Origin of the sequence: Microbispora sp. NPDC088329 (genome assembly GCF_040685655.1) — a bacterium.
Taxonomy (GTDB): Bacteria; Actinomycetota; Actinomycetes; order Streptosporangiales; family Streptosporangiaceae; genus Microbispora.
In genome coordinates this window covers 169,942-284,294 of record NZ_JBFBIP010000005.1, presented here as the reverse complement: position 1 = coordinate 284,294, position 114,353 = coordinate 169,942, and the positions used below count along the sequence as shown (strand labels likewise).

Below are 114,353 nucleotides of genomic sequence, written 5' to 3'. Positions count from 1 at the left end.
AGGGGAAGGTCGACGCGCTCGACCGGATCCCGGCCGAGCAGCCCGGCACCCCCACGAGGCAACGCCTGTACGAGGCGCTGCGCGCCGTGCCCGCCGGGACCACCGTGTCGTACGCGCAGCTCGCGGAGAAGGCGGGGCTGCCCAGGACGGCCGCGCGGGCCGCGGGATCGGCCTGCGCGCAGAACCTGATCGCGCCGTTCGTGCCGTGCCACCGCGTGCTGCCCTCGACCGGTGGCTACGGCGGCTACTACTACGGCACCCCGGTCAAGGAATGGCTCCTCGCCCACGAGTCGCGCGCCTGAACGGAAGATCCGGCCGGGGCCGGGGGATCAGTTCTTGACGATGCTCTGGACCTCGCCGACGGGCACGTCCCTGGTCGCCGAGACCCGGATCGGGTCGTAGTTGAGCTGGCCGCCCTGGCTGTCGTTGCCGACGACGGTCCAGACGCTCGTCACGGTGAGCGTGTAGGCCTTGCGCGGCTGGTCGATGGACGAACGGAGATACCGGACGCCGCACGGGGGACTGTCGTCGCCCTTGTCGGCGCCCTTGGTGTAGGGCTTGCCGGTGGTACCGCAGTCCTTGTACACCTTGGCCCGGTTCTCGTCCTCGGTGCCGGGGTCGATGTCGAGGCCCTGCGGCGTCGCCGTGACGGTGGCCGACATGACCCCGGGCAGCGTGGCGGTGACGGACCGGGGCGCCGCCTCGGCTCCGTCCAGCCACACCCAGGTCGGCAGGTTGACGTAGCTCTTGACGTCCGGGCTCAGCTTGATCTTCGGCTCCGGCACGGTCAGCGCGGCCCGGGCGATCTGCATGAGCTGCTGCGCGGTGATGCCTCCGACGGGTGTGGTCCCCTCGGGCACCCATACGGTCGACTCGCGCCCGGCGGCGCACGCCGCTCCCGCCGGGTCGTTGGCGTCATAGGAGATGCCCCACCACTTGCCCTTCTCGCCAACCTTGTCCGCGTAGTCCCTGATGTTCTCCGAGTAATTGTTTCCCGACTCCACCGCGTCCTTCCTCTCCCGCACCTGGAGGTGGAGCATGTCCTCGGCCGACATGTTCGGCTCGTACCAGCAGGGCTGCGGTATCCGATAACCGTCGCTCTTTCCGCCCAGCCCGTTGCCGGACAGGCCGATCTTGGAGTTGGTCAGCCTGACTCCGGCGGTGTTGCCCTTCTGGAACGCCTCGCCGCGCGGCCCCTCTGCCGGATCGTCGGCGGCGGCGGGAGGGGCGCCCACCGCGAGAACCGCTCCCGCCAGCAGGAACGCCACCGCGACGACCGTACTCGCGCCTGCTCTGGTGCCCGATTCGGTGCCCGGTTTGGCGCTCGTCCGCGTGCTCATCGCAGGCACTCCTTCGCACGTTCGTCCGAATGGTCCGCGTAGCGGTAAAGCCGGATGCGCCAGCCGCCGTCGGCGTCGTGCACCAGGCCGGCGGTCTGCAGGAAGACCGCGCGCGGGCGTTTCAGCCAGGTGGGCTGACGGGCCAGCGGCGTGCCCTCCTGGTCGGTCAGCCGCACGCCGGTCAGGTCGACGCAGCCGTCGACCTCCGCCCCGCGTCCCACGACGGCGGGCACCCTCAGGGCGTAGAGCTTGGCCACGCCCCGGGCCGACTCCTTGTCGTCGAGAAAATTGCGCACCCAGGCGATCGCGTCCCGGATGGCGGGTGACTTGACGTCGATCCCCTTGATGTACGACGTGTCCTTGCCGAGAGTGCCGACGGCCCGCCACTGGGCGGTGAAGTCGTCGGCGAACGCCTTGATCGCCGACGATCGATCCGGATCGGGCTCGTCCGGCCATTCGACCTCGATCGTCAGCCCGGGCGCCGCCGTGATCGTCTCGGTGCCGGGCGTGTATCCGGCCGTCGCGGTCGTCGCCGCCGTCGCCGCGGCCGGTTCCGCACCGCCGCCCGGCGTGAAGCCGCGGTCCGCATCCGGCACCGCGCACCCCGCGAGGAGCAGCATGCACGCCGGGACGAGCATCGTACGGGCCGGGGCGAGTGCCGGACGCGGCGACGGGCTCCTGCGCACCGCCGCGGTCGATCCGGAAACGGCGGCCCGCGACGAGCCGGCGCTGTGCGCGGATCGGCATGATTCGGGGGGTGACGTCCCTGGCATTGGGGCTCCGGTCAGGCGAGACGTGAGGTTCTGAGGTCCGGGTTCACGAGGCCCGGGGTTGCGAGGCCGGGGTTTCTGAGGTCGGGGTTTCTGAGGTCGGGGGAGACCGTCCGGCGCCAGTCGGGCAGCAGCTCGTCGATGAGCGCCTCCGTCTCGGGCGCCATCCCGCCGCCGTACGGATGGGAGGCCGCGCGGCGCAGCAGGCCGTCGACGACCGCCCGCAACCTGACGGGCTCCCCGGTGGCGTGCGCCGCCCGCAGCAGGTCGCGCCACAGCCCTTCGTCGTCGGCGGCGAGCAGCAGCCCGGACCGGACCGCCGCCACCGCGCCGTGGGGATCGTGGCGGGCCAGCCTCATCTCGCACAGCGCGTGGGCGGCGTCCGCCACCCAGGCCGTGACGTCGAATTCCAGGGGGTCGGCCGCCAGCCAGGCGTACCGGTCGGGCGGCCTGCCGTTCAGCAGCGGGCCGCGCACCAGCGTCAGCGCGCGCTCCAGCAGCTCGGCCTCCATGTCGCCGGGGCCGGCGGCATCGGGGCCGGCGGCGGACCATTCGCCTGCCTGCCGTACGAGGTCCTGGAACAGCCGCCAGTCCGTACGGATCTCCGGCCCGAGCCGCAACCGGCCGGACCGGTCGACGAACAGGTGGGGGCGTCCCTCGGAGTCGCGCCCGAGCCACTCGGCGACCCTGGCGATCGTGGCGTCGCGCACCGCGAGCTGCACGCCGCGCGGCCACAGCACCCCGGCCAGCACGGCCGGATGAACCCCCTCGGGATGGGTGGCCAGATAGACGACGAGTTCGTGGGCGAGGGCCGCACGGCCCTCTTCCAGCGGGTTCGCCGGGCTGATCTCGATCGGGCCGAGGATGCGCACCTCGATCGAGGGCGGCTCCTCGCTGAGCCGCTCCATCACCGGCGTGAGCGGCTCGCCCTCCTGCTGCCGTGCCGTACGGAACAGGTTGATCACGGCGTCGTAGTGCCGGCGCGGCAGCAGGTGGGCCTCGATGTCCAGGCCCAGGGCGTCCACACGGGTGCGGCCGTCGTCGCCGACCTCCCACGTCCAGGTGGCGTGCGGCACCTCGCCCGCGATCACGAAGCCGCTGGCCGTACGCGTGCCCTTGCCGAGCAGCGCCAGGCGGCGCGCCTCGTCCTCGTCGGGGCGGATGGCCGACAGGAGGTAGTGCGGGGTGTAGGCGGGATCGGCCACACGGCTGTGGACGCGGCCGGTCAGCACGTCGCCGTCGTATCGGGCGCGTTCCTCGAACTCGGGCAGCACCTCGGCCAGGCTGCCCGCCGTCCTGATCCGCTCGGGCGCGAGCAGGGTCAGCTCCTCGCCGAAACCGACGAGCGTGATGCGCATCCGGTCGGACCACCTGTTGGTCGCCAGTTCGACGGCGAGCGCGGACAGGGCGGCGACGGTGTGCGCCCCGGTGATGGCGATCACGCCGTGGGCGGCCTCCAGGTCGACCAGGACGCGGCCGCCCTGCCCGGTGCCGAGCGAGACCAGCCCCGGGTAGGGCGCGGGCGCCCCGGCCAGCGTGTGTTCGTCGATGCGGCGTCCCTCGTGGGCCGGGAGGCGCCAGACCTGCCCGTCGTCGCAGGACTCCCACGGCTCCGGCGCGTCCTGTTCGGCCGGGTGGATCCACAGGTCGAGCCCCCGGTTGGACAGGTGGACGGCGTAGATCGTCGGAGGGCGCCGTCCGGAGTCGGCCAGCAGGCGGCCGAGCAGGCGCAGGCCGATGTCGAGCATGCGGCTGCCCGGGGCGTCGGCGCCGAGGCGGATCGCGACCTCGGCCTCGGCTGCGTCTCCGCGCGGCCGGGCGATGCGCCGGCCGAAGGCCCGGCGCCACAGCTGCTCGCGCCGCCTGCGGCCGAGCAGGGCCAGCAGCCCGGCCGCCGCCAGTGTCGAGGCCGCCAGGTAGTCGGCGAGGACCGGCCCGCCGTGCCGCTCCCCGGTCTCCTCGTTGTGGTGTCCGCCCGCTCCCGCGGACGGCGTGGCCTCGGTGGTGTCCTCCCCCTTGGCCTCCGTCGTGGACCGCCCCTGCGCCGGGGGCCTCGCGGTGCGCTGGGTCTCCCGCGCGGTCTCCTGGTCGCCGGCGGGCTGGGCGGTGGTCGTGGTGACCGGACGCGGGGTCCGCGTCGCGTGACCGCCGGCGGGCGTGTCCGTCGTGTCGCCGGTGTGGCCCGCCGAAGGGGTGTCCTGCGGCATCGCGGGCGGCGGCAGCACGACCCCGGGCTTTCCCGGCACGGGTGTCACCGTGCCCCGCTCACGGCCCGCGTCGCCCGGCCTGGCGGTCTCGCCCGGCCGTTCGGCGGGGTCGGCCGTCCCCTGGTCGGGCCGGGTGGTGTCCCCCTCGCTTCCCGTCGTGCCCTCCGTATGGGGATGGGCCGTGCGGGGAAGGGCCGTACGGGAATCGGCGGTGCGGGAATCGGCGGTGGGACGCGGATCCGGCGTCGCGCGCCGGTCCTCGGTCGTGTGCCGGTCGGTGTGGGTTTCGCCGCCGGTCGCTGCTCCTCCGGCATACCGGGTGTCGCCGTCGAGTTCGGCGGGCGCGTGCCGGTGCTCCTTGAGGATCTCCGGCCGGTCCTCGTCGACCGGCACGACGTGGACGTTCCTGGCGTCGTCCGGCATGTCGAGCACCCAGCCGGGACGGATGAGGTCGGCCATGTGCAGCCGACTGCCGTCGGGCTGTTCCTTGTGCTGGTTGAGCCGGTAGATCTCCGGGTAGCGGCGCCCGTCGCCCAGGCACTTCTCCGCGATCTCCCACAGGCTCTCGTGATGGCGCCCGTGCGGAGGCTGGACCACGTAGACCTTCTTGACCTCCCTGGCGTGCAGGGCCGGTCGCTCCACGTCGGCCTGCGGCACCGGCGCCGACAGCGCCGCGACCTGCGGGCGTATCGGGGCAGGGGCACCGGCGCGGGCGAGGGGCACCGCCACCGCGGTCGCGGTGAACAGCAACAGCACGGCGGAGACCAGGCGGTTCGCGATCGCCTGGGTGCCACCCGACAGCGGCACCCGGGCCGGCATGCCGACCCGCCGCAGCCCCGCGTAGACCTCGACGATCACGCACAGGAACAGCTGCAGCCAGGCCAGCCACACCAGGAGGATCAAAATCGCGACGATCGTCTCGGGGCCGACGCGGCTGGTGAACAGGTCCGCGTTCAGCAGATCACCGCTGATGGGCGGCCCCGCGAGCCGGAGCAGCGCGTACGGCACGCCGCCCACCAGGCCCGCCAGTGCGACCAGGGCCCCGAAACCCGCGAGGACGTCCCCGGCCGTGCGCCGGGTCCTCAGCCGTACCGCCCGCTGGTCGTCGTGCCAGTGCTCCGGCGCCCGCTGCGGCCCCAGCACCGACGGCAGACCCTCGGCACGCGGTCGCGGGCCCCGCCCGTGCGTCCCGCCGGCCGGGGTCTCGCCTCCGACATCCCGCTGCGCGCCACGCCCGGAACTCCGCTGGGTCTCCCACCCGGACCCACGCTGAGCCTCGCGGGGGAACTCCTCCCGCCGCCCGCCGGGCGGCCGCGTCCCCGTCACGCGTCCCCCGCATCGGGAGCGGCCGTGGCCTCGGCCTCCATGTCGGAACCGGCAAAGCCCAGCGCGGACAGGAAGAAGGCGTTCCAGTGAACCGACACCGCCACGGTGACGTCGGCCTCGCCGCCGCCCACGGTGCACTCGGTCATGCGTACGCCGTCGGCCCCCTGGTCCGCCGTGATCTTCTCGGCCTCGCCGCACACCGCACCCTCGTCGGCGAGCAGCCGCACCTGGCCGGTGGCCCGCAGCGTCTCGACGTCGATCTGGTCGGCCGCGGCGCGAGCGGCCTGCTCGGCGATGTCGGCGGCCTTCAGGTGGGCGTTCATCGCCGCCCCGCCGTCCACCAGCAGCCCGGCCAGCAGGAACACCACCCCCGAGAAGAGGACCACGAACACCGACATGGAGCCACGCTCCCCCGGTCCCCGGCGTACGGCCGAGTGGGCCGCGCGCCTCACCGGGGACGGCGCCCTCACGTGGGTGCGCGGCACCGGCGCTCTTCCCCGGGTGCGACGCGGAGCCGGCCCGCGGACAGGGACACGGTCACGGGCACGGGCACGGGGACCACGCCACCCACGGCCGGACGTCGCGGAGCCCGAAGCCGTACGGCCCGAAGCCACAGAGTCCGGAGCCACAGAGCCCGCAGCCACAGGACCGGGGCACCGACGCGGGGCGATCACTGCACCCTCCGATACCGTTCGAGCGGCACGACCGAGGTGCCCGACATCTGCTTCGTGGCGCCGAACCCGAGGAAGTCGAGGTTCAGCTCACAGGTCACGGTCGTCCGAACCGTGCCGTCCATGTCCCACTCGGTTCCGGACATGCTGACCTGTGGTGAGCAGTCGCCGGAGAGCGCCGCCTCGGCGGCCTCCTTGGCGGCCGACTCGGCCTCGGCCTCGGTGCGCTGCACGGAGGCGGCCCGGGCGGCGTCCCGCGCGGCCCCGTTGACCTCTCCCTGCGCCTCCACGACACGGCCCGCGCCGACGAGGAACAGCAGGAAGAGCAGAAAGATCGGGGCCAGCATGACCGTCTCGGCCGTCATCGATCCGCGCTCCCGGGGGCGCGGCGGGGTCCGGGTCATTCGCAACCGTCCGAGCCGTCGTCGGGGCGGAAGCACTCGATGGGCCCCCCGAAGCGTGACGTGATCGTGAAGGTTGTCTCGGGCAGGAGCGGCACGACCTGAACGGCGCTGCCGGTGATCTCCACACCGCGCTGGTCACCCTGCTCCCACGCCTGTGCCTGGGCGTTCTTCAACAACTGCGGTCCGATCGCCTGCACGATCTGCCGCGCCTTGCCCTCGGCCGCCTCCTGCCAGCCGTCGGAGCCGCCCGCGCGGGCGACTCGCGCGCCCTCTCGTGCGGCGGCGTCGGCGACCTGGCGGCCGTGGAACCAGAGCGTCACCTGAACGATCAGCAGCACGACGGCGAGCACGATCGGCATGAGCATGGCCAGCTCGATCACCGTGGCGCCCCGCTCGCGTCGCACGTCCCGCTCGCCGCGTCCGGCCCGTTCGGCCCGCTTGCTCCATCCGGCCCGCTCGCCGCGTCCGGCCCGTTCGGCCCGCTTGCTCCATCCGGCCCGCTCGCCGCGGCCGGCTCGCCGCGGCCGGGGACCGTACGGCACGCTCGCGTGCCGCACGACGGCCGGGGCGTGCGCGCTCGTCAGGCCGCGCATGGCCGCCATGCCCGTACGGTCGCCACGTCCCCGGTCCTCGTCACTCCCCGCCGCCGCCACCGCCGCCGCCACCGCCACCGCCACCGCCACCGCCACCGCCGCCACTGAAGCTGTTCTGAATGTCGGCCTGCCGCTCCTCGACCAGTTGCCTGATCAGCGTGGCCAGGCCGAGCGCGACCCCGGCGATGATGGCGGTGATGATCACCCATTCGACCGCCGAGGCTCCCCTGGACGGGGCCTTCCTGGCGCGGTCCAGCCGTACGTGGAGCACGGCGATCAAATAGTGGAACCAGAGCATCAGGCCCCCAACATCTTCATGGCTGCGGGAAAACTGAGGAAAATCACGAAGCCCGCGCACAGCAGGAGCTGGGCGACGAGCATCGACTGGGACCGCTCGCCCGCCTTGCCCTCGACCTCCGCGAGTTCGCGGCGGCGCAGCGTGGCGGCGCGGGCGGTGAGGGAGGAACGGACCTTGGCGCCGTCGTCGGCCACCAGCCCGAGCGCGGCCGACAGGTCCCGCAGCTCGTCCACGTTGATCTCGTCGCCGAGCTGGCCGAGGGCCTGCCAGGGAGTGATGCCGACGATCCTGGCGTTCGCCAGCGCCTCGCGGATGCGCTCCATCGCCCAATTGGAGCCGGGGGCGTGCCCGGCTCCGCTCGCGGCTCCGTTCGCGGCTGCGGAGCCGGCGGTGGTGGCTGCGGCGGCGGCGCCGTGCACCCCACCATGCACCCCACCGTGTGCGGCGCCGTTCAGCGCCCCGGGCATGGTGACGGGACTGCCCACGGCGACCGCCATCATCAGCGCCTCGGGGACGCCCCGGCCACCCGCCAGGTTCATCGAGACGAGGTCGAGGAAGGCGCCCACGGCGTGCCGGAAGTCCCGGCGCCGTACGGCGGCGTCCCGCCGGATCTGCGCGTCGGGCAGAAGGAAGAAGATCACGCAGACGACGAGGGCCGACCAGAGCGGCACCTGCACCGAGACGCCCCACCCCATCAGCGCGAGCCAGCCGACGAGGATCGGGAACGCCAGCAGGCCCGAGACCCCGAGCAGCAGCTTGGTCGCGAGGAACCCCTCGAACGACTTGCCGAGCAGCGCCAGGTCGGCCTTGACCGACCGCGCCTCCCATCCCCTGGCCGCGTAGAACCGGGCCAGCCGCAGGCCGAGCGTACGGCGGAACTCGCTGACGTCCTCCTCCGGCGCGATCAGCGGCGCCCGCGGCACACCCTGGCCGTCGCGGGCCTGGTCGAGGGCGGCGAGCCGCGCGGTCAGGCCGGGCCGGGGCGGGAACAGCGCCCGCACCAGCAGGAAGAGCCCGAGGCCGAGCACCGCTCCGCAGACCACTGTTTCGATCACGTCGATCTCCGCTCGCCTGCGAGATCACATGCGACGACGCGCCTGGCAGGCGGCTCGTGCGCGTTTTCGCGCATGAACACGAAGGGTGAGGCCGCAGGTCGCGGGCCGCCGCTGCGAGGAACTGCGAGATCACGGCTGGTCATGGAGCAGCTCACCGCCCCTTCCCGCGATTTTCTGCACGACCACCCCAGTGGAGGTGGGGGGTGCGGCGCGGTGGTGGGGGGCGAGGATCCGGGCGGGCTTGTCGAAGCGGGCGAGCCGCCGCATCCAGGCGAACCCCGCGCCGAACAGGCCCGCCACCACGACCAGCACGGCCTGGCCGAGGTAGGAGTTGTACTCCTCGACGTACGAGCGGTTGAAGACGACCAGCGCGGCGGCGAAGGCGAGGGCGGTGCCGACCACGATCTGCACGCTCTTGCGGGTTGACCTGCGCTCGGCCTCCACGCGCCGGCGCATGTCCAGCTCCTCGCGGGCCGAGACCGCCAGGGCGGACAGCACGTCACGCAGACCCGGCCCGCGCAGCCGCGAGTTGAGGATCAGGGCCGCCACCACGAGGTCGGCCGAGGGGTCGTCCAGCTCGTCGGCGAACATCCGCAGCGCGTCGGCGAGCGGCATCCGCGTGTGCAGCCGGTCGACCAGGGCACGCAGATGCGGTTGCAGCATGGGGGCCGCCGCCCGGATCGAGGAGGGGATGGCCTGTTCGAGGCCGGCCGCGCCGGCGATCGTGTCGCGCAGCGACTCCGTCCACGCGGCCAGGCCCTCCAGGCGCCGCATGGCGGCCCGTTCCTCCGCCGCGCCGCCGGTGAAGCCCCGCCAGGCCAGGACCAGCAGTACGGCTCCCGCCGCGATGACCGGCCAGCCGGTCACCACGAGCACCACGACACCCGTCACCGCCGCGATCGCCGAGCGCGTGGACAGGGTGCGCAGCAGGCGCATCCGCCGGGCCCTGCCGTCGGGCGCGGCCGGGCGGGGGCGCACGCCGTACAGGGCCAGGGCGAGCAGGAAGAGCCCGCCGCCCGCCACGGCCCCGGCCAGCAGCGCCAGAGGGTCGAGGACCCCGGGCGGCAGCACGGACGGCCCGGCCGGCGGGCCGTTCATCGCCACGCTCCCCGCGCCGGGTCGTACCCGTGGGCGGCCAGTTCGTCCGCGCAGGAGATCGGGGCGTGCGGCACCAGATAGTCGCCCGCCATGGCGAACACCTCCGAGGACAGCACGCGCCCGTCGCAGCCCGTGACCTCCCGCACACTGGACACGTAGCGGCGCAGGGTGCCTCCCCGGTGATAGTCGTTGCGCTTCTCGATGAACACCACGAAGTCGATGGCCCCGGCGATCAGCATGTGGGTGGCCTCGATCGGCAGCCGCTCCTCGGCCTGCAACGCGTACGTCGCGATGCGGTTGAACACCTCCATGCTGGAGTTGGCGTGGATCGTCGACAGCGACCCGTCGTTGCCCTGGGTCATCGCGTTGAGCATCGTGACGATCTCGTCGCCCAGCACCTCGCCGACGATCACGCGCGAGGGGTTCATGCGCAGCGACCGCCGCACCAGCTCGGCCATCGTGATCTCGCCCTGCCCCTCGGCGTTGGGCAGGCGGTGCTCGAAGGCCACGGCGTTCGGGTGCAGCTCGGGGAACTGGTCCAGCCCCAGCTCCAGCGCGCGCTCGACGGTGATCAGCCGCTCGTGCGGCGGGATCTCGTTGGCCAGCGCCCGCAGCAGGGTCGTCTTCCCCGCGTTCGTCGACCCCGCGATCATGATGTTCTTGCGCGCGGCCACGGCGGCCGTGAGGAACCGGCCCACCTCGGGCGTGAGCGTGCCGTTCCCGACGAGGTCGCTGAGGAACACCTTGCCGAGGCGGGCGCGGCGGATCGACAGCGCCGGCCGCACGGTGACGTCCATGACGGCCGACAGGCGGGAGCCGTCCGGCAGGCGCAGGTCGAGCTGCGGGTTGGCGGTGTCGAAGGGCCGCGACGACAGGCCCGAGTACGCCGCGAGGATCTGGATCAGCTCGACGAGCTCCTCGTCGGAGTCCGCGACGGGATCCTGCATGAGCTCCTGGCCGTCGGCGTAGCCGACGAAGACCCGGTCGCAGCCGTTGATGTCGATGTTCTCGACCTCGGGATCGTCGAGCAGCGGCTGGAGACGGCCGACGCCGAACAGCGCGGCGTGGATGCCCGCCGCCAGCGCCTCCTCCTCCTCGGCCGTGGGCGGGGTGCGCCCGACGCCGATCTCACTGCGCGCGTGCTCCTCAAGCACCTGCGCGATCAGCGCGCGGGCGAACTGCCGCTCGTCCTCCCCCGACATCGGCGGCAGGCCGCTCGCCTGGTCGAGCCGCCGCTGGTGCGCCAGCCGGTCGCCGACCTCCTGCCGGAACCGCTTCACCAGACCGTGGTCGATCGGCCGCCGCTGGGAGTTCACGAGCGCACCTCCGGCTTTCCCCTCGCCGCGGCGGCGGACCGCGCCGCCGTCTCATCGCCCGTGCCCAGCTGTGCGGCCAGGCGCGTCGCCAGTTCCCTGGCCGTACGGATCAGGAGGCTGCGGTCGAGCCGCCCGCCCCACTGGCCGCGCAGCAGTTCGGCGCCCTTCGGGTCGTACGCGAGACCGCCGACGAAGGCGACGTCCCAGCCCGAGACGATGCGCCGGATCTCCTCCAGCGACGACCGGTACGACCGGGGGTCGGCGATCACCACGATCCCGACCTTCCGCCCGATGAGCGCCAGCCGTTCACGCAGGTGGGCGACGTGGTCGAGGCTGGCCCGGGTGAACAGCACCACCTGGTCGGCCTCGGCCACCAGGTCGCCGGTCTGGGGGTGCAGCCCGAGCCTGCCGCAGTCGGCGAGCACGTCGGCCTGCGGCAGGGCGGCGAACGCCCGGCCGAGCGGGCCCCACAGCCAGGTGAGGCCGGCCGCCTGCTCGCCGTTGGTCAGGCCGGTCAGCACGTCGAGGCCGCCGACGAGCCGCTGCGTGTGCTCGTAGATCAGCTCGGCGTGGAGCCCGCGTCGTGCCACCGCGCCGAGACTGAGCAGGCCGCGCCCGGGGTTCAGCACGCTCCCGTCCTCGCCGGGCAGGCGGTAGGCGAGGTCGCCGCCGGAGGGGTCGCACTCGGCCAGCAGCACCGGGCGGGGCCACACGGCGCCGAGGGCGGTCGCCGCGGTGGTCACGCCGGGCGCCCCCTTGTCGGCGGCGAGCACGATCAGCGCCACGTCACTTGACCCCCGGAAGCGTGACGAGGGCGATCTCGCCGCTGGACGCGTACTGGGCGATGGCGGGCGCGATCGACGTGTCGACGACGACCGTGACCAGCCCGCCGCCGGACCGCCCGGGAGAGGCGCTCACCACGCGGGCGGCGGTCGCCAGCACCTTCTGCTGGGCGGTGGCGGACCCCCGGCCGGCCGCGGGCACGTAGATCACCTGGACGACGTCGCTCCATTTGAGGTCGGTGGGCATCTGGCCGGCCTTGAGCGAGAGGCCGACCTTGGCCTTGCCCGGCCCGACCTGGTCGGATCCCGTGGCGGTCATCCGCTGGGTGAGCAGCGTGCCCGGCAGCAGCGTCACCGCGGCGTAGGTCTTGGCCACCTGATCCCTGAACCGGTAGGGGACGTAGTCGACACCGGTGTCGGCGATCTGCACCTCCTGCATCGCGGACACCGGGATGAGCTGCCCGGCACCCACCTGCTGGGTGATCTGCACGGCCGAGACGCGGTCGCCGCTGCGCATGACCAGCAGCGTGGTGGCCAGCGCACCGCCCAGGATGAGGAGGACGGCGAGCGCGGCGAGCGCGGGTTTGCGCTCCCTCGGCGGGACGGGCAGCTTCCGTGAGGACGGCCCGGACAGGCCCGGCCGTACGTCTGCCCGGCCGTCCTGCGACGTCTTCTCGCTGATCCTCATGGGTGGGGGACTCCCAGGGATGAGGGCGCCCATCTGTTTTCGGGCCGCTCGAATCTATTTATGGTCGTGCTGGTTGTTGCGAATTCACTCCATTATGGCCAGCTCGCGCCGCCATAAGTGCCGTGAAGCGGCGACCCATGCTTATCCGTTAGGAATACGCCTGTCAACGGGAGTGGATCTATCGCCATATCAACACAAGGCTTTACTCTTACGGCATTTCGTGATAGTACGTTTACACTTCTTTCCCGGTTGTCACAGCATTCACACCGTTCGTGCCATGGCGGGCGGAAGTCATACGCGGAAGGCATGTCACGACGGCGTCGTCGAAGGGCGCGATGACAGACGGCTTTACCTATTCCGGGAAACGCGCAGATGAGCGCGGCCCGCGCGGCTACGGTGTCCCCGCGGGCCACCGCGCCCGCACACCCCAGATCTTCACGGGGGAGATCTTCACGGGAACGTCCCGGGATGAAACGCTTTCCGCGAGGCCGTCGCACAACCGCCTTCTGGGAGTTCGCGCATGCGGATAACGCTCACCGTGGTCAGCGAGGACGGCCGCCGCGACGTACTGGTCGAGGGCGACGAGAGCACCACGGCCGCCGTCCTCGCCGCCACCCTCGACGGCGCCTCCGCCCGGCCCGCCAACGTCGTACGGCTCCCGCACGCCCGCGCGCCGTACGACCTGGACCGGGGGGATCGGCAGGCCCGGCCGTCCGGTGAGGTGAAGCTGTGGGTCGACGGCCGGCCGATCGACCCGGACGCTCCCGTGTTCGGCCTGCTCAGGGATGGCGACCTGGTGGCCCTGGACGGATACGCCGCGGCGGCCACGGTGACCGAGGAGCCGGCGGGCCCGGCGGAGCTGCGGGTGGTGGGCGGGCCCGGCGCGGGGACCGTCCACCGGATCGGGCTCGGCGCCCACGCGATCGGCGCCGACCCCGCCTGCGCGGTCTCCGTGCCCGATCCGCGGATGCCGCCGGTCGCGGTCGTGGTCCGGATCGGCCCCGGCACGGCCACCGTGGAACCCGCGGTCTCCGGGGGCGACCCGGTGGCCCGGCTGGAGGGCGAGCCGCTCACGAAGGCGGCGCCGTGGCCCGCCGGGGGCATGCTCGCCTGCGGCGGCTCCGTGTTCGCTCTGGGGCCGGTCCTGCCGCCGGACGCCCACCTCGACGCGCTGCCTGACGGCGGGCTCGCCTACAACCGCCCGCCGCGCCTGCAGCGGCCGGAGCGGCAGCGGCGGTTCACCGTCCCCGCCGAGCCGAAGCGGGGCGAGGGCATGCGGCTGCAACTGCTGGCCGCGATGCTGCCCGCCGTCCTCGGCGTGGTCATGGCCGTTGTCACCCGCACCTGGTATTACCTGCTGGTCGCGTTCATGACGCCGCTCATCATGATCGGCCAGTGGGTGAGCGACCGCAGGCACGGCAAGAAGAAGCACCGCCGGGCGGTCAAGGCGTACCGGGAGCGGATGGCCGCCTTCGAGGAGGAGGTGGCCCGCGCGGTGCGGCAGGACGAGGAGGCCAGGCGCGGCGGCGCGCCCGACCCGGCCGAGGTGCTGCTGACCGCGACCGGCCCGCGCCGCCGCCTGTGGGAGCGCCGCGTGCACGACCGCGACGCGCTGCGGCTGCGCATCGGGCTGGCCGACCTGCCCGCCGACCTGGAGTTCGAGCCCGAGAGCGGCACGCCCCAGGATGTGCCGCGCCGGGAGCCGCCCACCTGCCACGACGTCCCGGTCGCGCTCGTCATGCGGCGTCTCGGCGTGGCCGGGCTCACCGGCCCCAGAGACGCGGCGCTCGGCTGCGCGCGCTGGCTCGTCGGCCAGGCCGCCGCCCTGCACAGCCCGCGCGACCTGGCCATCGTGGTGCTGTCCGCCAACGCCGACGGCGCCCGTCAGTGGGGCTGGGTGCGCTGGCTGCCGCACTGCGCGCCGGACGCCGCCCGCGGCGGCGCCCTGTCGTCCGACTGCGCCGCGCTCGTCGGCGCCGATCCCGAGGCCGCCGCCCGCCGGGTCGCCGAGCTCGCCGCCCTGGTGACCGAACGGCTCGACGCCGAGAACGGCTCGGGGCCCTACCCGGGGGTGCCGCGCGGCGCCCGCCTGTCCGGCGGCCCCGCGGGCTGGGACGACCTGGGAAGCCCGAGCGGTAACCGGCCCGCCGAGCCGGCCTTCGCGACCTACGACGAGCGGCCGTTCGACGTGCTCGTGGTGCTCGACGGCGCTCAGGTGCTGCGCGGCCTTCCCGGCATGCCGCAGGTGCTGCGGCAGGGCCCGCGTGCCGGGGTCTACACGATCGCCCTCGACGACGACGAGCGGCTGCTGCCCGAGGAGTGCGCGACGGTCGTGTCCTGCGATCGCGACGGCGGGGTCCGCCTGCACGGCGGCGGGCTCGACCCGCTCACCGGCATCCGCGCCGACCGGGTCTCGCCGTCCTGGGCCGAGCGCCTGGCCCGCGCGCTGGCCCCGCTGCGCGACGTGAGCCGCGACGACCCCTCGGCCGCCCTGCCCGACGCGGTCCGCCTGCTCGACCTGCTGGAGGTGCCCCTCGACCCCGCAGCGCTGACCGAGCGGCAGGGCCGTACGACCAGGGCCCTGATCGGTGTGGGACCGGACGGGCCGTTCGAGGTGGACCTGAGCAGGGACGGGCCGCACGCCCTGGTCGCCGGCACGACCGGCGCGGGCAAGTCCGAGCTGCTCCAGACGCTGATCTGCTCGCTCGCCGTGGCCAACCGGCCCGACGAGATGACGTTCGTGCTCATCGACTACAAGGGCGGCGCCGCCTTCAAGGAGTGCGTACGGCTCCCGCACACGGTCGGCATGGTGAGCGACCTCGACGGCCACCTGACCCAGCGCGCCCTGTCGTCCCTGGCCGCCGAGATCCGGCGCAGGGAGCGCCTGCTGCTGGACGCGGGGGCCAAGGACATCGAGGACTACCAGCGGGCGCGCGGCGCCACCTGGGTGCTCGGCGCGGGCGGCGTCCGGCGGGCGCGCGGCGGCGGCATCTTCGCCGCGCCGGTGCCGGAGAGCGCGGGGAGCAAGGACCTGCCGCCGCTGCCCCGGCTCGTGCTGATCATCGACGAGTTCGCCGCCCTGGTCACGGAGCTGCCCGACTTCGTCGAGGGGCTGGTCGACATCGCGCGCAGGGGCCGCTCGCTCGGCATCCACCTGATCCTCGCCACCCAGCGGCCCGGCGGCGTGGTGACCGCCGACATCCAGGCCAACACCTCGCTCAGGATCGCGCTGCGGGTCACCGACGCCACCGAGTCCTCCGACGTCATCGACGTGCCGGACGCCGCGCACATCTCGCGGACGACGCCCGGCCGCTGCTACGTCCGGGCGGGCTCCGGGGCGCCGGTCGCCGTGCAGACGGCCAGGATCGGCGGGCGCACTCCTCAGCCGCGCACTCCTCAGCCGCGCACCCCCGGCACAGGCACCCCCGGCACAGGGACCCCCGGCGCGCGGGCCGCCGACGCCGGGGAGGACGTCCGCGTCCTCGACCTGCCCTGGCAGGCGCTCGGCCACCCGCTGCCCGCCCCGCCCGCCCAGGCCGCGGACGGCACCGACCTGGCCCTGCTCGTGGACGCGTTGCGGGAAGCCGGCAGCGACCTGCCCCGGCAGCCGAGCCCGTGGCTGCCGCCGCTGCCCGAGCAGGTCGTCCTCGATGTCGGGGCCGCGGACTCTCCCGGTGACATGCTCGCGGGCGCCGCGCCGTACCGGCCGGGGTTCGAGGAGGTGCCGCCGCTGCCGTTCGGCGTGACGGACCTGCCGTGGGAGCAGGGCAGGCGCCCGCTCGCGCTGGACATGCGGCACGGCGGCCACCTGCTGATCGCGGGCGGCGCGCGCAGCGGCCGCTCCAGCGCGCTGCGGACGATCGCGGGCTCGATCGCGGCCGGCGCCTCTCCGGAGGACGTGCACGTCCACGCCGTCGACTGCGGGTCGGGCGCGCTGCTGCCGCTCGTCGCGCTGCCGCACTGCGGCGCGGTGGTCACCCGCGACCAGCTCGACCGGATGGAGCGGCTGTTGACCCGGCTGCGCGCGGAGGTCGGGCGCCGCCAGCACCTGCTGGCCGAGGCCGGGTACGCCTCGCTGGCCGAGGCGCGCGCCGCCGCCAGGTCGCGGGCCGCCCGCGATCGCACGGGCGTGGGCGCGCTGCCCTGGATGGTGCTGCTCGTCGACCGCTGGGAGGGGTACGTCGCCGCGTTCGAGAACTACGACTACGGGCGGCTGGTCGACGCCATGCTCCAGCTGCTGCGGGAGGGACCGGCCGTGGGGCTGCGGGCCGTGGTCACCGCCGACCGGTCGGGCCTGCTCGGGCAGATCTCGACCGTCTTCGAGGACCGGCTCGTGCTGCGCCTCGCCGACCCCGCCGACTACGGGCTGGCCGGGCTGCCGATGCGCGACCTGCCGAGCTCGATGCCCCCGGGCAGGGCCCTGGCCGTCGGCGAGCACGGCCTGGCGGAGAGCCAGATCGCGCTGCTGTGCGACGACCCATCCGGCCCCGCGCAGGTGGCCGTCCTGCAGGAGCTCGCCCGTACGGCGGCCGCGCGCTTCGGCGGCTCGGACACCCCCGGGGAGTGGGCCTGGCCGTCGGAGCCGCCGCTGCGGGTGGACGCGCTGCCGATGCGGATCACGGCCGGCCAGGCGCTCGACCTGGCCCCCTCGCACCAGCCGCCGTCGGCTCTGTGGGCGCTGCTCGGGGCGGGCGGCGACGCCCTCGCCCCGATGGGCGTGGACCTGCAGGGCCAGGGCCCGGCCGCGGTGATCGCCGGGCCGCCGCGTTCCGGACGGTCGTCCGCGCTCGTCACCGCGGCGCGATCGCTCCTCGACCGGGGCACGCCCGTGCTCGTCGTGACCCCGCGCCGCAGCCCGCTACGCGACCTCGCGGGGACGCCCGGGGTGCTCGCGGTGTTGGACGGCAACGCCAGAAGCGTGAGCGGGGGCGGCACCGACGACTTCGGCGGCCTGCCGGGCGCGCTCGACCCGCTGGCGCTGGTCGCCGGGCACGAGCGCTACGTGGTGGCCGTGGACGACGCGGAACTCATCTCGCCGGACTCCGCCCTCGGCCTGGCCCTGGACGAGATCCTGCGCACCGGCAGGGACGGTGAGCACGGCCTGCTCGTCGCGGGGGCCACGGGCGACCTGGCGACGGCCTACCGGGGGTTCGCGGCCGAGGCGCGCAAGGGCAGGACCGGTCTGCTGCTCAACGTGCAGAGCCCCGCCGACGGGGACCTGTTCGCCGTACGGCTGCCGCGCGGCGCGGTCGGCGGGCCTCCCGGGCGAGGTCTGCTGGTCGTCTCGGGCACCGCGACCCCGATCCAGGCCGCGGTGCCGGACTGACATCCCCGCCTGCCTGCCCACTCTTAAGGAGCCGATGATGGATGACGAGATTCAGCTGATTAGTGACGGCGACGGACTGGCGGTCATCGGAGATCCGGCGGCCGTCGAACGCTTCCTGGTCTCCGAGGGACTGCCGTCGAAGGACCTCGGACTGCAACGGCTCGGATCTGTGCTCAAAACCGGGGCCGGAGCCGCACAGGCGGGTTCCAAGATTGCCGCCAACTCAGGTCGCTGGGTGCAGCTGACCAAGGAGTCCGCGCAGCTTGTCGACAAGTACGGGCTGAGGAAAGGCGCGAAGTCCGGTCTCAGTTCCGGCGTGCTGAAGGGGAACAAGGGCCAGATAAAGGGATTCGTCGAATTCGCGAAGGGGCCCGGATCGCTTCTGGCCAACCCGGCGCTTCTGGCCGGCGCCGCGGGGATCATGGCGCAGCTCGCCATGCGGCAGACCATGGACGAGATCACCGACTATCTCGCCGCGATCGACGAGAAGGTCGAAGACGTGCTCCGCGCCCAGAAGGACGCGGTGCTGGCGGACATGATCGGAGTGGACCTCGTGGTCGAGGAGGCCATGACCATCCGCGAGCAGGTGGGCCGGGTCTCCGAGGTGACGTGGTCGAAGGTGCAGGCCACGTCGGTGACGATCGCACGGACCCAGGCGTACGTGTTGCGGCAACTCGACGCGCTCGCGGGGAAGATGGAGGACAAGAGCAAGATCGGTGATCTCGCCAAGGCGTCCAGGGAAGCCGAGTCCAAGGTGCAGGAGTGGCTCGCCGTTCTGGCTCGATGCTTCCAACTGCAGGACGCGATCGCCGTGCTCGAACTCGACCGGGTGCTGGACGCGGCTCCGGAGGAGCTGGATCGGCATCGCCTCGGGCTTCGGGCCGCCCGGCAGAACCGGCTGGACCTCATCGCGCGGAGCACCGAGCGTCTGATGGCCCGCATGGAGGCGGCCGCCGGCACGGCCAACGCGAAGGTGCTGCTGCACCCGGCCGCGTCCCGGGCTGTGGTGCGTTCGAGCGACCGTGTCGCGATCGCCGTCGTCGACTTCCACGGGCGGCTCGGCATCGAGCGCGGCCGGCGGTCACTGGAAGCGCGACGGTGGGTGGACGCGGCCGCGGAGGTGAGGGACAAGGTGCTCGAGACAGGAGCAGAGGGCGTCGACGCCGCCAGGCACCTCGGCAACGAGACCCTCGGCCGGGCCCGATCGGTGACGGACAAGCTCTCCAGCGGGATCGCCGAGCGAGCGCTCCGTCGGCGCGGGAACGACGAGGAACGCGACGAGGAAGGCTGAGCGAGCGCCGGTAGCACCGGTCCTCACCACCAAAAGGCCGCCGGACGCCATGACACGCATGACGATCCGGCGGCCCGAGGCCACGGGGTGGCTATCAGCGGGTGGCGGACTCGATGTTGCCGCGGTAGGTCGTGATGACTCGGGAGGCCTCGTTGAGCTCTTCTGCCATGCGCTGGAACGCCGCCCGATAGCTCTGCCAGGCGTCGTGGAAGCGCTGCGCGCCGGGGCCGGTCCAGGCGGTGCCGACCTTGGCCGCCTCACGATCGAGGTTGGCCATCGTGGCGCGAACCTGGTCCGCCTGCTGGCTGAACTGCGCGGCCATGCCCTGCATCTCCGCGGGGTCGCCGCCGAGCAAGCTGTTACTCATCCAGTCACTCCTTCATCGACAAAGGGGCCGCCCTCACCGTAAATCCTTTGTCAATCATGTGAACCCCTTATGCCGAGCGGCTATATCAAAGCCGGGGAGATTCTGGCTTTTCCACCGCTCCATTCCGCTTTTTCCTAACGTCCGGAAAGCCTGCGTCACCCGAACCATCGCCGCAGGGCCGCCCGAAGCGCTTCGACCTCCGTGGGATCCGGTTCGGGTGACGCGGATGCCCAGGCCACGTAGCAGTCCGGGCGAAGGAGCAGTGCGGTGGGCGCCGGACCCTGGGGGCGCGCGGTGACGATATCGACGTGGTCGTGCCGCAGATCGAGCGTCTGCGCCAGCGACGCTCGGCCGGTCAGGTCGAGCAGCAGGGGGCGTGCGGTTCTGGTCAGCTCGGCCAGCCGGACCGGCCCGGCCGAAGTGTGCAGTTCCAGGTCCGGCGCGAACCGGCCGACCAGCGGATGCGCCTCGGGTTCGCCCATCTCGTAGCGGACGTCGGCGCCGGCGACGAGTTCGGCGAGGCGCCGCACGGTGCTTCGGTCGCGGAGCAGCTCGGTGAACAGCTCGCGCAGTCCGGTGACGTCATCGCCGGGGGCTATCAGGGCCGCCTGCGCCTGCGCATTGAGGATCATGCGGTGGGCGGCGGGCCGTCGCTCGGCCTCGTAGCTGTTCAGCAGTCCCGGCGGAGCGCCGCCGCGGATCACGGCGGCGAGTTTCCAGCCGAGGTTGACCGCGTCCTGCAGGCCGAGGTTGAGCCCGGGTCCTCCCCCGGTCGCGGCGTACACGTGGGCGGCGTCGCCGATCAGGAATACCCGGCCGTCGGCGAACCGGTCGGCGACCCGGGTGTTACCGCCGGTCAGCCGGCGCAGCACGTGCGGCCCCGGGCCGTCGGGCGCGCCCAGCGGCACGTCGACGCCGAGCACGCGGCGGATGCTCGTCCGCAACACGTCGAGGCTCATCGGGGCGTCGTCCCCGGGCAGGTCCCACTCCGTGGTGCTGACCAGCGGCGGGTGACCGGGCATCGGCGCGTAGGAGAACCCGCCGTGCTCCGTGCGGTGGGGCAGGAACGGCAGAACAGCGCCGTAGCCGGGCACGTTCAGCGCGCCGGTCGCGGGATCGACCCAGTCCGCCGGAAGGTTCACATGTGCCGAGTAGACGGTCATCCGGTCATAGGTGACGCCGGGGAACCCGATGCCGGAGAGCTTACGGGTGGCGCTGTGTGCTCCGTCCGCGCCGACGAGGTACCGGGCCCGCAGCCGGTAGGTCCCGCCGGGGTTCGCGACATCGACGGTGACCGCGTCGTCGTCCTGGGACACACCGACGATCTCGTGTCCCCGCCGGATCTCCACGCCCAGTTCGACGGCGCGCTCCTGCAGGACCTGCACGATGCGCCGCTGCGGCACCGGCAGGGCGTAAACGGGGCTGTCCTCCAGCAGGCTCAAGTCCAGGCCGAGCGCGCCGAACATGACGTACGCGGAGTTCGGCTGCGGCGGCGCCGGGCTGCCGCTGAGACGTTCGTGCAGCCCCCGGTGGTCGAGCACCCTCACGACCTGGCCGAGCAGCCCGTTCGCCTTCGGTTCCTCGCTCATCTCCGGCAGCCGCTCCAGCACGACCGGCCGGACCCCTGCCAGGCTCAGCTCGCAGGCCAGCATCAGCCCGTTCGGGCCGCCGCCGGCGATGACGACATCGGTGATCACGTGTTCTCCCTTGCTCGCCCTGACGAGAGCGGGACGGATGGAGCGACGAAACGCCTCGGCCGCCGGGCCATCCCCCTGACAGGAGGCAGACTATGGAGAAAACTTGCGTGCACGCAAGTTTGCGCAGACGCATCGATTCGGGAATGCTGGGACGGTGGAGACACGACCGACCGGGTTGCGCGAGCAGAAGAAGCAGGCCACACGAGAGGCGTTGCGCACGGCGGCACTGCGGCTGGCTCTCGAGCGCGGGCCGGACAACGTGCGCGTGGACGACATCGCCGAGGCGGCCGGCGTCTCCCCCCGGACCTACAACAACTACTTCTCCAGCCGTGAACAGGCGATCGTCGCCGCCATCACCGGCGAACGGGAAGCCCGGGTCGCGGCGGCCGTGGCCGAGCGGCACACCGACGTCGGCCTCGCCGAGGCCGTCATCGAGGCGGTCGTCGACCAGTACACCGACCCCGGCGAACCCGGCCGCGACGCGCTACTGCTGATCACCGCCCGACCCGCACTGCGCGACGAGTTCGTCGACGCCGCCGCCTCGATCGAACACCCTCTCGGCGACGCGATCGCCCAACGCCTCGGCGACACCGACCGGCACACCGCCCGCGTGCTCGCGGCGAGCGTGGCCGCCGCGGTCCGCCTCGCTCTCGGGCAATGGCTGCAGACGACCGTCGCGTCCTCCACGTCCAGCGGACTCGTCCTGCCGTCCGGCTCCCTGCCGGACCTGCTGCGCACCATGCTCGCACCGCTCGCGCCCGCACTCGACGCCGCCGAGAGACGAGCAGGCCGCACGGCGTCGTAACCTTATGAGTTACAAGAAGAAGAGGGCGGGCGGATGAGTGCGAACAGCAGGCTGACGGTCGCGGTGCACGTGCTGACGTGGATGGTGCTCGACCACAGGGAAGGCCGCGAAGTGGCCACCTCGGAACGCATCGCGGGCAGCGTCAACACGAACCCGGTCGTGATCCGGCGATGCCTGGGCGACCTGCGGAAGGCGGGCCTGGTGGAGGCCAGACGAGGCACCGGAGCGGGCTGGGTCGTCACCCGCGACCCCGAGTCGATCACGCTGCTGGACGTGTACGAGGCTCTGGACGAGGGCGCCCTCTTCGGCATGCACAACGCGCAGCCGAACCAGTCGTGTCCGGTCGGCTCCGGGATCCAGCCGACGCTGCGGCAGGTGTACGACGGCCTGGAGGACGCCATGAGGAAGCAACTGGCCGCCACCACCATCGCCGACGTACTGCGGGACGTACTGGCGCGGCAGAGGGGATAGGCGGCGAGCCCGCCGCCCTTCCCCCACCACCGGGGGTGAGGGCCGAGCGGAGGAGCCCGACCGGCTTGCGCCGGGAGCGGGAGGCCGGCTCAGACCTGGTTCATGCCGCCGTCGGCGTAAAGCTCGGCGCCGTTGGTGAAGCTGCTCTGGTCCGAGGCCAGGAAGAGCACCGCGCTCGCGATCTCCTCCGGCCGCCCCATGCGGCCCAGCGGCACCTGGCTCGCCAGGACGTCCTTGAGCTGCCCGGCCCGCTCCTCATCCGGGGCCAGGCCGGTGACTCCGGGGGTGTCGACCGGCCCGGGGACGATGACGTTGACCCGGATGCCGCGCCCCTTGAGCTCGTTGGCCCACGTCCGGGCGAAGGACCGGATGGCGGCCTTGGTCGCGGCGTACACGCCGAACGCCTCGGCTCCGGTCGTCGCGGCCGTGGAACCCGGCAAGATCACCGAAGCGCCCTCGTTGAGCAGCGGCAGCGCCTTTTGGACGGTGAAGAACAGACCGCGGACGTTGACGCCGAAAGTCCGATCGAAGTGCTCCTCGGTGACCTCCTCCAGCCGGGCGAACTCGCCGCCGCCCGCGTTGGTGAACAGCACGTCGATCCGGTGGCCGCGCTGGGCGACGGCCGCGTAGAGCCGGTCGAGGTCGGCGAGGTCGGCCACGTCCCCCTGGATCCCGATGACGTTCGAGCCGATCTCCTCGACGGCGCTGTCGAGTTCCGGCTTGCGGCGGCCGGTGATGTACACCTGTGCGCCCTCGGCCGCGAAGCGCTTGGCGGTGGCGAGGCCGATGCCCGTGGTGCCGCCGGTGACGATCGCGACCTTGCCCGAGAGCTGACCCATGACGATCCTCCATCGATTTCCGGACCGATGTAACCATCTGCGTTACATCGACGGTTGTAACCGTACAAGTTTCAACGAGTCACGTCAACGCGGGGCCGCCGGGACACCGTGGAGATCACAGGGACGCCGCCGGATCAATATGCTGGCCACCGTTCCCTCTGACGCGGCGGGAGAGGTGGCGTGCAGACCCGGAAGGACCTCTACCAGGCACACCGGCTGATGCAGCAGCGCCTTGGCCAGGCCCTGCTGCAGGGGGAGCCGGACGTCGCGGAGTCGCCGATGCGGCGGCACACCCTGGCCACGTTCTGCGGAGTCCTGCTGTCGGTGCTCCTGCTCGCCGTCTTCGGCATCTGGGGCGTGATCAGGCCGGGCGGCGCGACCAAGCTCACCGAGCCCGGTCAGCTTCTCGTAGAGCAGGACACCGGCGCGACCTATGTCTACAGCCGGCAGGAGCGCGTGCTGCTGCCCGTGGCCAACTACGTCTCCGCCCGGCTGCTGCTCGACACCGCCGACGTGACGGTGCGCGACGTCTCCGCCGCCTCGCTGGCCGAGCTGCCGCGCGGGCCGCTCGTCGGCATCCCGGGCGCGCCCGACTCGCTGCCGGCCAAAGCCAAGCTGGTGCACGGGCCGTGGTCGGTGTGCGTGGTGGACGGTCCCGACGCCACCGGCGCGCCCCGCCCGTACGTCACTCTGGTGGGGGGCGTGGACGTCGGCGGCAGGCCACTCGGCGGCGGCGCCATGGTCGTGGACGACGGCCGGCAGAAGTGGGTCGTCTGGGGCGACCGGCGGATGCGAGCGAGCTCCAGCGCGGTGAGCGCCCTGAACGCCCAGCCCAGAAAGGTGCCCGCGACCTGGCTCAACGCCGTTCCCGAAGGTCCCGACTTCAGCGGGCCCAAGGTGCGGAACCTGGGCAGGAAGGTCCGGGGTCCCGACGGCAAGGTCAGTGCGGCGATCGGGCAGGTCTTCACGGTGCCCGGCCTCGGAGGCGCCCCGGCCCGCTGGTACGTCCTGCTGTCCGACGGCCTCGCGCCGATCACCGTCACCCAGGCGACGCTCCTGCTGGCCGACCCGGGCATCAAGGCGGCGTACGGCAAGCGTCCCCCGCGGGCCGTCCCGATCGACGCGGCCACCGCCAACGCCTCGCCCTCCGAGCAGAGCGTGCTGGGCGGCGGGCTGCCCGAGACGATGCCCACGGTGGTCTCCCCCGCCTCCACGGCACCGCTGTGCGCGGTCTACGCCGGAACCCGCGACGGCTCGACACGGGCGACGCTGACCACCGGCGCCTCGATCGCGATCCCCACACCCAGGACCCCGGGCGGCCAGGAGACCTTCGACCAGGTGTTGCTGCCGCCGGGATCCGCGGCGGTCGCCGGCCTGCTGCCGGGCGAGGGGCAGCTCGGGTCGATCACCAACTACTCCCTGGTGACCGACCAGGGCCGCAGGTTCGCCGTCGCCTCGGCCGACCTGCTGCCGAAGCTCGGCTACGACGTCTCCGACGCCGCGCCGGTGCCCGCGCACCTGCTGCACCTCATCCCGGAGGGCCCGGCGCTCGACCCGGCCGCCGCCCGCGTGCCCGTGCCTCTCGGCAGGTAGATCGTGCCGCTCGGCAGGTAGGTCAGCCGTGCAGGCGGCGGAAGTCGTCCAGATTCTGCTGGTAGAACGCGATGTCGCCGGCCAGCCGGTCGCGCAGGAAGGATTCGGGCTCCGCCGCGCGGGCGGCCAGCCCCGCCTCGGTCCAGAACGCCTCGGCGGGCACCTCGTCCTCACCGGGCGGGATGAACTTGAGCGCCTCCCCGAGCGCGTCCCCGGCCGTCTCCCAGCCGCGCACCACCCGCTGGAAGAGCCTCTCGTCCCCCGGCTCCTCGGCGTACTCGAGGTCGTCGGCGAGCGCGCGGCGCGCGTACCCCGCTCCGGCGAGCCGCCACTGGCCGGGGTCGATCAGCTCGGACAGGCCGACGCCGAACCGCTCCCCCTCGTCCCTGGCCTCCGCCTCGCTCGCGTACGGCACGAGCACCTCGACCCCGCCCGACCGGACCGTCCACGCCTCGGGCCCCTCGACCGGCGGCGCCTCCTCGCCGGTCCCGTCCACGGTCAGCGCGAGATACAGCCGGGCCTCCGCGAGCGTCCGTGCGTGCGCTGGTGCAGTCATTCCCGTCACTCTAAGAGGCCTCGGCCAGCTCCCGGTAGGTGTCGCGTACGACGAGCAGCCGGTCGAGGCGGAACCGCCCCGGCTCGGCGGCGCGCACGGCGCGTCCCCGCTCCGACCAGAACGCGTCCTCGGGCACCTCGTCCTGCCCGGGCGGGACGAATTTGATCACTTCCTCGACCGCGGCCCGCGCGATGGACAGCGCCTGCCGCTCCCCACCCTCCGGCACGTTGCCCGCCGTCAGGTCGGCCACCCACAGCCACTCGCCGGGGTCCAGCAGCTCGGACGGCTCCGTGCCGCCGAACGCCGGGAAGCCGGAGGGCGTCACCTCTCGTTCCGGAAGACCGAACAGGTGCTCCCGCTCGGCGCCGCACGCCGCGCACCGCCCCTCGTAACAGGTGACCGGCTCCCCCTCGACGCTCACCAGGCCGCTGTCCCAGTCGGTGTCCGCCGAGCCGCACGCGCACGGGTTCAGGTCGAGATAGAGGTGTGCCTCGTCCCTGCTCCTGGCGATCGAGTAGGGCATCAGACCTTCCTCACCTGTCGCTGTCCGGTGTCCTCCGATGCGGGGACGTCCTCGTCCTCGTCGTCGGGCGGCTCCCCGCCTGAGGGGTTGCTGAGCCCGCGCATCCGCTCCCACACGTCGGGGACCGGCGCCTGGGGCGGCACGGTGACCCACGGCGGCGGGGGCGCCGCCTGGCCGCGCGCGCCGAGGTCGCGGGCGACCGCCTCGATCTCGTGCCGCAGCCGCGCCCGCTCGCCGTCCGAGGTCGCGGTCAGCCATTTGCGGGACAGGTAGGCGTGCTCGTTGCGGCGGGCGACGGCGCAGGCGTCGTGGCCCGGATCGAGGGCGTCCAGGAAGGCGCGCACCACCCCCTGCCCCGTCGCCGCCCGCTTCTGCAGGGTGTCGCCGACCTCGTGCAGCAGCACCCGGGCCACCACGTCCGGGGCCAGCCGCGGCGCCAGCCGGATCACGTGCGGGTCCGTGCCCGTGTGGACCTCCGTACGGCCCGGGCGCCCGCCGCCGGGGTCCTCGACCAGTACGGCGAAACGCTGCGTGCCGAACCGGGCGGTCTCGACGGTGACGACCGTGCCGTCCGGCGTCACGGTCACCGCGTGGACGCCCCGGCCGAAGTCCGCGGGGCGCAGGTCGGCGACGGCCGGGGGAATCTCGTCGTTCGACAGGTCGGGCAGGTGCGGGGCCCTGCCGCCGGCCACGAACGCGGTCCCGGGGATGGGCTCGGCCGTCACGCCGCCGGCGGACGGGGCGGTGACGAGGGAGGTGCCGCCCCAGGTGGCGTCCGCGGCCGTCTCCGGCACCGGCCAGCCCGGGCCGGCCGGTGCGGGCCGGGCGACGCCGAGGGCGTCGAGCCGTTCGCCGATCCGGCCGGCGAACCCGTCGGACCGCCCGCCGTTCTGGAGGTCACCGTTCTGGAGGTCACCGTTCTGGAGGTCACCGTGCAGGTCACGCAGGTCGAGGCCGTGCTCCTCGGCCAGCGCCACCAGGTCGGGCGGCACCGTGCCGAGCGCCTCGGCGAAGGAGTCGCCGGACAGCTCGCCCGCGGGCGTGGCGTGGTAGCGCTCGACGCCGCCGTCGGGCCGTCTGAGATGGAGGTGGACGTCGGCGCCGAGGTCGCGGGCGAGCAGCCTGGCCTCCTCCACGAGATGCATCGACCCGGTCTGCGTCTGATTCGTTTGGCCGACGTCGGCGACGATGCCCACCGGCAGCGTCCCCGTCCGGCCCCTGAGCGCGTCGGCCATCGCCCTGCCGGGCGCGGCCGGGTCGTACGACGGCTGCCTCGCGGCCAGCGCGCGCACGGTCTCGAGGGAGAAGAAGACGCCGGGGCCGGTTGCCCGCTGCCGATGGAAGTCCCACCGCGGCCGGGCGGCGCCGGCGTCGCGGCGTGCCAGCATCTCCTCCAGCTCGTGGTGGAACATGATCAGGTGGGCCGTGCCGGTCGCGCCGTGCGGGATGTCCACGGTCCGCAGCACCGTCTCCGCGCCGTCGCGCGCCACCTGGCACACCTCGAACCGGAGGCCGAAGTCGACCCGGAACCGCACCTTGGCCCCGGTGCCCTTCTCGAAGACGCTGGTCTCGTCGCGGTTGCCGCCGCCGCCCGCGCTCGACTGCGCGGTCTGGGCGCCGGCGCCGAGGCCGGTGCCGGCGCCCACGGCGTGCCCCGCGCTGTACGTGCGGCCGAGCGGCAGCATCTGCCCGCGGTCGGTGGACGTGCCCGCCGTGTTCTGCTCGCGGTCGACCTGCCCCAGCTCGGTGTCGTTCAGGCCGAGGGCCACCGGGTCGGGCTCGGAGAGGCCGGCGTGTATCCGCACGTCCACCACCTGACCCGGTCTGCCGGGCATGGGCAGCCGGATGAGCCGGTGCCCGTCGGGACCGGTCATCCGCTCCAGCCGGGTCGTGAGGCCGTTCCCGGTGAGCGCCTTGGCCAGTTCGGCGTAGTGCTCCATGGTGGCGGCCCCGCCGAGCAGGTCCTGCCGGGAGAGCCGGTCGAACACGGCACGCAGCAGGTCGTCGGCCCTGAGCCGCTCGGTCACGAAGACCTCCGGCGGCACGACCCGCCGGACGTCCGGCCGGACGGGCGGCCGCTCGGGGACCGTGCCCTCCTTCGCCACCATGCCGTCCGGCAGCACCCGGGTCATGGTGCCGCGTAGCGTGATGCGGCCGGCCCGGGGGACGCCGGTGGTTTTGGCGACCGCGCCGCGCAGGCGGCCCGACGACCGCTCGACCTCGATCGTGACGGTCACCGGATGCTCGACGAGTTGCCCGCCGCGGAACGCCGAGTGACGCTGGATGCGGGTCCGTTGGGTGCCGACGGAGGCCGTGCCGGAGTGCGAGCGGCCGGTGGCGGCCGCGCCGCCGCCGCTGCCGGCGCCCTGCCCGGCTCCGGCGTTCGCGGTGCCGCCGAACGTCGTGCCCGACGACTCGGCGGCCTCCTCCTGGCCGTATGTGTAGTCCTGCAGGATCTGGCCGAAGTCGTGGACGTTCCCGCCGTACGTCGCCTGGTCTCCGTGGAGCTCCGCCGTGATCCTCACCGTGACGTCCTCGGTGAGGTGCGGGCCGATCCTGAGCGAGTACGTCTTGACGAAGCCGGCCGGCCCGGTCATGTCGTCGATCTTGCCCCACCAGCGTTTGCCGGCGAAGTCGCCGAACAGGCTGCGCAGCAGGACCGGGTCGCGCTTCAGCGCGCCGGGCGCCACCTTTCCGACCTGACCGAGCACCTGGTCGATCAAGCGGGTTCGCATGCCGTCCGGGGTCGTGAGCCGGACCGACTTCACGGTGCTCTCGCCGAGGGAGTCCTCGTACAGGTCGGGGACGTCCACGCGGCCGGCCAGGTCCGGCAGCCTGTCGTGCATCCGCTTGAGCCGGTTCCCCTCGGCGGCCACGCGCATCGGGAAGTCCCTGGCGAGCCGCTCGGCGAGCGCGTCACGAGGGTGTTTCCTCTCCAGGTCGGGCCGGGGACGGCCGTCCCTTCGCGCCAGCGCCCGATCGGCCAGGTATCTGCGGGCCAGCGGCACCGCCGTACGCGGATCGAGCCGGAGGTTTCCGTCGAGCAGCCGCGTCACCGCGTCGGCCACCTGGTCGAGGGGCAGCGTGAGCTCGCCCCTGCCGTACAGGTCGAGCGCGTCGCGCTCCGGGAGGGAGTAGACGACCGTCCTGTCCCGCAGCGGCTCGGCGTCGGCCCGGCGGTTGCCCGATTCGTCTCCGGAAACCGTGATGTCCGCCTTCATGGCGAACACGTAGTGCTTGCCGGTGTCGATGGCCAGCCGTTCCCTGCCCCAGATCGCCGTGTCCGAGATCGACGACGATGTGCTTGCCGCCCCGGTCAGGCCGGCCCCCTCCTTGCCGCCGAACGCGCCGGGCAGGGCCTCGCTCGCGCCGATCGAGGCGTCCACCGACCGTCCGCCGCGCGCCTCGATCCGCGTGGTGTGCGCGCCCATCGTGAAGTTGATGTCGCCGATCACCAGGTCGGCCGCGGTCACGAACATCGACTCGCCCGGCCGGGCCGTGATCCACGCCGACGCCCGGTGCGTACGCAGGCCGCGCGGGCGAACGGCCATGGCGGTGCTGTACGTCGTGGCGGGTCTGTCGGGGTCGGCGGACAGCCACTCCGGGTGGGAGATGAGGTTGCGCGTGTTGAACGCCTCGGCGAGGTGGTGGAACGACACCGAGCCCGGCCGCATCGCCCTCGGCAGCACCGATCGGAGGGCGTCGAGCACGCCGGTCCCGTCCACATGCAGCAGGGTGGCCAGGCTCAGCGCCTCCGCGGACGTCGGGTGGCTGGGCGAGGGCTCGGTGCGCTGCTCCGGCAGCAGGTCGGAGGGCACCAGCACCCGCATCCACACGTCGTCGCCGCGGGCCAGCGGCGTGACCGTTCCGTCGTCCTCGATCAGGTCCACGGTCAGCGTGTGCGGCACCTCGAAGACGGCCGCCGGAGCGGTGCCCTCCGTCAGCGTGACCAGGTTGCCGGTGTCGTTGAGGGTCGTGCCGGCCGTGCGCCCCTTGTTCCGGTGGAAGCCCCCCTCTCCACCGGTCGATCCGGCCTCGCCCGGCTTCGTCTCCAGGCCGAGTCCGGGCCCGATGTCCCGGACCCGTCCGTGCGACCGGCCGGCCGAACGGCCGGAGGTCTCCGACGAGATGTCGAGGTCGGTCACGACGTCGGCGGCGCTGGTGCCCCGGAACTCCTCCTGGCCCGACTGCTCCAGCCGGATCCGCAGGGTGAGGTGCCGGCTGGCCCTGCCGATGCCCTGGGTCACCAGGTCGAGGAAGACGCCGTCCTGCATGGCCTGGTCGTACGCGGTCTGCAGGCGTGCCGGGGAGAACTGCTCGGCCAGCTCGATCATGTTGGCGATCTGGCTCGCCCGGGTCAGCGGGTCACGCGACAGGCGGCCGTTCTCGTCCGGCAGCAGGCCGTGCGCGCGCAACGCCGCCTCGACCTTCGCGCGCACCTCGTCGAGGCGGCCGGCGCTCTCCGGCCGGTCGCTCGCCTGGACGAGCGCGGGCCCGGCCCCGCTCCCGCGCGACCAGCCGGGCAGCCTGGGCAGGCGGCCCTTCGGCGTGCCGGGCTTCGGGTCGTCCCTGAGCCTGCCGTCCTTCCGTACGGCCGACCGGTCGACGGGAAGGCCGTAGCGGTACGCCTGCGGCTCCGGCATGCGGAAAAGGCCCGTGCTCCGGCCGCTCACGGGGGCGTGCGGGGCGTCGTCGGTGTTCATCCACACGGTCACCGTGTGCTCGAGCTCCAGCGCGTACGCCTGGGTGTGGCCCGCCCAGCGCTGCACACTCGGCCGGATGGCGGTCCCGCCCGCGCTCATCGACCGCGACCGCGACCAGGAGCGGGCGAGCCCGCCCGTGAGACGCGGTGTGGCGGCCTTGTAACCGTCGAGGCCGAAGGCGCCGAGCACCCTCCGGACGCCGATGGGAAGCTGGACCCCCGCGGTGCCCCTGATTTCGAAGGAGCGGCCCGCCGAGCGCGCGCCCGACGCGCCCGAGAACCCCACACGCAGCCGTTCCAGACGGTGCTTGGTGCTCGGCGTGCCGACGGGCCGCGCCGTGTCCATCACGACCCGGGTCTTGACCCGCACATAGCCGACCACGCGCCCGTGCACGGTGATCGGGCGGCGCAACCCCTCGGGATCGTTGATCGCCTCGCCGAGCCGGGCCGGCAGCTCCTTCGTCAGGATCGTGAAGATCTGGTCGCGGGTCATGCCGCCGATCTCGGGGTGACCGGTCCGCTCCGCGGTGCGCTCGGCGAGGTCCTGCAGCCCGGTCAGCCCGGTGACCCCGTGCTCGGGGAACGGCGTGCGCTGCCACTCTTTTCGCGAGAGCCGGGTGACCTCGGCCGGCCCCCGCTGCGCGTGCGTGTGCGGCAGATACACCCGCAGGCTCCGCGCGTCGCCGTCCGTGCCGCTGTCCACGCGCGCCGTCTCGGTGCCGGTCGCGGTGCGCAGCTCCACCTCCGCCGAGGCGAGCCCGTCGAGCACCAGCGCCTCGCCCGCGTTGTCCTGCACCGCGCCGGCCAGCGCGAAATCCGACGCGTTGCCGCTGAACGACTCGCTCCTGCCGAAGGCTGCGCCGCCCTTGAGCACGCCGAACTTCATCAGCAGCCCGAACCAGTGGGTGTCCTGCCACGGCTTGGTCAGGGCGTTCAGGTCGAGATTCGGCGCCAGGCGCAGCGAACGGCCGGCGGTGGCGGAGGCCGAGCGGCCGCCCTGCGGCAGCTGGCCGAGCATCGACTGGGAGTGCCGCACCGGATGGCCGAAGACCTCGACCAGGTCCGTGACCTTCAGCCGCAACCGCAGCTCTGCCCGTGTGCCGCGGCCCACCCGCAGCACCACGCCGTCCTGCGACACCAGCCATCTGAAGTTCGACCGCAACACGTGCGACAGTTCGTCGGGCGCGTAGCGCCGGTCGACCCCGGCGCGTTCGAGCATCTCGTTGACGACCTGCGTGAGCCGTTCGAGGTGGGGCAGCCGGCCCGCGGGCGTCGACTCCGACAGGGCCTCGGGCGACGGCAGGGCCTCCGCGAACGCCTCCTTGTACGCCGTGTGGGCGGCCTCCGCCTCCCGGGCCAGCCGGGCGATCTCCGCAGGCGGCGTGCTCTTCCCGCCCGTGGGGAGGGCGTTCAGGGCGTTCTCCAGCGTCTCGTACGCCGTGCGCGCCTCGACCGCCCGCCGCACCGCCCGCGCGTACGCCTCCTTGCTCCGGCGGGCGCGCTCGGCGCTCGCCCGGTGGGCGTCGCGGTCCGCGAGCGCCTTGCGGCGGCGTTCCTCGGCGCCGCGGTCCTCGTGCCGCGACGCCTTGCCGGCGGTCTCCTCGGCCTGCTTCGCGTCGGCCGTGGCCGCCCTCGTGCTCTCGATCTTCTCCTTGACCGCCTTGAGCAGTTCGTCGGCGGCGCTGGTCAGCGTCTCGCGCTGGGCGCGGGCCAGCCCGAGGAGGTCCGCCACCGGATCGGTCGCGGCCGGGCCCTGTGTGGTGGAGGCCTGTGTGGTTGGGGCCTGTGTGGCTTGGGCCTGTGCGGTGGAGGCCTGTGTCGCGGGGCCGGGCGTCGCCGGGGATGCGGCGGACGGCGGCCGGGGGGCCGACCAGGGGGGCGCCGGGGCGACGTGCCCGAGCCTTTCGATCTCACGCCCGAGCTGCTCGATCTCGTGCGCGATGGCGGGGCGCTCCTGCGCCGGGGCCGCCCGCCATCGCCTGTCCAGGAGCGCGTGCTCGCGATAGCGGGCCGTCACGCAGGCCGCACTGTCCGGCTCGGCCGTACGGCTCAGGAAGGAGCGGATCACGCCCTGCCGGGGGCCGGCGAGCCGCTGGAAGACGTCGCTGATCTCGTGCAGCCACACCCGGGGCAGGATGTCGTTCGCCAGGCGCGGCGACAGCCGTACGACGTGGGGATCGGTGGCCGTGCCGGACCGCACCCTGGTGCTGGCGAGACGGCCGTCGGGCACCCTGCCGACACGCACCCTGCCGATCTCGAACCGGAAGTGCTGCGCACCGAACCGGCCCGTCTCGACGACGACCGTCTGCTCGCCGGTCCGGCTCAGCGCCGTCACGTCCGGAGCCACGTCGGACGCGTGGAGCGACAGGAAGCCCTGCTCGGCCTCCTGCGACGACAGGTCGGCCAGGTGCGACGGCCTGCCGTCGGCGACGAACAGGCTCCGGGCGATGGGCCGGGCGGTCACCCGGCCGCTCCCCCGGGTCGTACGCGGTCCCGGCCGCGTGCCGGACGGCCCCGCCGGGTCGGCTGTTCGAGCGGAGTTCGTCGCCCGAGCGACCCCCGTGGTGGAGGAGGCCCCCGCGTTCGAGGAGGCCCCCGTGTTGGACGAGACCGAGGTGCCGGAGGAGGTCATGGTGCCGGAGGAGGCCCCCGTGTTGGACGAGACCGAGGTGCCGGAGGAGGTCACGGTGCCGGAGGAGGCCGTGGCGTTCGAGGAAGGCCTCCCGGCGGAGGCCGCGGCGTTCTGGCCTCCGCTCGCCGGGTTGGCCGTCCCATTCGTGCCGGAGGCGGACGAGATCCCGGCGAGGCTCTCGGCGCGCCGGACGATGTCCGCGGCGGTGCCGGAGGAGCGGCCGACGCGGAGGGCGTGGTCGGGTCCGTGCGGCGGGACCGCCGCCGCCTCCTCTGCCAGTCCGGCCCCCGCGTCGCTCAGCCGGTCGGGCCGCCAGCCGCGTGGGTTGTCCTCCAGCACCTCGCCCGCCACCTCGACGGCGGCGGCGCGGCCGTCCGGCGTCCCGTCGGCGAGCATGGCGAGCGCGTCGAGGGCCCCCTCAACCGGGAGCCCCAGGCTTTTCCCGGCGATTGTCGCCCCCAGCAGGGCTGCCGCCTCCGCGCGGAGCCGAGGCGCGTCCACGCCCTCGGCGGCACGCGACGTGAGCCGATCCACGAGGGCCTTCAAGTCCTCGCCCGGCAGCTGCATGGGCCTTCCGTCAGAACCGGTCAGCCAGGCGCCCTGGCCGTCGCGAAGGAAGAGCACGTCGGGCGCGATCGTGAACAGCACATCGGAAACCGCGGTACGAGCCGAAGCGTGCGCCGCGGCGACGCTACCGGAAGTGGTGCCGCCGGTCGTCCCCGGGGACCCCGCCGGTGCCGTGGCGGCCGGTGACGCCGCGGCGGATGCCGTGGTGCCACCGGACGACGGCGTCCCTGGGGACGCGGCCGGCGTGAGCGGCGCGGTCGATGTGGGCGGCGCGGTCGATGTGGCGGATGTGGACGCGGCGGGCGTGCTCACGGAGCCGGCAGCAGTGAGGGTGGCCGCGGCCGCGCCGCTCGCGCCAGTCGTGTTGGCCGCGCCAGCTGTATTGCTTGAGCCGACCGCGCTGCTCGAACCAGCCGTGGCGCTCGATCCCGCCGCACTGCTCGCGCCAGTCGTGCTGGCCGCACTAGCTGTATTGCTTGAACCGGCCGTGGTGCTCGAACCGGCCACACCGGGGTCGGCACCGCCCGCGTTGGCGGCACTGGCTGTGCCGGGGTTCGTCGTGCTCGCGCCGGACGCGGCCGGCGGACCGCCGGAGGGCTGCCCCGCGACCGACGCGGTGCTCGTGCCACCCGAGCCCGTCTGCCCGCCGTTGCCCACGGTCCCGCCGCCGGCCGTGCTCACACCGGTGGAACCCGGGTCACCACCAGGGGGCTGCCCTGCGGTGGGAGCCGGAGACGTGTCCGAGAGAGCGCGGATGAGGTCGGTGCGCACGCTCGTGTCGTACGCGGAGGCCAGGGCCGTACGCGGGCTGACGACCGCCTGGATCACGTCCGGGTTGAACGGGCTGATCGTGTTCGTGCGACCGGCGCCGCCCAGAGCGGCCCCGAGCAGCGACTCCCCTTCGGGCATCTCCCACTGGCCGTACACGAGCCCGTTCGCCAGGACGCTCCCGGCCGGGGAGGCGATCACGTTGCTCAGCCCGGTCGTCAGTGCCCTGCCGGGGAAGCGCCTGAACGCGTTGCCGAAGCCGGGGGCGTCGGTGTCCAGCCTTCTGAGCAGGGGAATCCTGTTGACCAGGTTGCTGACGGGGCGGGCGGCCCGCAGGCCGATGGCCGCGCCACCCGCCGCGCCCACCGCCGCGGCCCCGGTCTTCCTGAAGTCCCAGCCGTCGCGGGTGCCCATCTTCCCCTGCTGAAGCTGGGCGATGACGTCCCCGGCGACCTCCTCGCCGATCTCCTCGACGAGTTCCCTGCCCAGGGGGTTGGCGAGGACGCGGCTGAGCAGGCCGAGCCGGGCCGACGACAACAGCGTTCCCCTGGCGAGCGCCTGGGCCGCGGCGGGACGGCCGGCGGCGAGGGCGAGCCGTTCGAGGATCCTCTCCGTCTCCGCCCGGGCTCGGGCGGCGATCGGGCCGACGAACCGCGTGGAGGCCCCGGCGGAGTAGAAGGCGGCGACGAGCGCGATGAACGTGGCGATCAGGGCGATCCAGAACACCACGTTGACGGACAGCTTCGAATACTGCGTCTCGCGGGCGAAGTTGTCGGCCTGCGCCGCGTAGGCGAAGTGGTTGTTCGCCACCCCGAGCAGGCCGGACTGTTCCGAGTAGTGCTCGCCGAGCCTGGTCAGGAACGCCTGCATCGACGGGCCCCGCATTCCGCCGAGCACGGAGACCGCGGCGGCTCCCACCGGGTCGACGGACCCGATCAGGCTCACGGTCGCGGACCGATGAGCGCGGGCGAGCCGCCACAGCAGGCTCTCGCTCGCCTCCGGCCATGTCTGGCCCGCGGTGAGCAGGGCGATGAGGTCGTCGGCCCAGGCGGGCAGCGACTCGCCCCAGGCGGGGGTGACGTCGGCGACCGAGCCTCCGCCGTCGGCGAACTCGGGCAGCCCGTCGCCGGTCGAGACGACGTCGCCGCCTGTCGTGGCCGGGTGGCCGCCGGAGCCCGTACCGGTCGCGCCGGAGTGGGTCATCGTCAGACCCGCCTCAGGATCTCGCGCACCTCCCTGGCGCGTTCCTCGTCCATCCCCCGGGCGTTCTCGGCGCCGCGCCGTACGGCCGGGCCGAGCTCGACCACCTTGGCGGCGAGCTCCTCACCCCGGTGCATCAGCGCGTCGGGCCCGTCGCCCTGCGTGTAGGCGGAGTGAAAGGCGGCTCCGGCCGTGTCCCGCCCCCACGGTTCGGCGGCGTTGAGCCGCCGGATCTCCCGCAGGGCGGCGCCGTAGCCGCTCTCGGCGTCGGACGACGCGGCGTGCCACTGCGACAGGCCCTTGGCGAGCTGCTGCGGGCGGATGTCGACATAGTTCACTTCGAAGAGCTCGCTCATCTCTCCCCCGGCGGCTGATTCGGCAACCGCATCGACATCTGCTCCAGCACGGCGTCGAGATCTCCCTCGATGTGCGCCCTCATCTGCTCGGCGGGGATGAGCGGCGCGAAGATCTCGACGACGCGGTCCTGGGCTTTGGCCGCGGCCGCGTGGATGGTGCGGGTGATGGTGTCGGCCAGTCCGCGCGCGTCCTGCCGCCGGTAGATGCGCGGGTCGAGGTCGAGCCTGACGAGGTCGCCGTTCGCGCCGACCGTGGCCGCCACGAGCCCGTCACGCGACTTCTCCGTCACCTGTACGGCACGCGCCTTCTCGTGCAGCGCGGGCGCCTCCTCCTGCAGGCGCGTGAACGTGGCCCGCAGTTCCTCGGCGTATGCCCGCACCCCGGCGGCGTCCGGCGCCTGTCCCCCGGTCGTGTTCATCACCCCGATCGACCGCGTTCACCTGGACGATGATCTCTATACGACTTTCGGGATTATCACACCGTGACCGGAAATCCGGCTAGTGACGTGACCATGACGGTTCACCGGGCCGGGCGAGACGCGCGCCCTCGGGCACGCGGGGGTGACAGGTCTTCACTCGTGGCGTAGCGCGCGGGCGTGATGCCGACGTGCCGGGTGAAGTGCCGGTTCAGATGCGCCTGATCATGGAATCCCACACTCGTCGCCACGTCGACCGGCCGCTGTCCGCTCAGCAGGAGCCCGCGAGCCAGTTCTATGCGCTTGCCTGTGAGGTAGGCGTGGGGCGGCAGGCCGTACGTCCGCGTGAAGCAGCGGATCAGGTGGGTCGGGTCGCAGTGGAAGACGGCGGCGGCCTCGCGCAGCGACACACCCGTCCGGACACGGGCATCCAGCAGGTCACGCAGCCCGACGGCAAGGCGGTGCGCCTCGCGGCCCGGCGTCCTTTGACGGAACGCCTCAAGGTGGAAGCGAAGTCTGTCCGCGATGAACGACAAGCGCGATTCGGCCTCGAACACCTCGTCCTGGTGACGCAGCGCGGCGTGCAGCCGGTGGATCCGATGACGAAGCAGTGGGTCCGCGAGGATCGGCGCGTCCACCGCCTTGCCGATGAGGTGTTCCGGCAACACGGTGGTGTCCAGGTAGAGCACGCGCTTGCGGAAGCCGGCGGCGGTGACGGTCCTGCCGTCGTGACGGACACCGGGCGGCAGGAGCAGAACGGCGGACAGGTCCGTGGCGCCGTGCCGGCGACGGTCCAGCCCGAAGTCGACCGCGCCGTCATCGAGGATCATCAGGTCCCACGTGTCGTGGGTGTGCGCCGGGTAGGCGTGATCGGTGAAGTGCGCGTGGAACACCTCGGCGATGCCCGGCACCGGTGGCCGCCAGGCGCTGATCGTCGTCGGCGAGCGGTGAGCCATCACGCCAGAAACGTACAAGACGGGCGGCAGGAGAGCGGGCCACGCTTGTCCCGTCCGCCATCGCCCACAGGGGCGGTGCACGTCCGGAAGGTGCCGCAGGGTGTCCGTTTCCCGTGATCCCATCAACATCGCCCACAAGCTCTCCCAGTTCGACGAGTTGTGGACGCAGAAGAAAATCGCCGGGCTCAACGACTATGAGATCAAGCTCGCCAAGCTGAAGGGGGAGTTCGTCTGGCACACCCACCCGGAGACCGACGAGCTGTTCGTGGTCGTCAGCGGCCGGCTCACGATCCGGCTGCGGGAAGGCGACGTCGTCCTCGAACCCGGCGAACTCTACGTGGTGCCCCGTGGCGTCGAGCACTGCCCGGTGGCCGAGGAGGAGACGGCCGTCATGCTGGTGGAGCCGGCCGGCACGCTCAACACCGGCGACGCGGGAGGTCCGATGACCAAGGCCGCCGAACCCTTGACGTCGTGAGAGCCCCCTCGTCCCCCGCGGGCGGGCTACGCGCCGGAGAACCTCTGCGCGACGTCCCTGGCCCACTGCGCGGCCTTGGCCGCCTGGTCGGCGGCGACGGGGGCGCCGGGCATCCGGCTCAGGCGCTCCACCTGCTCCGCGAAGCGCAGGTGCTCCCGGTGAGCGTGTTCCCTGCAGGCGAGGCAGGTGACGCTTTCCGGACGGGCCGAGGTCATCGCATAGGGCACCCGAAGCCCGCAACCGGTGGTGACGACGTCCGGCGCGTCGGGCGCGCGCCCCAGCGACGACGCGACCAGATTGCGGTAGTCGGCACCGGCCTGCATCACCTTCTGCTCGACGTGGATGTGCGGATCGCTCTCGCTCATCTGCTGTCCGTCCTTCCGGCCCGAGTCGTCCCGGTATCAGGCTGGTGTGAGAGCCCCAGGTCGAGGAGCTCGGCGTGCTCGCGCAATTCGGTCACCTCGGCGCGGGCCACCCAGCGCCGGTGGACGCCCCGCTCGGCCCTCTCCATGCCGAGCGCCCGGGCCACCGGCAGCCGCCCGCCGGTGTATTCGAGCAGCAACTCGCCCGCGCGCTCGCCGCGTACGAGGCAGGGGGCACCCCGCCACTCGCATCTGCGGGTGACGTGGAAGACGGCCTCGCACTCCTGCGCGGGCACGGACCGCACGAACCGGCCCGGCGCGCGCTCCTCGAAGCCGTCGGCCGGCCCGTCGTGGAGCAGCCGGATCAGCAGCCCGTCGTGTCCCGGGTCGGGATTCGCCCGGAAGCCGGCTCCCCGCCAGCGTGCCCGATAGGAGCTCGCCGGGGCCTGCGCCGTGTGCTCGCCGGGCACCCAGCGGCCGAGGTCGCCGTCGTGGACCGCGCGGACGACCTCGGTGCCTTGCGTGGTCAGCTCGACGATCTCCGAGCCGTGCGGCAGCCGTACGGCGTCCAGCTTGTACTCACGGACCAGGGAGTCGGGGTTCGGGGCGAGGCCCATGCCGGTGAACGGCGGCTCCTCGACGACCCACCCGGCCACCGCCGCCATGCCCGCCTCGTCGGTCCCGCCGTACGGCGTGCGGTAGAGGTTCAGCCCGACCGTGCGCCAGCGCAGCAGGAACAGCGAGCCGTCGCCGGTGAGCAGGCCGTCGTCCGCGCCCCTGCCGAGGGCGTCGGCGAGCACGGCCGGCGTCGCCACGTGCTCGACGTCGAGGGCGTGGTGACAGTAGCCGGAGACGCACGACTCCCCCTCGCCGAGATACGTCCGCAGCTCGGGCGGGGTCAGCGGCTTCTGCACGACCGGCAGCGCGGGCTCGGGCTCCGCCAGGCGGTCCTGCGCGAGGGTGGGGACCGCGAGCCTGGCGACGGTCCCCGATTCGAGCAGGAAGCGCACCGGCAGCCCGGGGTTGACGGCGAGGCCCCACCGGGGGTCGGGCCAGCCGGCGGCCAGTTCGACCAGCGACGTCACCCTGACCCGCGACGGCGCGCCGCCGGTGGCGGCCCGCATCGCCTCGACCGACGTGTAGGCGGGCAGCCACACCCGGTCGGACGTGGTGATCGTCGGCCAGGCGGCGCCGCCGTCCGGCGGAGCGGGCAGCGCCAGCTCGGTGTCCCTGAGCATGCCCAGGCAGAGCGCGAGGTCGCCCGCGTCGTACGCCGCCCCGAGCCGCCGCTCGAACGCGCTGGCCGTCCACTCCATCAGAGGCTGAGCGGAGGCATGAAGGACGGTGTCTTCGGCATGGCGCCGAGATCCGGAAGGGGATCGGCGAGCCCGCCGGTGGCCGGGTCGAAGGCGACCTTGGCCGTGGTGAGGTCGGGCACGTCGGCGGCGATCGCCTTCATGCCGGGGAACTTCGCGCTCGCGCCGCTGTAGAGATAGCCGGACACGGTGAGGATGCCGGCGACCTTCCAGCTCGTCTTCATCATCGTGCCGACGACCTTCTGCGCCCCCCGGCCGAGGGTGACCATGGCCCGCGCCACCATCGGGCGGGTGGCGGCGAAGGTCAGCGCGTTTCCCTTGCACGCCTGGCTGAACACGGCGACCGCCATGGCCGAGCCGCCGAGCGACGTGGACACCCAGCTCGCCGCGTCGTAGAGGTCGGCGGCCGAGTCGAGGCTGCCGCCGACGCACTCCTTGCACCGCTCGAAGTCGAGGAGCTGTGCGTTCAGCTCGGCATGCCTCTCCTTGATTTTGGCGAGCATCTGCCCCTTCAGGAACTCGCTGGACTCCAGTTCGGTGAACTGCCGGTCCAGCTCCGTGCGCAACTCGGCGATCCCCTGGGTCTTCTTCCCGTCGGGCGACGGCTCGTCGCGCCACTGGCGCGCTCCCTGCCGCATGGCCTCCGGCGTGGAGATCATCGTGGTCAGCAGCCCCGCCAGGGGCCAGCCCGTGGGTTCGAGGCGCGCGGCCGTGGCGGCCATGCCGGCCCCCGCGATGAACCTGCCCCTCGCCAGGTCTCCCATCTCAGTCCTCCTCCTGCATGCCGAGGACGGCGGGCGCCACGTCCTCGTCGCCGAACCACGTGCTCTCGTCCTCCGGCACCGCGGGCCCCCGCTCGCGGTCCTTGCCGTCGTCGCCGCTCGCCGCGCCGCCCATCGGGGCGTACGGCATGGCGGGCATCCCGCCGGCGCCGATGCCGGTACGACCGGCTCCTCCGTAAGCGGCGGACGTCGGCGGGCCGTACGCGGAGCCGTATCCGCCCGAACCGGCGGGGCCCGTCCCTGACCGGGTCCCCGCGGTGGGGTCGGCGGGGCCGTACCCGGCCGTGCCGAGGTCCGGGACCGCCGGCGGGGACGGCAGGTTCGGGGTGTACGCCGACAGGGAGGTGTCCTTGGGGGTGCTCGGCGTGGGCGCGTCGAGGCCTGCGGGAGTGGTGACGTTCTGACCGAGCCCCGCGCCGCCGAGACCGTTCGGGTCCGGGCCGTTCGGGTTGAGGCCGTTCGGGTTGAGGCCGTTCGGGTTGAGGCCGTTCGCGTCCAGGCCGTTCGGGTCGAGGCCGTTCGGATCCCGGCCGTTCGGGTCGATGCCGTCGTTCCCGGGGCCGGTGCCGGGCAGGTCCAGTCCGCCCCCGCCGGAACCGGGAAGGCCACCGGAGCCGGGGAGGACCGGCGGCTTCAGCCCGTCGTTCAGGCCTCCGCCCTTTCCGGCGTTGGGGGAGAAGTCCAGTCCGCCACCGGGCCCCGGGCCGCCGGAGCCGAGACCGGGCATCTTCGCGCCACCCCCGAGCTTCCCCGGGCCCTGCTGGCCCCCGGTCCCGCCCGAGCTCTGCTTCTCCGCCTCCTTGGCGTTGTCGACCGCCTTGTGCAGCGCCGCCTGCCAGGACTCGAGGACCTCCCTGCCCTTCGCCACGGCGTCGGCGGCCTGGTCACACAGCCTGCTGTGGACGCCGTTCAGCCCGCCGCCGATGACGCCGAACGTCCCCACGGGCAGGTGGATGTTCTTGATGGCCGCGCCGGTGTCGGCCAGGGTCCGCCCGTGGCCCGCCACCCGGTCGGCGAACTTCCCGACCTCCGAGTAGTTCATGTGGAACTCGGGGTCGGCCAAGCGGGGGTTCACCGCGCCGCCGCCCGCTCCCATCGTGGCCGCGAGGTCGGCGAAGGGATTCGTCCCCCCTCCGCTCGTATCGGTCATGACACCCTCCAGCCGATTCACGCGTCAACTAGTTACGGTCGAGTCACCATAAAGTTCGCAAATCGTACAAATCTTCTAACTAGTCACCTGACAAACCGCAAGAGACGTGACGGAATCTTAATCTCGGACAGCCCCGGCAAGCCGCGCACTGATCCATTACTGTGATTTTCGGGTCATCACCCGACCCTTCCGGTCGGGGGAAGTCGAACGGGATCAGTGGAGGTGACCATGTCGCACTCTGGCGCAAGCCAGGCCCAAGTGAGCCGGCACGACCTGGACGAGGCGATCACCTGGATCGGCGACGCGGCCGAGAATATCCGCGGCATCCAGCGCTATCTGGACAGCGCCGGCGAGAACCTCAAGGTCCACTGGCAGGGTGAGTCGCACCACGCGTTCGACAAGGTGCACCTGCTGTGGCACGAGCGCATGGACGTCATCCTGGGCAGCCTGCAGACCCTCGCGGAAAGCATCCGGGCGAACAACAAGAACTACGCCGAGTTCAACGTGCAGGCGACCGCCGAGATCAACAAGATCGAGGCGCTCATCAACCAGGCCCCGCCCGCCTCGTACAGCCGCTGAACTCGAGACGACCACCAGGAACGGACGGAGAGCGCGACGGTGGACTTCGACGTCACAAAGGTCAACTTCAGTGGTCTCGACACGGGCGAGACCGAGTTCCAGAACGCCTTCAACCGGCTGGTCACCGAGCTGGAGACCCTGGAGAACAAGCTCAACACCAAGACCGCGATCTGGCAGGGCAGCGCCAAGGACGCCTACGACCAGACCAGGCGGATCTGGCAGCAGGAGGCCAAGGGCCTGGCGGACATCGTCTCCCTGCTGGCGAAGAACATCAACATCACCAACATGAACATGCAGGACGTGGAGCGGATCAACGCCGCGATGTTCGACGGCAAGTGAGCGGACGTCCGACGGTACGGCCGGCGGCATCGGCGCTCCCCTGCCGGTGCCCGTCGCGGCGTTGACGGGAGTGTGACGCATGGCTCGCGACGGTGGTGTGGAGGTCAGCCGCACGGCGCTCAGGAACGCCCGCAAGGACTTCGAGGAGGTGCTCGAAGTGCTGGCGCCCGGCGCGTCCAAGGGCAGGATCACACCGGTCGCCTTCCCCGAGGGCGGCGCGGTGAAGCGTCTGCTCGAGCGGCATGAGGCCGTCGGCGGCTTCTGGGACGCCGCCATGGGTTTCCACATGAGCCTCACCGGGGCGGAGGGCGCGGTCACCGCCGTCTACGCCGAGATCGCCGCGACCCTCGGCATCGCCGCGGAACGCCTGGAGCTGGCGATCAGGAACCTCGACGCCGGAGAGCAGGCGGGTGTGCGGCACGTCGGTGTGGCGGACGTCCAGAGCGGGTGAGGAGACGTCGTGGCCGAGAGGAAGATGCCGATCAGGGCGGCGATCGACGCGTCGGACCCGGGCGTCGTCACGCTGGACGCGTTGCGCACCGCGCTCGACAAGACCGATCCGGAGCTGATCAGAGCGGCCTCGGGCGAGTTCAAAAGCGTCCACGACAAGCTCAAGTCCGTGATCGAGACGCTCGACAGGCACCTGGACGCGCTTGACAAGCACTGGACGACGGGCGAGGACGCCAAGCAGGTGAAGGAGCAGCTCCGCAGGCTCAGGGCCTCCACGGCCGCGGTGATGACCGCGATCGTGGACACCTCACTTCCGGCGGGGCAGATGGGGCCGCCCTCGCCGCGTGGCGTGGTGCCGGCGCTGGACGTGTATGCGAGTTCTCTCAACCAGTTCAAGGGCGAGAACGTCCCCAAGCCCACGAAGAGCGACGTCGACTGGTACGACGCGGCCGTGGAGGCGGGGGCGGTGGGCGCCGCGGGCGGCGCCGTCGCCGGCTCTCCCTTCGCGGGCGTCGGGGCGATTCCCGGAGCGGTCATCGGCGGCGTCGGCGGGTTCATCGTCGGCGGCATCGGCGGCGCCATCGGCTCGGTCTTCGGCGACGGCCCCTTCTTCAACCTCTTCGGGGAGTCGAAGGAGGAAAAGGACATGAAGGCGGCCGAGGAGCACCTCAAGAAGCTCACGCAGGCGACGCTGGCCGCCAACGCGCTCTTCCCCGACTCGCTCGACACCGACGTGCCGAGGTTCGACACGACGCCCCCGGCGTACACACCGGTGACCGGCCCCGGGGCGACCCTCCCGAACCCGGCGCTCCCCACGGACGTGCGGGGATGGCAGAACCCCGCGTCGCTCGGCGACCTCGGCACGGGCTCGAACGGCCCCGGCGGCCCGGGCGACGACGGCTTCCCCGGCTGGAACGGCGCCGGCGATCCGTACGGGCCGGGAGTCCCGGGCATCGGGACCGGCACCGGCGGCACGGGAGCGGACGGCGGCCCGAACGGCGGCCTGGGCGGCGGCCTGGGCGGCGGCCTGGGCGGCGGATCGTACGGCGGCGCCGGAATCCCGGGGCTGGACGGCACCGGCACGACCGGCGCCGGCGTGAACGGCCCGGGAGCGAACGGGACGGGAGCGAACGGGACGGGAGCGAACGGGACGCGGCCGGACGGCACCGGGCTCGGCACCAGCCTTTCCGCCCACACCCCGCAACCGCCCCATACCGGCGGCCCGGGCGGCGGCTCCGGCACCGGATACGGCGGTTACGGCGGGGGCGGCGGTCCCGGCACGGGCGTCGGCGCCGGAGGCGTGGGAGGCACGGGAGGCGTGGGAGGCACCGGAGCGACCGCGGCGGCCCCGCGCGCGGGCAACGGCATGGTGCCGATGGCGCCGCACGGCACGGGCGGGGGCGGCGAGCGTCAGGAGCGTGAGCGCACCACCTGGCTGCTCGAAGACGAGGACTTCTTCGTCAGCGACCAGCAGACCACGTCCCCCCGCATCGACAGGGCGTAGGACGAGGGAGGCGAGAGGTGAGCCACGATTCTGGCGGCGGGACGCCGGCGCCGACGCTGCGGCTGCCGGAGAGCTGGCCGGGTCTCGGCGGAGGCCCGGACGAGCTGTACGTCGACCACACACGGGTCCGGCAGATCCTCAAGGGACTGCGGGACGAGCTCGGCACCCTGCGCGGGCGCGCTCCCGCAAGCATGAGCGCCACCTGGAGCGGCCCGGGGACCGCGGGCGAGGTCCAGGGGCTGACCAACGTCGGCCCCTCGGAGACCGGCCCGTGGGAGACGGCCAAGTATTTCGGACTGAACGCCGAACAGGCCCACGAGGTGCTCAGCGGCAAGTATCAGCTGCTGATCGACCGGATCGAGGCGATGGCGAGCGCCGTCGAGCAGGCCGTCGTCAACTACCAGAAGGGCCACACGAGCAGCAGCGCGTGAGCTGCCGAGGGCAAGGGGAAAGATCGCGATGGGGGCCGAAGCCGGCTGGGAGCCGATCAAGGTGTACGCGAGCCTCTACGGGCTCGACCAGGACACGCTCTCCCGGGAACAGATCAAGCAGAAGCTGGACGCGTCGAAACCCGACGAGGTCTACCGGGCCGGTCAGGCGTTCATCGACGCCGCCGATCTGGTGGGCGGGAAGGTCGGCGGCAACGGCCCGTCCGAGATCGGCATCCAGGCGGCGCTGAGCAGGACCGCCAAGGAGCTGGCCGAGGTCTGGCGCGGCCCGGCGGCCGAGCAGGTGCAGTCGGCCCTCCGCGCGCTGTACGCGACGGCGGGCGCGCTCGGCGAGGCCATGACCCGCAGCGGTGTGGCGCTGTCCTCCTACGCGGACGCGGTCAGGGACGCGAAGACGAACTTCCCCGCCGCCCCGAGCGGTTCGGACGAGAACGCGGGCGGCGGCACCACGGGAAGCCCGGCGCCCGATCCCGACGAGGCGGCCCGCACCCACTTCCGCGCGCTCAACCAGAGAATCCAGGAGGTGAACGACAGCTTCGCCGAGGGGCTGGCCTTCCAGTTGCCCGCCATCGAGCCGCTGCACATCGACCTCGCGAACTCTCCACGCATCCACGTGGGCGGGACGGGGGCGCCCGTCACGAGTTCCGACGGCGTGTGGCACGGCCGCTCGTACGGTGACGGCACCACCGGCTCGGGCTACGCGGGCCCGGGTTCCACCGGCTCGGGATCCGGCGGCCCGGGCTCCGGCGGCCCGGGCTCCGGCGGCACCGGCGCGGACGGGTCCGGCGTCGACGGGTCCGGCGGCGCGGGCGGCCCCGGCACGGCGAGTCCCTCTCCCGACCCCGGCGGCTCGCCGGACCCAGGGCAGGCGGGCCCAGGGCAGGCGAGCACAGGGCAGGCGAGCACAGGGCAGGCGGGCGGCTCGGGCGACGGGCCGGGCACGGCTCCGGCCGTGATCGGCGGCTCCGACAGGACCGACCTGGCGACCGCCCATCCGCTGCCCGGCGGCACGGTCCCCGGCGGCACGGTACCCGCCGGCGCCACTCCCCCCACGCTCACCGGCTACCCGGACCCTCACATCCCCGTCACGACGGCCGGGCCCACCGGCGCGCTGCCGCCGGGCGGGGTGATCGGCACGTACGGCGGGGCGCGCACCGGCTACGGCGTCGGCGCCGCCGGGGAGGCCGGTGCCGTCCTGGGCGGCTACCGGACCGGCCAGGGCGGTGCGGGCTCGTCCTATCTCCCCTACGCACCGGCGGCGGGCGGCGCCGGGGCGGGCGGGCAGGACGAGCGCGAGCGGGAGATCTACGACCCCGAGCCGGACGTCTGGCGCGTGACGAGCGCCATCAGCCCCGACCGCATCGGCTGACGGCAAGGCCCGGTGCCGCCGAGCGGCACCAGGCGGCGAAGGGCGCGAGACCGACGAGGCCACCTGCCCGTCACGTCATGGCCGGTCACATGCTCAGTCTGCGGCTGATGCGGTCGAGCTCGCCCAAGACGTCTTCCGCGGTCCGGTCGAAGGCGGACTCCGCCTCCCTGACCTGGGCGAGCACGGCCTCCGGGTCGTCCAGGAACCGCGCCTGGTCGCCCTCCTGCCCGAGCACCTCGGCCATGGTGCGGTTCATCTGCCGATACAGGTCGTCGGACGCGGCGCGCACCGTCTCCTTGATCCGCTCGGCCAGCTCGCCCGAGCTGAGCCGCATCGCCTTGGGATGAAGCTCCAGTTCGCTCAGCCCCCGGGCGGAGAACTCGACGCCGACCAGGCCGTCCTCGTCCCGGGCCCGGCCGACGAGCGAGGACAGGGTGCCCTGAAGCCGTTCGACGGCATCGATCCTGGCGTCGGCGCGCTCCCTGAACCGCTCCATGTCGAAGTCGTCGAATCCGCTGCCGGCCATCTGAGCCCCTTTTCCCGCGATTTCCGGACATCGGCAAGTTAACGCATTCAAAGCGCGGCGTACGGGGGTCTACGGGCTTATCCATTACATGTCAGTGAACATCCGTCTAATTCCTGCTTTCCACCTGCGGAAACGTCACCTGGCGCGTGGCAGGGGCACGAAGCCCGGTGATAGGGAAGATCACGTGTCATACGGGGAACCCTCGCCAAGCCGGTCACCGGCGACCTCCGCGACGGCGTCGCCCGCCGGTTCGGTGAGCGCGACGCCGAGCGCGCCGGCATCCCCGGCGCCGCCGACCTCGGCAGCCCCGCCGGCGTCCGATCCCACCTCTCCAGCCCCCTCCACAGCACCCTCCACGGGGTCATCCAGCGGGGTGCCCACGGCGGCGGCGACGGCGACACCGACGCGGACGTCCCCCGTGTCCCCCGCTCCGTCCGTGCCCTCGATGGTCAGCCCGTGCCCGCACACCCCGCCCTGCCCGCCGCCCGGCCCCTGCCTGCCCGACTCTCTGCGCGTACGGCAGGCGGGCGCGTCCGCGGCCCCGAAGCCGGCGACGCCCCCGGCCGCGCCCCCCGCCGGCCCGAGCGGTGACCCGTCCGGTCTGCCCGGCTACGAGGTGGCCGTGGGCTTCATCAGGAAGTTCGCCGGCACGGTGGGCGGCTCCGCCGAGGGCGTCCGGCGGCTGAAGGACGCCACACCCCGCTTCGAGGGCTGGACCCTCGCTCCGCTCGCCGGGGTCCCCGTCGTCGGGCTCGCCTTCGTCCACCGGTTCAACGCCGTCTCCGACACCTGGTCGGACGCCGCCGGCGTCCTCGGCGACGCCCTGCGCAGGGACAGCGAGACGCTGGTCAGGGCCGCCGACAACTACGTCGCGGCGGAGAAGGCCGGCAAGGCGGCCATCCAGAAGACACGCCCCTGAGAGGACCCGCATGTCGACCCCGCCAAGTGAGCCGGGCAAGCTTTTCGTTCCCGGACAGCCCACCTCGGGTCCCAAAGAGCTCTACATCACGGACTCGAGCGGCAACGTCCGGCGAACCGTCCCCGTGGCACCGGCCGACGCGGCCCCCGCCTCCGTCGCCACCCGCACCGATCCCGGCTTCTTCAAGAACCTGGTCAAGGGATTGAACCCGCTGCGGCAGCAGACGCGCAGCGCGATGGCCATGTCCGGGCTGGGGATCGCGGCCCTCGCCCTCGACGTGGCGGCCACGCTGAACCTCGGCAACCCCTTCCTCTACTACGACCGGCGGGAGCACTGGAAGGAGATGGGAGGCCGGTTGGAGAGCGGCAGGTCCGACATCTGGTTCTCCTACTTCCAGGACGTCGGCCCCAACTGGCAGGGCCACGCGGCGGACCTGCTCGGACGGCGGGTCCGCTTCAACACCACGGTCCTGTACGAGAAGCTCCACGGGGTCACCGGCGAGATGAGCGGCGCGATGCACAGCCAGTTCAAGGAGGTCCTGGAGTACGACCTGTCGGTGTTCGGCCTCTACACCGCCTCGGCGCCGATCCTTCGTACGCTGGCGGCGATGAGCGCGCACCCGGCCGGGCGGGTGGCGCTGATATCGCAGGCAGGCGTGTTCGTCAGCGCGCTGGGCAATCTCGTCAAGCAGTTCGCCGACATCTCCATGGCCTCCGAGGGCGACCTCAACAAGGTCGAGCAGAAGCTCAACGACCTGCGGGCCGCCTTCTTCGAGCAGGGCGACCCAGCGCGGGGCCGCCGGGATCTCACGCTCACCCCCGACGTGGCGGACCGCGCGCACGTCCTCGACTACTGGCAGCCGGCGAGCAAGGAATCCCAGTGAAGAACACGGCCGCGTTCAACGACGGCGGGGAAGGCGACGTCGCCGGCCTGGTGCGGGAGGTCCAGGGCCGGGTCGGCGCGCTCGCCGACCTGCTCCGCGGGTTGGACGAAGAGGTGGTCGAGGGAGCCGACGCCACGGGTGCGGTGGTGGCCAGGGTCTCCGGGGCCGGCCGCCTGCTCGGGCTGACCATCGACCCGCGCGCGATGCGCGACCTCGACCACGGCGCGATGTCCGCCGCGATCGTGGGCGCGATCGGCGCCGCGCGGGGCGAGACGGGCGAGCGGCTGGCGAAAGCCATGGAGGAGTTCGCCGGATCACCCCCGCACGGCGACCCGCTCGCCCCATACGTCCAGGCCCTGCTGCGGGAGGAGTGACCGTGGACGAGATGCGCGAGCTCCGGGCGCGCATGGAGCGGCTGACGGCCGCGGCCGCCCTCATGGACGAGCTCGCGACCGAGTGGAGCACGCGGGAGTACGCCGGCAGATCCGACGAGGGCCGGATCACGGCGACCGTCGACGCCGCCGGCACGCTTCGCGCCGTCGACATCCACCCGCTCAGCATGCGCAGGCTCGACAGCCGCGCGCTCGCCGAGGCCGTCCTGAAGGCCGTACGGCGGGCCGAGACGGCCGCGGAGGCGGCGAAGGAGGACCTGCTGCGCGGCGGACTGGAGGCCGCGGGCGTGCCCCACGTGGCCGGCCTCCTCAGAGACGCCCGCCGCGACTTCGACGAGCGAGCCTCGCCCGAGAACGCCGATCGGGCCTAGGTCGTATTCGCCAGATCACGGCCCTGCTGCGCGGCCCAGGCGGCGCCTCTCCGCGTTCTCGTCGTCGCCCAGGGCTCCGCCGCCATGGGCTCCTCCTCGGCCTTGCGACGCATTCACCTGAATCCACGCTCGCGACGTCCGTGGACCCGCCGGGCCCTCCGCATCGAGAGAAATCATGACGAGTTCACCTTGGACTACCGACGCATCTGACGCATAGTGGATCACGCCGGTCAAGGAAAGCGGCCCCAGCCGAAGGGATGGCGATGCAGGACGTCGTCCAGGGAGTCGCGCGTCCTCAGCGAGACGTCTTCCAGCCGTCCGGCGCCCGTGATCGGCCCGGTGCATCGGCCCGGTGCATGGCGCGGTGCACCGGAGCCCGCTGTTTCCGGCGAGCGGGCGGGGCTCGGGACCGGCGGACACGACCCGACAGGAAGGAAGCACTCTCATGCCACATGCCCAGTTCGACCCCGCCGCGCGTGAGGCTCTGGCCCTTGCCGCTGTGGAGGCCAAGACCCGCAAGGACCTGACGTGGCAGCAGATCGCCGACGCCGCCGGCCTGTCGGTCGTCTTCGTCACCGCCGCCGTACTGGGTCAGCACGCTCTGCCCGAGGCCGCGGCCAAGGCGGTCGCCGACCTGCTCGGTCTGGGCGACGACGCCGTGATGCTGCTGCAGACCATTCCGACCCGCGGCTCACTCGGCGGTGCCGTCCCCACGGACCCGACGATCTACCGCTTCTACGAGATCGTCCAGGTCTACGGCACCACTCTGAAGGCCCTCGTCCATGAGCAGTTCGGGGACGGCATCATCAGCGCGATCAACTTCAAGCTCGACGTGAAGAAGGTCCCCGACCCGGAGGGTGGCGAGCGCGCCGTCATCACCTTCGACGGCAAGTACCTGCCTCTCAAGCCCTTCTGACCGGACCGGCGAGCCCGCCGGAGGCGGTGAGACCGGCCCTAGACGAGTAAGTCCTAAGAGCCTGTACGGAGTTGAGATCAGAGGGATTCGCCTGCGCTGCGGTTGGAGGCCCTGATAGGCCATCGCCATGGCGCGCGGAGATCTCACCGATGCGGAATGGTCCTTGATCGGGCCTTGCCTGCCCCTGGGGGAGCGAGGCCCGATCCCGGATCTGCGGCGGCAGTTCAACGCGGCGATGTGGCGGTTTCGTACGGGCAGCCCGTGGCGGGACCTGCCTGCCGAGTACGGGCCATGGTCCACCGTCTACGACCGGTTCCGGTTATGGGCGACAACGGGAACCTTCGAGCAGTTGATGCAGGCGATGATCGATGAGGCCGCGGCTCGAGGGCAGGCCGATCTCGACCTGGTCAGCGTGGATTCCACGACGGCTCGGGCCCACCAGCACGCCGCCGGAATGAGTCTCGATCCCGAACTGGTGCAGGTGCTGGAGGAAATCGTCAAGCAGGAAAAGGGGCAAAAGCCGCAGAGCGGCGACGACGCAATCAATCGGATCAAGGAGTGGCGAGGGCTGGCCTTCCGCTTCGACAAGACTCCCGACAGCTACCTCGCCGGCCTTCATCTACGCGGAGCCATCTTGTGGATCCGAAGCCTTCAACCGCTCTGAGGATCTGAAGTCCGTACAGGCCTAGTTTACGGATCTTAGGTGGGCGGGAGACGTTCAGATCCTCAGGATGGAGCTTCGCGTTTGACCTTGACGCCCAGGTCAACCTTTAGCTTCACGTTCACTCACCTACGACGAGAGGACACCCATGAGCGGCATCTCGGGCAGCTTGGCAGGCAGAGGTGTGGTCATCACCGGAGCTGGCACAGGGATCGGCCGAGCCACGGCTCACCAGTTCGCCGCCGAGGGCGCGCAGGTGCTCATCGTCGGTCGCACCGCTGCGCGACTGGAGGAGACCGCTGCCGCATACTCCTCGATCAGCGCTTTCGCCGCCGACGGCGCAGCAGCCGATGGGCCCGAGCGGATTGTCGAGGCGGCGATGCAGCGACTGGGCCGAATTGATGTCCTGGTCAACAATGCGGCGATCACTCGGCCCGCCGCGCTCGGGACGATCGATCGCCGTACCGCCGAAGACCAGATCGCCACTAATCTTCTCGCCCCCATCTTCCTGGCCCAGGCCACCCTGCCGCATCTGGCCTCGGTGAGGGGGACGATCGTGAACGTGTCCTCTAATCCGCCCTGGGGCGGCTGGCCGGACAACTCGGTCTACGGCTCAACCAAGGTCGCTCTCGACTTCCTGACGGCCACCTGGGCCGTGGAGCTCGCACCCAAGGGTGTGCGTGTCGTGTCTGTGGCGCCCGGCATTACCGCCACACCCGTGCTGGCCCACGCCGGGTTCACCCAAGAGCAGATCGCCGCCGCAGGCGAGGGACTCATTGAGCGCATCCCGCTCGGCCGCATCGCCCAGCCCGGTGAGATTGCCTGGTGGATCGTGAACGTGGCGCGCCCCGAGGCCGCGTACCTCACCGGCACGGTGATTCGCGTCGACGGCGGCCTCTCCGTGGCGGCGGGGCAAAAGGCATAAGCTGGGACAGTGCTGATCGGGGAGCTGGCGCGAGCGAGCGGCGTCACCGTCCGGGCCTTACGGTATTACGAGCAGCAGGGTCTGCTGCAGCCGGAACGGACCTCCAACGGGTACCGGCAGTACGACGGCAGAGCGGTGACCAAGGTCCGCAACATCCAGCTCTTGCTGTCGAACGGCTTCACCGCCCAGGACGTACGAGGCTTCCTGCCCTGCCTGGACGACGGCGAAGTCTCACTGGGACCGGCTTGTCCACCCAGTGTGGAAGCGGTGACCAGAAAAGTCGAGGTCTTGGACGAGCGGATCGCCGAGCTGAGCGCCGTACGAGACCGGCTCGTGCAGGCCCTGACCGGCAGCGCGACACCGCAGCAGCTCGGCACCATCGCTCGTCACCCCGCCTACACCCGCCCTGTGCGAAAGTAGACCTTGGCGTGGATCCAGCCTTCCTCTCCGACAACCGCCAGAACGTCACCTCATCGATCTCCAACTGGCGGCGCCATCCTGTGAATCCGCAGCATGCAGTACCGGCCGAAGATCCGAACCCCGTACAGGCCCTTAACGCGCCACCGGCCAGCCCATCACCCGATCACTGATCAAGTGCTGGCCGCGGCACTGGTGCTGCAGGCCCTGCACGGGCTGTCAGACTTCGACACCGTCCAGGAGTTGCGCTGCGATCTGCGATGGAAAGCCGCGTGCGGGCTGGGGCTATATGACACCGCCTTCGATCCGTCGCTGCTGACCTACTTGCAGCTCTGCAACGGGTGACCTCGGGGTCAAGAAGCACAAAGGCCTGCCAATCGGCGAATGTCGGTGCGGATCGACCGCCGCAGCAACGATCTCAGCGCCGGCTCCAGCAACTTCTCAGAGGTCACGCGCGGGGTGACGCGCACGTGGAAGGTGAAGCGGCACCGTTCCTCGCCGAGCGGCTCGACCAGCCTGCCGCCCTCGGCGTCGATCCCCGAGGTGGTGCGCCATGCAAACGAACGACCCGGCTCCACCTGGATGACCTCGCCGCCGTTGCGATAGGTCCGGCCCGCGAACCGCATCACCTCAGCAGTGGTCGTGCCCACCTGGACGATGCCTTCGGGTCGCGGCGCCATCGTCTTGACGCCCTTCCGCCAGCGTGGATCCTGGCCGTAGTCAGCGACGATCGCCCACACCAGCGCGGCCGGGCAGGCGATCTCCCCGTCCTCTTGAAGCTCGATCACCCGGCAATGCTAGAAGGCTGGTCGAGCTACAACTGAACCCGGTGAAAGTTTGCGGTCACCGCACTAGCGACCGGGGACCACCGGTCCCTCGCCTCGCCCCGCACCGGTTCCCGGACGTCTCCGGCCGTGGCCCCGCCAGGCCGTCCGCACGGTGCGAACCCGCTCTCCGGACGTTTGCGACGATCTCCTATGCTCAATTCCTTGACTAGTCATATTGTTGACTATGAACGAGCGGAGGGAGCGATTCCATGGCCTTACGGCACGCCGTCCTCGCGGCACTGCTCGACGGGGAGCTCAGCGGCTATCAGCTGGCCAAGGCGTTCGACGTCGGTGTGGCGAACTTCTGGCACGCCCTGCCCCAGCAGCTGTACGCCGAGCTGGCCAGGCTGGAGAGGGAAGGGCTGGTCGCGGGGCGGCAGGTGGTCCAGGAGACCCGGCCCACCAAGCGCCTCTTCCACGTCACGGACGCCGGGCTCGCCGAGCTGGAGCGGTTCGCGGCGGCCGCGTCGAAGCCGTCGTTCATCCGCGACGATCTGCTCGTCAAGGTGCAGGCGGCCGACCACGTCGACGCCGGGCCGTTGATCCGGCAGGCCGAAGAGAGGGCCGCCATCGCCGAAGCCAAGATCGATCTGTTCCGGCGGATCCTGCGGAAGATGCGCGGCGGCCTGGGCGAGGAGGAGTTCCTCCGCACGGGCGGGCGCGTCGGGCCCTACCTGACCTGCCTGCGCGGTCTGGCCTTCGAGGAGGGCAACCGCGACTGGTGCCTGCGGACCGCGGCGATCCTGCGGGAAAGGAGCGCCGCCATGCCGGGCGAAGGAACCGCGGCCATGACACGAGAGGCGACCGCGCCGGCCCCCCGGAACCCGGAGGTGGCTCATGCCGAGCGATGAATGCCTGCGTTACGTCGCCCTCGGCGACAGCCAGACCGAAGGGCTCGGCGACGGCGACCCCGCCCACCCGCGGGGCTGGGCCGACCGGCTCGCCGAGCGGCTCACGACCGTGGACCCGGAGGTCACGTACGCCAACCTGGCGGTGCGCGGGCGGCTCGCCGGGGAGGTGCGGGGCGAGCAGCTCGCTCCGGCCCTGGCCCTGCGCCCCCATCTGGTCACCGTCGTCGCCGGCGTCAACGACCTGATCAGGCCCCGCTTCGACGCCGCCGAGGTGGCCGGGCACCTGGAGGCGATGTTCGCCGCTCTCACGGCCGCGGGGGCCCGCGTCGCGACCCTCACGTTCCCGGACGTCGGGAAGATCGCGCCGATCGCCCGGCCGCTCCGGTCACGGGTGTTCGAACTCAACGACCGCATCCGGGCCGCGGCGGCACGGCACGGCGTCGTGGTCGCCGAGACGGCGCCTCATGCCGTCTGCACCGACCCCCGGCTGTGGAGCGCCGACCGGCTGCATGCGAGTCCGCTCGGCCACGAGCGCATCGCCGCGGCCGTGGCCCACGCCCTCGGGCTGCCCGGCAGCGACGACGGCTGGACGGTGCCCCTGCATCCCCCGGTGGATCCGGCCGGGTGGCGGATTCTGGGCGCCGAGCTGCGGTGGGCGGGCACGTTCCTCGGCCCGTGGCTGGTGCGGCGCCTCCTCGGCAGGTCGTCCGGCGACGGTCGTGCCGCCAAGCGCCCCGCGCTGCTGCCCGTACGGCCGGCCGCGTGACCTCCGGCGGAAGGTCACCGGCGATCAGCACCTCGGTGCCGGCACATTCGGGAGACCCCGTCCCGTGATTCGAGGGGTCAGCCGGACAGGCCGCGCACCCAGGCGTACAGGTCGAGCACGCCCAGTGTGAGCGGGACCAGTGCGACGACCAGCAGGGCGTCGAGGATGTCGGCCGCCCGTCCCCAGAACGGCGAGGGCTTGCCCGCGGGCAGCCAGAGACCGAGGCCGAGCACGAGCAGCGCCGTCCACAGCACCCCGATCGTCACGGCCACCTCGGCGACCGCGCCGGCGCCCGTGCCCAGCGCGAACGCCAGCGCGACGGCCCCGGCCACGGCCGTGAGGACCATCCAGAGCCGCTGGGCGACCCCCGCGAAGACCCTCGCCCGCATCGCCAGCGCCAGGGCCAGCGTCGCCGCCGTCGCACGGGCGACCCAGCCGCCCTGAGCGACGAGCAGCAGCTCCGCCGCGACACCGGCGAGCGCGATCGCGATGACCATTCCCGTGGCGTACCGGTGGGCCTGCGCGGTCCGCTGGAGCACCAGCGGGCCGTCGATCCGCTGGTTGTCGCCGCGCAGTTCCTCGGCGCTGGTGGGCAGCGGCGGCAGCGGCACCCTGGCCATCCTGAACGACAGCGTGGGGATGAGCGGGCTCAGCGCCAGCAACGCCGTCGCGACCACGGCCGCCGCCCCGGCCCCCGGCCCTCCGAACACCATCACGCACGCGGCGCCCACGGCCCCCGCGACGGACGCGACCGCGACGCCGAGGAAACCGGCCACCCCGTCCGCGATCAGCACACCGCCGACGGTCGCCGCCAGCGCGGTGTACGCGAGCGCGGCCAGCAGGTTCGGCGCGCCGAGGACCAGCACGGCCCCGGGGTCGCCGGGGGTGAAGAGCCCGGCGAGGAAGGCGTGCGGCAGTGCCGCGTAGCCGATGAGGGCGCCCGCGGTGGGCTGCCCGACGGCCCTGGACACCACGGCCCCGGCGGCGACCAGGAGCACCGCCACGGCGCCCGCCACCCCGGCCGTGAGCCGCGGCGGGGCCGCCGCCAGCGCGAGGACGACGGCGCCGAGCGCGAGCAGCGCGGCGGCCACCCCCATGCCGAGCAGCCGCGTGTGCCGCGGCTCCCACCTGCCGCCGCCTTCCCTGGTGCCGGTGGCGACCACGTCGGCCACGTCGTCGTACACCGCCGGCGGCAGCACCGCGTCGCGCGGGCGCAGGTAGAGGACCTCCCCGTCCAGGACGCCCAGCGCGCCCAGGCTCTGGGCGGGGTCGAGCGGCGGTCCGCCGAGACGCTGGAGCACCCAGCCGGGGGCCGCGGCCGCGTCGCCTCCCACCTCGCCGACCGCCCGGAGCAGTCCGGGCAGGACGTGCGGCAGCGGGATGTCCGACGGCAGCGCGAGGTCCGCCTTCCTGCGCGGGGCGACCACGGTGACGTGACACAGGGGCGGCAACGGCGCGGTCACCTGCGGCAACGCACCCTGCTGGATCGCGCCCTGCTGATGGCCGTGGTGAATATGGCCGCGCTGAAACTGCCCCTGCTGGAACTGGCCCTGCGGGACCGGGCCCTGCTGGGACTGCCCCTGCTGGACCGCACCCTGCGGGATCTGGCCCTGCGGCACGGGAAGGGGGGCCGGCGATGACACAGCGGGAATCCTCTCCCGAAGATCTCTCTGACAGCCCGAAAATATCGGCAAACCTGGTAAAAAAGTCAGTCAGATGAGCATTGTCGTCGTATCGCGCCCGGAGCGCCGCCCGGGTCCCAAACCGCCCCGTGGCGAGATCCTCCTGGAATCACCGCCGGAGATTCCCGAGGTCCAGCCGCAGGGCCTGATGTCCATGCTCACGTACGTGCCGATGCTGGCCGGCGGCGCCGCGATGGCGCTGATGTTCACCGCGGGCGGCACGGGCAACCCCCTGATGTACGTGGCCAGCGGGCTGTTCGCCGTCTCCATGGTCGGCATGAGCGTGGGCCAGCTCGGGCGCAACGCCGGCGAGCGCAGGAACCGCCTCAACGGGCTGCGCCGCGACTACTTCCGCTACCTGTCGCAGATCCGCGGGAAGGTCCGCAGGGCGGCCGTGCAGCAGCGGGAGTCCTTGGAGTGGAGCGGGCCGCCGCCCGACTCGCTCTGGTGGATCGCGATGGGACCGCGCCTGTGGGAGCGCAGGCCGCGCGACGACGACTTCGCGACCGTACGGCTCGGCACCGGCGTGCAGAAGCTGGCCATCCAGCTCGTCCCGCCGGACACCAAACCGGTGGAGGACCTCGACGCGCTGTCGGCGGGCGCGCTGCGCCGGTTCGTCCGGGCGCACGCCACGGTGCCGGGGCTGCCCGTCGCGGTCGCCCTGCACTCCTTCGCCCGCATCCACCTCACCGGCGACCCCACGGCGGTACGCGAGCTGGTGCGGGCGCTGATCGCGCAGCTCGTCGTCTTCCACTCCCCCGACGACATGCGGATCATGATCTGCGCGAGCAAGGAGTGGATGCCGCACTGGGAGTGGGTCAAGTGGCTGCCGCACGCCCTGCATCCCGACCAGACCGACGCCGCGGGCCAGGTCAGGCTGATGGCGGAGAACCTCGCCCACCTCGACGCGCTGGTCGGGGAGGAGCTCAGGGAGCGGGCCAGGTTCCGCCCCGGCGCCTCCGCCGACGCCCTGCCGTACCACGTGGTGATCGTGGACGGCGGGCACGTGCCGCACGACAGCCAGCTCGGCTCCGACGCCATCCAGGGCGTGACCGTGATCGACCTGTCCGGCGTGACCGGGCCGGCCCCCGAGGCGATCACGCTCCGGCTGGACGTCCGGCCCGACGGCTTCCACATGGTGAAGATCGACCACGCCGGACGGCGATCGGCCAACCGGCTCGGCGACCCCGACCGCCTCGGCTATCCGCAGGCGGAGGGGCTGGCCCGGCAGCTCGCGCCGCTGCGCGCCTCGGCCGGACCCCAGGGCGAGGCGCAGGACGTGCTCGGCGTCAACACCTCGCTCACCGACCTGCTCGGCGTGGGCGACCCCGCCCACCTGGCTCCGTCGGTGATCTGGCAGCCGCGCGCGGGACGCAACCGGCTGCGGGTGCCGATCGGCCTGGGCGCGGACGGGCGGGTCGTCGAGCTCGACATCAAGGAGTCGGCGCAGGGCGGCATGGGGCCGCACGGCCTGGTCATCGGGGCGACCGGCTCCGGCAAGAGCGAGCTGCTGCGCACCCTGGTGCTCGGCCTGGCCATCACGCACTCCTCCGAGATCCTCAACTTCGTGCTGGTGGACTTCAAGGGCGGCGCCACGTTCCTCGGCCTGGAGTCCCTCTCCCACGTGTCGGCGGTCATCACCAACCTGGAGGACGAGCTGCCGCTCGTCGACCGCATGCACGACGCGCTGCACGGCGAGATGGTGCGCCGTCAGGAGTTGCTGCGCGCCGCGGGCAACTACGCCTCGCTGCGCGACTACGAGCGGGCCAGGGAGCAGGGCGCGGACCTCAAGCCGATGCCGACCCTGTTCGTCGTGATCGACGAGTTCAGCGAGCTGCTCACCGCCAAGCCGGAGTTCATCGAGCTGTTCGTGATGATCGGACGGCTCGGCCGCTCGCTCGGCGTGCACCTCCTGCTGGCCTCCCAGCGCCTGGAGGAGGGCCGGCTGCGCGGCCTCGACACCCACCTGTCCTATCGGATCGGCCTGCGCACGTTCTCGGCGATGGAGAGCCGGGTCGTGCTCGGTGTCGCCGACGCCTACGAGCTGCCGCCCGCGCCGGGCAACGGCTACCTGAAGTTCGAGACCACGGGGATGACCCGGTTCAAGGCCGCGTACGTGTCCGGCCCCCACCACGCCGACCCCGCGCGGTCCGCGCCCGGCGAGGCGGGGCGGCCCGTACGGGATGTGGTGGAGTACGGCACCGCCTTCGCCCCCGTGGAGGTCACCGAGCCGTCCGGGGATCTCGCGCCCGCCGAGGAGCCCGGCGGGCCGCGGCAGAGCCTGCTCGACGTCGTGGTCGGCCGGCTCGCCGGTCACGGCCCGCCCGCGCACCGGATCTGGCTGCCCCCGCTGGCCGAGTCGCCGACGCTGGCCCACCTGCTGCCGCCGCTGTCCGTCACGCCCGAACACGGCCTGACCACCGCCGGCTGGGGTGGCCGGGGCATGCTCCACGCGGTCGCCGGCATCGTCGACCGGCCGTTCGAGCAGCGCCGCGACCCCTACTGGCTGGACCTGTCCGGAGGCGCGGGCCACGTCGGCGTCGCGGGCGGCACACAGAGCGGCAAGAGCACGGTGCTGCGGACACTGATCACGAGCATGGCCCTGATGCACACGCCGCGTGAGGTGCAGTTCTACTGCCTCGACTTCGGCGGCGGCTCGCTGGCCTCGCTGGAGGCGCTGCCGCACGTGGGCGGCGTCGCGAGCCGCCTCGACGCCGACCGCGTCCGACGTACGGTCGCCGAGATCTCCACGATCCTGGAGCGGCGCGAGGCGGACTTCGCCGAGCACGACATCGAGTCGGTCGCGGCCTACCGGCGGATGCGAGCCGAGTCCGGCCGCGACGGCGACGGCTGGGGCGACGTGTTCCTGGTGGTGGACGGCTGGCTGACGCTCAGGCAGGAGTTCGAGTCGCTCGAACCCGTCATCACCGACATCGCCGCCCGGGGTCTCGGATACGGCATCCACGTGGTGGCGGCCACCAACAAGTGGTCGGAGTTCCGGGCGAGCATCCGCGACCTGTTCGGCACCAGGGTCGAGCTCAAGCTCGGCGACGCGTACGAGTCCGAGGTCAACAGGAAGGCGTCGCTGGCGGTCCCCGAGGGTGTGCCGGGACGCGGCCTCACCAAGGAGGGGCTGCACTTCCTGTCCGCGCTGCCGCGGATCGACGGCGTGCAGAGCTCCGAGGACCTCGCCGCGGGCGTGCGCGGGCTGGTGCACGCGGTCAGGGACGCCTGGCAGGGACCGCCCGCGCCGGCGATCCGGCTGCTGCCGCCGGTGCTGCCCGCGGCCTCGCTGCCCGGCCCCGAGGAGACGGGGCCGAAGATCCCCATCGGCATCGACGAGGCGACGCTCTCGACCGTGCTGCTCGACTTCGACGCCGACCCGCACTTCGTCGTCCTCGGCGACACCGAGAGCGGCAAGTCGAACCTGCTGCGGCTCGTCGCCGAGGGGCTGGTGGCCAGGCGGCAGCCGCACGAGGCCATGATGATCGTCGTGGACTACCGCAGGTCGCTGCTCGACTCGGCCGCGACCGCCCACCGCATCGGCTACGCGGCGTCGAGCACCGCCGCCCAGGAGCTGATCAACAATGTGCGCGGCGCCCTGCTCAAGCGGCTGCCGCCCGCGGACCTCACGCCCGAGCAACTGCGGGACAGGAGCTGGTGGCAGGGCTCCGACGTCTACATCGTCGTGGACGACTACGACCTGGTCGCCACCTCGTCCAATCCGCTGCTGCCCCTGGTGGACCTGCTGCCGCAGGCCCGGGACATCGGGCTGCACCTGGTCCTGTCGCGCCAGATGGGCGGCGCGGGCCGGGCCATGTACGACCCCGTCATCCAGAAGCTGAAAGACATGGCCAGCCCCGCCGTCATCCTGTCCGGCAACAAGGACGAGGGCTACCTGTTCGGCAATGTCCGGGCGCATCCGCTGCCGCCCGGCCGGGGCTACCACGTCGACAGGAGGTTCGGCGCGCGGCTCGCCCAGACCGCGTTCCTGCCTTCTCCGGACAGTGAGTGACGGGCGGAAAGGAGCGGTACGTGGCCGGTTTCGACATCCATTTCCAGGCGCTCGAAAGCTGCCGTACGGCGGTGAGCAAGGCCTGGGGCCAGTACGAGAGCCTGCACGGCGGCCTGCCGGAGACGCCCGGCACCCCGGCGGCCGCCTTCGGGCACGTGGACGGCGCGGCGGCGCTGGCGGAGGCCGTCGGCACGGCCTACGCCGCGCTGACCGCGGAGACGGCCGACGCGAGGAACAAGCTGAAAGGCGTCGAGCGGGCGCTGGAGACCGTCCAGGACAACGTCAGAACGGCCCACAAGGCCACGTCCACCTCGATGCAGGCATGAGCAACCTCTCCGAGCTGCCGGGTGGCGGCGAGCTGGCCGCCATGGCGGAGAAGGTGCACGGCGATCCCGGCGAGATCCGCGACATCGCCGGGAAGTGGCGCGGCGCGGCCGGCGACGCGCAGGACTACGCGGGCGGCGTGGGCCGGGCCGTGCGCACCGTGGACGCCGCGTGGCAGGGCCGCTCGGCCGACGCCTTCGTGGGCTACATGAACAGGTATGGCAAGGCGGCGGACGGCCTCCACGACGCCCTGGTCGCGTGCGCGGGCGCGCTGGAGAAGGTCGCGACCGCGCTGGAGAGCGCCAAGTCGAAGATCGACGGCATCTGCGCCGACGTGGTCGCGGAGGCGGCGGCCTACCGCGGTAGGAACAAGGACGCCACGGACAAGGAGCTGGAAAACGGATTGCGGGCCATCGTCTCCAGGGGCGTCGAGGACGCCCGGCCGCACCTGGAGCAGGTGACCACAGCCGTCGGCGACGCCGCGAAGACGCTGGGCTCCCGTCTGGGCGATGACTACCGTGACGGCGCGCTCACCTTCGCCAAGATCCCAGATCCCGGCAAACAGGACTTCGTGCCCCGTCATGGGCACACCGTCGACTGGCAGCGCACCCCCGGCTACACCGGGACCCCCCGTGACGCGGCGCACCCGACGTACGCCTCGTACGGCCGGACGAGCCTGAGCGGCATGAGCGGCTACGCCGGCGAGGGCGGGAGCGGCGGCTTCGGCGGGTATGGCCCCAGCGGCCCGCCGCCTGCCGGCGGCGGGCCCGCGCCCACGGGCCGGGTCAAGGAGTGGATCGACCAGGCCATCGAGATCCTCACGGCGCACGGCTACCCCGCCGAGAAGATGAACCGGGACGACATCTGGCTGATCATCCGGCACGAGTCGGGCGGCAACCCGCACGCGATCAACAACTGGGACTCGAACGCGGAAGCCGGAACCCCCTCGAAGGGATTGATGCAGACCATCGATCCCACGTTCGACCGCTGGTCCCTACCGGGGCACAAGGACATCTGGAACCCGGTGGACAACATCATCGCGGGCGTCCGCTACGCCGTCGCGCGCTACGGCTCGGTGTCGGCGGTACCCGGTGTGGTGGGCACGAAGACCGGCACCGGATACGAGGGGTACTGATCGCTCAGGCGGCGGGAAAGTCGGTGGCGGACGCGCTGATCGCAGTGGCCTCGACGTTCGCCCGCAGGGCCTCGACCTTGGCCACGGCGTAGGAGTGGGCGTCGGAGCCGAGCAGCTGCCGCAGCGGGCCCTCCCCGGCCAGGACCCGGCCGATGATGGCGCCGGCGCCCCTGACCGGGTCGCCGAGCTGGCTGCCCTGGAGCTTGAGGTGGTCGGAGGTCATCGCACGGATGGCCGGGTAGTGCGCGGTCGTCTCGGCGGGCAGGGCGAGCGAGTGCTCGGTGAGGAAGTCGGTCCGGAAGTAGCCGGGCTCGACGATGGTGACCGTGACGCCGAAGTCCGCCACCTCGGCGGCGAGGGCCTCGCTCAGCCCCTCCAGCGCGAACTTCCCGGCGCAGTAGAGGGCCCAGCCCGGGACGGCGGTCAGACCCAGGATCGAGGACACGTTGACGATGTGGCCGCCGCGTTGCTCGCGGAGGATGGGCAGAACGGCGCGCAGCACGTTCCACACGCCCACGACCTGGACGTCGAGCATGTCGCGGACCTCACGGTCGCCGGTCTCCTCCACCGCCGCCAGGAAGCCGTAGCCCGCGTTGTTGACGACGACGTCCAGGCCTCCCCAGCGCTCGGCGGTCTCCTGGACGGCCCGCCTCACCGCCGCCTCGTCACGCAGGTCGACGGTCAGCGGGAGAAGTCGCGACGTGTCGATCTCGTCGCCGAGCGCGGCGAGCAGCCGCTCGGACGATCGGGTCGTGGCGGCGACGCGGTCGCCGCGCGCCAGCACCTGCTTGACCAGTTCGAGGCCCAGCCCGCGGGAGGTGCCGGTCACGAACCAGACGGCGGGTCGATCTGTCGGGAAGCTCATGGTCGTCCTCTCGAATGCTCTGCTTGTCGGTTGTGGGCGGTAGCGCCGGCGGGGCCGCCCCCCGCGACCGGCACGACACCAGCCTGGTTCAGCACGAATCGCGGTGGAGGCCCATATCACGCCCTGCGCGACCGCGTACCGGGCAACCTAGGACGCACAGGGCCAGTCAGGACCGAACGGGTGAGGGGAGACTGGGTCTCATGGCCGAGACCAACCATGAACTCGCTGACTTCCTGAGACGCGCCCGGAGCCAGGTCGATCCGTCACGGGCCGGCCTGCCCCCGGACGGTCGCGTACGGCGGGTCCCGGGCCTGCGCCGCGAGGAGGTCGCCCTCCTGGCCGGAGTCTCGACCGACTACTACGCCCGCCTCGAACAGGGCCGCCGCATCATGCCCTCACCGGCCGTCGTCGAAGCCGTCGGCCGTGCCCTCGGGCTCGACGACGCCGGACGCGCGCACCTGCACGACCTCATCGGCATCACCGCGACACCCGTACGGCGACGCGCCCGCGGCGTCCAGCGTGTGCGTCCCGGGCTCTACCAGCTCATCGACGCGCTCGACGGCGAGCCCGCCCTCGTCCTCGGCCGCCGCACCGACGTGCTCGCCGCCAACCAGATGGCCAAAGCACTGTTCACCGACTTCGAACGGCTGCCGCCCCGGCACCGCAACTACGCGCGGTGGATGTTCCTCGACGACGCCGCCCGATCGCTGTTCGCCGACTGGGAGGTCCAGGCACGGGCCGCGGTCGAGAACCTGCGGCTCGACGCCGGCCGCGACCCGGACGACCAGGCCACCGCCGCCCTCATCGCCGATCTGCGCGAGCACAGCCGCGAGTTCGCCCACTGGTGGGACCAGCACCGCGTCCACCAGCGCACCCACGGCTCCAAGCGGCTGCGTCACCCTCTCGTGGGTGAACTGACCGTCGATTACGAGACGCTCTGCCTGCCGGGAGACCCCGACACGACGCTCTTCGTCTACACCGCCGAACCCGGCTCGTCCTCCGAACGCGCCCTGGACCTTCTCGCGAGCTGGACCCTCCCCGGCCCCGGCGGCGATGCCGTCTCCCCCCGCGACCGGCGCGAAGACGGCCGGCGAGTATGACGATTCCCGGGCTCACCCCTTTCGACGAGCCCCAGGGGTCCCCGTAGCGATCGCGGAAAAGCGACGAACCCGACCTGGAAGCAGTCGCCGCGACGCTGATCGCCCGGGGCGAGGTGAGTGAGCGTCGAAGGCTTCGGGGCCGGTGCCGAACCACGCCGACTTCACGGAACCCGAGCACGTCAGGCCCTCGTGATGTCGGCGCGGCATCGCAGGCCGTCGAAGAGGAGTGCGGTTATCCGTTCGGCGTCCTCACGCCAGCCTTCCGTGGCGCGCAGGTTGCAGACGCCTCCCATAGCGCGCAGGAGAGTCTTGCCGTCGACGTCGGCACGGATCGTGCCTGCCCCGGAGCCTGCGGCGAGCAAGCGGTCGAGACAGGCGGCCATCTGTGCGCGCGCGTCGACGAAGACCGGCGAGTCCGTCGCCATGATGCTCGCAAGCGCGGCGGCCATTCCTTTTCCGATCGCGGCATGCTCCACGAGCAGGAGCAGGAATCGCCGCAGGGCCTCGTCCGGGGCGTGCTGTTCCAGGAGTGCCGGTGGCGCGGCGCACAGTTCGGCGACCTCTTGCCGGTAGACCTCCTCGACAAGGGCCTCACGCGTTTCGAAGTGGCGGTACAGCGTGCCGACAGCGACGCCGGCCCGTCGGGCGATGTCCTCGATGTGCGCCTCGGCCTCGCCGGCGAGGAACGCGTCGCGTGCCGCGGCGAGGAGGGCGTCCCGGTTGCGCCGGGCGTCGGCGCGCAGCGGTCGTGACGATGACAACAGGTGCTCCTTAAGGTGAACCGGGTTCAGTATAGTTTCCGGAGTCCGGTTCACCTTACTGAAGGAGCAGCGGTCATGGCAGTACCAGAAGAGGGTCTGCGCGGCTTGCGCGTGCTGGTCACCGGCGGAAGCCGCGGCCTGGGGGCGGCCACCGCGCGCCGTTTCGCCGACGCCGGCGCGCAGGTGCTGACCGCCTCACGCAGCGCGCCCCCGGAAGGCTTCCCGGCGACGTTCATCCCCGCGGATCTCGCGACCGAGCAGGGCGTGGCGGTGCTCGGCCGACGAGTTATCGACGCTGTCGGCGGGGTGGATGTGCTGGTCAACAACGCGGGCGCGACGACCGGCGCGGCGCCGACGCTGCGGCGTTCCGACGAATCCTGGCGCTCCGAACTCGACATGAATCTGCTCAGCGCGGTGCGCCTGGACCGGGTGCTCGTGCCGGGGATGGTGGAGCGGGGCTCCGGCGTGGTCGTGCATGTCTCGTCGATCGCCAGCCGGATGCCGCAGCCGTCCGAGGCGCCGTACGCGGCGGCGAAGGCGGCGCTCAACGTCTACAGCCGTGAGTTGGCCACCGACGTGGGCAAGCACGGCGTGCGCGTGGTGTGCGTCCTGCCGGGTTTCGTCGTCACGGAGGGGTCGACGGAGCACCTGCAGCGAATCGCGGACAGCCAGGGCACCGGGTTGGAGGAGGTCAAACAGCAGATCGTGGACCACCTGAACGTGCCGATGGGGCGGCCGGGCGAGCCCGAGGACGTCGCGGAGATGATCGCCTTCCTCGCCTCACCGCGCGCGAAGTGGCTCACCGGTGCGGAGTTCCGGGTCGACGGAGGCATCATCCCGGCGGTGTGACCGGTGGAGGTGACCGATCACCGCCGGCAGTCCTCGGGGCTCACCCGCCCCTCGTACGACCACGAATCCCGAAGTGAGGAAGTCATGAAATTCACCCTGAGTGCGGTGCTCTTGGAGGCTGCCGAGCTGGAGCCCGAGAGCGCCTTCTGGCAGCGGTTGCTGGGCGGCACCGTCACCCGGACGCGGAACCATCATTTTCTCCGGATCGACGGGTTTCCGGCGTTCGTGATCCAGCTGGCTCCAGAGCATCTTCCACCGCAGTGGCCCGGCGGCCGTTCACAGCAGATGCACGTCGATCTGGCTGTCGACGATCTGGCGGCCGCGGACCGTCTGGCGGTCTCCGCCGGGGCCCGTCGTCTCAGCCCCGAAAGCGATGATGCCGTTTCACCGGCCACAGGCTCCCGTGTCTACGCCAGCCCCGCCGGACACCCCTTCTGTCTTCGCGCCGGGTGAGACGGCATGACCGCCTCCGGCACCGGCACTCGCCACTCGCGGTGCCGGGTCTCGTGACCGTCGTCCTCGACGCCCCGGACAGCGGCTGGATCTCAGGCGGAGCGCAGACGAAAGGCCGGGCGGGTGCCCGCCCGGCCTTCTCGTGAGTCCGGACCTGCCGGTCCGGCCTTCGCGTGAGCCTGTCAGCCGCAGTTGGCCCAGCCGGCGCTGGCGCCGCCGGAGCCGACGCTGCCGGAGAACCTGACGCACTTGCCCTTGGCCTGCAGCTTCACCGGGCCGGCGTAGTACTCGTAGTTACCGCTGTCGGTCCTGCTCCCGCCGCCCTGGACCTCCAAGGTCGCGGAGACGGGTGTCGCCTTGCCGACGTCGGCCGTCTTGACGGTGACGGCGCAGTTCTCCCCCGTGCTCGCGTTGTAGAGCTGGTAGGCGGTGCCACCCGCCATGGCGCTGCTGCGCTGCACGTAGAAGCCCGACCCGCAGATTTGGGCCGCGTTGTAGGGGTTCTTGGCCGGCGGCGCCGCGGTCGTCGGCCTGGGTGCCGGAGTCGTCGGCTTGGGTGCCGCCGTGCTCGGCTTCGGCGCCGCCGTGCTCGGCTTGGGTGCCGGGGTGGTGGGCTTGGGTGCCGGGGTGGTGGGCTTGGGTGCCGGGGTGGTGGGCTTGGGTGCCGCCGTCGTCGGCTCCGGAGTGGGCGGTGCCGTCTCGGCCCAGCTCGGCCGGGCTGGCACGCTGGGCTCCGGGCTCGGCACCCGCTCCTGAGTCTGGGTCGCCTCAGGACTCGGCGACCGCGTGGCCGGGGCTTCGGGCGACGGCTCCGTCGGCGCCGGGCTGGGCTTCGCGGTGACCGTGGCGGTGGTCGTCACCCGGGCCGTCGGCTTGGCCCGGCCGGTCGGCTGCGCCGGCGGCGGGACCACCGGCTGTGTCGGCACCGGCACGAGCGGGCCCGAGGTCGGGATCGAGGTGAGCTCCGGTGTCACCGGCGCGTCCGTCGGCCACTCGCTCGGCAGCACCAGCGGCTGCACCGGCGAGTCCGGGTCGTCGGACGACAGCGCCCACGGCACCGTCACCTGCGGCGCCGCCGTCGAGGTCTGCCCGCCGCCCCCGGTGGCGCCTCCCCCGGTCGCGCCGCCTCCGGTCCCGCCGCCCTCGTTCCCGCCGCTGGCGGCTTCGCGCCCGCCGCCCCCGTGCTGGCCCACGGCGCGCTCCGCGGCCGCCGGCGAGAGCTGGACCTCCGCGTAGTGGCCGGCGCCCCACAGACCCACCCCGGAGAGCAGGACCACGGCACCGACCGCCGCCGCGAGGCCGACGGGGAAAGGCTTGCGCCCGGCCTTTTCGACCTGCCCCTGGGCGGTCGGCGGCCCCCACGTCTGCTGCTGGGGCTCCTGCGGCATGGCGGGCGGCTGCCAGGCGGCGGACGCCGGCTGAGGCTGGGGCGCGGGCGGTGGCCCCCACCCCTGCTCCTGCGGCATCGCGGGCGCAGGCTGGGGCTGCCGGGGCGACGGCGGCGGGCCCCACACCTGCTGCGGAGCCGGCGGAACGAGGGCTCCCCCGACCGGCGGCTGCGGCGCCTGCGGAGCCGGAACGGGCTGCGCCGTTCCCGCACCTGGCCCCGCACCCGTCCCCGCACCCGGGCTCGCCGGCTGCGCCACTGCCGGTTGTGCCGTGGCGGCACCGCCGCTGAGCAGTTGCAGCATGGCGGTGTAGGCGGTCGGGCGCCGCCCCGGCTCCTTGGCCAGCGCGGGCAGCACGACCTGGCGCAGCCGCTCCTCCAGGCCGTCGAGGTCGGGCTGCGCGTTCAGCACCGCCTCCGGCTCCTGCGGGAACGGCGGCCGCCCGGTCGCGGCGAAGACGACCGTGGCGGCCCAGGCGAACATGTCCGCGTACGCGTCGTACCGCCCGCCCCCGATCTGCTCGGGAGCGCGGTACGCCGGCTCGCCCACGGGCGCTCCGACGGCGACGTCGGTCAGCTTGACGCCGTCGTCGGTGACGATGACGTTGTGCGGGGTGAGCGCGCCATGGGCGAGGTCGGCGAGGTGCACGGCGGTCAGTGCGGTGAGCACGCCCACCGCGACCCGTTCGAGCGCCTCCCCCGACAGCGGGCCCCCGGCCGCCACCACGGCGGCCAGGCTGCGCCCCTCGACGTGTTCCCTGACGACGTAGGGCCGATCACCGAGCAGGCCCGCCGCGATCGTGCGGGCGACATATGAGCTGGACACACGTGTGGCCACGGTGAGCCGGTCGAGGACGGCCTGCCCCGACCCCGGCTCGGCGGCCAAGAGTTTGATCACCCGCACAGGGGCGTCGTCGCCGGTCTCCTTGCCGACATAGACGTCGCCGCGGGGCCCCTCGTCCAGCCGTCCCAGGATGGCGTACTCGCCGATCTGCTCGGGATCACCCGGCCGTAAAGGGTGCATCTCAGTCCTTTCTGGAAAGCGACCTGATCGGGATCATTCAACCAAGAGCCCACAGCACAAAGCAGCAGTTTCCGGCAGACCAAAACATTTGGGGGTCAATTACTCAAATCTGACGTGTCAACCCTCGCGGCCGGGGCGCCAGCCCCTGCGCCGGCCCATCGGGACGAACATCCGCACGGCCACGATCAGACCCACACCGCACAGCGCCGCCGCCGCGATCGTGAGCGCCAGGTCGATCGCCTTCCGGTCCACCGGAGCAGCCCTGCTCACCGCGTCCGGCGACAGCGGGGCCGGGGCCGGCGGCGCGATGACCGGTGCGTCGGCGACCTCGAGCGGCAGGATGGCGGTGACGGCGAGCAGCGGGTTCACCATCCCGGCGCCGGTGCCCGTCCCCACGCCGCCGTCCGCCGTGGCGACGATGCGCCACCGCACCCGCTCCTGGTTCAGCTCCGGATGGCGGGCACGCACCAGCGCCGCCACCCCCGCGACGTACGGGGCGGCGAAGCTGGTGCCTTCGAGCCCGTTCCTGTACGACCGTCCGGGCCACGTGGAGGTGATGTCCTGGCCCGGCCCCAGCACCGCGACGGGCGTGGCCGTGTTGGAGAAGTCGGCACGCCTGCCGTCGGGGGCCGCCGACCCAACGGCCAGCACTCCCGGGTACGCGGCGGGGTAGGCGGCCTCCGGGGTGCCGTCGTCCGCGGTCGTGTTGCCCGCCGCCGCCACGATCACCGCGTCCTTGCCGAGCGCGTACGCCACGGCCTCCCGGAGCTTGGGAGTGTCCTGGGCCTGGATCGACACGTTGATCACGTCGGCGCCGTAGTCGGCGGCATCCACGATGGCCCTGGCCAGCGTGTCCACGTCGCCGTTCTCCTCGTTCGTCTGCTTGAGCGAGATCAGCCGCACGCCGGGCGCGACCCCGTGGAAGGGGACGCCCTTCAGATACCGGGCGGCGATGATCCCGGCGCCCGCCGTGCCGTGCCCGACGCAGTCGCGGTGTCCCGTGCCGGTGTAGTCCACCGCCTTGGCCACGTGGATCTGCGGGTGTGTCAGATCCACCCCACTGTCGATGATCGCGACCGTGACCCCCTCACCCGTGGTGAGCGGCCACACCCGCTTCGGGTCGAGCCTCCGCTGCGCCCACGGCTCGGCCACCTGCATGCTGCCCTTGCGCGGCGCGCATCGCACCGGCGCGGCATGCGCCTGCGCGGGCGGCGCCGATGCCACGAGAAGCATCGGTGCCACGAGAAGCAGAGCCATCCCGAGAGCCGGCACGCTCGCCAGAAAACCGGGTCCCCGCATGAGTGATCAGCCTAACCGGTCGATCCTGACCGGCGACGCCGGGGAAAACCGGCATACCGGTAAAGCCGCGTGGACAAGGCGCGGCAGCGGTCCCGCCCGGTGAGGGGGGCGACGCCGTCCGGCGCCCGCAGGTGCATAAAATCCAAAGGCTCCTAACCAGAGGCCCGAGGGAAGGATGGACACGGTGCACAAGGTCCTGATCGCCAACCGCGGTGAGATCGCCGTGCGAATCGCCCGGGCCTGCGGGGACGCCGGGATGACCAGTGTCGCGGTCTACGCGGACCAGGACCTGGACGCGCTGCACGTGCGGGTGGCCGACGAGGCGCACGCGCTCGGCGGGCAGAGCCCGGCCGAGACCTACCTCGACATCGACAAGATCCTCGCGGTGGCGAAGAAGACGGGCGCGGACGCCGTCCACCCCGGCTACGGCTTCCTCGCCGAGAACGCCGGCTTCGCCCAGGCCGTGCTCGACGCCGGTCTGATCTGGATCGGCCCGCCGCCCTCGGCGATCACCGCGCTCGGCGACAAGGTCCAGGCCCGGCACATCGCGCAGCGCGTGGGCGCCCCGCTCGTGGCCGGCACCCCCGACCCGGTCTCCGGGGTGGACGAGGTCGTCGCCTTCGCCGCCGGGCACGGCCTGCCGATCGCGATCAAGGCGGCGTTCGGTGGCGGCGGACGTGGGCTCAAGGTGGCCCGCACGATGGAGGAGATCCCCGACCTGTACGAGTCGGCGGTGCGCGAGGCCGTCACCGCCTTCGGACGCGGGGAGTGCTTCGTCGAGCGCTACCTCGACCGGCCGCGCCACGTCGAGACCCAGTGCCTGGCCGACCGGCACGGCAACGTCGTCGTCGTCAGCACCCGCGACTGCTCCCTCCAGCGTCGTCACCAGAAGCTCGTCGAGGAGGCGCCCGCCCCGTTCCTCACCGAGGAGCAGCTGGAGCTGCTGTACTCCTCCTCCAAGGCGATCCTGCGCGAGGCGGGCTACGTCGGCGCCGGCACCTGCGAGTTCCTCGTCGGCCAGGACGGCACGATCTCCTTCCTGGAGGTCAACACCCGGCTGCAGGTCGAGCATCCGGTCAGCGAGGAGGTCGCGGGCGTCGACCTGGTCCGCGAGATGTTCCGCATCGCCGACGGCGAGGCCCTGGGCTACGACGACCCCGTGCTGCGCGGCCACTCCATCGAGTTCCGCATCAACGCCGAAGATCCGGGCCGGGGCTTCCTTCCGGCGCCGGGGACGATCACGTCGATGCGCGTCCCGTCCGGCCCCGGCGTACGGCTGGACGGCGGCTACGAGACCGGCATGAGCGTGCCGCAGGCGTTCGACTCGCTCGTGGCCAAGCTGATCGTGACCGGCGCCACCCGCGAGCAGGCCCTGGAGCGGTCGCGCCGGGCCCTGGCCGAGTACGAGATCGGCGGCATGCCGACCGTGCTGCCGTTCCACCGGGCCGTGGTCGACGATCCCGCCTTCACCGGCGAGCCGTTCGCCGTCCACACCCGGTGGATCGAGACTGAGTTCGTCAACGACATCCCGCCGTACGAGGGGGCCGTGGAGGCGGCCGGGCCCGCCGAGCGCGAGCGGATCACGGTCGAGGTCGGCGGCAAGCGCCTGGAGGTGGTCCTGCCCGCGGGCCTGGGCTCGTCGGGAGTGGGCGCGACCGGCGGCACCGCCCCGGCCAGGAAGGCGGCGCCCCGGCGGTCCGGCGGGGGCGGCGCCAAGAAGACCGCGGCGAGCGGCGACTCCCTCGTGAGCCCGATGCAGGGCACGATCGTGAAGATCGTGGTCGGCGACGGGGACACCGTCGAGCCGGGAGACACGATCGTCGTCCTGGAGGCGATGAAGATGGAGCAGCCGCTGACCGCCCACAAGGCCGGGACGGTCACCGGGCTCGCGGCCGCCGTCGGCCAGACGGTCACCGCCGGCGCCGTCCTCTGCGAGATCAAGGACGCCTGAGCAGGACGTTCCGGGCGGCGGCCGTGCCGGTGTCACATCGGCCGGCTCTCGCACCTCGCACCCCGGATCTCCCCGCTGTCACCGCAGGGCCCGGCCCCGTTTCCACGGTCCGGTACGAAGGAGCACGTCCCGTCCTTGGGGGCCGGAAAGGCGCATGCCGCGTCCCGAATGCGGAACGATAGTTTTCTGTGGAGGAACCATCGCGCCCTGCCGTTCGTCCAGTAGGGCGAAGGAGGCTTGAAGCCGTGACCATGAAGACACCGCTCGGCCGGGTGGGGGCCGCCCTGGCGGCGCTGCTCGCCGGGCTCATCACTGTCCTCGCGCTCGCACCGGCCGCGATGGCGGCGGCTCCCCCGGACCCGACCACGGTCCTGTCGTCGTGGAAGAACGCCAAAGACCCGCTGTTCGTCATGAGCGGATCCCCGCTGTCGTCGAGCCAGCAGAGCGAGATCCGCCAGGCGCTCGAGGACTCGAAGTCCAAGATTTACGTGGTCGCCATGCCCGACGGCACCGTGAGCACGAGCCAGGTGAGCACCTACATCCCGCAGCTGCTGTCCGAGCTCGACAAGGCCGGCCGGTCGAGCGCGACCGTGGCCCTCCTCGACGGCAACAGCCTGTTCGCGGGGTCGACCGAGCTGCCCAGGAACGCGGCCGGAACGCTGACCCGGCTGTCCACCAGCGCCAACGGCGACGTGGTCACCGGCATGAAGGACTTCATCAACCGGGTGAACCTGGTGCGCGAGGGCGACGTCAACGGCGCCCGCGCCAAGGGCAGCACGGTCGGCGGCGGTGGCGGTTCAGGAGTGCTTGTCGGCATTCTGGGCATCGCGGTTGTGGGAGGTGCCGGTTTGTGGATCATCGGACGCCGCAACAAGCGCAAGCGCGAGGAGCGCGAGGCCGCCGAGCTCGCCGCCGTCAAGCAGACGGTCGAAGAGGACGTCACCAAGTTCGGTGAGGAGATCACCGCGCTCGACGTGGACGTCAAGATGCTCCCGCAGGCCGAGACGACGGGCGACTGGCAGCGGGCCCTCGACTCCTACGAGCGGGCCAAGGTCGAACTCGACGCGATCAAGCGCCCCGAGGACCTGCGCACGGTGACCTCCACCCTGGAGGACGGCCGCTACGCGCTGGCCTGCGTCAAGGCGCGCGTGAACAACCAGCCGCTGCCCGAGCGGCTGCCCCCGTGCTTCTTCAACCCGCAGCACGGCCCGTCGGTCCGCAACGTCCGCTGGGCGCCGCCCGGCGGCGCGGTGCGCGACGTCCCCGCCTGCGCGGCGGACGCCGAGGCGGTGGAGCGCGGCTTCGACCCGCAGATGCGCGAGGTCATGGTGGACGGCCACCGCAGGCCCTACTGGGACGCCGGTCCCGCCTACCAGCCCTACGCGTACGGCTACTACGGCGGCTTCGGCGGCGGCGACCTGCTGACCGGCATGCTCGTCGGCACCATGCTCGGCAACGCGTTCGGCGGCTGGGGCCACGGCGGCTACGGCGCCGGATACGACTCCGGTTACGCCGCGGGCGTTGACGCCGGCGGTGGCGGCGACTGGGGCGGCGGCTTCGGCGGCGGAGACTTCGGCGGCGGCGGAGGCGGCGACTGGGGCGGCGGCAGCGACTTCGGCGGAGGGGACTTCGGCGGCGGCGACTGGTAACGCCTGAGCGCTTCGGCAACGGCAAGGGGGCGGACCCGCGAAGGGCCGCCCCCTTGCTCATGTCCGGAGGCGGGCCCAGGGTTCCGGCGCGTTCGTCCTCCAAGGATCGCTTCGGCCTCCCCGCATTTGTCGAAAATGACGGTGCCCGGCCACGCCGGTGAGTGCCGGCGAACCGCGGGCAAGCGGATTGCAAGTGGCGGTTCAGATCGCATGGGACACTCGGGGCGTTCCCTCAGGAGGCCCCCCGTGCGTCGCTTCGCCCCCCTTTTCGCCGTCCCCCTTGCCGCCGTGCCCCTTTGCGCCGCCCCCCTTCTCGTCGCCACCCTGTTCCTGTCGCTGCCGTCCCTGCCGGCGAGCGCGACCGCCGTTCACGCGGCCGCGGCGCCCTGCACGCCGGGCAGCGGCGTCAAGCTGCGCGGCAGGGACCTCACCGGCGCCACGCTGCCCCCCGACCTGCGGTGCGCCGACCTCACGGGCGCGAAGCTGGACGGGGTGGACCTCACGGGCAAGGACCTCACCGGGGCCGTCCTGCGCAAGGCCTCGCTGAAGGAGGCCGACCTCGGCCAGGCGCACCTCGACTACGCCGACCTCCGCGGCGCCGACCTCAGCGAGGCCGACCTCGGCCAGATGCGGGCCAAGCAGGCGAACCTGCGCGGGGCGATCCTCGCCGACGCGGACGCCGTGCAGGCGGAGTTTCCGCACTCCGACCTGACCGGCGCGGTCCTCACCCGCGCCGTGCTCACCCAGGCGAATCTCACCGACACCACGCTCGTGGACGCCGACCTGAAAGACACCGCGCTCGGGCAGATCAAGGCCCGCAAGGCCGACTTCACGCGGGCCAAGCTCGGCGAGGCCAAGCTCGGCCAGGCACATCTCGAGCACGCCGTGCTCAGGGACGCCGACCTGTCGGAGGCGGAGTTCACCCAGGCGGAGCTGGACGGCGCCGACTTCCACGGGGCGAACGTCGGCAAGGCCTCCTTCACCCAGGCCGACGACGTCGACCTCACCGGGGCGCGGGGCACGCCGGAAAACCTCCCCGACGACGCCGTCGCGCCCGGCACGACCTCCGGGAAGGACTCGGCCGCGAATGAGACGGCCACGGATGAGACGGCCGCGCCCGCACAGGACGTGCCCCGGAACCCCGCCCGCCCCAGGGGCCCGTCGCCCGCGCTCGTCCTCGTCATCGTGTCCGGTCTCGGCCTGAGCCTGACGCTGATCCTGTGGGGCGTCGCGCACCGGCGCAAGGAACGGTTCGTGGCCGAGATGGCGGTTGCCAGGCACGCGGCCGAGGAGGACGTGACCCGCTTCGGCGAGGAGATCGACGCCCTCGACTTCGAGATGAAGGTCAACCAGGTCAGCGGCCCCGCCTACGAGTGGCGCGCGGCGCTCGACGCGTACGACGCGGCCAAGCGGGCGCTGCACGCCGCCCAGACGCCGCACGACCTGCGGGCGGCGGCCACGGCCGTGGCGCACGGACGACAGGCCCTGCACGAGGTCAGGTCACGGCTGTCCGGCACGGGCGGCCACCGCTGATCGCCCTCGTCATCAGGCGGGCGCCGGGCTGACCGGCACGTCTCCCGGTCAGCGGCGGCCCTGCCCGAAGACGGCGTCGCGAGCGATCGAAAGGGCGGTGGAGACCGCGCCCCTCAGCACGGGGTTGTCGGGGATGCCGCTGACCCGCACGTGCACGGGGACGGGCGAGACCTGCGCCAGACGCTCGGCGACCAGGGCGGCCAGCGGGTCTCCGCCCGCCATGCCGGTCGCGCCGCCGAGGACGACGAGACCGGGATCGACCACGGCGACCAGCGTGAACGCGGCCCCGGCGACCCTTTCCGCCAGGGCCGGCAGGTCGAGCCCGCGTACGGCGTCCGTGCGCAGCAGGTCGCACACCGTGATGTCGAGCCGGCCGAGGAAGCCGATCTCGCCGGCGCCGCCGGAGACGCCCCGGCGGACTTTGCCGTCCAGCACGACGGCGGCGCCGATGCCGTCGTCGAGCCACAGCAGCACGAAGTCGTCACGCCCGGCGGCCGCTCCCGTGGCGTGTTCGGCGACGGCGGCCAAATTGACCTCGTTCTCCATCGTGACCGGCGCGTCGACCAGGGTGCGCAGGGCCGACAGGAGCCCGGGCCGCCATGCGGGCTCGACGTTCCCCGCCGCGAAGTCACCGGTCTTCGGGTCGACCAGGCCCGGCGCGCCGATCACGACCGCGTGCAGGGGACGTGAACCGGCCGCCTCGGTGAGCGCGTCGGCGACCAGCCCGGGAAGGTTGTCGCCCAGCGGCCGCGTCGCCGAGCCCACGGTCGCGCCGGTGATGTCGGCGACCGTCACGTTGATCACGTCGCGCCGCACGTCGACCCCGCCCACGAAGGCCCGGTCGGCGACGATGCCGTAGAGGCGGGCGTTGGGGCCGCGCCGGTCGCCGCCGCTCTCGCCGGCGACCTGGATCAGGCCGTTGACCTGAAGGCGTTCGATCAGGTCCGACACGGTCGGACGGGACAGGCCGGTGAGCGCGCGCAGTTGCGGCGCGGTCAGCGGGCCCCGTTCCAGCAGCAGGTCCAGGGCGAGCCTGTCGTTGATGGCCCGGGCGAGCTGGGGTGTCGCGGTCTTCATGAAAACTCACTTTTCATCAGGAACCCTACCTGTTAATTTTGCCGATATGCGAGACAGACATCATCGGGCCACCGCCCTCGTCTTCGCCGTGCACGGCGCGGTGGCGGGCACCCTAGCCACCCGGATGCCCTGGTTCCAGGACCACTTCGGGCTCGGCACGGCCGCTCTCGGGCTCGTCCTGCTCTGCACGCCGATCGGCTCGATGCTCGCGATGCCGCTGACCGCGCGGCTGTCCCACCGGTTCGGGGCCAGGGCGACGACCCGGGGACTGCTGGCCCTGTGGTGCGTGGCGCCCGCCCTGCCCGTGCTCGCGCCCGGCCCCCTGTGGCTGGTGCCCGCGTTCCTCCTGTACGGCGCCGCCGCGGGCATGTGCGACCTGGCCATGAACGCCCAGGGCGTGCACGTGGAACGACGGCTGGGCCGGTCGGTCATGTCCGGCCTGCACGGGATGTGGAGCGTGGGCAATCTCTGCGGCGCGGGCGCCGGAGCCCTGGCGGCGCAGGCCCACCTGGACGCGCGTGCGCATTTCGTCATCGTGGCACTGGCCCTGCTCGCCGTCGGCGCCGCCGCGAGCCTCGCGCTGCTCGACGAGAGGCCGGCGCCGGACGAGCGGCCGCCGCGGCGCTTCACCCTGCCTCCGCGGTCCATCCTGCTGATCGGCCTGATCGGCCTGTGCTCCACCTTCGCCGAACGGGCGAGCGGTCAGTGGTCGGCGATCTACCTCAAGGACGTGGCCGGCGCGGGACCCGGCCTCGCGGCGGCGGGCTACGCCGTCTTCACCGCGAGCATGGTCGCGGTGCGGCTCGGCGGAGACCTCGTCGTACGGAGGCTCGGACCGGTCGCGACGGTGCGCGCGAGCGCGGTCGTGGCCGTCCTCGGCGGCGTGGCGGTGGCCGCGTTCCGCACTCCCGCACCGGTGATCGCCGGATTCGCGCTGTTCGGCGCCGGCGTCGCCGTCGTCGTGCCGCTGGTGTTCGCGGCGGCCGGTCGGATCGCCCGTACGCCCGCCGAGGGCGTCGCGGGGGTCGCCACCGTCACCTGGGCGTCCGGGCTCGTGGCCCCTCCCGTCATCGGCTGGCTGGCCGGCGTTTTCGCCTTCCCGTTCGTCTTCGCCCTGGTGACGTGCCTGGCCGGGGCGATGATCTGGCCGGCCCGCGCGCTGGGCCCGCGGCCGGCCGCCCGCGTCCCGGCCACCGCGACCCGAGCGGAGTGACGGGGTCAGATGCCCCCGGCGGTCAGCGGCGACATGAGGCGGCGGGCGGCCTCGGTGATGGAGCCCGACAGCGACGGATAGACGGCGAACGTGTGCGCGAGCTGGTCCACGGTCAGGCGGTGCTGCACGGCCAGCGACACGGCCAGGATCAGCTCCGACGCGCGCGGGGCGACCACGACGCCGCCGAGCACGATGCCGGTGTTGGGACGGCAGAACAGCTTCACGAAACCGTCGTTGAAGCCCTGCATCTTGGCCCGGGCGTTGGTGGCCAGCGGCAGCTTGACGACGTTCGCCTCGATCTCGCCCGACTCGATCTGCCGCTGCGACACGCCGACGGCGGCGATCTCCGGGTCGGTGAAGATGTTGGCGGCCACCGTGGCCAGGCGGATCGGCTGCACGGCCTCGCCGAGCGCGTGCCAGACCGCGATCCTGCCCTGCATGGCGGCGACCGAGGCGAGCATGAGGACGCCGGTGCAGTCCCCCGCGGCGTACACACCGGGTGCGGAGGTCCTCGACACCTTGTCGACCTCGATGAAGCCGCTCCGGTCGAGCCGCACGCCGTTGTCCTCCAGCCCGAGCCCGGAGGTGTTGGGGACCATGCCGACGGTCATGAGGCAGTGGGTGCCCTCGGCGGTGCGGCCGTCCTCCAGGGTCACGACGACGCCGTGCTCGGTGCGCTTGACAGAGGCGGCGCGCGAGCGCCCCATGACGTTCATGCCGCGCCGCCGGTAGACCTCCTCCAGCACCTCGGCCGCGTCGGCGTCCTCGTTGGGCATCATCCGGTCGCGCGAGGAGACCAGCGTGACCTGCGACCCGAGGGACCGGTAGGCGCCGGCGAACTCGGCGCCGGTGACACCGGAGCCGACCACGATGAGATGCTCGGGCAGCTCCTCCAGGTCGTAGAGCTGGCGCCAGCTGAGGATGCGCTCGCCGTCGGGCTCCGCCCCGGGCAGCACGCGGGGGTGCGCGCCGGTCGCCACGATGACGACGTCGGCCCGGATCGTACGGTCACCCGCGCGCACCACCTGGGGATCGACCAGCCGGCCCCGGGCGCGGATGACCTCGACGCCCTCGGCGGACAGCCGGGCGGCGATGTCGTGCGACTGCGCCAGCGCGAGCTCCTTGACGCGCTTGTTCACGTCGATCATGTCGACGGCGACGTCGCCGGCGTCGTGGTCAGGGCCGCCGTCGAAGCGGACCCCGAGAGACGACGCGTCGAGAAGCGCCTGCTTGCGGACGGAGGAGGCGATCAGGGTCTTGGACGGCACGCAGTCGGTGAGCACGCACGCCCCGCCGGGGCCCTCCTCCTCCACGACGGTGACCTGGGCGCCCAGTTGCGCGGCGACCAGGGCCGCCTCGTATCCGCCGGGGCCGCCACCGATGATCACGATCCTTGTCACATGCTCCATTGTCCTGCATCCTGACTACGCATTCCCGGCGAGGGGCGCGTAACGGGCCGACTACGCGTATTTTTCTCGCCACACCCCGGTTTTCTTGCCACACCCGGTACGCGCGCTACCCGTCCAACTTCCGGGATCTTGGTTTAGGCTTGTGTGCCGTGCCTGTCTACGCGGCCTACGGCAGCAACATGGACCCCAAGCAGATGGCGGAGTGGGCGCCCCACTCGCCCATGCGAGGAACGGGGTGGCTCCCAGGCTGGCGGCTCACCTTCGGCGGCGAGGATGTCAGCTGGGAGGGCGCTCTCGCCACGATAGTCGAGGATGCCGACGAGCAGGTATTCGTCGTCCTGTACGACGTGCCGGAGTGGGACGAGGCCTCCCTCGACCGCTGGATGGGCACCGACCTCGGCCTCTACCGCAAGCTGCGGCTGCGCGTCGCGACGCTGGAGGGCGACGTGCTCGCCTGGTCGTACGTGCTGAACTCCTACGAGGGCGGGCTGCCGTCGGCGCGGTACATCGGCATCCTGGCCGAGGCCGCGGAGAGGGCCGGCGCGCCCGACGACTACGTCGCCTCGCTGCGCACCCGTCCCTGCAAGAAGCTCGGCGACTGACACGGGCCCGGCACTTATCGGCCGGGTTCATGCGCTTCTGTACCCTCAGCAAAGTGACCCCATATGACCTGGCGGCCGAGGCCGCGACCACGCTGAGGAACCTCACCGGCATCTCTTCCTTCGACGTCGCCCTCGTCATGGGCTCGGGCTGGGTCCCGGCCGCGGACGCGATCGGCGATCCGGTCGCCGAACTCCCGGTGACGAAGTTGCCCGGGTTCTCCCCTCCCGCGGTCGCCGGTCACGCGGGCACGGTGCGCGCGGTGCGCACCGCCGCCGGGCTCAACGCCCTGATCTTCCTCGGGCGTACGCACCTCTACGAGGGCCGCGGGGTGGATCCGGTGGTCCACGGGGTGCGTACCGCCGTCGCGGCCGGGGTGCGCACGGTCGTGCTGACCAACGCGGCGGGCGGGCTGCGCCCTGAGACCCAGAAGGTCGGCGACCCGGTCCTGATCAGCGACCACATCAACCTCACCGGCGACAACCCGATGACGGGCGCGATGTTCATCGACCTCACCGAGGTGTATTCCAAGCGCCTGCGCGACCTCGCCCGCGCCGTGGACCCCACGCTGGCCGAGGGCGTGTACGTCGCCTTCCGCGGCCCGACGTACGAGACGCCCGCGGAGATCCGCATGCTGCGTACACTCGGCGGCGACCTGGTGGGCATGTCCACGGTGCTTGAGGCGATCGCAGCGCGGGAGGCAGGGGCCGAGGTGCTCGGGATCTCCCTGGTCACCAACCCCGGCGCGGGCCTGGTGGGCGAGCCGCTCAACCACGAGGAGGTCCTGGAGGTCGGCCGGGCCACGGCCGCCCGCATGGGCGTCCTGCTCGCCCAGGTCGTCGACAAGCTGTAGGGGGCACACATGACCGATCTCGTACGGCTCGCCGAAGAATGGCGCGACCAGGACCCCGACCCCGAGACGCGGGCGGAGCTCGACGCGATCCTGGAGCGGAACGATCTCGCCGCGCTGGAGGACCGCTTCGGCGCGAAGCTGGAGTTCGGCACGGCGGGCCTGCGCGGCGCGCTGGGTTCCGGGCCGAACCGAATGAACCGGGTCACGGTGATGCGGGCGGCCGCCGGGCTGGCCCGTGTGCTCGGACCGGGACGCCACGTGGTGATCGGCTACGACGGGCGGCACAAGTCCGACGTGTTCGCCGCCGACACGGCCCGCGTGCTGACCGGGGCGGGCCTGCGTGCCTCGGTCATGGCCGGCAAATGGCCCACCCCGGTCCTGGCGTTCGCCGTGCGCCACCTGGGCGCGGACGCGGGCGTCATGGTCACCGCCTCGCACAATCCGCCCCAGGACAACGGTTACAAGGTCTACTGGGGCGACGGCGCGCAGATCGTGCCGCCGATCGACCAGGAGATCTCGGCCGCCATCGACGCGGCCGGCCGGGTGGACGCCCTCCCGCTCGGTGAGGACTGGCAGACCCTCGGCCACGACGACATCGTCGTCCCCTACCTGCGGGCCCTGGCCGCGCTGCCGCTCGGCGACGCCCGCGACATCGCGGTCGCGTACACGCCGCTGCACGGGGTGGGCGGCGCGACCGTGTCCGAGGCGTTCCGTGCGGCGGGCTTCGAGGTGCCGGTCACGGTGAGCCGGCAGGCGATGCCCGACCCCGACTTCCCCACCGTGGCGTTCCCCAATCCGGAGGAGCCGGGCGCCATGGACCTCGCGCTCGAACTCGCCGCCGCCACGCGCGCCGACCTGGTGATCGCCAACGACCCCGACGCCGACCGGTGCGCGGTGGGCACCCCGCTGCCGGGCGGCGGCTACCGCATGCTGACCGGCGACGAGGTCGGCGGTCTGCTGGCCGAGCACGTGCTGCGGCACACCTCGGGCGACGACCGGCTGGTCGCCACCTCGATCGTGTCGTCGTCGCTGCTCGCCAGGATCGCCGCTGATCACGGCGTGCGGCACGCCGAGACGCTGACCGGATTCAAGTGGATCATGAAGTCGGGTCCGGGACTGGTCTTCGGCTACGAGGAGGCCCTGGGCTACAGCATCGGGTCCGACGCCGGTCTGCCGGTCCACGACAAGGACGGCGTCGGTGCCGCCCTCGCCGTCGCCGCCATGGCCGCCGCGGCCAAGCGGGACGGCAGGTCGCTGCCCGACCTGCTGGACGACCAGGCCCGCCGCTACGGGCTGCACGCGACCGCCCAGCTGTCGGTCCGGGTCGACGACCTGTCGTTGATCGCCAAGGCCATCGAGCGTCTCCGTACGCATCCGCCGGAGCGGCTGGCGGGCCGGGCGGTGGAGTCGGCCGAGGACCTGTCCCTGGGGGTGGCGGGGCTGCCGCCGACCGAGGGCCTGCGCTACCGCCTGTCCGGCGACGCCCGGGTCGTCGTACGGCCCAGCGGCACCGAGCCCAAGCTCAAGTGCTACCTGGAGGTCGTCGTGCCGGTCGAGGGAGACGACGTCGCTCCCGCGCGGGCCCGGGCCGCGCGGGAGCTGGAGGACCTGAAGAAGGACCTCGCCGTCGCCCTCGGTCTTTGAGCTACCCGCAGACGGTGTCGCGGGCCGGCCGCTTGCCGGTGACCAGGAACGTGGTGACCGTGTCGTCACCGCAGGCGTTGCCGTTGACCAGGTAGGACCCGTGCCCGCCCGAGTCGACCGCGACCATGCGCGCCCGGCTCCCGAAGGCCTCGCGCATCCGCAGGGCGCCGCTGTACGGCGTCGCCGGGTCGCGCAGGTTCTGCACCAGCAGCACGTTGGACGGCCCCTTCGCCGTGACCCGCACCGGCGCCTCCACAGGCCGGTAGGGCCAGTAGGCGCAGGGGCCGATGTTGACCGGCATGCCGGCGGTGAGCGGGTGAGCCTCACGGTCGGCGGCGACCAGCCGCCGGTGCAGATCGAGCGAGCTCGGCCACTCGACGTCGCCGCACAGGGTCGCGGCCGCGGAGGCCGCGGCGTTCTGCATCGCCTCTTCCGGCGGGGTGGAGGGCGCGGGGAGGGGACCAGAGCCGAGCGCCGCCCGCATGAGCCCGGCCAGAGCCGGGAACCCGGTGTCGGAATACAGCGCGTTCAGCATGGTCTCGCGCAGGACCGCGCCGTCGAGCCGCGGGGGGTTGTTGCCGGGCCACGGGATCGGGGTGCGGTCCAGGCGGCCGGCGAGGTCCAGGAAGGTGCGGCGGACCGCATCGGCGTCCGTCCCCAGGCCGAACTCGTCGTCACGCTTGGCGGCCCAGGCCGCGAAGTCCGGGAAGCGGTCGTCGACGCCCACGGAGTAGTTGGCCAGCCAGGCACGGGCGACCTTGTTCGGGTCGGGATCGTCGTTGCTGTCGAGGATCACCCTGTCGGTCCGGCCGGGGAACATCGTGGCGTAGACGGCCCCGGCGTACGTGCCGTAGGAGACGCCCCAGTAGGACAGGCGCTTCTCCCCGAGAGCCCGGCGGATGGCGTCGATGTCCCTGGCCTCGTTGCGCGTGCTGATGCTGCGCAGCACCGGGCCGCCGTTGCGGGCGCAGGCGTCGGCGATCCTGCGTGACCAGGCGGCGTTCTGCGTGATGTCCCCGTCGGCGGACGGGTAGGGCTTGAGCAGGGTGGGCGCCAGGTCCTCGTGTGCGAGCCCGCAGGAGACGGGCGAGCTCCGGCCGACGCCCCGCGGGTCGAAGCCGACCAGGTCGTAACGGTCGAGCACGGCGCTCGGCAGGCGCTTCACCATCGCGCTCGGCCTGCTCAGGCCCGCGCTGCCCGGTCCTCCGGGAATGAGCAGCAGCACGCCCCTGCGCAGTCCCGGCCGCGCCGTACGGATCCGGGAGACGGCCAGAGAGAGCGTGCCGCCGCCCGGCTTGCCGTAGGAGAGGGGGACCTGGAGCGTGGTGCACTCCTGGCGGGGGTCGAGCCCGGCGGCGTCGCCACAGGAGGTCCAGGTCACAGCGGCCCGGGCGGCGTGGGCGGCGGCCGGGGCGCCGGTGCCGGCCGCGACCAGGGCGGTGGACAGGGAGATCACGGCGGCTGCCGATGCGATGCGGTTCACGATTTCCAGCCTTCGAGGTTGTTTCCGGAGGAGGAGGGTGTGCCCGGTTACTGACGGGCGCCGATGGCCTCGGCGGGGCGGGCGCGCAGGGCGAGACGCGCCGGGAGGCTCGTGGCGACCAGGGCGAGCGCGGCCACGGCGGCGATCACCAGCGCGTAACCGGCCGGGGGGGCGTACGGCAGCGCCGACCCGGTCATCCCCCTGCTGAAGGCCGACAGCGTCATCAGCGCGATGCCGGTCCCGGCGAGCACGGAGACGACCAGCGCGGTCAGGGTCTCCAGGCGGAGCATGCGCAGCACCTGGCGCCTGGTCGCGCCGACCAGGCGGAGCAGGGCCAGCTCCCGCGACCGGTCCGTGGTGGACATGGCCAGCGTGTTGACCACGGCGATCGCGCTGAACGCGATGATCAGGCCCATGGCCACGTAGTTGACCTCGGCGTTCGGCGCCTCCGTCCCGCTCCCTGCCGTCGGCGTCACCACCGGCGCCACGGCGGCCAGGGCCTCGCGTCCGACCGAGGGGGCCTCGACCAGCAGGGTGCCCGAGGGGTCGTCGACATGGGCGGCGACCAGCGCGTACGGCAGGGTCAGGTCGCCGAACCCGAGGCTGCGGGAGTAGATCGCGGCGACCTTCAGCTCGGCCGGGGTCCCGTCGCCCAGAGTGAGCGTGAGAGCGTCACCGGCCGACAGCCCGAGCCTGGAGGCCGCCGACTCGCTCACCGCGACCGAGCGGGCGCCGAACCCGTCGAGCGAGCCGGACACCACCCCGAGGTCCACGGCCCGCCCGAGCGACCGCTCGCCGCCGTCGACGGCCTGCGCGCCGTACTTGTCCAGCCCGACGCGCACGGAGGTGCGGACGACCGAGGTGACGGCCTTCACGCCCGGCACGCGGCGCACCGCGTCCGCCGTCGCGCCGTTCACCACGTAGTCGGCGTGGGTGCCGGCGGCGGCCTGCTCGGCCGACGCGTGCCCCATCGTGGTCTGGGTGAACAGGATGGTGCAGGTCATGGCCACCAGAAGGGTCAGCGGCGCCATCACGGACGCCGTCCGCCCCGGCCCGGCCGCAAGGTTGCGCGCCGCCAGGTGCCCGGCGCGGGACACCCGCAGCGGGACGCGTACGAGGGCGGCCACGACGCGGGCGAGCATCGGGCCGAGCAGGGTGACGGCCACCGTCCAGACGAGCGCGGTCAGCATCGTCACGGGGCTCGACGCCGCCTCGGTCTCGAGTCCCGACAGCACCAGCGTGAGCACGATCCCGCCGGCGACGCACAGGACGCCCGCGATCGACCGGCCGAGGGGCAGCCGGCCCCCGCCCATGGCCGCCTCGCCGAGCGCCTCGACGGGACGGATCCGCACGGTGCGGCGGACCGAGAGGCGGGTCGCGGCCCAGGCCGCCACCACCGCGGCCAGCAGGGCGGCCACCGCCGGGAACGGGCTGACCACCAGGCGCAGGTTCGCCGGCATGGCGCCCAGCTCGACGAACCGGCCACGCAGCCAGAACCCCAGGCCGATGCCGGCGGCCGAGCCGATGACACCGGCCGCCAGGCCGACCATCAGCGACTCGCCGCCCAGCAGCCTGCGCACCTGACCCGGCGTGGCGGCGACCGCCCTGAGGAGGGCGATCTCACGTCGTCGCTGCTGCACCGCGAGGGCGGAGGTGCCGGTCACGACGAGGATAGCCACCAGCAGGGACGTGCCGCCGAGCGCGCCGCCCAGGCTGATCAGCCGCACCCGCGCCTGCTCCGCGTCGAGGAACTCCACCGTGCCGCGCTCGTCCCCGGTGTGGGCCACGAGGCGATCACCGAGCACCGGCGCCACGTCCACCGCGGGGAACACGCCGATCGCGGTCACCTGCCCAGGACGGCCGGCCAGCCGGAGGGCCTCGGACGTCGAGAAGAACACCGTGTCCTGGCTCGGCAGGGCCTGGGCGGTGACCCCCACGACCCGGTACGCCTTCCCCCCGACCCGCAGGGCCGAGCCCGTGGACAGGCCGGAGCGCGCGTCCACGACCACCTCGCCGTCCGCGCGCGGCGGGCGTCCCCGGGCGATGGTGAACGGCGTGAGCTCCGCCGACTCCCACCCGTGCCCGAGAGCGTGTCCGTTCACCGGGAACGTCACCTCGGTGAGCACCTTCGAGACGCCGGGCAGGCCGCTCAGCTTCGCGGCCGTCGCCTCCGGGATCCAGACCCGCTCGGACAGCGGCTTGGCCTTCGACTTGACCTTCCCGGAGGACTTGGTCACGGTCTCGTGGACGTTCTGGTCGCCGGCGACGATCAGCGGTGCGCCCGCGTAACGCTCCGGTGCGACCCCGCCCCGCAAGCCGGTCTCCAGCAGCATCAGGCACGCGCACACCAGCGCGGCCGCGCACACCAGCGCCACGAACGCGCCCGCGAACGCCGCCCTGCGGTGCCGCAGGGTCTTCAACGCGATTCCGGTGATCATGCTGCGTACGCCCCCAGCCTGGTCATGCGCTCGGCGACCTTCTCGGAGCTCGGCGCGGCCATCGCGTCCACGATCCGGCCGTCCGCGAGGAACAGGACGGTGTCGGCGTAGGAGGCGGCCACCGGGTCGTGGGTGACCATCACCACGGTCTGGCCGAGTCCGTCCACCACCTCCCGCAGCAGCCGGAGCACGTCACGGGCCGTCATCGTGTCCAGCGCGCCGGTCGGCTCGTCGCCGAAGACCACCTGCGGCCGGGTCACCAGCGCCCTCGCGATGGCGACCCGCTGCTGCTGCCCGCCGGACAGCTGGGCGGGGCGGTGCCCGGTCCGGCCCGTCAGCCCCACACGGCCCACGATCTCCTCAAGCCACGCCCGGTCGACCCGCGCGCCGGCGAGCCGCATCGGCAGCGTGATGTTCTCCAGCACGGTCAGGGACGAGACCAGGTTGAACGCCTGGAACACGAAGCCGACCCGCTGCCTGCGCAGCTCCGTCAGCCGGGTCTCGTCCATGCCGGACAGCTCGCTGCCGCCCAGCCGCACCGAGCCGGAGGAGGGGGTGTCGAGCCCCGCCGCGCAGTGCAGGAACGTGCTCTTGCCCGAGCCCGACGGTCCCATCACGGCGGTGAAGCTTCCCCCGGGGATGGTCACCGAGACCTCGCGCAGGGCGGCCACCGCCCCCTGCCCCTTTCCGTACACCTTGCTCACTGCGTCAAGGCGAAGCACCTCTGTCATGTGCTCAAGCCTGCCGATCAACGGTCATGTGCCCCAGAGACGGCCTCACCGCCTGCCCATGACGTCGTCATGATCCGGACACTGGTAGACATATGCGCGTGATTCGCGTACTTCTCGCCGAGGACCAGCACGTGATCAGGAGCGCCCTCGCCGCCCTGCTCGCGCTGGAGGAGGACCTGGAAGTCGTCGCGACCGTGGAATCCGGAGAGGCCGCCCTGTCCGCCGCGCTGGTCCACCACCCCGACGTCGCCGTCCTCGACATCGACATGCCCGGCAGGCTGGACGGCCTGGCGGCCGCGGCCGAGCTCCGTACGCGCCTGCCCGCCTGCCGCGCTCTGATGCTGACCGCGTACGGCAAGCCGGGGCACCTGCGACGCGCCCTCGGCTCAGGTGTCGCCGGATTCGTGCTGAAGACGGCGCCGCCGGACGAACTCGTGGCCGCCATCCGCAAGGTCGCGGCCGGCGAGCGGGTGCTCGACCCCTCGCTCGCCGTCACCGCCTGGGACCTGTCGGACAATCCGCTCACCCCGCGCGAGGCGGACGTGCTTCGCCTGGTCGCCTCCGGTGCGAACGCGACGGAGGTCGCCGCACGGCTCCACCTGGCCGCCGGCACCGTGCGCAACTACCTCACCGGAATCGTCACCAAGCTCAACGCCCGCAACCGGACCGACGCCGTGCGCATCGCCACCGAGGCCGGCTGGATCTAGGGCCGGCCGGATCTAGGCCGTGTCTTCGATGTATTTTCCCGGGGCGAAAGGCCAGGCGCCGGCGAGCCATACGATCACGCCCTCGCCCGATCACGCGGCGGACTGACCAGCGAGCTCATCTGGCCTGCGACGGTGCAGGCCGGCCGCCGGCGTTCCTGGTGACCGGCGGGAACGTCAACGACTGCACCCGCCTGCAGCAGGTGCTGCAGGCCATTCGCGTTCCCCGCCTCAGCCGCGGCCGGCCCCGCACTCGTCCCGTCCACGTGGTGGCCGGCAAGGGGTACAGCTCCCGCGCCGCCGCAGCTCCTGCGGCGGCGCGGGATCAGTCACACGATTCCCGAGCGGGCCGATCGGATGGCCGGCCGTGCCAGGCGGGGCAGCAAGGGCGGTCGCCCGCCCGTCTTCGACGCTCAGGTCTACAAGCGTCGCAACGTGGTCGAACGCTGCTTCAATCAGCTGAAACAGTTCCGCGCCCTGTCCGCCCGCTACGACAAGACCGCCACCTCATACACAGCCGTGGTCACCATCGCAGCACTCCTGCTGTGGCTCTGACTGATCACTGTGAAGACAGGCCCCAGGACGTCGGTGACGACGAATCGCTTACCCGCATTCGTTCCTCCAGTACCTGAGGGCGTCGTCGACGTCATAGCGGTTTACGAGACCGTCGAACTGCAACCAACGGACCCGGATGCCATCCATGTGCGCGAATTCCGCGGGATTGTCGACGAAGTACCTGGCAGCCTCTCTGACATCTGCGGGGATGGAGTAGGGGCCGGATCCGTTGGCGACGCGCGTCATGTCCTCCATGTTTATTACGCCGTCTGCCTCGGGGCGGGTGTACGCGCCGGTGTCGAATGCCTGGAAGTTGGCCTGGACAATCGTCGCGTTGCGGGTAGAGGCCGGGCACGACCCCGCCGCACTCGCAGTCCCGGCGCCGAGGGTTAACGTGCCGGCGACGACGGCTCCCATCGTGCCGGCTACCCATAGTGCACGCAGGCGTTCTCTGATCATTGAAGTCACCTTCCTTTGGTGATGATGCGGACGGAGACGAAGTCCATGCATGGTGCTGTCCTCCGAATTACCGATGTGCCACGAGCTGACTTCGTGAGTTGACCGTGTTTGCCGCTCGCTGTGAGAAAGATATGGGTGGAGGGCCCCGTTCCGAATCACTGCGTAGGGGGACATTGCGCGTAGCTCGCATGAGGGATAAGCGCGGCACCAAGAAGGTCCAGAGATCGCTAGGTTCTGAGCCATGTCGGGGATCCCGCGGCGGACTGACCAGCGAAATTCATCTGGCCTGCGACGGTGCAGGCCGGCCGGATCTAGACCCGCGCGGGCGCCGGCACCCGGTACGGCACGCACGCGTCGAGCGTGAAACCGTCGCCGTCGGCGTGCGCGGTCAGCCGGCCGTCCAGGGCGGCGAGGCGGGTGGTCAGGTTGCCGATGCCGGACGACCCCCGCCGCGTCGTCCTGTGACGCACCCCGTCGTTGTGGACCCGCAGCCGCAGCCCGCTCTCGTCCGCTCGCATCGTGATCGCGCAGTGGCGGGCCTCGCTGTGCCTGAGCACGTTGGTCACGGCCTCCCTGAGCACGGTGCCCAGCACGGTCTCGACCTCGGCGGGCAGGTTCAGCTCGATCGGCTCCACGGTCACCCGGATCCCGGCGGCCGACAGCACCGTGCGCGCCGACTCCACCTCGGCCGCCAGGGACAGCTCCCGCTGCTCGCCCGAGACGGACCGCAGGTCCGCCCGCGCGCTCTCGGCCATGGCGACGATTTCCTCGACCCGCTCCGGCGGGCATCCCAGGCGGCGGGCCAGCTCACAGGTGAGAAGGATCGCGGCCAGGGAGTGCCCGAGCAGGTCGTGCAGGTCGCGCGCGGCGCGCAGGCGCTCCTCGACGATCGCGGAGCGGGCCAGGCTCTCCCTCGCGGCCTGGAGCTCCTTGACGATCTGGGCCAGGCGGAGCAGGGCGTAGACCACCAGCCCGGTGACGAGCGCGCTGACCGTGCTGTTGGCGAGGACCGGGCCGGGCAGGCCGAACAGCGCCCCGGCGGCGGCGACGCTCGCCACGATCGCCGCCGCCGCCGGCCACGCGGCCCGCCAGGGGAACGCGAGCAGGACGGGCCCGGCGAGGAAGCCCGCCACTCCGAGCCAGACGGGCCCGAACACCGGGATGGGCGCGTACGTGAGCACCGCCATCACCCCCAGCGCCACCATGTGACGCCCGTTGACGGAGCGCAGCTGCATCACGACGATCACGGTGAGGCACACCGCGGCCGGGATGACGAGGGCGCCGGGGAGCTGAAGCAGCGCCTTGACGCTGAAGCCCACGAGGACGGCCGCGAGCACCGCGACCGACACGGCGTACGACGCGTCGTGGGCGAGCTTCGGCAGAAGCCACCGCCGCCTCGCGTTCTCAGGGGTTTGCGGCGCCTGGCCGTCGCCGGCGCCCGCCTCGGGGGAAGGGTCGCGGGGAAGGGCCGCCTCCACGACGAAGCGCCCCGCAGGAGACAGGCCTCTGGTGAGAGTGCCGCCCGCCTCCTCGAGGCGGAGACCGTCGAAGTCCGCGCCCTCCGCGGTGCGACGTCCGTCGTCGGCGACGCGCAGCCGCACCCGGTCTGCCTGCTCGCTCGTCTCGATGACGCAAAGCCGGGCGGTGCCCCGCCGTACGACGTCGGTGACGGCCTCGCGGAGCACGCTCGCCAGCAGCGCCCCGCCGGGCCCGAGCGGCTCGGTGTGGCCGCCGCGCACCTCGACGGCGATCCCCGCGGCGTCGAGCATGGCCCGCGCCGTGACCAGTTCGGGCGCGAGGGAGGTGGCGCGGTAGTCCGCGGAGGCGGCGCGGGCGTCGGTCAGCGCCGCACGCGCGGTGGCGGTCACCGAGGCCAGCACCTCGGCCGCGCCGTCCGGCTCCGCGAGCGCGCGGCGACCGCCCTCGACGATGACCTCCAGACTCCGGCCGAGGCCGTCGTTCAGTTCGGCCGCCAGACGCAGCCTCTCGGCGGCCACGGCCGCGGCGGCCAGCGAGAGCCGGGCGGCGTGCATCTCGCCCGCGCGCTCGACGAGCCGGGCGAGGCCGAAGACGACCAGCGCGACGAGCACCACGGTGATCGTCGCGTCGGCCGTCGCCCCGCCGCGGGCGGCGTCGATCAGCGCCACGCTCACCACCACGAGCGGCGCGAGCGCACGCGCCCGCGTCAGCAGCAGCGAACCGGCGAGGAAGCCCAGAATCCCGGTGGAGACGCCGCCGGCGACGGTCGCCGTGTACACGAGGGCGGCCTGGACGGCGAGCAGCCACCACGCCCTGATCCGCAACAGGTAGACGACCTGCACCCCGAACACCGCCACCGCGATCGGCGCACCCGCGACAACGTAGACGCTCGCGAGCGCGGCCAGCACAACGACGACGATCATCCGCGCCAGACGCACTCAGACCCCTTCTGCAAACGATTACCGATCCGGCGTCGCGCGGCACCACGCAGCGGCGCCCGCTCCCCGATGCCTCTACCTGGTCAGGAGACGACGAAGGCGGTCACGACCAGGGCGACCGCGGCGGCGACGGCCGCCAGGGCGGACGGCGACCAGGTGACGCGCGTCTCGCCGGAGGAGTTCTCCCGGCGTGACCGGCTCATCTCGGTGAGCTGGTCGGCCACCCAGTCGGCGTGGGTGCGGGCGCCGACGGCCTCCGCCGCCGCCCGCTCGGCCCGGTTCGACGACCTCGCCGCCTTGGCGGCCCGCCCCGCGGCCTTGACCCGTTCGCGGGCCGTCGCCTGGGGCGTCCAGCAGCGCACGGTGGTGTCACCCGACTCGATCACGATGGCGTTGGTGACGGACACGTCGTCCACACCGCCCCAGGGGACGTAGGCGTTCTTCAGCACGTTGCGCACGCGGACGCCGCCCTCCTCCAGGACGACGGCGGGCCGCAGCGCCATCACGAAAACCAGTGCCGTGATGACGCCGAGCACCGCGCCCGCGATCAACGCGCTGGGAATGCTGCCGTGAGCGGTCAAATCCCAGACGTTCCAGGCGGCGAACAGCATCCAGGCCCAGCCGAACAGCCAGGCCGCCTTCGACCGGTAGACCCGCGGCTTCACGCGCGCCACTTCATCTGCGCGTAGCCGGGTTTGATCACGCCGTTGATCAGCGCGAGCCGTTCGTCGAACGGGATGAAGGCCGACTTCATCGCGTTGACCGTGAACCACTGCAGGTCGTCCCAGTCGTAGCCGAACGCGTCGACCAGCTTGGCGAACTCCTGCGACACGCTCGTCCCGCTCATCAGCCGGTTGTCGGTGTTGACCGTCACCCGGAAGTAGAGGCGGCGCAGCAGGCCGATCGGGTGCTCGGCGATCGACGGGGCCGCCCCCGTCTGCAGGTTCGAGGTGGGGCACATCTCCAGCGGGATGCGCTTGTCGCGGACGTACGCCGCCAGCCTGCCGAGCTTGGCCTCGCCGTCGTCCGGCACCGTTATGTCGTCGATGATCCGCACCCCGTGGCCCAGCCGGTCGGCGCCGCACCACTGGATGGCCTGCCAGATCGACGGCAGCCCGAAGCCCTCCCCCGCGTGGATCGTGAAGTGGGCGTTCTCCCGCTGGAGGTACTCGAACGCGTCCAGGTGCCGGGTGGGCGGGTAGCCGGCCTCGGCCCCTGCGATGTCGAACCCGACCACGCCGAGGTCCCGGTAGCGCACGGCGAGCTCGGCGATCTCCATCGAGCGGGCCTGGTGGCGCATGGCCGTCAGCAGGGTGCCCACCCGGATCCGCGGCCTGCCGTCGGGCCCGGCCGAGCCCAGCCGGAAGCCCTCGAGCACGGCCTCCACGACCTGGTCCAGCGACAGGCCCTGGGAGGTGTGCTGCTCCGGGGCGTACCGGACCTCGGCGTACATCACACCGTCGTCCGCCAGGTCCTCGGCGCACTCCGCGGCCACTCTGACCAGTGCCTCGCGGGTCTGCATCACCCCGACGGTGTGCGAGAACGTCTCCAGGTAGCGCTCCAGCGAACCGGAGTCCGCCGCCTCCCTGAACCAGACCGCCAGCTCGGCGGGGTCGTACGTGGGCAGCGTGTGGCCGCAGTCGCGGGCGAGGTCGACGATCGTTCCGGGGCGCAGGCCGCCATCGAGATGGTCGTGCAGAAGCACCTTGGGCGCCCTGCGGATCTGCTCCAGGCTGGGCCTGCTCATGCGCCCTCCTCGCCACGGTCGTTCACCTGGCAATCCTAGCCGTGGACCGGACGGGAGCGGATTCCCAGAACCTGCCGATCGTCACTCCTCGCGGTTGGCGGTATCCGGGGAGAACGCGGGCAGGCAGACGGCCACGTACTCCGCGCCGGACGGCCCGGAGCTGTAGCGGATCTTCTCCCCGGGCTCGCTGACGAACGCCTGGCCGGCCTCGACCACGGTCGTGCCGCCCGCGTGCTCCACCACGACCGACCCCTTGAGCACCAGCGTGTACTCGGCGAACCCGGGGGTCTGCGCGGGCTCCTCCCAGCCGGCCGGGGCCACCATGTGCGCGATGGAGACCTGCTCGTCGCCGCTGTTGACGCGACCGACGTACTCGTCAATGACCTTGCCGCCCGGCACCGGGATGCGGGTGGGGCCCTCGATCCTCCTGACCATGCCGACCAGTGTGGCAGTTGATCAAAAATCCCGTTATATGGGCACATCCGCACTACGCTTGAGCAGCCGCAGAGGCGAGAGAAACCGCCGCGCCGGGGGTGGACACGTGAACCAGACACGACACGCGCCTCGTCGCCGTACGGGCGAGGAGCCACGGTGAGAGATCTGCCCGGCTTCGACGCCTTCGCCGTCGACCAGGCCAAGCCGCTCGCCCGTACAGCCCTGTCGCTGACGGGAGACCCGGCGGCCGCCCGCGCGCTCGTGGTGACCGCGCTCGCGGCCGTGGCGGCCAAGTGGAGCACCGCACGCTGGTCGTTTCCGGCCCATGCCGCCCGCCAGGCGATGTATCGGGCGTACCTGAAGCGCTCGCGGGCCCGCGGCTCCACACGTGGGCCCGGCCCGCATGCGATCGTCACCCACGGCACGGACACGGCGGCCCTCGCGCAGGCGCTGACCGGACTGACGCCGCGGCGGCGCGCCCTGGTCGTGGCCTGTTTCCACGACGGGCACACCACAGGGCAGGCGGCCGACCTGTGCCGCATGGACGCGCCCACGGCCGGCACCGAGATCGTGCTCGCCGTCGCCGAGCTGCGAAACCGCCTTCCCGCCTCGTTCGTCTCGGGCACGGCGCGGGAGGCCGGGCAGTCCCCGTCCGCGTCCGCGCCGGAGGGGGTCTCGTCCCGGGAACCCGTACCGGACGAGAGGCCACCGAAGATCGACCGGCGAGGCGAGGCGCCGGAGAACGAGGACGCGGACACGAGCCCGGCAGGCACAACCGACGCGGACACAAACAACCCGAACGCAACCGACGCGGACACGAGCGGCCCGGACACAAACAGCGCGGACACAAACAGGGCGGACACGAGCGGCGCGGCGACCGATCCCTCACCAGCCCCGGGGGCGTCCCCGGCAGAGGCGGCCCGCTCCTCGCACGCCCCCTGGGCCTCGCCGTCGGAGGCGGGCCCGCAGAGCTCCTGGGCGTCGCCGTCTGAGGCGGCCACGCAAAGCCCCTGGGCCGCGCCGTCGGAGGCGACCGCCCCCTCGCGTGTCCCCTGGATCTCCCCCCACGAGGTGAGCCCGGCCGCCGGACCGTCAGCCGAGCCCGCCGCCTTCGCCATCGCATCGGGCCGGACGGCGCCGTATCACGCCACTCCCTCCTTCGGCCCACCGGAGGCCGCGCCTGCCGCGGCGCCGTTCGCCGTCTCCGCCTCTCCCGCCTTCCCCGGCGCACGCACCGGCGCGGACGGCCGGGGCGACGGCCCGTGGGAGGCCGCGCTGCGCAGGGAGCTGGCCGCACTGTCGGCGGCGACGCCCGCGCCCGACCCCCTCCCCCTCGCCGCCGAGGCCGCGCGGACCGGCCGGCAGCACGGCACACGTCGTCGCGCCGTGGTCACCGGCATGAGTGTCACGCTCGCCGCACTGGTCGTCGTCCCCCTCGCCTTCGCAGCGGCGGGCCTGGCCGGGCGCGTGGGGCGAAGCACGGCCGGCACCCCCGGAGCCCCTGACATGAGCGCCGCGAGTCCCGCGCCGCTGCCCGCCTCCCTGCCCGCCCCCGTACGCTTCGCCTACCAGGGGTATTGCACACGGCGCGACTGGGACCCGGTCACCGAGGAGTTCGCGGACGGCTGCGACCAGTGGCGGGTGGTGACGACCACGGGTGAGCAGTGGCGATTGGCGGACCCGGTCCCCGACCTCAGCGACGGCTGGCAGCCCCTTGTGGCGATCAGCAGGGACGGCGACCGCATGGCCTTCTTCAGCGAGGCGTCGTCCGATTTCGCCGTTTTCGACCGGACTGACACCACGGCGAAGAGGACCGGAATGGCCCCACTCCTTGACGAGGTGTCGCCGGAGGACATCCACCTGGCCCTCTCCCCCAACGGCCGGTGGATGGCCGCCGACTTCGGCCCGGACGCCGGCGCGGTCTCTCCACGCGTGCAGAACCTCACCAGCTATCGCGTCCGGACGTTGCCCCGGCGGATGCGGGTCCTGGCGGTCGCGGACGACGGCACGGTGACGGGCACGGCCACGTGGGACACCGACGCCGTTCCCGGCCGGGTCAGCACGACCGTCCTGCTGCGGATGCGGCCGAACGGGCGGACACTGAGCCGTGCGCCGATCGACTCGGCGCTGTTCGAGAGCGGCGCCGCCGTCTCCCCGGACGGGCGTGCCGTCGCCGTGACGGCCGAGCGCTCCCACCCGGCCGAGGGCGACCACGGCCTGCTGGTCACCCTCGACTCGGTCACCGGCCGCGTGCTCACCCGGCGAGAGGCGGCGCTTCCCGAGGACGCCCACATCATCGGCGTACGCGGCTGGGCGGGTGACCACGAGGTGATCGTCGAGGCGGCGCGTCCCGGCGAGGACGACGACGAGGACTACTCGGTCCACGCCGTCGACGTGCGCACCGGCGCCGCCCGGCAGATCAATCTGGACGAGGCGGGCGGTGTGCCCGGTCTCTGGGCCCCCGGCGCGCTGCGCTGACCCCCACAGCCGCTGACCCGTACGACCGCCGCTACGGCCACTGATCCGTACAGCCACGGTGATCCGAGCGGCGCCGGCCCGCGCGGTGACGCCGACGGCGGAGAGGAGAGCCCTCTCCGCCGACGACGACACGGAACCGGCGGACGGATCAGACCGCCTCCAGCACCGGTTCCTCCCGCGCCTTCTCGACCGGCTCGACCGGCTGCCGCCCGAACCGCAGCCCGGTGAGGGCGACGACCAGGCCGACAAGGGCGAACCCGGCCGAGACCACGATCGCGGCGCGGAAGCGGGCGATCGGGTCGCCGCCGTCCGCCCCCGAGGTCAGGACGGCGGTGACGATCGCCAGCACCACGGCTCCGCCGACCTGGCCGGAGGTGTTCAACAGGCCAGAGGCGAGCCCCTGCTCCTCGTCGCCGACCCCGGCGGTCGCCTGGATGTTGAGCGAGGGGAACGACAGCGCGAACGCGATGCCCAGCAGGACCATGCCCGGCAGCACCATCGTGAGCAGGCTGGGGTGGAGATCCACCCGCAGGAAGACCGCGTACCCCGCGAGCAGCGCCACCGAGCCCACCACGATCAGCCGCGCGGTGCCGAAGCGGTCGGCGAACCCGCCCATCTTGGTCGAGCTGATCGCGACCAGCAGCCCGGACGGCAGGAACGCGAGGGCGGTCTCCAGGGCACTCCAGCCCAGCAGATTCTGGAAGTACTGCATCGCCACGAACTGGAAGCCGACGTACGAGCCGAACAGGATGACCAGTCCGAAGTTGGCCCGGGCGAGCGGCGCGGAGCGCAGGATGCCGAGGCGGACCAGCGGGTGCCGCACCCGGCGCTCCAGCCAGACGAACAGGCCGATCAGGGCGGCGGCCGCGGCGAGCGACAGCACGGTGCGCACCACGCTCACCTTGGGCGCCTCCACCACGGCGAAGACCAGGAGCAGCATGGCCGCGGTGATGGTCGCGGCGCCGAGGAGGTCCTGACCGCCCTCGCCACGCTCCTCACCCCGCTTGAGCAGCCGCGCCCCGGCCACCAGAGCGATGATCGCGACGGGCACCGGCATGAGGAACGTCCAGCGCCAGCCGATCTCGGTGAGCACGCCGGACAGGACCAGCCCGAGCGAGAACCCGCTGGCGCCGCAGGCGGTGAAGATGCTCAGGGCCCGGTTGCGTGCGGGACCCTCGGCGAAGGTCGTGGTGATGATGGACAGCGCGGCGGGCGCGGTGAACGCGGCGCTGACGCCCTTCACGAACCGGGCCGCGATCAGCAGCGTCCCGTCGCTCATCAGCCCGCCGAGCAGCGAGGCGACCGCGAAGACGGCCAGGGCGGTCAGGAAGACCCGGCGGCGGCCGAGCAGGTCGGCGGTCCGGCCCCCGAGCAACAGCAGACCGCCGTACCCCAGCACGTAGCCGCTCACCACCCACTGCAGCGAGGAGGTGGACATCCCGAGATCGGCCTGGATGGACGGAAGCGCCACCCCGACCATCGACACGTCAAGGGCGTCGAGGAACACGACGGCGCAGAGGACGGTGAGGGCACCCCACAGGCGGGCCCCCCAGCGCTCGTCCTGAATGGAGGAAGACATGGCACGGAAACTTACATGCACATGCATTCAATGCACAAGCAATTAATGCGTTTGCATCTAATGTGTGCGCATGGTATGGTCGCGCCAGAAAGGCGGTCTCGCATGAACGACATCGACACCGGCTTCGTGGTCATGGCCTGGCGCGAACTGCTCGCCCGGCACGCGCAGGTGTCGTGCGCGCTGGAGCGGGAGCTGAGCGACAAGCACGGGCTCGGTGTGAGCGAGTTCGAGGTGCTGGAGCGCCTGGTGGAGGCGCAGTCGCCCTGCGCGGATCCGGGGGCGGCCAAGTTCCGCGTGCAGGAGCTCGCCGACCAGGTTCACCTGAGCCAGAGCGCGCTGTCGCGCCTCATCGCCCGGCTGGAGCGTGAGGGACTGGTCGCCCGCGCGATGTGCGAAGCGGACAGGCGCGGCGTGTTCGTGCACGTCACCGAGGAAGGGCGGCGGCGGCACGCGGAGGCGACCCCCACGCACCGGGCCGTCCTGTCCGCGCACCTGTTCCCGCACCTCGTGAACGCCGGTTTCGCGCCTCCCGGCCCGGACGAGGCGGCTCGCCCCGCCTGACCGCATCCATCGCCCGCCTGACCTGGCTCGCCTGACCGCGACCACCCCACCCCCGCCCGCTCGGCCTGGTCCGATCCGCCCGGCCGAGCGCGCCGCTTCGCCGGGACCCGCACGACGGTGCCGCTTGACGGTGCCGCTTGTTGCGGTCGGTGACGGCGGGCGGTCAAAAGAGGATCCGCGCCGAGGGGGCCGGCGCCGCGTACCGCTCGGCGTCCGCGCGCCGGCGGACCACCGCAATGCTCCCTCGCGGATCACCGCGGCGCGGGTTGGGCACCCCTCCCCGATAACGGCATCACCACAATGGCCGCAAATCTCGACCTTTACCCACTTTTCCGAGCACCCTGAGACCAGGCAGGAACGTGAAAGCGGGGGCGCGATGGCGTGGGCAGCCCGTGCGGCCGCCGTCGCCATGGCCGTGGTGTCCGCGGTGCTCGTGGTCGCGGCGCTGTCGGCGCTCGCGGAGCTCCCGCCGGAGTGGCGGGTGTCGGAGACGGTCACGCCGATGATGCCGGCGGGGGTGACCTTCCCTGCGGTCGGCGCGTTCCTCATCGCCTACCGGCCCCGGCTCACGCTGGCCTGGCTGATGTGCGCGGGCGGGCTCGCGGGCGCCGTCTACGACTTCTGCCAGCTCACGATGCTCGCGTCGATGGCGCGCGGGAACACCGCGGTGGCGGAGCTCCTGAGATTCCCCGCACAGGTCGGCTGGGCGGTGAGCGGCATCACGCTGGAGACACTCCTGCCGTTGTACTCCCCGGACGGCAGGCTGCCCTCGCCGCGCTGGCGGGGGGTGGTGCTGCTCGGGGTGACGTCCGTCGGAACCAGGTTGGCATGCCAGTTCGTGCGGCCGGACCCGCCCCTCGAGGGCTACCCGCTCCCCGCGGTCATCCACAATCCGCTGCAGATCCCGGCCCTGGCGCCGTACATGCCGGCGACAGAGGTAGCGGTCTGGACGGCGATCGCCGTGTCGCTGGCGCTGGCGGCGCTGTCGCTGCTGCTGCGTTTCCGCCGGGCCGATCCGGTCGGCAGGCGACAGATCGGCTGGCCGCTGTTCGCGTTCGCGGGATACGTCGCCTTCTCGCTCGTGGGCTTGGCCGCGCCGGAACTGTACTGGCTGTCGGTCGTCTGGGCGGCGCTCATCCCCGTAGCGTTGGTGTTCTCGGTGACGCGCCACCGGCTGTACGGCATCGACACCGTCATCAGCCGGGCCTTCGTCGCCGCGGGACTGCTGGCGGTGGTCGGCGGGGTCTACTTCGGTGTGGCCGCGCTGTCGAGCCTGATCGTGTCCGGGTACGACCAGGTCGCCGGGCTCGTCTCCGCTCTGCTCACAGGCGCGTTCTTCCGGCCGTTGCGCCGGATGCTGCAACGGGCCGTCGACCGCCTGCTCTACGGCCCGGTGGGCGACCCGCGCCTGCTCGCCGAGCGGCTGGTTCAGGAGGTGCGCCGGGGCGATCCGGCGCAGGCGCTGGAGTCGGTGATCGGCGTGCTGCGTGAGGGCCTCGCGGTGCAGGGCGTCGCGGTGGAGGTGACCGGAGACGAGCAGGGGCGCGCGGTCAGCGTGATGAGCACGGTCAGCGGCCGGGTGGGCGACTCTCCACGTGAGGTGCCGCTGGTCTGGCACGGCGAGCGGGTGGGACGGCTGCTGGTCGGCCCACCCGCCCCGCGGCGCTTCCCCGCCGCACACGACGAGCGGGTGCTGGCCACGCTGGCCCCCTACGCGGCGGACGTGGCGCACGCGGCGCGGATGGCGGCGGACCTGCAGCGCTCCCGGGAGCGCATCCTGGCCGCCCGGGAGGAGGAGCGGCGGCGGCTTCGCCGCGACCTGCACGACGGTCTGGGCCAGACGCTCGGCGCGATGGCCATGACCGTCGCCATGGCCCGGGTCAGCCTCGAGACCTCTCCGGAGACCGCGGACCGGCTGTTGCGCGAGTTGCGTTCCGGCATGGACGCGGTCACGAGCGACGTCCGGCAACTCGTGTACGGCCTGCGCCCGCCCGCCCTGGACGATCTGGGCCTGGCCGCCGCCGTACAGGCGCTGGCCGGGCCGGATGCTCCCGAGGGCCCGGCCACGGTGGTGAGCGTCGAGGGTGAGCTGAGCGATCTGCCCGCCGCCGTCGAGGTGGCCGTCTACCGGATCGCGCAGGAGGCGCTGACCAACGTCCGGCGCCACGCGCGCGCCACCCGTGTCCGGGTCGAGCTGCGCCGCGAGCCCGCGACGCTGCGCCTGCTGATCAGCGACGACGGCGTGGGCCTGCCGCCGGAGCGCCGCCCGGGCGTCGGCCTGGCCTCCATGCGCGAGCGGACGGCGGAGCTGGGCGGGGTCTGCCTCGTCACCGGCGAACCGGGAGCGGGCACCACGGTGGAGGTCGTGCTTCCCATTCCGGCGACCGGCACGCACACGGCCCCCTGAGAGGCGCGATCGGAAGACGGCGGGACCACCGGGCAGAGGAGGCACAGCGCAGGAGGCACAGCGCAGGAGGCACAGCGCAGGTGTCACACGGGGGATGTCACAGGGGCGCGAGGGGCACGCCGTCGGGGTCGACGAGCAGACCGTCCGCCGCCACCCGCGCACCGGCGGCCACCAGCCGCCCGGCCTCCTTCTCCGGGTCCTCGACGGCGACGGCGAGGTGGCGGAACCCGTGCCGGCACGGATCGGGGGCCCACGGACTCGCCGTCGTGGGAACGGCGAAGGTGAACACCTCCAGAACCGCGTCGCCCGCCAGCAGATACGTGATCAGGAAGCCTCGTGGGTCCTGGTCCTGCACGATTTGGCCGATCACCTCGTACCCGAGGGTGTCCCGGTAGAAGGCCAGCGCCGCGTCGAGATCGGCGGACGTGACCGCCACGTGGTCGAAGACCGGCGGCGCCGTGCGCGGTCTGCTCAGGGCGGCCAGCCTTTCCCTCTCGGCCAGTTCGGGCGAGGCGACGCGGTGATACCGGAGGTGGTTGTCGGTGATCTCCAGGTGCGTGCCGTCCGGGTCCTGGAAGAACGCGATGCGCACGCCGCCGACCGCGTCGAGCGGCGGCAGCGTGAAGGGCACCCCGGCGTCGCGCACGCGCTCGGCCCGCAGATCGACGTCGCCGACCTTGAAGCCGATGTGCCGGATGCCGCGCTGGAGGTCGTCGTTCACCCAGCCGCCGAGATCGCCGTCGCCCGTCTCGACCAGTTTGAGCAGCACGGATCCCGCCGCCAGCCATGCGACGCCCGGGCTCCCGGCCGGCCCCTCGGCCGGGGGGAGATCCAGCAGATCGCGGTAGAAGTCGATCGAGCGGGTCAGATCGGCGACACCGATCTCGACATGCCGGATGCCTCGGTGATCGGCCATGGTTCTCCCCTCTGCGCGTCCGGCCGGGTCCGGTACGGCAGGACCAACCTTGACACAGCGACCCTCGATGACGGCGATCAGGCCGCCCTCCCCGCAGGCGTGGCGGCGCGGACCTCCGGGGCCGCGCCGGCCCGCAGACCGGGCGCCAGCGCGAGGGTGACCGCGACGGAGGCCACCGCCATCACGCCCATCGCGACGGGGGCCGAGGCGATCTGGGCCACCGCCCCCGCGATCGCCGCGCCGACCCCCTGCATGGTGAGCACACCGGACGACTGCAGCCCGAGCGCCTGCCCGCTCATCTCCTCGGGCGTGACGGCCATGAGGCGTTCCTGGAGCAGCAGGCTGGCCGAGTATCCGGCTGAGGCGAGCACGACGGCGGCGACCGCGACCGGCAGGGCCGGGTCCAGGAGGAAGACCAGGTACGGCACGGCGAGCAGCAGCCGCAGCGGAGCGCCCAGCCGCTCGCGCCACCGTTTGGGGATGAACCGCCCCATCAGCGTGTCGCCGGTGAGCATGCCGGCGGCGGCGCAGGCGAACAGCAGCCCGGCGTGCCGGGAGTCGTAGGCGACGTACAACGACTCACAACCGACGATGAGCCCGTTCGGCACCCACAGGGCCAGATACAGGCGGCGCCGCGCCCCCGACGACCAGAGCGTGCGGTTGACCCGCCAGGTCTGCGCGGGCGACGGCCGTCCCTGGGCGCGCGGCGGGCGGGCGGTGAGCCCCCACCGGGCGACGGACGCGGCGACGAGGTACAGCCCCGCCCCGGCGAGCAAAGTGCCGCGCGGGGACAGCGCGGTCATGAGCACGCCGCCGGCGGCGAAGCCGACGATCTGCTGCACGCCGACCGACATGCTGAGCACCGAACGGCCGAGCAGATAGCCGTCTTTGGGCAGGATCTCGTTGAGCAGCCCGAACCGGACCCCACCGCCGAGGGAGGCCGCGAGCCCCTGACCGAGGACGACGGCGAACAACGCCCATAGTGGCAGGCCGGGCAGGGCGAGCGCGACCGTGCCCGCGCAGAAGACCAGCGCGAGGCCCGTCATCGCGCCGCGCGGGGGCAGCCGGTCGGCGGCCGACAGCAGCACCGCCGCCCCGAGCACCTGGGCGAAGGACGCGCCGAACATGCTCAGGGCCGACAGCAGCGGCGACCGCGTCGCCCCGTACACGAGCGTGCCGAGCGCCAGGCCGCTCACGGTCGAGGCGGCCACCTGCGCGGACGCGACGGTGAACAACGGCGTGAATTCGGGGGTGCGAAACAGTTCCCGATAGGTACGCATGACGGGGAGCCTCGATCACCGCCAGGCTCCACCGTTATTGTTTCGCGTGGAGGCGAAACATGGGGTGGTGGCTGGTCAACGCCGACACGCTCGCGGAGAGCCGGTTCGTGATCTCCCCTCTCGCCGAGGCCACCGCCTGCCTGTTCACTCTGGAGAAGGCGTCGGCGGCGCATCCGGGCGAGCGCGAGTGGCTCGACACGCATCTGCCCGCCTTCCGGGCCCGCCTGTCCGCCGACCCGATCACGGCGCTGCTGCTCAGGGCCGCGCGGGGGCGCAACTGGACCGCCGACTTCCTCACGCCCGCTCCCACCGGCGAGGGCGAGGCCGCGTTCGAGGAAGAGCTGGCCCGCATTCGCGCGACCCCGCCCGAGACCGCGTACGCCGACATCGAGGTGGCGCTGCGCGGCCCGCTTCCGGCGCCGCTGCGCCGTCCCGACCTGCCCGAACGCGCGGCCGGCCTGCTGGAGTGGGTGTGGACGCGCACGTTGCTGCCCGACTGGCCGCGCCGGCGGCGGATCATGGAGGCCGACATCGTCGCCCGCGTGGGTCATGTGAGCCGGGGAGGCTGGGCCGCCGCCCTGAACGACATGCGCAAGGGAATGCGCTGGCTCGGCGGCAACCGGCTGCAGATCAACACCTATGACTACCCGCCGAGGCGGATCGGCGGGGCCAGGCTGATGTTCGTCCCGGTCACGCCCCGCCAGGCGTGGACCGCCTGGACGGCGGGCCGGCACTACGCCCTGGTCTATCCCTGCTCAGGGACGCTGGCCGAGCCGGACCGGGCGCCCGTGCCCGAGGCGCTCGGGGGGCTGCTCGGCCCGGCGCGGGCGCGGGTGCTCGTCCTGCTCGCCGCGCCGAAGAGCACGACCCACCTCGTGGCGCTGACCGGCCAGGGGCTGGGGTCGGTGGGCCGCCATCTCAAGGTGCTCCTCGACGCCGGTCTCGTACGGCGCCGCAGGGCCGGGCGGTCGGTCCTGTACTACCGCACGCCCCTCGGCGACGCCCTCGCAGCCGTAGAGGATCGTTCGGTAGAGTGAACGTATGGTTCCGTTGAAGATGTCCTCATGAGTGGTGCGGCCGCGGCGATCGGCGCGCAGATCCGGCTGCGCCGGCGGCAGCGCGGAATGACCGCGGCCGAGCTCGCCCGCCGGGCCGGTCTCGGCAAGGCGACGCTGTCCAGCCTGGAGGCGGGCACCGGCAATCCGACGATCGAGACGCTGGAAGCCGTCGCCCTGGCGCTGCACATCCCGCTGACCGACCTGCTGACCAGGGACACCGACGCCGGTCCCGTCCACCTGCCCTCGACGCCCGCGGCCGCCTGCGGCCCGACACGCGAACTGCTGCGCAGGATCGGCAGCGGGCACAGCCTGGAGCTGTGGCGGCTGCGCATGCCCCCGCACACCGACCTCGACGGCATCCCCCACGCGCCCGGCACCGTCGAACACCTGCTGGTCGCCGCGGGCGAGGTCACGGCCGGCCCGGACGACGACCCGCGGCACCTCGGGCCGGGAGACCTGCTGGCCTTCGCGGGCGACCACCCGCACCGCTACCGCACCGGCGACGGACCTGCGGACGTCACGGTGGTCATCGCCTCGCCCGTGACCGGCTGAGCCCCACCCACCGCCGAACCCGGTCACAGCCCGTTCGACCCGCCCATGGCCGCCGGAACCGGCCAGGAAGGACCCGCCCATGTCGTGGTTGCCGCTGCTCCCCCTGCTCGGCGTCTGGATCCTGGTGGTAATGAGCCCGGGTCCCGACTTCCTCATCGTGCTCAGACACTCGGCCGGCGGGTCGCGGCGCAGCGGCGTACGCGCGGCGGCGGGCGTGGTCACCGGCATCGGCGTGTGGGCGGTCGCCGGTCTGTTCGGCGTCACCGTGCTCGTCCAGCGGTTCGAGTGGCTCTACCTCGCCGCCCGCGTCGCCGGCGCCCTGTTCCTCATCGCGTTCGGGGTGGCGACCATCCGCGCCGCCCGCGGGCAGGCATCCCCGTCCGGCGACGACCCGGCGCCGGACGTCGCCGCGCACCGTCCGGGCAGGCTGCGCGAGTGGCGCGCCGGGCTGCTGACCAACCTCGCCAACCCGAAGGCGCTCGTCTTCTTCGGCGCCCTGTTCGCCAGCCTGCTCCCACACCGTACGGACCTCGTCATGCGGGCGGTCACGCTCGGCGCGATGCTGGCCGTCGCGTTCGCCTGGTTCTCCGCCGTCGCCTTCCTGGCCGGCAGCCCGTGGATCACCAGGGGCTACCGGCGGCTGCGCAAGAGGCTCGACCTGCTCACCGGCGGCCTGTTCGTCGGCATGGGCGCGCTGCTCCTCCCCCGCTGACCCCCCGGCGGCTATCCCGGCGGCGCGAAGGTCCGCGCCGACGGCTGCGGAGGTTCGCCGGTGCGCCGCGTCAGCCGTTCGAGGAGGTCCCGGCCCCGGCTGTCCACGGGGTTGTAGACGACCAGGCGGGCTCCGGGCTGATCCGCCAGCCAGAGCGTGGTGGACGCGAGGCGCAGACGACCGACCAGGGGATGGCGGAAGTCCTTGATCTTCGAGGAGTTCGCGGCGACGTCGTGCCGGTCCCACAGCCGGCGGAACTCCTCGGAGCGCTCGTCCAGCTCGTCGACCAGCGCCCGCCAGGCGGGGTCGCCGACGTGCGCGGCGAAGTTCCGGCGGAACCTGGCCACGCACTGCGTTCCGGTCTCGGTGTCGTAGCCGCCCACCCGCTCGCGTAACGACCGCTCGGCGAACAGCAGCCACAGCATGTTGCGGCGATGTGGAGGCAGCCGGGCGAAGTCCCCCATCAGCGTCGCACAGGAACGATTCCACGCCAGGAGGTCATATCGGGCGGAGACGGCGTAGGCGGGCAGCGGATCGAGGCCGTCGAGGATGGCCGACAGCGACGCGGCGATGACCTCGTCCTCGCTGACGACGGTGGGTGCGGGCAGCCCCGCCAGGGTGAACAGGTGGGCGATCTCGTCGTCGTCCAGCCGCAGCGCCCGGGCGACCGCGCCGATCACCTGGGCCGAGACGTTGATCGGCCGCCCCTGCTCCAGCCAGGTGTACCAGGTCACACCGACGCCGGCGAGCTGGGCGACCTCCTCCCTGCGCAGGCCGGGCGCCCTGCGGCGGCCCACGGACGGCAGGCCCACCGCCTCGGGCGCGAGGCGGTCGGGCGGCTCGGTGACGCCTTCGGACGCCGGAGGCTTTTCATCACGGGGATGGCGGGCTTCACCGTCGCCTCGGCGATCTGCGGGCTCGCACCGGACGCCGTGCTGCTGATCGTCGCCCGGGTGCTCCAAGGCGGCACCGCCGCCCTCATGGTGCCGCAGGTGCTGGCCACCATCCAGGTCGTCTACCAGGGCGCGGCACGCCGGCAGGCCATCGGGATCTTCGGCGCGACGCTGGGCGTCTCCGCGGCCGCCGGGCAGATCCTCGGCGGACTGGTGGTGTCCGCCGACCTCTTCGGCCTGTCCTGGCGGCCGATCTTCCTCGTCAACGTCCCGCTCGGCCTTCTGGGCATCCTCGCCGCCCGTCGTGCCGTCCCGGAGAGCCGCGCGCCCAAGGCCCTGTCCGTCGACTGGCCGGGCACCGCCCTGCTCGCCGCCACCGTCCTGCTGCTCATGCTGCCCCTGACCCTCGGCCGCGACGAGAACTGGCCCCTGTGGTGCCGGCTTCTCCTGGCCGCGGCGCCGTTCGCCGCGGCCGGTTTCGCCGTCGTGCAGTCGCGTGAGGAGCGTCGCGGCAGGACGCCGCTGCTGCCTCCGTCACTGCTGCGCGCTCCGAGCATGCGGCGCGGCCTGCTGACGACGCTGGCCTTCTTCCCCGCTTTCGGCGGCATGATCCTCACGACCACGATCTCCCTGCAGTACGGCATGCACCTGGGGCCCTTGCAGTCGGGCCTCACCTACATCTCCTACGCCGTCGCCTTTCTGACCGCCTCGCTGCTGTGCCCCCGGCTGGTCCCCAGGTTCGGCACGTACGTGACCGTGGCCGGCGCGCTCCTGCTCGCCGCGGGTTTCGCGATCACGGCCCTGCAGGCCTGGTCGGACTACGACGGCATGACACCGCTGTCGCTGGCGCCCGCGCTGGTGGTGACCGGCTTCGGTCAGGGGCTGATCGCGATTCCCCTGACCGGCCTGGTCCTCATCGGTGTCCCCGCCGAGCGTGCCGGGGTGGCGAGCGGCGTGCTGACCACCACCCAGCAGACCGCGACGGCGCTGGGCGTCGCGGCCATCGGCACCCTGTTCTTCTCCGTTGCCGCCGGGCACGGGTTCGGCCCCGCCACGGTCGTCGCGGCCCTGGTCGAGGCCGTACTCGCGCTGGTCACCGCGGCGGTGGCCTGCACCCTGCCGAAGCGCCACCCGTAGGGATCGTCAGGCTGTGATGCGGTCGATGACGAGGGGAAGCAGCTCCGCGCCGCCGTCCTCGCCGATCTCGTACGCGCCCTCCAGCGCCTGGAGGGCCCGGTCGAACCTGGCGGCCTCGTCGGCGTACAGGGTCATCAGCGGGGCTCCGGCGCGGACCGTCTCGCCCGGCTTGGCGTGCAGGACGATCCCGGCGCCGGCCGACACCGGGTCCTCCTTGCGGGCCCGTCCGGCCCCGAGCCGCCAGGCGGCCAGGCCGACCTTGAGCGCGTCGAGCGTGCGCAGCGTGCCCGAGGCGGGGGCGGTGACCACGGCCGACTCGGCGGCCGCAGGCAGCGGCGCGTCCGGGTCGCCGCCCTGGGCGACGATCATGCGCCGCCAGGCGTCCATCGCCGAGCCGTCCTTGAGCGCCTCCTCGGGGTCTTTGCCGCCCGGGACGGCGGCGGCCTCCAGCATCTCCCTGGCCAGCCGTACGGTGAGCTCGGCCACGTCGGCGGGGCCGCCGCCGGCGAGCACCTCGACGGCCTCCTCGACCTCCAGCGCGTTGCCGATCTTCAGGCCCAGCGGCCGGTCCATCGCGGTCAGCAGAGCGACCGTGCGCACTCCGGCGTCGGTGCCGAGCTCGACCATCGTCCGGGCCAGCTCGCGGGCGTCGTCCACGTTCTTCATGAACGCGCCCGAGCCGGCCTTCACGTCGAGCACGAGCGACCCCGTGCCCTCGGCGATCTTCTTGGACATGATCGACGAGGCGATCAGCGGGATCGACTCGACCGTGCCGGTGACGTCGCGCAGCGCGTAGAGCTTCTTGTCGGCCGGCGCGAGGCCCGCGCCCGCCGCGCAGACGACCGCCCCGGCCGAGCGGATCACGGCGAGCATCTCGTCGTTCGACAGCGACGCCCGCCAGCCGGGGATCGACTCCAGCTTGTCCAGCGTGCCGCCGGTGTGCCCGAGACCACGGCCCGACAACTGCGGCACGTACGCGCCGCAGGCGGCCACCAGCGGCGCCAGCGGCAGGGTGATCTTGTCGCCGACCCCTCCGGTGGAGTGCTTGTCGGCGGTGGGCCGGTCGAGGGAGGACCAGTCCATCCGCTCCCCCGACCTGATCATGGCCTGGGTCCAGTCCGCGATCTCCCTGCGGTTCATGCCGTTGAGCAGGATCGCCATCAGCAGCGCCGACATCTGCTCGTCGGCCACCTCGCCCCGCGTGTACGCGTCGATCACCCAGTCGATCTGGGCGGTCGGCAGCTCGCCCCGGTCGCGCTTGACGGTGATGACCTCGATCGCGTCGAACCCCACGCTTCCCCCTCTATCGCGACAGATCGTCGGGCCCGAAGGCGAACGGCAGGAAGTCGGCCATCCGCGTCGGCCCGTCGGGCGTCTCCACCAGCAGCTCGGCGCCGCCGTGCTCGAACAGCAACTGACGGCAGCGGCCGCACGGCATCAGCAGCTCGCCGTGGCCGTCCACACAGGTGAAGGCCACCAGCCGGCCGCCGCCGCTCGCGTGCAGCGCCGAGACCAGCCCGCACTCGGCGCACAGCCCCACGCCGTACGACGCGTTCTCCACGTTGCAGCCGGTCACGATCCGGCCGTCGTCGACGAGCGCCGCCGCCCCCACGGGAAACTTCGAGTACGGCGCGTACGCGTGGGTCATGGCCTCGCGGGCCGCGACCCGCAGCGCCTCCCAGTCGATGCTCATTTCGCCTGCCCCCTTCGATACGGGACGCCGTCGGCCGCCGGCATGCGCAGGCGTTGTGAGGCCAGCGACAGCACCAGCAGCGTGGTCAGGTGGGGGGTGAACGAGGTGAACTGCTCCGGCACGGTGTCCGTCACGGCGAACACCATGAACACCACGATCGCCACGACCCCGGTGATCAGTGCCGCGCCGCCGCGCCGTTGCCGTACGAGCTGGTAGACCGCCACGGCGACGAGCAGCAGCGCGACGACGAGCAGCAGCGCGTGCACCGAGACGCCGCCCTGCCGCAGCTGGAGCGCGTCGGTGTATCCGAACAGCGCCGCGCCTCCGGCGAGCCCGCCCGGACGCCAGTTACCGAAGATCATCGCGGCGAGGCCGATGTAGCCGCGCCCGCCCGTCTGCCCGTCGCGGTAGATGCCCGCGGCCACGAGCGACAGGAACGCGCCGCCGAGCCCGGCGAGCACGCCGGAGACGATCACGGCGGCCCACTTGTACAGGTAGACGTTGACTCCCAGCGACTCCGCCGCGAGAGGGCGCTCGCCGCACGCCCGCAGGCGCAGGCCGAAGGCCGTACGCCACAGGACGTAGAACGACAGCGGCACCAGCACGATCGCCAGGATCGTGAACCACGACACGTCCTGGGTGATGCCCCGCAGCACCCCGGCGAAGTCCGACACCACGAACCAGTGTTTCGCCTCGACGGTCCGCAACGGGTCGTTCAGGAACGACAGGCTCACCGTGCCCATCTTGGGCAGCTGCGGGGAGTTCTTGGTGCCGCCGCCCGGCATGTCCGTGAAGACCAGCTGGGACAGATACTCGGTGAAGCCGACGCCGACGATGTTGATCGCCACACCGGAGATGATGTGGTCGACGCCGAAGGTCACCGTCGCCACGGCGTGGATCGCCGCGCCCAGCGCGCCGCCGGCCGCGCCCGCGAGCACGCCGGCCCACGGGCTGTGGAACTGGAGCGCGCCCCAGGCGCCGAACCAGGTGCCGAGCACCATCATGCCCTCGAGGCCGATGTTGACCACGCCGGCCCGCTCCGACCACAGGCCGCCGAGGCCGGCGAGGCCGATCGGCACGGCGAGGCCGAGCGCGGCGCTGACCGTTCCGGCCGAGGTGATGTCGTTGGCCCCGGTGATCACACGAGCCAGCGACAGCACCACGACCAGCCCCGCGAGGCCGAGCAGCAACACCGGCCCGGAGAGCCGGAACCGCTGTGCCGCGGGTGTCCCGACCGGGCGGTCCACCGAAACGTCCGTCGCCGTCATGCCGTCTCCTCGACTGCCTGCCGCCCGCTCACGTCCCCGTTCCCGCCGTTCCCGCCGCCGGGACCGTCGGACCCGGCCAGCTGGCGGCCGACCCGGCGCTGGTCGGCGACGATCCGGTACCGGTGGACCAGCTCGTACGCGATGATCACGGAGAGCACGATGACGCCCTGCATGATCTGGACGATCTCCTTGGAGATGTCGATCAGCTGGAGCTGGTTGGACGAGTTGTCCAGGAAGCTCCACAGCAACGCGCCCACCGCCATGCCGACGGGGTGGTTGCGGCCGAGCAGTGCGATCGCGATCCCGGTGAAGCCGAGGCCGGTCGGGAAGTTGTTGCTGTACTTGTAGCTGGCGCCGAGCAGCTCCGGCAGGCCGATCAGGCCGGCGACCGCGCCAGACATGACCATCGTGACGACGATCATCTTCTTCACGCTGACGCCGCTGGCCACCGCCGCCGTCTCGGACTTGCCGGTCGCCCGCAGCTCGAAGCCGAACCGGGTGCGGCTCAGCAGGACGTAGTACGCGACGCCGAGCACGACCGCGAGCACGAGCAGGCCGTTGACCAGCAACGGCGTGCCCGCGACCAGCGGCATGCCGGGGATGCGGGCGCCTTCCGGGATCGGCCGGGTGCCGAGGTCGTTGCCGGTCAGCACGCCGAAGTGCTCCTGCAGCAGCCACGACCCGATGCCGGTGGCGATCGCGTTCAGCATGATGGTCGAGATGACCTCGCTGACGCCCCGGGTCACCCGGAGCAGTCCGGCGATCGCGGCCCACAGCGCGCCGACGGCCATCGCGATGACGATCACGAGGACGGTGTTCAGCACGCCGGGGACCAGCGCGGCGCCGCCGAAGGCCGCGGCGACCAGGGCGGCTATCCGATACTGGCCGTCGACGCCGATGTTGAACAGATTCATCCGGAAGCCGACGGCCACCGCGAGCGCCGAGATGTAGTACATGACGCCGCTGTTGAGGATCAGGACCATCGTGCGCGGCTGGGTGCCGTAGTCCGCGAGCGTGGTGAACGCCTCGACCGGCGGCTTGCCCGCGACGAGCAGCACGACCGAGGTGATCAGCACGGCGAAGACGATCGCGAGGACCGGCGCGGCGACGGCGAGCCAGCCGCCGAGCCGCACCCGGCCGAACAGGCGATCGAGGAAGCCGGTCATTCGCCCTCCCCGGCGCCGGTCATGGCCGAGCCCAGTTGCTCGGGGGTCACGTTCGCGGGATCGACGTCGGCCACGATCCTGCCGCGCAGGATCACCTTGAGCGTGTCGGACAACCCGATCAGCTCGTCGAGGTCCGCGGAGATCAGCAACACGGCCAGCCCGGCCGCGCGTGCGGTGCGCAGGTGGTCCCAGATCGCGGCCTGCGCGCCGATGTCGACGCCTCGGGTGGGGTGGCTGGCGATCAGCAGCACCGGGTCGCCGCTCATCTCGCGCCCGACGATCAGCTTCTGCTGGTTGCCGCCGGACAGCGTGGCCGCGTCCACGTCGATGCCGGGGGTGCGCACGTCGTACTCCTCGACGATGCGCCGCGTGTCGGCCCGCGCGCCCGCGCGGTCGATCCAGGGGCCCTTGACGTTGGGCCGCCGGGTCTGGTGGCCGAGGATGCGGTTCTCCCAGAGCGGCGACTCCAGCAGCAGACCGTGCCGGTGGCGGTCCTCGGGGATGTAGCCGATCCCGCCCGCGCGCCGCTTCAGCGTCGTCCAGCGCGAGATGTCGGCGCCGCCGAGCGTGAGCGTCCCGACCGTGCAGGGCCGCATCCCCATGATCGCCTCGACCAGTTCGGCCTGGCCGTTGCCCTCGACGCCGGCGATGCCGAGCACCTCGCCCTTGTGGATGTCGAAGCTCACGCCGTCGACCACCGCCCGCCCGTCGCCGCTGCGCACGGTCAGGTCCCGCACGGACAGGGCGACGACGTCGGTGACGGTCGACTCGCGGGTCTCCGGGCTGGGCAGCTCGCTGCCCACCATGAGCTCGGCGAGCTTGCGCGAGGTGACGTCCTCGGGATTCACGGTGGCCACCGTGGTCCCGCGCCGGATGACGGTGATCGCGTCGGCGACGCGCAGCACCTCGTCCAGCTTGTGGGAGATGAACAGGATCGTGAGCCCCTCGCGGACCAGGCCGCGCAGGTTCTCGAACAACTCGTCCACCTCGTGCGGCACGAGCACGGCGGTCGGCTCGTCCAGGATCAGGATGCGGGCGCCCCGATAGAGGACCTTGAGGATCTCCACCCGCTGCCGGTCGCCGACGCCCAGCTCCTCCACCGTCGCGTCCGGCCGGATGCCCAGGCCGTACGCGTCGGAGATCTCCTTGATCTTGCGGCGGGCCGCGGCGAAGTCGAGCGCGAGGCCGCGGCGGGGCTCGCTGCCGAGCACCACGTTCTCCAGCACGGTCAGGTTGTCGGCCAGCATGAAGTGCTGGTGGACCATGCCGATGCCGGCGGCGATCGCGTCGGCGGGGGTGTGGAAGCCCACGGGCGATCCGTCGATGCGGATCTCGCCCTCGTCCGGACGCTGCATCCCGTAAAGAATCTTCATCAGCGTGGACTTGCCCGCGCCGTTCTCGCCGACGAGAGCGTGGATCTGCCCCCTGGCGACGCGGAGGTGGATGTCGCTGTTGGCGACGACTCCCGGGAACCTCTTGGTGATTCCGGTGAGCTCTACTGCGGGTTCCGTAACGGTCGCGGCGGTAATGTCGGCCTCCTCACGGCGGAGTGCCCGGTGACGGTCAAGTGCTAGTGAGAGTAGAGCAAAGGGCCCGGGGCGGGTGCCCCCGGGCCCCTCGATTACGCAGGTCAGGACGTCGGGACCGTGATCTCGCCGTTGACGATCTTCTGCTTGTACTCGTCGATCTTCGACTTGATGTCGTCGATCTTGCCGCCGGTCGTGGAGTAGTCCACACCGCCCGCCTTGAGGTCGTACACCGAGGCGCCGGACTTGACCGTGCCCGTGGTGTAGTTCTTGAGGAAGTCGAAGACCGCGACGTCGACCTTCTTGAGCATCGACGTGATGATCACGTCCTTGAAGCTCGCGTACGCCGGGAGGGCCGCCTGGTCGGAGTCGACGCCGATGGCCATGGCGCCCGCGGCCTTGGCCGCCTCGAACACGCCGGAACCGGAACCGCCCGCCGCGTGGTAGACGACGTCCGCGCCCGCGTCGTACATGCCCTGCGCGACGGTCTTGCCCTTGGCCGGGTCGTTGAAGCCGCCGAAGTCCGGCGGCTGGGTGAGGTACTTCGCCTGGATCTTGATGTCCGACTTGACCGCCTTGGCGCCGGCCGTGAAGCCCGCCTCGAACTTCTTGATCAGCGGAGTCTCCACACCGCCGATGAACCCGACACTGCCCTTCTCGGACTTGAGCGCGGCCGCGACACCGACGAGGAACGACCCCTGCTCCTCGGCGAACAACAGGTTGGTGATGTTGTCGCCCTTGGCGTCGGCGTCGTCGACGATGGCGAACTTGACCTCGGGATACTCGGGCGCGACCTTGGCCACGGAACCGGAGTAGGCGAAGCCCACCGCGATGACCGGGTTGTACCCGCCCTGGGCGAGCAGCCGCAGCCGCTCCTCCTTCTGCGCGTCGGTCTCTCCCGCGGTCGCCTCCAGCTCCTTCTTCTCGACCTTGAGCTCCGACACGGCCTGGTCGAGGCCGCGGCCGGCCGCGTCGTTGAAGGAGCCGTCGCCGCGGCCACCGATGTCGTACGCCAGGCCGACCTTGACCTGCGCGGCGGCGGGCGCGGAGGACGCGCCCGCCGAGGTCTCGGTCGTGGTCGTGCTGTCGCTACCCCCACACGCGGCGGCGGCCATGAGCAAGGCGCCCCCAGCGGTGGTGGCGACCAGTCTGCTAACTCGATTGCGGAGCAAGGTCGTGACTCCCCTTCCGTTCCCCGCCGTCTGACTCTCGTCGCACGCACGCAGGAACGCACGGCAACCCTGCACGGAAGATAGTTGTTTGACCTGCATAGACCAAACCCGCACACCAGTCCGCAACATGTCCGTTATTGAGCCCAGGCCACACCGTGACCGGGGCGTCAGCCTGGGGAAACCTTGACCCTGCCGTAGACGATCTCCTGCTTGAGCTGCTCCAGACGCGGTTGGATGTCCGTGATGTGGCCGCCGGTGAGGGTGTAGTCGACGCCGCCGAGCCTCAGGTCGTACACGATGCGGCCGCTGGTGACGGTCCGGTCGGCGACGTCGGCGATGTAGTCGTAGACGGCGACGTCGATCCTTTTGATCATCGAGGTCAAGATCACGTCGCGCACGGCCGGAGGGGCGCTCTTGGCCTGGTCGTAGTCGACGCCGATGGCCCACGCCCCGGCCTGTTTCGCGGCACGGAACACTCCGATCCCCGAGGCCCCGGCCACCTGGTAGACCACGTCGGCGCCCGCCCGGTACATGCGCCGCGCGGCCTCATGCGCCTTCTCCGGCCGATCGAAGCCGCTCAGATCGTGTGCCCCCGTGAGATAGGCGATCCTGATCCGCGCCCGCGGGTTGACGTGCTTCACGCCCTGGACGTAGCCGACCTCGAACTTCCTGACCAGCGGCGACCGGTTGCCGCCGACGAAGCCGACGTCGTTGGTGCGCGACTTCATCGCCGCCGCCGCGCCCATCAGGAACGACCCCTGCTCCTCGGCGAACAGCAGGTTCGTGATGTTGTGGCCGGACACCGCCGGCTCGTCCACGATCGCGAAACGCGTCCTGGGAAACCGCGGGGCGACTCGCGTCAACGCCGGTGCGTACGAGTAGCCGACGACGATGATCGGGTCGTAGCCCGCCTTCGCGAGCGCCCGCACCCGTTCCACCTTCCGGACGGCGGGCTCTCCCGGCGCGGCCTCCACCTCCTTCGCCCGCAGGCCGCTCAGGTTGCGTCTGGCCTCGTCGAGCCCGGCCGCCGCCGCGTCGTTGTACGACCTGTCGCCCCGTCCGCCGATGTCGTAGGCGAGCCCGACCCGCAGCGGGCCGGCGCGTGGCGGTGCGGCGTCCACCCCGCCTCCGCATCCCGCGGCGGCCGTCACGGCGAGGGCGACGGCCCCCGCCTTCGCCGCCAGGAACGCCCGCAATCGGACCTCCAAACCAGGGTGGTCCTGTCGCGATACCCCCGTGATGACCGAAAGAACGCGCCACACACCCTCTCTGACAGGGTTATCCCATTTGAGTCAATTTGTACGACTAAGAGATCCCGAGT

At 72.5% G+C, this 114,353-nt stretch carries 99 protein-coding genes and 2 pseudogenes (2 of these 101 only partly in view); 46 read left to right on the top strand and 55 right to left on the bottom strand.

Going from position 1 to position 114,353, the window contains the following annotated elements; all coding sequences use genetic code 11:
- Positions 1-302, top strand: partial view of a methylated-DNA--[protein]-cysteine S-methyltransferase gene (locus tag AB0O28_RS13410; protein ID WP_363639640.1) — the 3' portion only. It extends 193 nt beyond the left edge of the window; 302 of the gene's 495 nt are visible here — the last part of the coding sequence; the start codon falls outside the window, past its left edge; it ends in the stop codon at positions 300-302.
- Between the two features lie 27 nt (positions 303-329).
- Here the strand turns inward: AB0O28_RS13410 and AB0O28_RS13405 are convergent, their stop codons facing one another.
- The 12 genes from AB0O28_RS13405 to AB0O28_RS13350 all read right to left on the bottom strand — a co-directional run bounded on the left by AB0O28_RS13405 (position 330) and on the right by AB0O28_RS13350 (position 12,548).
- The gene (locus AB0O28_RS13405) at positions 330-1,340 is read right to left on the bottom strand and encodes a hypothetical protein (protein ID WP_363639638.1); all 1,011 of its coding nucleotides are present in this window, start codon (positions 1,338-1,340) and stop codon (positions 330-332) included.
- Positions 1,337-2,026, bottom strand: coding sequence for a hypothetical protein (locus AB0O28_RS13400; RefSeq protein WP_363639636.1), 690 nt, complete (start codon positions 2,024-2,026; stop codon positions 1,337-1,339). Before AB0O28_RS13400 ends, AB0O28_RS13405 begins: the two co-directional genes overlap by 4 nt.
- Positions 2,027-2,124: 98 nt before the next feature.
- Complete coding sequence (locus AB0O28_RS13395) at positions 2,125-5,460, bottom strand: hypothetical protein (RefSeq protein ID WP_363639634.1); 3,336 nt, start codon at positions 5,458-5,460, stop codon at positions 2,125-2,127.
- A gap of 179 nt (positions 5,461-5,639) precedes the next feature.
- Positions 5,640-6,041 carry a pilus assembly protein TadG-related protein gene (locus AB0O28_RS13390; protein WP_363639632.1) on the bottom strand — a complete coding sequence of 134 codons (402 nt, stop codon included), beginning with the start codon at positions 6,039-6,041 and terminating at the stop codon, positions 5,640-5,642.
- Between the two features lie 272 nt (positions 6,042-6,313).
- Positions 6,314-6,679 (bottom strand): TadE/TadG family type IV pilus assembly protein, encoded by a 366-nt coding sequence (locus AB0O28_RS13385; RefSeq protein WP_363639630.1) that lies wholly within the window; start codon positions 6,677-6,679, stop codon positions 6,314-6,316.
- 35 nt (positions 6,680-6,714) lie between these two features.
- Positions 6,715-7,407: a TadE family protein gene (locus AB0O28_RS13380; RefSeq protein WP_363639628.1), complete on the bottom strand. Its 693-nt coding sequence runs from the start codon at positions 7,405-7,407 to the stop codon at positions 6,715-6,717.
- A complete protein-coding gene (locus AB0O28_RS13375; RefSeq protein WP_363639626.1) occupies positions 7,352-7,609 on the bottom strand; it encodes a hypothetical protein in 258 nt (85 codons plus the stop codon). The genes AB0O28_RS13380 and AB0O28_RS13375 overlap by 56 nt, the downstream gene beginning before the upstream one ends.
- Positions 7,609-8,664, bottom strand: coding sequence for a type II secretion system protein (locus AB0O28_RS13370; protein ID WP_363639624.1), 1,056 nt, complete (start codon positions 8,662-8,664; stop codon positions 7,609-7,611). Before AB0O28_RS13370 ends, AB0O28_RS13375 begins: the two co-directional genes overlap by 1 nt.
- A 129-nt stretch (positions 8,665-8,793) precedes the next feature.
- Entirely contained in the window at positions 8,794-9,762 is a 969-nt protein-coding gene (locus AB0O28_RS13365) for a type II secretion system F family protein (protein ID WP_363639622.1), read from the bottom strand.
- Positions 9,759-11,078 carry an ATPase, T2SS/T4P/T4SS family gene (locus AB0O28_RS13360; protein WP_363639620.1) on the bottom strand — a complete coding sequence of 440 codons (1,320 nt, stop codon included), beginning with the start codon at positions 11,076-11,078 and terminating at the stop codon, positions 9,759-9,761. Before AB0O28_RS13360 ends, AB0O28_RS13365 begins: the two co-directional genes overlap by 4 nt.
- On the bottom strand, positions 11,075-11,863 hold the full coding sequence (locus AB0O28_RS13355) for a hypothetical protein (protein ID WP_363639618.1): 789 nt from the start codon (positions 11,861-11,863) through the stop codon (positions 11,075-11,077). Before AB0O28_RS13355 ends, AB0O28_RS13360 begins: the two co-directional genes overlap by 4 nt.
- Position 11,864: 1 nt before the next feature.
- On the bottom strand, positions 11,865-12,548 hold the full coding sequence (locus AB0O28_RS13350) for a hypothetical protein (RefSeq protein ID WP_363639616.1): 684 nt from the start codon (positions 12,546-12,548) through the stop codon (positions 11,865-11,867).
- A 520-nt stretch (positions 12,549-13,068) separates the two neighbouring features.
- Here AB0O28_RS13350 and AB0O28_RS13345 point away from each other — a divergent pair.
- Together AB0O28_RS13345 and AB0O28_RS13340 are read left to right on the top strand one after the other, a co-directional pair.
- Positions 13,069-17,874, top strand: a complete 4,806-nt coding sequence (locus AB0O28_RS13345) for an FtsK/SpoIIIE domain-containing protein (RefSeq protein ID WP_363639614.1) — start codon at positions 13,069-13,071, stop codon at positions 17,872-17,874.
- Between the two features lie 37 nt (positions 17,875-17,911).
- Entirely contained in the window at positions 17,912-19,165 is a 1,254-nt protein-coding gene (locus AB0O28_RS13340; protein ID WP_363639612.1) for a hypothetical protein, read from the top strand.
- A gap of 94 nt (positions 19,166-19,259) precedes the next feature.
- On the opposite strand, the gene AB0O28_RS13335 is transcribed toward AB0O28_RS13340, so the two are convergent.
- Positions 19,260-19,532, bottom strand: a complete 273-nt coding sequence (locus AB0O28_RS13335) for a WXG100 family type VII secretion target (protein WP_169986113.1) — start codon at positions 19,530-19,532, stop codon at positions 19,260-19,262.
- Between the two features lie 155 nt (positions 19,533-19,687).
- Positions 19,688-21,229 carry an FAD-dependent monooxygenase gene (locus AB0O28_RS13330; protein ID WP_363639610.1) on the bottom strand — a complete coding sequence of 514 codons (1,542 nt, stop codon included), beginning with the start codon at positions 21,227-21,229 and terminating at the stop codon, positions 19,688-19,690.
- A 154-nt stretch (positions 21,230-21,383) separates the two neighbouring features.
- Between AB0O28_RS13330 and AB0O28_RS13325 the strand changes: the two genes are divergently transcribed.
- A complete protein-coding gene (locus tag AB0O28_RS13325; protein WP_363639609.1) occupies positions 21,384-22,034 on the top strand; it encodes a TetR/AcrR family transcriptional regulator in 651 nt (216 codons plus the stop codon).
- A 33-nt stretch (positions 22,035-22,067) separates the two neighbouring features.
- On the top strand, positions 22,068-22,505 hold the full coding sequence (locus AB0O28_RS13320; RefSeq protein ID WP_363639607.1) for an Rrf2 family transcriptional regulator: 438 nt from the start codon (positions 22,068-22,070) through the stop codon (positions 22,503-22,505).
- An 89-nt stretch (positions 22,506-22,594) separates the two neighbouring features.
- On the opposite strand, the gene AB0O28_RS13315 is transcribed toward AB0O28_RS13320, so the two are convergent.
- Positions 22,595-23,344, bottom strand: a complete 750-nt coding sequence (locus tag AB0O28_RS13315) for an SDR family oxidoreductase (RefSeq protein WP_363639605.1) — start codon at positions 23,342-23,344, stop codon at positions 22,595-22,597.
- Positions 23,345-23,524: 180 nt separating this feature from the next.
- Between AB0O28_RS13315 and eccB the strand changes: the two genes are divergently transcribed.
- Entirely contained in the window at positions 23,525-24,937 is a 1,413-nt protein-coding gene (gene eccB / locus AB0O28_RS13310; RefSeq protein ID WP_363639603.1) for a type VII secretion protein EccB, read from the top strand.
- A 22-nt stretch (positions 24,938-24,959) separates the two neighbouring features.
- On the opposite strand, the gene AB0O28_RS13305 is transcribed toward eccB, so the two are convergent.
- The 6 genes from AB0O28_RS13305 to AB0O28_RS13280 form a co-directional block, all read right to left on the bottom strand.
- Entirely contained in the window at positions 24,960-25,493 is a 534-nt protein-coding gene (locus AB0O28_RS13305; protein WP_363639601.1) for a hypothetical protein, read from the bottom strand.
- Between the two features lie 10 nt (positions 25,494-25,503).
- Positions 25,504-26,016: a hypothetical protein gene (locus AB0O28_RS13300; RefSeq protein ID WP_363639599.1), complete on the bottom strand. Its 513-nt coding sequence runs from the start codon at positions 26,014-26,016 to the stop codon at positions 25,504-25,506.
- A complete protein-coding gene (locus AB0O28_RS13295; RefSeq protein WP_363639597.1) occupies positions 26,016-35,888 on the bottom strand; it encodes a hypothetical protein in 9,873 nt (3,290 codons plus the stop codon). The genes AB0O28_RS13300 and AB0O28_RS13295 overlap by 1 nt, the downstream gene beginning before the upstream one ends.
- 2 nt (positions 35,889-35,890) lie before the next feature.
- On the bottom strand, positions 35,891-36,241 hold the full coding sequence (locus AB0O28_RS13290; protein WP_363639595.1) for a hypothetical protein: 351 nt from the start codon (positions 36,239-36,241) through the stop codon (positions 35,891-35,893).
- Positions 36,238-36,660 (bottom strand): YbaB/EbfC family nucleoid-associated protein, encoded by a 423-nt coding sequence (locus tag AB0O28_RS13285; RefSeq protein ID WP_363639593.1) that lies wholly within the window; start codon positions 36,658-36,660, stop codon positions 36,238-36,240. Before AB0O28_RS13285 ends, AB0O28_RS13290 begins: the two co-directional genes overlap by 4 nt.
- Positions 36,661-36,761: 101 nt before the next feature.
- Entirely contained in the window at positions 36,762-37,613 is an 852-nt protein-coding gene (locus tag AB0O28_RS13280) for an AraC family transcriptional regulator (protein WP_363639841.1), read from the bottom strand.
- 100 nt (positions 37,614-37,713) lie between these two features.
- Here AB0O28_RS13280 and AB0O28_RS13275 point away from each other — a divergent pair, with 100 nt between their 5' ends.
- Positions 37,714-38,088 carry a cupin domain-containing protein gene (locus AB0O28_RS13275; protein ID WP_363639591.1) on the top strand — a complete coding sequence of 125 codons (375 nt, stop codon included), beginning with the start codon at positions 37,714-37,716 and terminating at the stop codon, positions 38,086-38,088.
- Positions 38,089-38,114: 26 nt separating this feature from the next.
- Here the strand turns inward: AB0O28_RS13275 and AB0O28_RS13270 are convergent, their stop codons facing one another.
- The 4 genes from AB0O28_RS13270 to AB0O28_RS13255 are packed head-to-tail and all read right to left on the bottom strand — an operon-like array spanning position 38,115 to position 41,698.
- A complete protein-coding gene (locus tag AB0O28_RS13270) occupies positions 38,115-38,453 on the bottom strand; it encodes a hypothetical protein (RefSeq protein WP_363639589.1) in 339 nt (112 codons plus the stop codon).
- Positions 38,450-39,766 (bottom strand): SseB family protein, encoded by a 1,317-nt coding sequence (locus tag AB0O28_RS13265; protein ID WP_363639587.1) that lies wholly within the window; start codon positions 39,764-39,766, stop codon positions 38,450-38,452. Before AB0O28_RS13265 ends, AB0O28_RS13270 begins: the two co-directional genes overlap by 4 nt.
- Positions 39,766-40,530, bottom strand: coding sequence for a hypothetical protein (locus tag AB0O28_RS13260; RefSeq protein ID WP_363639585.1), 765 nt, complete (start codon positions 40,528-40,530; stop codon positions 39,766-39,768). Before AB0O28_RS13260 ends, AB0O28_RS13265 begins: the two co-directional genes overlap by 1 nt.
- 1 nt (position 40,531) lies before the next feature.
- The gene (locus AB0O28_RS13255; RefSeq protein ID WP_363639583.1) at positions 40,532-41,698 is read right to left on the bottom strand and encodes a hypothetical protein; all 1,167 of its coding nucleotides are present in this window, start codon (positions 41,696-41,698) and stop codon (positions 40,532-40,534) included.
- 258 nt (positions 41,699-41,956) lie between these two features.
- Here AB0O28_RS13255 and AB0O28_RS13250 point away from each other — a divergent pair, with 258 nt between their 5' ends.
- The 6 genes from AB0O28_RS13250 (at position 41,957) to AB0O28_RS13225 (ending at position 46,388) form a co-directional block, all read left to right on the top strand.
- Positions 41,957-42,277, top strand: coding sequence for a WXG100 family type VII secretion target (locus AB0O28_RS13250; RefSeq protein ID WP_363639581.1), 321 nt, complete (start codon positions 41,957-41,959; stop codon positions 42,275-42,277).
- Between the two features lie 39 nt (positions 42,278-42,316).
- The gene (locus tag AB0O28_RS13245) at positions 42,317-42,616 is read left to right on the top strand and encodes a WXG100 family type VII secretion target (protein WP_363639579.1); all 300 of its coding nucleotides are present in this window, start codon (positions 42,317-42,319) and stop codon (positions 42,614-42,616) included.
- A gap of 79 nt (positions 42,617-42,695) precedes the next feature.
- On the top strand, positions 42,696-43,067 hold the full coding sequence (locus tag AB0O28_RS13240; RefSeq protein WP_363639577.1) for a hypothetical protein: 372 nt from the start codon (positions 42,696-42,698) through the stop codon (positions 43,065-43,067).
- Between the two features lie 9 nt (positions 43,068-43,076).
- Positions 43,077-44,570: a hypothetical protein gene (locus AB0O28_RS13235; RefSeq protein WP_363639575.1), complete on the top strand. Its 1,494-nt coding sequence runs from the start codon at positions 43,077-43,079 to the stop codon at positions 44,568-44,570.
- Positions 44,571-44,587: 17 nt separating this feature from the next.
- Positions 44,588-45,001, top strand: a complete 414-nt coding sequence (locus tag AB0O28_RS13230; protein WP_363639573.1) for a hypothetical protein — start codon at positions 44,588-44,590, stop codon at positions 44,999-45,001.
- Positions 45,002-45,029: 28 nt separating this feature from the next.
- Entirely contained in the window at positions 45,030-46,388 is a 1,359-nt protein-coding gene (locus AB0O28_RS13225; RefSeq protein ID WP_363639571.1) for a hypothetical protein, read from the top strand.
- Between the two features lie 85 nt (positions 46,389-46,473).
- Here the strand turns inward: AB0O28_RS13225 and AB0O28_RS13220 are convergent, their stop codons facing one another.
- The gene (locus tag AB0O28_RS13220; RefSeq protein WP_363639569.1) at positions 46,474-46,914 is read right to left on the bottom strand and encodes a YbaB/EbfC family DNA-binding protein; all 441 of its coding nucleotides are present in this window, start codon (positions 46,912-46,914) and stop codon (positions 46,474-46,476) included.
- A gap of 180 nt (positions 46,915-47,094) precedes the next feature.
- Entirely contained in the window at positions 47,095-47,259 is a 165-nt protein-coding gene (locus AB0O28_RS13215) for a hypothetical protein (protein WP_363639567.1), read from the bottom strand.
- A gap of 73 nt (positions 47,260-47,332) precedes the next feature.
- Here AB0O28_RS13215 and AB0O28_RS13210 point away from each other — a divergent pair, with 73 nt between their 5' ends.
- The 9 genes and pseudogenes from AB0O28_RS13210 to AB0O28_RS13170 form a co-directional block, all read left to right on the top strand.
- A complete protein-coding gene (locus tag AB0O28_RS13210) occupies positions 47,333-47,833 on the top strand; it encodes a hypothetical protein (RefSeq protein WP_363639565.1) in 501 nt (166 codons plus the stop codon).
- Between the two features lie 10 nt (positions 47,834-47,843).
- Complete coding sequence (locus AB0O28_RS13205) at positions 47,844-48,716, top strand: hypothetical protein (protein WP_363639563.1); 873 nt, start codon at positions 47,844-47,846, stop codon at positions 48,714-48,716.
- A complete protein-coding gene (locus AB0O28_RS13200; RefSeq protein ID WP_363639561.1) occupies positions 48,713-49,090 on the top strand; it encodes a YbaB/EbfC family nucleoid-associated protein in 378 nt (125 codons plus the stop codon). Before AB0O28_RS13205 ends, AB0O28_RS13200 begins: the two co-directional genes overlap by 4 nt.
- 11 nt (positions 49,091-49,101) lie before the next feature.
- The gene (locus tag AB0O28_RS13195; RefSeq protein ID WP_363639839.1) at positions 49,102-49,479 is read left to right on the top strand and encodes a YbaB/EbfC family nucleoid-associated protein; all 378 of its coding nucleotides are present in this window, start codon (positions 49,102-49,104) and stop codon (positions 49,477-49,479) included.
- 445 nt (positions 49,480-49,924) lie between these two features.
- On the top strand, positions 49,925-50,395 hold the full coding sequence (gene cynS, locus AB0O28_RS13190) for a cyanase (RefSeq protein ID WP_363639559.1): 471 nt from the start codon (positions 49,925-49,927) through the stop codon (positions 50,393-50,395).
- Positions 50,396-50,522: 127 nt separating this feature from the next.
- A complete protein-coding gene (locus tag AB0O28_RS13185) occupies positions 50,523-51,059 on the top strand; it encodes a transposase (RefSeq protein ID WP_363639557.1) in 537 nt (178 codons plus the stop codon).
- A 145-nt stretch (positions 51,060-51,204) separates the two neighbouring features.
- Entirely contained in the window at positions 51,205-51,981 is a 777-nt protein-coding gene (locus tag AB0O28_RS13180) for an SDR family oxidoreductase (RefSeq protein ID WP_363639554.1), read from the top strand.
- Positions 51,982-51,990: 9 nt separating this feature from the next.
- Positions 51,991-52,401: a MerR family transcriptional regulator gene (locus tag AB0O28_RS13175; RefSeq protein ID WP_363639552.1), complete on the top strand. Its 411-nt coding sequence runs from the start codon at positions 51,991-51,993 to the stop codon at positions 52,399-52,401.
- Between the two features lie 174 nt (positions 52,402-52,575).
- Positions 52,576-52,722 (top strand): annotated as a pseudogene (locus tag AB0O28_RS13170) (transposase); the annotation flags it as partial.
- Positions 52,723-52,751: 29 nt separating this feature from the next.
- Here AB0O28_RS13170 and AB0O28_RS13165 read toward each other — a convergent pair.
- Positions 52,752-53,186 carry an SRPBCC family protein gene (locus AB0O28_RS13165; RefSeq protein ID WP_363639550.1) on the bottom strand — a complete coding sequence of 145 codons (435 nt, stop codon included), beginning with the start codon at positions 53,184-53,186 and terminating at the stop codon, positions 52,752-52,754.
- A gap of 248 nt (positions 53,187-53,434) precedes the next feature.
- Between AB0O28_RS13165 and AB0O28_RS13160 the strand changes: the two genes are divergently transcribed.
- Both AB0O28_RS13160 and AB0O28_RS13155 read left to right on the top strand, forming a co-directional pair.
- A complete protein-coding gene (locus AB0O28_RS13160) occupies positions 53,435-54,076 on the top strand; it encodes a PadR family transcriptional regulator (RefSeq protein ID WP_363639548.1) in 642 nt (213 codons plus the stop codon).
- Positions 54,063-54,842, top strand: a complete 780-nt coding sequence (locus tag AB0O28_RS13155; protein ID WP_363639546.1) for an SGNH/GDSL hydrolase family protein — start codon at positions 54,063-54,065, stop codon at positions 54,840-54,842. The genes AB0O28_RS13160 and AB0O28_RS13155 overlap by 14 nt, the downstream gene beginning before the upstream one ends.
- 77 nt (positions 54,843-54,919) lie before the next feature.
- Here the strand turns inward: AB0O28_RS13155 and eccD are convergent, their stop codons facing one another.
- Complete coding sequence (eccD, locus tag AB0O28_RS13150; RefSeq protein WP_363639544.1) at positions 54,920-56,485, bottom strand: type VII secretion integral membrane protein EccD; 1,566 nt, start codon at positions 56,483-56,485, stop codon at positions 54,920-54,922.
- A 73-nt stretch (positions 56,486-56,558) separates the two neighbouring features.
- Between eccD and eccCa the strand changes: the two genes are divergently transcribed.
- The 3 genes from eccCa to AB0O28_RS13135 are packed head-to-tail and all read left to right on the top strand — an operon-like array spanning position 56,559 to position 61,998.
- On the top strand, positions 56,559-60,539 hold the full coding sequence (eccCa, locus tag AB0O28_RS13145) for a type VII secretion protein EccCa (RefSeq protein ID WP_363639542.1): 3,981 nt from the start codon (positions 56,559-56,561) through the stop codon (positions 60,537-60,539).
- A 20-nt stretch (positions 60,540-60,559) separates the two neighbouring features.
- Complete coding sequence (locus tag AB0O28_RS13140; RefSeq protein ID WP_363639540.1) at positions 60,560-60,865, top strand: hypothetical protein; 306 nt, start codon at positions 60,560-60,562, stop codon at positions 60,863-60,865.
- Positions 60,862-61,998, top strand: a complete 1,137-nt coding sequence (locus tag AB0O28_RS13135) for a WXG100 family type VII secretion target (protein WP_363639538.1) — start codon at positions 60,862-60,864, stop codon at positions 61,996-61,998. Before AB0O28_RS13140 ends, AB0O28_RS13135 begins: the two co-directional genes overlap by 4 nt.
- Positions 61,999-62,002: 4 nt before the next feature.
- Here AB0O28_RS13135 and AB0O28_RS13130 read toward each other — a convergent pair whose 3' ends face one another.
- Positions 62,003-62,863 carry an SDR family NAD(P)-dependent oxidoreductase gene (locus AB0O28_RS13130; protein ID WP_363639536.1) on the bottom strand — a complete coding sequence of 287 codons (861 nt, stop codon included), beginning with the start codon at positions 62,861-62,863 and terminating at the stop codon, positions 62,003-62,005.
- 200 nt (positions 62,864-63,063) lie between these two features.
- On the opposite strand from AB0O28_RS13130, the gene AB0O28_RS13125 reads away from it, so the two are divergent.
- The gene (locus AB0O28_RS13125) at positions 63,064-63,963 is read left to right on the top strand and encodes a helix-turn-helix transcriptional regulator (protein WP_363639534.1); all 900 of its coding nucleotides are present in this window, start codon (positions 63,064-63,066) and stop codon (positions 63,961-63,963) included.
- Between the two features lie 179 nt (positions 63,964-64,142).
- Here the strand turns inward: AB0O28_RS13125 and AB0O28_RS13120 are convergent, their stop codons facing one another.
- Positions 64,143-64,778: a helix-turn-helix domain-containing protein gene (locus AB0O28_RS13120; RefSeq protein ID WP_363639532.1), complete on the bottom strand. Its 636-nt coding sequence runs from the start codon at positions 64,776-64,778 to the stop codon at positions 64,143-64,145.
- A gap of 21 nt (positions 64,779-64,799) precedes the next feature.
- On the opposite strand from AB0O28_RS13120, the gene AB0O28_RS13115 reads away from it, so the two are divergent.
- Complete coding sequence (locus AB0O28_RS13115) at positions 64,800-65,573, top strand: oxidoreductase (protein ID WP_363639530.1); 774 nt, start codon at positions 64,800-64,802, stop codon at positions 65,571-65,573.
- An 84-nt stretch (positions 65,574-65,657) separates the two neighbouring features.
- Positions 65,658-66,026, top strand: coding sequence for a VOC family protein (locus tag AB0O28_RS13110; protein ID WP_363639528.1), 369 nt, complete (start codon positions 65,658-65,660; stop codon positions 66,024-66,026).
- 182 nt (positions 66,027-66,208) lie between these two features.
- On the opposite strand, the gene AB0O28_RS13105 is transcribed toward AB0O28_RS13110, so the two are convergent.
- Entirely contained in the window at positions 66,209-68,437 is a 2,229-nt protein-coding gene (locus AB0O28_RS13105) for a serine/threonine-protein kinase (RefSeq protein ID WP_363639526.1), read from the bottom strand.
- Between the two features lie 117 nt (positions 68,438-68,554).
- Positions 68,555-69,670 (bottom strand): S8 family serine peptidase, encoded by a 1,116-nt coding sequence (locus AB0O28_RS13100; RefSeq protein ID WP_363639524.1) that lies wholly within the window; start codon positions 69,668-69,670, stop codon positions 68,555-68,557.
- Positions 69,671-69,920: 250 nt separating this feature from the next.
- On the opposite strand from AB0O28_RS13100, the gene AB0O28_RS13095 reads away from it, so the two are divergent.
- The 3 genes from AB0O28_RS13095 to AB0O28_RS13085 all read left to right on the top strand — a co-directional run bounded on the left by AB0O28_RS13095 (position 69,921) and on the right by AB0O28_RS13085 (position 74,869).
- Entirely contained in the window at positions 69,921-71,687 is a 1,767-nt protein-coding gene (locus AB0O28_RS13095; RefSeq protein WP_363639522.1) for a biotin carboxylase N-terminal domain-containing protein, read from the top strand.
- 251 nt (positions 71,688-71,938) lie between these two features.
- Positions 71,939-73,336, top strand: a complete 1,398-nt coding sequence (locus tag AB0O28_RS13090; RefSeq protein WP_363639837.1) for a hypothetical protein — start codon at positions 71,939-71,941, stop codon at positions 73,334-73,336.
- A gap of 246 nt (positions 73,337-73,582) precedes the next feature.
- Positions 73,583-74,869 carry a pentapeptide repeat-containing protein gene (locus AB0O28_RS13085; RefSeq protein ID WP_363639520.1) on the top strand — a complete coding sequence of 429 codons (1,287 nt, stop codon included), beginning with the start codon at positions 73,583-73,585 and terminating at the stop codon, positions 74,867-74,869.
- 48 nt (positions 74,870-74,917) lie between these two features.
- Here the strand turns inward: AB0O28_RS13085 and AB0O28_RS13080 are convergent, their stop codons facing one another.
- Positions 74,918-75,946: an ROK family transcriptional regulator gene (locus AB0O28_RS13080; protein WP_363639518.1), complete on the bottom strand. Its 1,029-nt coding sequence runs from the start codon at positions 75,944-75,946 to the stop codon at positions 74,918-74,920.
- Positions 75,947-75,992: 46 nt separating this feature from the next.
- Between AB0O28_RS13080 and AB0O28_RS13075 the strand changes: the two genes are divergently transcribed.
- Positions 75,993-77,159: an MFS transporter gene (locus tag AB0O28_RS13075; protein ID WP_363639516.1), complete on the top strand. Its 1,167-nt coding sequence runs from the start codon at positions 75,993-75,995 to the stop codon at positions 77,157-77,159.
- A 5-nt stretch (positions 77,160-77,164) separates the two neighbouring features.
- On the opposite strand, the gene AB0O28_RS13070 is transcribed toward AB0O28_RS13075, so the two are convergent.
- Positions 77,165-78,559: an NAD(P)H-quinone dehydrogenase gene (locus tag AB0O28_RS13070; RefSeq protein WP_363639514.1), complete on the bottom strand. Its 1,395-nt coding sequence runs from the start codon at positions 78,557-78,559 to the stop codon at positions 77,165-77,167.
- A 158-nt stretch (positions 78,560-78,717) separates the two neighbouring features.
- Here AB0O28_RS13070 and AB0O28_RS13065 point away from each other — a divergent pair, with 158 nt between their 5' ends.
- From AB0O28_RS13065 to AB0O28_RS13055, 3 genes are read left to right on the top strand one after another with little or no spacing between them, the layout of a single operon-like run.
- Positions 78,718-79,170 (top strand): gamma-glutamylcyclotransferase, encoded by a 453-nt coding sequence (locus tag AB0O28_RS13065; RefSeq protein WP_363639512.1) that lies wholly within the window; start codon positions 78,718-78,720, stop codon positions 79,168-79,170.
- A gap of 29 nt (positions 79,171-79,199) precedes the next feature.
- Positions 79,200-80,021: a purine-nucleoside phosphorylase gene (locus AB0O28_RS13060; RefSeq protein ID WP_363639510.1), complete on the top strand. Its 822-nt coding sequence runs from the start codon at positions 79,200-79,202 to the stop codon at positions 80,019-80,021.
- A 9-nt stretch (positions 80,022-80,030) separates the two neighbouring features.
- Entirely contained in the window at positions 80,031-81,665 is a 1,635-nt protein-coding gene (locus AB0O28_RS13055; RefSeq protein WP_363639508.1) for a phospho-sugar mutase, read from the top strand.
- A 1-nt stretch (position 81,666) separates the two neighbouring features.
- Here AB0O28_RS13055 and AB0O28_RS13050 read toward each other — a convergent pair whose 3' ends face one another.
- The 3 genes from AB0O28_RS13050 to AB0O28_RS13040 are packed head-to-tail and all read right to left on the bottom strand — an operon-like array spanning position 81,667 to position 86,317.
- On the bottom strand, positions 81,667-83,148 hold the full coding sequence (locus AB0O28_RS13050; RefSeq protein WP_363639506.1) for an alpha/beta hydrolase: 1,482 nt from the start codon (positions 83,146-83,148) through the stop codon (positions 81,667-81,669).
- Positions 83,149-83,195: 47 nt separating this feature from the next.
- Positions 83,196-85,586: an FtsX-like permease family protein gene (locus tag AB0O28_RS13045; RefSeq protein ID WP_363639504.1), complete on the bottom strand. Its 2,391-nt coding sequence runs from the start codon at positions 85,584-85,586 to the stop codon at positions 83,196-83,198.
- Positions 85,583-86,317, bottom strand: a complete 735-nt coding sequence (locus tag AB0O28_RS13040) for an ABC transporter ATP-binding protein (RefSeq protein ID WP_363639502.1) — start codon at positions 86,315-86,317, stop codon at positions 85,583-85,585. The genes AB0O28_RS13045 and AB0O28_RS13040 overlap by 4 nt, the downstream gene beginning before the upstream one ends.
- A 98-nt stretch (positions 86,318-86,415) precedes the next feature.
- On the opposite strand from AB0O28_RS13040, the gene AB0O28_RS13035 reads away from it, so the two are divergent.
- Both AB0O28_RS13035 and AB0O28_RS13030 read left to right on the top strand, forming a co-directional pair.
- Positions 86,416-87,024 carry a response regulator transcription factor gene (locus tag AB0O28_RS13035; RefSeq protein ID WP_363639500.1) on the top strand — a complete coding sequence of 203 codons (609 nt, stop codon included), beginning with the start codon at positions 86,416-86,418 and terminating at the stop codon, positions 87,022-87,024.
- Between the two features lie 78 nt (positions 87,025-87,102).
- Positions 87,103-87,576: pseudogene (locus tag AB0O28_RS13030) on the top strand (IS5 family transposase); the annotation flags it as partial.
- Between the two features lie 48 nt (positions 87,577-87,624).
- Here AB0O28_RS13030 and AB0O28_RS13025 read toward each other — a convergent pair.
- From AB0O28_RS13025 to AB0O28_RS13005, 5 genes are all read right to left on the bottom strand, one after another.
- Positions 87,625-88,035 carry a hypothetical protein gene (locus AB0O28_RS13025; protein WP_363639498.1) on the bottom strand — a complete coding sequence of 137 codons (411 nt, stop codon included), beginning with the start codon at positions 88,033-88,035 and terminating at the stop codon, positions 87,625-87,627.
- A 311-nt stretch (positions 88,036-88,346) separates the two neighbouring features.
- Positions 88,347-90,452, bottom strand: coding sequence for a histidine kinase (locus tag AB0O28_RS13020; protein WP_363639496.1), 2,106 nt, complete (start codon positions 90,450-90,452; stop codon positions 88,347-88,349).
- Between the two features lie 83 nt (positions 90,453-90,535).
- Positions 90,536-91,117: a hypothetical protein gene (locus AB0O28_RS13015; protein ID WP_363639494.1), complete on the bottom strand. Its 582-nt coding sequence runs from the start codon at positions 91,115-91,117 to the stop codon at positions 90,536-90,538.
- Positions 91,114-92,199: an adenosine deaminase gene (locus AB0O28_RS13010; RefSeq protein ID WP_363639492.1), complete on the bottom strand. Its 1,086-nt coding sequence runs from the start codon at positions 92,197-92,199 to the stop codon at positions 91,114-91,116. The genes AB0O28_RS13015 and AB0O28_RS13010 overlap by 4 nt, the downstream gene beginning before the upstream one ends.
- Positions 92,200-92,280: 81 nt before the next feature.
- Positions 92,281-92,634, bottom strand: a complete 354-nt coding sequence (locus tag AB0O28_RS13005; protein WP_363639490.1) for a cupin — start codon at positions 92,632-92,634, stop codon at positions 92,281-92,283.
- Positions 92,635-92,790: 156 nt separating this feature from the next.
- On the opposite strand from AB0O28_RS13005, the gene AB0O28_RS13000 reads away from it, so the two are divergent.
- Entirely contained in the window at positions 92,791-95,112 is a 2,322-nt protein-coding gene (locus AB0O28_RS13000) for a hypothetical protein (RefSeq protein ID WP_363639488.1), read from the top strand.
- 148 nt (positions 95,113-95,260) lie between these two features.
- Here the strand turns inward: AB0O28_RS13000 and AB0O28_RS12995 are convergent, their stop codons facing one another.
- Positions 95,261-96,691, bottom strand: a complete 1,431-nt coding sequence (locus AB0O28_RS12995) for an MFS transporter (protein WP_363639486.1) — start codon at positions 96,689-96,691, stop codon at positions 95,261-95,263.
- A gap of 102 nt (positions 96,692-96,793) precedes the next feature.
- On the opposite strand from AB0O28_RS12995, the gene AB0O28_RS12990 reads away from it, so the two are divergent.
- Both AB0O28_RS12990 and AB0O28_RS12985 read left to right on the top strand, forming a co-directional pair.
- Positions 96,794-97,252 (top strand): MarR family transcriptional regulator, encoded by a 459-nt coding sequence (locus tag AB0O28_RS12990; RefSeq protein WP_363639484.1) that lies wholly within the window; start codon positions 96,794-96,796, stop codon positions 97,250-97,252.
- Between the two features lie 376 nt (positions 97,253-97,628).
- Positions 97,629-99,659, top strand: coding sequence for a sensor histidine kinase (locus AB0O28_RS12985; RefSeq protein ID WP_363639482.1), 2,031 nt, complete (start codon positions 97,629-97,631; stop codon positions 99,657-99,659).
- A 97-nt stretch (positions 99,660-99,756) separates the two neighbouring features.
- On the opposite strand, the gene AB0O28_RS12980 is transcribed toward AB0O28_RS12985, so the two are convergent.
- On the bottom strand, positions 99,757-100,575 hold the full coding sequence (locus AB0O28_RS12980) for a VOC family protein (RefSeq protein ID WP_363639480.1): 819 nt from the start codon (positions 100,573-100,575) through the stop codon (positions 99,757-99,759).
- A 77-nt stretch (positions 100,576-100,652) separates the two neighbouring features.
- Positions 100,653-101,855, bottom strand: a complete 1,203-nt coding sequence (locus AB0O28_RS12975; protein WP_363639478.1) for an MFS transporter — start codon at positions 101,853-101,855, stop codon at positions 100,653-100,655.
- A 59-nt stretch (positions 101,856-101,914) separates the two neighbouring features.
- Between AB0O28_RS12975 and AB0O28_RS12970 the strand changes: the two genes are divergently transcribed.
- The 3 genes from AB0O28_RS12970 (at position 101,915) to AB0O28_RS12960 (ending at position 104,177) form a co-directional block, all read left to right on the top strand.
- The gene (locus AB0O28_RS12970) at positions 101,915-102,892 is read left to right on the top strand and encodes a winged helix-turn-helix domain-containing protein (protein WP_363639476.1); all 978 of its coding nucleotides are present in this window, start codon (positions 101,915-101,917) and stop codon (positions 102,890-102,892) included.
- A gap of 27 nt (positions 102,893-102,919) precedes the next feature.
- Positions 102,920-103,465, top strand: a complete 546-nt coding sequence (locus AB0O28_RS12965) for an XRE family transcriptional regulator (RefSeq protein ID WP_363639474.1) — start codon at positions 102,920-102,922, stop codon at positions 103,463-103,465.
- Positions 103,466-103,544: 79 nt separating this feature from the next.
- Positions 103,545-104,177: a LysE family transporter gene (locus AB0O28_RS12960; protein ID WP_363639472.1), complete on the top strand. Its 633-nt coding sequence runs from the start codon at positions 103,545-103,547 to the stop codon at positions 104,175-104,177.
- 11 nt (positions 104,178-104,188) lie between these two features.
- Here AB0O28_RS12960 and AB0O28_RS12955 read toward each other — a convergent pair whose 3' ends face one another.
- Positions 104,189-104,989 (bottom strand): helix-turn-helix transcriptional regulator, encoded by an 801-nt coding sequence (locus tag AB0O28_RS12955; protein ID WP_363639470.1) that lies wholly within the window; start codon positions 104,987-104,989, stop codon positions 104,189-104,191.
- On the opposite strand from AB0O28_RS12955, the gene AB0O28_RS12950 reads away from it, so the two are divergent.
- A complete protein-coding gene (locus AB0O28_RS12950; protein WP_363639835.1) occupies positions 104,885-106,207 on the top strand; it encodes an MFS transporter in 1,323 nt (440 codons plus the stop codon). The genes AB0O28_RS12955 and AB0O28_RS12950 overlap by 105 nt on opposite strands.
- A 6-nt stretch (positions 106,208-106,213) precedes the next feature.
- Here the strand turns inward: AB0O28_RS12950 and AB0O28_RS12945 are convergent, their stop codons facing one another.
- From AB0O28_RS12945 to AB0O28_RS12910, 8 genes are all read right to left on the bottom strand, one after another.
- Positions 106,214-107,500: a thymidine phosphorylase gene (locus AB0O28_RS12945; RefSeq protein WP_363639468.1), complete on the bottom strand. Its 1,287-nt coding sequence runs from the start codon at positions 107,498-107,500 to the stop codon at positions 106,214-106,216.
- A gap of 10 nt (positions 107,501-107,510) precedes the next feature.
- On the bottom strand, positions 107,511-107,900 hold the full coding sequence (locus AB0O28_RS12940; RefSeq protein ID WP_363639466.1) for a cytidine deaminase: 390 nt from the start codon (positions 107,898-107,900) through the stop codon (positions 107,511-107,513).
- Positions 107,897-109,168 carry an ABC transporter permease gene (locus AB0O28_RS12935; RefSeq protein WP_363639464.1) on the bottom strand — a complete coding sequence of 424 codons (1,272 nt, stop codon included), beginning with the start codon at positions 109,166-109,168 and terminating at the stop codon, positions 107,897-107,899. The genes AB0O28_RS12940 and AB0O28_RS12935 overlap by 4 nt, the downstream gene beginning before the upstream one ends.
- Positions 109,165-110,334, bottom strand: a complete 1,170-nt coding sequence (locus tag AB0O28_RS12930) for an ABC transporter permease (protein WP_363639462.1) — start codon at positions 110,332-110,334, stop codon at positions 109,165-109,167. The genes AB0O28_RS12935 and AB0O28_RS12930 overlap by 4 nt, the downstream gene beginning before the upstream one ends.
- Positions 110,331-111,863 carry an ABC transporter ATP-binding protein gene (locus AB0O28_RS12925; RefSeq protein ID WP_363639833.1) on the bottom strand — a complete coding sequence of 511 codons (1,533 nt, stop codon included), beginning with the start codon at positions 111,861-111,863 and terminating at the stop codon, positions 110,331-110,333. The genes AB0O28_RS12930 and AB0O28_RS12925 overlap by 4 nt, the downstream gene beginning before the upstream one ends.
- Positions 111,864-111,964: 101 nt before the next feature.
- Positions 111,965-112,975 (bottom strand): BMP family ABC transporter substrate-binding protein, encoded by a 1,011-nt coding sequence (locus AB0O28_RS12920; protein WP_363639460.1) that lies wholly within the window; start codon positions 112,973-112,975, stop codon positions 111,965-111,967.
- A gap of 224 nt (positions 112,976-113,199) precedes the next feature.
- Entirely contained in the window at positions 113,200-114,228 is a 1,029-nt protein-coding gene (locus tag AB0O28_RS12915; protein ID WP_363639458.1) for a BMP family ABC transporter substrate-binding protein, read from the bottom strand.
- A 96-nt stretch (positions 114,229-114,324) separates the two neighbouring features.
- On the bottom strand, positions 114,325-114,353 hold the 3' end of the coding sequence (locus AB0O28_RS12910) for a serine/threonine-protein kinase (RefSeq protein WP_363639456.1). The gene runs 1,330 nt beyond the window's last position; the window shows 29 of its 1,359 coding nt (coding positions 1,331-1,359); the start codon falls outside the window, past its right edge; the stop codon is at positions 114,325-114,327.

Excerpts from the sequence above, each read along its gene's own strand:
- AB0O28_RS13405 (WP_363639638.1), bottom strand. The coding sequence starts at position 1,340 with ATGAGCACGCGGACGAGCGCCAAACCGGGCACCGAATCGGGCACCAGA.
- AB0O28_RS13390 (WP_363639632.1), bottom strand. The coding sequence starts at position 6,041 with ATGTCGGTGTTCGTGGTCCTCTTCTCGGGGGTGGTGTTCCTGCTGGCC.
- AB0O28_RS13385 (WP_363639630.1), bottom strand. The coding sequence starts at position 6,679 with ATGACGGCCGAGACGGTCATGCTGGCCCCGATCTTTCTGCTCTTCCTG.
- AB0O28_RS13375 (WP_363639626.1), bottom strand. The coding sequence starts at position 7,609 with ATGCTCTGGTTCCACTATTTGATCGCCGTGCTCCACGTACGGCTGGAC.
- AB0O28_RS13365 (WP_363639622.1), bottom strand. The coding sequence starts at position 9,762 with ATGAACGGCCCGCCGGCCGGGCCGTCCGTGCTGCCGCCCGGGGTCCTC.
- AB0O28_RS13350 (WP_363639616.1), bottom strand. The coding sequence starts at position 12,548 with ATGAGGATCAGCGAGAAGACGTCGCAGGACGGCCGGGCAGACGTACGG.
- AB0O28_RS13345 (WP_363639614.1), top strand. The coding sequence starts at position 13,069 with ATGCGGATAACGCTCACCGTGGTCAGCGAGGACGGCCGCCGCGACGTA.
- AB0O28_RS13340 (WP_363639612.1), top strand. The coding sequence starts at position 17,912 with ATGGATGACGAGATTCAGCTGATTAGTGACGGCGACGGACTGGCGGTC.
- AB0O28_RS13335 (WP_169986113.1), bottom strand. The coding sequence starts at position 19,532 with ATGAGTAACAGCTTGCTCGGCGGCGACCCCGCGGAGATGCAGGGCATG.
- AB0O28_RS13320 (WP_363639607.1), top strand. The coding sequence starts at position 22,068 with ATGAGTGCGAACAGCAGGCTGACGGTCGCGGTGCACGTGCTGACGTGG.
- AB0O28_RS13315 (WP_363639605.1), bottom strand. The coding sequence starts at position 23,344 with ATGGGTCAGCTCTCGGGCAAGGTCGCGATCGTCACCGGCGGCACCACG.
- AB0O28_RS13305 (WP_363639601.1), bottom strand. The coding sequence starts at position 25,493 with ATGACTGCACCAGCGCACGCACGGACGCTCGCGGAGGCCCGGCTGTAT.
- AB0O28_RS13300 (WP_363639599.1), bottom strand. The coding sequence starts at position 26,016 with ATGCCCTACTCGATCGCCAGGAGCAGGGACGAGGCACACCTCTATCTC.
- AB0O28_RS13295 (WP_363639597.1), bottom strand. The coding sequence starts at position 35,888 with ATGACCCACTCCGGCGCGACCGGTACGGGCTCCGGCGGCCACCCGGCC.
- AB0O28_RS13290 (WP_363639595.1), bottom strand. The coding sequence starts at position 36,241 with ATGAGCGAGCTCTTCGAAGTGAACTATGTCGACATCCGCCCGCAGCAG.
- AB0O28_RS13285 (WP_363639593.1), bottom strand. The coding sequence starts at position 36,660 with ATGAACACGACCGGGGGACAGGCGCCGGACGCCGCCGGGGTGCGGGCA.
- AB0O28_RS13280 (WP_363639841.1), bottom strand. The coding sequence starts at position 37,613 with ATGGCTCACCGCTCGCCGACGACGATCAGCGCCTGGCGGCCACCGGTG.
- AB0O28_RS13270 (WP_363639589.1), bottom strand. The coding sequence starts at position 38,453 with ATGAGCGAGAGCGATCCGCACATCCACGTCGAGCAGAAGGTGATGCAG.
- AB0O28_RS13265 (WP_363639587.1), bottom strand. The coding sequence starts at position 39,766 with ATGGAGTGGACGGCCAGCGCGTTCGAGCGGCGGCTCGGGGCGGCGTAC.
- AB0O28_RS13260 (WP_363639585.1), bottom strand. The coding sequence starts at position 40,530 with ATGGGAGACCTGGCGAGGGGCAGGTTCATCGCGGGGGCCGGCATGGCC.
- AB0O28_RS13255 (WP_363639583.1), bottom strand. The coding sequence starts at position 41,698 with ATGACCGATACGAGCGGAGGGGGGACGAATCCCTTCGCCGACCTCGCG.
- AB0O28_RS13240 (WP_363639577.1), top strand. The coding sequence starts at position 42,696 with ATGGCTCGCGACGGTGGTGTGGAGGTCAGCCGCACGGCGCTCAGGAAC.
- AB0O28_RS13225 (WP_363639571.1), top strand. The coding sequence starts at position 45,030 with ATGGGGGCCGAAGCCGGCTGGGAGCCGATCAAGGTGTACGCGAGCCTC.
- AB0O28_RS13220 (WP_363639569.1), bottom strand. The coding sequence starts at position 46,914 with ATGGCCGGCAGCGGATTCGACGACTTCGACATGGAGCGGTTCAGGGAG.
- AB0O28_RS13205 (WP_363639563.1), top strand. The coding sequence starts at position 47,844 with ATGTCGACCCCGCCAAGTGAGCCGGGCAAGCTTTTCGTTCCCGGACAG.
- AB0O28_RS13195 (WP_363639839.1), top strand. The coding sequence starts at position 49,102 with ATGCGCGAGCTCCGGGCGCGCATGGAGCGGCTGACGGCCGCGGCCGCC.
- cynS (WP_363639559.1), top strand. The coding sequence starts at position 49,925 with ATGCCACATGCCCAGTTCGACCCCGCCGCGCGTGAGGCTCTGGCCCTT.
- AB0O28_RS13185 (WP_363639557.1), top strand. The coding sequence starts at position 50,523 with ATGGCGCGCGGAGATCTCACCGATGCGGAATGGTCCTTGATCGGGCCT.
- AB0O28_RS13180 (WP_363639554.1), top strand. The coding sequence starts at position 51,205 with ATGAGCGGCATCTCGGGCAGCTTGGCAGGCAGAGGTGTGGTCATCACC.
- AB0O28_RS13160 (WP_363639548.1), top strand. The coding sequence starts at position 53,435 with ATGGCCTTACGGCACGCCGTCCTCGCGGCACTGCTCGACGGGGAGCTC.
- AB0O28_RS13155 (WP_363639546.1), top strand. The coding sequence starts at position 54,063 with ATGCCGAGCGATGAATGCCTGCGTTACGTCGCCCTCGGCGACAGCCAG.
- eccCa (WP_363639542.1), top strand. The coding sequence starts at position 56,559 with ATGAGCATTGTCGTCGTATCGCGCCCGGAGCGCCGCCCGGGTCCCAAA.
- AB0O28_RS13135 (WP_363639538.1), top strand. The coding sequence starts at position 60,862 with ATGAGCAACCTCTCCGAGCTGCCGGGTGGCGGCGAGCTGGCCGCCATG.
- AB0O28_RS13130 (WP_363639536.1), bottom strand. The coding sequence starts at position 62,863 with ATGAGCTTCCCGACAGATCGACCCGCCGTCTGGTTCGTGACCGGCACC.
- AB0O28_RS13125 (WP_363639534.1), top strand. The coding sequence starts at position 63,064 with ATGGCCGAGACCAACCATGAACTCGCTGACTTCCTGAGACGCGCCCGG.
- AB0O28_RS13115 (WP_363639530.1), top strand. The coding sequence starts at position 64,800 with ATGGCAGTACCAGAAGAGGGTCTGCGCGGCTTGCGCGTGCTGGTCACC.
- AB0O28_RS13110 (WP_363639528.1), top strand. The coding sequence starts at position 65,658 with ATGAAATTCACCCTGAGTGCGGTGCTCTTGGAGGCTGCCGAGCTGGAG.
- AB0O28_RS13105 (WP_363639526.1), bottom strand. The coding sequence starts at position 68,437 with ATGCACCCTTTACGGCCGGGTGATCCCGAGCAGATCGGCGAGTACGCC.
- AB0O28_RS13100 (WP_363639524.1), bottom strand. The coding sequence starts at position 69,670 with ATGCTTCTCGTGGCATCGGCGCCGCCCGCGCAGGCGCATGCCGCGCCG.
- AB0O28_RS13090 (WP_363639837.1), top strand. The coding sequence starts at position 71,939 with ATGAAGACACCGCTCGGCCGGGTGGGGGCCGCCCTGGCGGCGCTGCTC.
- AB0O28_RS13080 (WP_363639518.1), bottom strand. The coding sequence starts at position 75,946 with ATGAAGACCGCGACACCCCAGCTCGCCCGGGCCATCAACGACAGGCTC.
- AB0O28_RS13075 (WP_363639516.1), top strand. The coding sequence starts at position 75,993 with ATGCGAGACAGACATCATCGGGCCACCGCCCTCGTCTTCGCCGTGCAC.
- AB0O28_RS13060 (WP_363639510.1), top strand. The coding sequence starts at position 79,200 with ATGCGCTTCTGTACCCTCAGCAAAGTGACCCCATATGACCTGGCGGCC.
- AB0O28_RS13055 (WP_363639508.1), top strand. The coding sequence starts at position 80,031 with ATGACCGATCTCGTACGGCTCGCCGAAGAATGGCGCGACCAGGACCCC.
- AB0O28_RS13045 (WP_363639504.1), bottom strand. The coding sequence starts at position 85,586 with ATGATCACCGGAATCGCGTTGAAGACCCTGCGGCACCGCAGGGCGGCG.
- AB0O28_RS13040 (WP_363639502.1), bottom strand. The coding sequence starts at position 86,317 with ATGACAGAGGTGCTTCGCCTTGACGCAGTGAGCAAGGTGTACGGAAAG.
- AB0O28_RS13025 (WP_363639498.1), bottom strand. The coding sequence starts at position 88,035 with ATGATCAGAGAACGCCTGCGTGCACTATGGGTAGCCGGCACGATGGGA.
- AB0O28_RS13010 (WP_363639492.1), bottom strand. The coding sequence starts at position 92,199 with ATGAGCAGGCCCAGCCTGGAGCAGATCCGCAGGGCGCCCAAGGTGCTT.
- AB0O28_RS13005 (WP_363639490.1), bottom strand. The coding sequence starts at position 92,634 with ATGGTCAGGAGGATCGAGGGCCCCACCCGCATCCCGGTGCCGGGCGGC.
- AB0O28_RS12995 (WP_363639486.1), bottom strand. The coding sequence starts at position 96,691 with ATGTCTTCCTCCATTCAGGACGAGCGCTGGGGGGCCCGCCTGTGGGGT.
- AB0O28_RS12990 (WP_363639484.1), top strand. The coding sequence starts at position 96,794 with ATGAACGACATCGACACCGGCTTCGTGGTCATGGCCTGGCGCGAACTG.
- AB0O28_RS12985 (WP_363639482.1), top strand. The coding sequence starts at position 97,629 with ATGGCGTGGGCAGCCCGTGCGGCCGCCGTCGCCATGGCCGTGGTGTCC.
- AB0O28_RS12980 (WP_363639480.1), bottom strand. The coding sequence starts at position 100,575 with ATGGCCGATCACCGAGGCATCCGGCATGTCGAGATCGGTGTCGCCGAT.
- AB0O28_RS12975 (WP_363639478.1), bottom strand. The coding sequence starts at position 101,855 with ATGCGTACCTATCGGGAACTGTTTCGCACCCCCGAATTCACGCCGTTG.
- AB0O28_RS12970 (WP_363639476.1), top strand. The coding sequence starts at position 101,915 with ATGGGGTGGTGGCTGGTCAACGCCGACACGCTCGCGGAGAGCCGGTTC.
- AB0O28_RS12965 (WP_363639474.1), top strand. The coding sequence starts at position 102,920 with ATGAGTGGTGCGGCCGCGGCGATCGGCGCGCAGATCCGGCTGCGCCGG.
- AB0O28_RS12960 (WP_363639472.1), top strand. The coding sequence starts at position 103,545 with ATGTCGTGGTTGCCGCTGCTCCCCCTGCTCGGCGTCTGGATCCTGGTG.
- AB0O28_RS12940 (WP_363639466.1), bottom strand. The coding sequence starts at position 107,900 with ATGAGCATCGACTGGGAGGCGCTGCGGGTCGCGGCCCGCGAGGCCATG.
- AB0O28_RS12935 (WP_363639464.1), bottom strand. The coding sequence starts at position 109,168 with ATGACGGCGACGGACGTTTCGGTGGACCGCCCGGTCGGGACACCCGCG.
- AB0O28_RS12930 (WP_363639462.1), bottom strand. The coding sequence starts at position 110,334 with ATGACCGGCTTCCTCGATCGCCTGTTCGGCCGGGTGCGGCTCGGCGGC.
- AB0O28_RS12920 (WP_363639460.1), bottom strand. The coding sequence starts at position 112,975 with ATGGCCGCCGCCGCGTGTGGGGGTAGCGACAGCACGACCACGACCGAG.